This is a genomic window from Niallia oryzisoli, assembly GCF_043641075.1.
GTDB classification, from domain to species: domain Bacteria; phylum Bacillota; class Bacilli; order Bacillales; family Cytobacillaceae; genus Bacillus_BD; species Bacillus_BD oryzisoli_A.
In genome coordinates, this window is the sequence record NZ_JBHZRC010000002.1 from 348,469 (window position 1) to 463,811 (window position 115,343).

Consider the following 115,343-nt stretch of genomic DNA (forward strand, 5'->3'; position numbering starts at 1 on the left):
GTTATTTCGTGAAACGGAAAAGCAACTCTTTCAATTGATTTATAGTCAAAAAAAGTACAGTAAATAAAAAAAATTACTGTTATTTTAATCAGTGAAAAAACGCCCCCAAATAGAAAACCGTTGTGAAAGCTCTTCTGATCTTTTAAAACTGGATAAGCAATGGTAAGAATAAAAAGGTCCCAGAAAATAGCACCTTTTTTGGCTCCTTCCATCAGCAATACTTTCAATCCCGGACCGAATATAGGAAAAATTCTTTGCCAAACAACTTCTTGTAAACATATGAGTCCGAAAGATAAGAGAGAAGCTTCAATATAAGGTAAAACCGACCATGAAACACTTCCTATCGTTTCGAAACCTTTTTTGGCTCCGAAAGCACAAATAATCATAAAAACGAAGTACAAAGATAGTAGAGGAGATTCCTCATAATACATCGTATTTAAAGTCTCAACATAATTTCGACTGTCTATCGATAAAGCGGAAAACGTAATGAAGAAAAATACAAAAGCGAAAAGACTCCCCACTTTATTTCCAATAATATGTCTTACCAACTCAATTAAATTTTTATTTTGATGCTTATTTAATAAAAATAAAAGAACTAAAGCAGAAGGACAGATAACCAGAAAAGAAATAATCGGCATGATCCAAAAAGCATTTTTTCCTGTTTGAGCATAAATGACTGGATTTGTATCGGATAACTTTATCCCAATACAGAAAAGAACGATGGCTGAAAATTCACGTGCTCTTAAAGTTCCCTTTGCTTTCATACATAAATTCCCTTTCCGTTATTCCTTTTTGATATCTTTTGGCCTGATGTTTCCTGGTCTCCAGATTTCTTTAAAAACGGCCTTTCGAAATAAAAAATCTCCTCCTGATTTATAATGTGGAGTCATCGGAGATAAGTATGGAACTCCGAAAGACTTGACCGAGGTCATGTACATCACCCATAACAAAAAGGCACCGATTAAACTAAAAATCCCAAAAAGCATTGATGAAAAGATAAAAAGAAACCGTGTAATTCGAACCGTATAGTTAAAACTAACATCCCCAACTGCAAAGGATGAAAGTCCAGATAAAGCAGCCACAATAACGATAATGGGGCTAATAATATTGGCTTCGACCGCTGCTTGGCCTAAAATCAAAGCTCCAACAATCCCTATTGTGGGTCCTAGGGGGCTGGGAATACGAAGTCCCGCTTCTCTGATTAATTCAAAAGCAAACTCCATTATGAGAACCTCTATTGGAACCGGGAAAGGAACTCTTTCTCGAGCACTGGAGATTGCCAGCAACAAATCTTGAGGTATCATTTCAAAATGAAAGTTCGTTAGAGCCACATAAATGGATGATATAAATAGAGTGATAAATACAGCAAAAAATCGAACTAATCTCGAAAAGTTTCCAAATACAAGACGTAAATAACGATCTTCTGGTGAATGAAAATAAGACCAGAAGGTTACTGGTAATATTAAAGAAGCTGAAGAGTTTTCCATTAATAAAGCTACATAACCGTCTTCAATATATGAGGCAACACGATCTGGTCTTTCGGTATACAGTATGGTAGGCAGTATCGAATAAGGCCTATCCTCTATATATTGTTCAAGCAGTTCTATATTTCGTACGTTATCCGTATCAATCCGTTCAATTCTCTTTTTTAAGCTCTCCAGCACTTGATCGCTAGCAACGTCTTTTATGTACAAAAGGGTTACGTATAATTTAGAGCGTGAACCAACAGCCACTTTCTCAGCAATTAAGTCTTTGTCATGAATTTTCTTTCTTATCAATGACAGATTGGTCAATAATGATTCTGTAAAAGCCTCTTTTGGTCCCTTTACGACATTCTCGTTTTGTGGTTTTTCTATGACACGATGCTTAAAATCGGATACATTAATAGCGTATGCCTTGCCTTCCTTTTCAAACAAGATGACATTTCCTTCATTTAATTTATTTTCAATTTCCGAAAAACAACTAAGGACCTCCACACTTAGGGATGTGATAGTAGAGGGAAGCTCTCCTTTTCTATTAGACATGATTAGTGGTTTAATAATACTATTTTCTATCTTCATGGAGTCCACTATTGACAAAAAAAAGAACAAAACATAATTAGTATCTGCTACAATCTCTCGCATTATTAAGTCTGAATTTAGACCGTAAGAAAATAACTCTTTTACTTTTTTTACATCGGTATCTAGATTACCGCTTATTTCCTCTTTTCTTTCATTCTTTGGTCTCCGCTTATGAAGAAAGTACATTTCCTACCTTCACCTTCATCCTGAAATTAACATTATACTTAGGAGTTAGTCTCTGTAGTTCATATGTTTTCTTATTCATGAAAAAAATGGAAAGGAAAAAGGTATCTTCCAACAAAGAGAGCTTGGTAATACAACCCAAACTCTCTTCTTGAAGAATTGCTATTATTATTCGAAATAATCACCAGTATCCCACTTAAGTCCACATTTAGGACAATTTCTCGAACAACTCAAACCACCACCATACATTGAGGGGTGCAAATGACCATCTTTCTTAAGAGTCATATACCGTTAAATGGCCCGTTTGCGGAAGACAAATCTAATTGAAAATCAATCAGATTTGTATAACAACTAAAACTTATTTTATCCAAAAGCTTTGCTGTTATATTTTGTCTATCCAGGGGATTGAGTAGTAAACTGCCTGTCATTCATGGTACATTTTTGACATTCCGTGGTAAAAACTATGTAAAGGATGGTACATTTCATAGCAGCAATCAATTAAAGTGCCGATTTGCTGAAGATGGAATATAAAACCCTGTACCAAAATGGTCTAGTCATTTATTTATAATACGGTTCACCGCATCTATTTAGGTCGTGATCTTTAACACAATCAGTCTTTAGTTTTACACTTCTGCTTAAATCGTCGATGCTGTGGAAGCAGCTGCTTGATCAGCCTTCACACAATCAATGGCAACCACGAGTGCAATAATAATGGTTTCCATCTCTTCATCTATTATTTGAACCTTGTAGCTATCACCCCAAGTGAACCACTCCTTGCCCACCTTACCCACGATTTTGCCATGCTGTAAAACTTCAAAATTCATATCCCACCAATTACCATGTACTTCAATGCCTGCCGCATCTATTGTATATCGTGCTTTTAAGAAGGAAAATTCCTTCTTAATTGTTAATACCTTCCGACCATTCACCTCAACCAAAAATTTCGGTAAAAAGCTGAACACCTTTTTCGTAATGAGTGCTACTTCTTCTCTTTTTGTATTCATAATGGAGAAAGTCTTTGGAACTTGCATAAAACTTCCCTCCACGTAATAGATATCTTTCTCCTGCTGATCCTTTACTGTAAATTTCCCTCTGAGACTGAATACCTTCTGCTTTATATAAAGCTCCCTCATATCTATGCCTCCCACCGTTAAGTCTTTTATATTACTTACGTTTGAAATGGGTATTGGTTCCAAGCCTTATGCATTAAAAATAAGATGATCGAGGGGGCAGGTACATCGACCCAACTTCCCATTCATACAAATTAAGATATAACATATTCCTGAAAAAAATCTGCTCCACGTATGTAGGGATTCCCAAGCACAAATGACTAATCAGAATGGAATTACTTTGGCTAAAAAGAGAAAACTTAGAATCACTACATGGACTTCTTGTTTCAGAAGTGGTTTCGTTCTTTACCCACTTTCATCATTGATTAAATAAGCTGTAAAATCGCAATATAAAAGGAAGCAGAGGGCTTCTCTTGCTTCCTTTCTTATTTATTAGCGAACTTCATAAATGTACTAGTAAAATTACGAATAGAAATCCCCGAAATACTATTTTCCGCTTAATAATCTGGCGGTCACTGTGACAAATCATTAGAAGTATTTCGGTAATTAATCGATAGTACCTTTGACCTTCCACGAAAGTTAATCCCGTGTCCTGAACATAGGAGCGCTTTCGCTTATAAATGGTTTGGGCTCGTTCTTCAACCAACAACAAAGATTGTGTTTCTTCATTGATGGGATATTGTAACAAAGATTCACTCTTCATCAGGCCAATTGGTCTAAGATTTGTGAACTGTCAGCGATACGTTCGACTACAGCATTTCCAATTTGAATAGATGCTGTTGCAGCAGGGGAGGGAGCATTACAAATATGAAGTGAGTTATTTCCTTTAAAGATTGCAAAATCATCTACCATACTTCCGTCTTGCATTAAAGCCTGCGCCCGAACCCCAGCATGTGTAGGAATGATATCTTTCTCTGTCAATTCCGGAATTAGACGTTGAAGGCTGTTCAAAAAGGCCTGCTTGCTGAAGGAACGAACATATTCCTTCATGCCTTCTTTCATGTTCGGCATAGCCATCTTCCAGAAACCCCGATAGGTCAGGACCTCTATCAAATCCTTGACATTAATGTCTGTCTTTTTATATCCCTCACGTTTAAAAGCCAATACTGCATTTGGCCCGGCATGAACCTCGCCGTTTATCATACGGGTAAAGTGGACCCCAAGAAACGGAAAATCTGGATTTGGGACTGGATAGATCAAGTGCTTTACAAGGTGCCTTTTTTCCGGAGTCAACTCATAATACTCACCCCGAAAGGGAACGATTTTCATACCTGTTTTCAATCCAGCCAACTTTGCCACTCTATCACTTTGCAAACCTGCACAATTGATGAGAAAACGAGATTTTATTGTACCCTTATTCGTTTCAATCGTAACCCCATCCGCTTTTTCAATCAAATTTTCCACTTTCGTATCGAGGTAGATATCACCTCCGCCTTCCTGGATTATTTGCGCAAATTTCAAGGATACTCCCTTGTAATCGGCAATACCGCAACTCGGAACCCGAATAGCGCCAACTCCCGCTACATGGGGTTCTATCTCTTTCAGTTCCTCTGGCCCAATCTTTTTAACGTCCAGCCCATTCTGAATACCTCGTTTGAAAAGGTTATCCATGAATGGAATCTCTTTCTGTTCAGTTGCGACAATCACTTTACCACATACATCATAATCAATCCCATTTTCTTGGCAAAATCTGACCATTGCTGCGTTACCTGCATGAGCAAATTTCGCTTTAAAACTGCCCGGCTTATAATAGATTCCAGAATGAATAACACCGCTGTTATGGCCTGTTTGATGATTGGCTAATTGTTTTTCCTTCTCAATCAAGACGATCTTTGCATTTGGATATCTTTTCGTCAGTGTCATACCTGTTGATAAACCAATGATTCCTCCACCTACAATACAAAAATCATACATACTATCCCTCTTTTTATAAAATTTTTATAATATCCATGATGTTTCCCCTAATAAAGCCTTTAGTGATGTCTTTCACCTTAGCTATGGATAATGGTATAGAGCAAAGACCTGCGTCCTTACTCTATACGTTTTTTTTATTTAGCTTCAATCCCCATCGAAATGTATTTCTCTTCTAGATATTCACTAATTCCCTGATGACCGCCTTCTTTGCCCATTCCGCTCTCCTTAAAGCCTCCAAATGGAGCTTGGGCAACAGTCGGAACTGCATCATTCATACCGATAATACCAAATTGTAATGCTTCCGAAACCCTTACAGATCTACTAATGTTTTGCGTATAAAAATAGGCGGCTAACCCATATTCTGTCTTATTGGCCAATTCTATTACTTCTTCTTCCGTATCAAATGCAATGATAGGAGCAACTGGACCAAACGTTTCGTCAGTTGTAATCAACATGTCCGAATTGACTTCCCCTAGAATCGTAGGCTCGTAAAATAATCCATCGGATAGGTCCCCTTCTAATCGTTTTCCACCACATAAAATGCGGGCTCCTTTCGATACGGCATCATTTACATGCTCTTCCACTTTCGCTAACCCGTCGTAACTAACCAGCGGGCCGACTTGGACACTAGGGTCAATGCTATTGCCAACTTTAAGTGCCTTCGCTTTTTCCACAAAAAGCGCTGAAAACTTTTCAATGATGGAACGTTGCACGTAAATTCTGTTTGCACAAACACATGTTTGTCCAGTGTTTCTAAATTTACTCGCCAGTGCGCCTGAAGCAGCAGCCTCTATATCTGCATCCTCAAAAACGATGAAAGGTGCATGACCTCCTAATTCCAATGATAAACGCTTTAATTGGGCTGCTGATTTTTTCACTAGCATTTTTCCAACTTCAGTTGATCCAGTAAAAGATATTTTCTTAACAGTAGGATTTGCAAAGATTTCATCCGAGATTGGTCCAGAGGAGCCTGTAATAATATTAACCACTCCATTAGGAACACCAGCCATTTCCAGCAGCTTTCCAAATGCTAAGGCACTAATAGGTGATTGACCAGCAGGTTTTACTATGGAGGTACATCCCGACGCCATCGCTGGTGCTACCTTTCTTGTCATCATCGCCAATGGAAAATTCCATGGTGTGATAGCGGCTACCACGCCAATTGGCTGCTTAATAACCATCAATCTTTTGTTTGCAGCAGACGGCGGAATGGTTTCTCCGTAAACTCGGCGACCTTCTTCAGCGAACCACTGTAAGTAACTGGCAGCAAATCCTACCTCACCCTGTGCCTCAGTGAATGGTTTCCCCATTTCCAAACTCATGATTTCAGCTAATTGGTCTTTGTATTCATACATGAGATCATGGACTTTGAGCAAATAGCTCGCACGTTCGTTGGCTGTTAATTTTGACCATGTTTTAAACGCTTGTTCAGCGGATTCGATGGCATGCTTCGTCTCAATTTGCCCGCCCCTTGGAATATTCGCTACAACCTCTCCCGTAGAAGGATTGATAACAGAAAATATCTCTCCATTTTGTGCACCTTGCCATTTTCCATTTATATACATTTTTATTTCTGATAAATCTATTAAATCTATTACACTATTATTTGTTTTCACGATTTTATCCCCTTTTATATCATTTTTCCAATATATCATTCATCTTATTTTGAAAAGCAATGGAAAACGATTATAGTCCTGCAGCTGTCGTTCCTTTTTCGAGGTCTGGATTAATGGAAATCCTCTCATTTTTAAGGAAAAAGGTATACCCAACTGCTGCAAGTAGACAAATACCCACTGGGATGAGCAGCGCTATTGTGAAACTATTAAATGTAGCTACTAAAACCCCAGTAGCGACCGGAGCAATCCATCCGGACAAGTTCCCTACAAAATTTTGCAGTCCAGCAAGTTTTCCTTCCGCACCCTTTGGTGCCACTTCTGCAACAGTCGCCCATAAAATGCCGGCAGCCAATCCTTCGCCTCCGATTGCAATGGATATATATATAAGGGCCATCATCGCGGTATCTGTATAGATAGTAGGAATAATAGCCAATGGGAATAGCATTCCAATAGCTAAGATAGTTTTTCTGGATTTTATCGGATTCCAACCCTTTTTAATTAACTTATCTGATAAGAAACCTCCCGCAATATTCCCGATAAAAGACATGATCCAAGGAAGCATTGTGAAAAAACCAGCTTTTAATAATGTCATTTCCCTTTCAACTACTAGATAAGTAGGGAGCCAAGTCATCATCAGGTAAGTGAGATAGTTATGGGCAAACAACCCATATAACAATGGATAAACACTTCTGAATTTTAAAAATTTAAATGGCGAGATGTTTATTGGTGTAGCCTTTTCTACCTTTTCGTGATGTTCTCCTTTGATATAGTCCAGCTCAGCTTTATTCACAATGGTGCTATTCTTTGGATTGTTCTTGAAATAAAACAACCAAAATACAAGCCATACAAAACCTAAAGAGCCAATCCCCACGAATGCCATTTGCCAACCCCAATTTTGAATAATCCAAGCTATGATTGGTGTGGTCATACCAATCCCAATCGCGGTTCCGGAATTAAAAATACCATTTGCTTTTCCTCGTTCGTGGGATGGCAACCAATCTGAGATAACACGTGTATTAGTCGGAAACGCCGGTGCCTCTCCTATTCCCATTAGTACTCGAATACCAATTAATGGTCCAATTGAGCGACCAAAACCAGTTGCTATTGTACAAATAGACCACCAAATGACAGCAATCGCATAGGTTACACGGGCTCCTAATTTATCAACGATGACACCAACAGGTATTTGCATCAATGCATAAGACCAAAAGAACGCTGAACCAAGTATCCCGAATTCAACCGCCGATATAGAAAGATCCTCCATCATCGAGGGACCAGCGATACCAAGAATGGCTCTATCCATATAATTAATTGTCGTAGCAACAAACAGGAGGAAAACCACTAACCATCTTCCATTCGTTTTTTTCATATTTGCACCTCGAATATATAATTTTATTAGGCAGAGGAAATGAATTCGCTTCCATATTTACTATTACTGTCTACTATTAAATAGTATCGTTAACTTGATAGATCTCCTGCATAGGCTTTCTCGATGATTGTCTGAATATCAGAGGCCATTGTCAATCTTGGGTTTACGAATACATTTCCACTCCTCATAGAGTCTTCAACCAGTTTTGGTAAAGCGTCTAATGAAACTCCCAATTCTTTTATATTCAGAGGGATATTCATTGCACAATTCATCTCTACAACACTATCAATCGCTTTGTTGGCAGCCTGCATGGTAGATAATCCACTTACATCATTTCCTAAAGCGATTGCTATTTCCCTGTATTGTTCTGTGCAGGCCGGTAGATTAAATTTCATTACAAAAGGCAAAAGCGCTGCATTGGCAATTCCGTGCGGAATGTTAAATACTCCACCAAATGTATGGGAAATAGCATGGACATTTCCCAAACGAGATTGTGAAAATGCTACCCCCGCTAACAAAGAAGCTACAAGCATGTTTTCTCTACTTTCTACATCTGTTCCCACAAAATATGACCTTGTCAAATTCTTTCCAATCATTTTAATTGCCTGCATCGCGAATCCTTGGCTAATAGGGCTAGCTGCCTTTGATGTATAGGATTCTATTGCATGGGTTAAAGCATCCATACCTGTTGCTGCGGTAATCCCTTGAGGCAAGTGTAGAGTAAGACTCGAATCCAGTATAGCAAGGTTTGGAAATAAAAGCGGGCTTAGAACACCTAATTTAAAGGATGTTTCCTTATTAGTTACAACAGTCGAATTAGTCGCCTCGCTCCCCGTTCCGGCTGTAGTCGGGATTGCTATGATTGGAAGCGGAGAGTTTTTAAGCTTACCAACACCTTCATATTCAAGAATATGACCGGGATTGGTTGACATCGCAGCAATAGCCTTGGCTGTATCAATGCTGCTTCCTCCACCTATGCCCATTACTGACTCAAAATTATGTTGCTTTAGGTATTCTATCCCCTGCTGAATCGTTTCAACTGAAGGGTTAGGCTCTACTTCATCGTAAATCTCATATTTTAGGTCAGCCGCATTAATCGATGCTACGATTCCTTCTAGAATGCCAGCTCCTCTTACTCCCTTATCTGTTACAATCAGTACACTTGATACTCCTAAATCTTTAACAAGTTCCCCTGTTTTAGTAGATATTCCATTACCGCATTCCACTCGTGTCGGCATAAAATAAGTAAAAGGCAATATAGACATTTAAAAAAACTTCCTTTCATTTAATTATTTGGGCTGTGTTTTACCAGATTTAGACCTCGTCAGGCCATTCCATCACTAACCACCTTTAACACAGCAATACTATTAAAACCACTTTCTAGTATATCCACGTCAAAATTTACGAAAATAGTAACTCATTATTTTCACAGCGCTTCAGTAAGCAATTCCTCCAAACTACTTTGGATTGTCACTCTTGGGTTATTCCAAATTAAGCGGTCAATCTGATTTGTCTTGTCAACAATTTCTGAAATATCCTTTTCTTTATGGTAACTCCCTTCTTTATTTTACAGTTAGAGACCTATTTTTTCTCTAACATTCCCAATTTTCGATATTTTCTAATTATTTTTCGTGAATCTTTACTTAATAAGGAAACCCTTTTAGAAGAAGCGTAATCTTTACGTGAATAAGGCTGTCTCATTTTCATACATAACTTGATGCAATTATTCAAAATAATATATTATTTCTTTCCAAGAATATAACATATCATATATTATTTTGTAAATATTTTTTATTTATAATATTCTGTTACTTTGTATAAACGTTGATAATAAAAGGTTTTTAATGAAGATTTAAATAAATAATAGAGAATTATATATATTAAACAAGGAATTATTATATATTATTTTTAATCAATTATTTAACTTAATATACAATTATTGATAATGATGGTATATTTAAAGTGTTAGAATATTGGATTTTATTAAATTTCCACCTAATTTTCTTTAACGTCCAACTATACAGAAAATCATTGCAAGATGGTATCGTTTTGGTTTATATGTATCGCAGAGTTTCAAATGTCAATTTGGTTTAACTTCAACACCATTACACACAGGATTTAAAAAAATTGGGGGAATTTTGATGATAAAGGAAAAGGAAAGAGGAGAGACAACAGAGCTTCTCTATAATTTATTAAAAGAAAAGATTTTCGATAGGAGTTTATCTCCTGGACAAAAAATCAATATAAGTAATTTAACGAAGGAATTTAAAGTAAGTGCTATTCCACTAAGGGAAGCATTGTCACGACTCAGTTCTGAAAAATTAGTAATTTTGGAACCAAATAAAGGGTATCGCGTCAGTGATACTTTAGATACAAATAGTATGACAAAAATGCTAGAAGCACGTACTTTACTGGAGATCCATTCCATTCGGGATATTATTCGAAACAATCATTTGAGTGTGACGGAAGAGCTATCTCGGCTTACACAGCAAATGTATTCCATCGACCCAGGACCGATAAATAAACAAATACTGGATTTCACATATTTGGATGAGCAATTTCACCTTTCTATTATGAGAGCTGGAGGGAACCCCTTTCTAATTGAAGCTTATGAAGGCATGCATATTCACCTACATATAGGCCGTTTTTATCATGTTAGAGGTCAGTTGGATAAAACATTAGCACCATCGGAACATCTAGAAATTATTGAAGCAATTAAAACAAGAGATGTATACAGAGCCGAACAAGCAATCACCAATCATATCCAAGATTCCATTAATCGTTTGTTGGAAAGGAAAGACAACCTCCTCACTGGAAAATAGAAATGCAAGTAGTGCCGAGAAAAATTTACAATAATAGTGATGGATAGAAGCAGGAAAAAAGGATTCATTATAAGCCGGAAAAATTATTCACTTTTTTTCTTACAGCAGATAATATATATTTCTATTATTAGTTGGCCTAAATAGAAAAAGTAGCAAAATGGTATCAGAGTCAATAAAATAATTTAGTGCGATGCGATAAACCACTCTATAGAAACAATGGTATACCTTTTGCAACACAAATAAAGGGAATGAATAAGCTCACTCCCCAAATGTTCAGCTTCTTATATAAAACGCCTTGGTTCATCAACAACCAATGCGTTTTATTTTTAATTCCTTGTATCTGTCCAATCTTCTCTTAATAATATTTTTGATAACTTAATAGCTTCTTTATCATCATAGCTTTCACAAAAGCCTACAAAATCTTCATCCTTGTCCGTGCATAATGGGAAATGCTTGAAAAAAACCACTCTCGTGCTTGAATACATCTGTTTTAATATATAATCTGCTTATTTATGATTGATGCATTTTGCACTATAACCTGATAGTTTCTGTAGTGCTTACCAAAGTAAAATTGCTTAAGTACATTTCTTCACTATCTTTTTTTCATTTGAAAAAAATTGAATTACCTTCTTACAAATTTATTTCCTTAATTTAGTTCTATTACCTAAGATGCTGCGTCCGGATGAAATTGATGTGCCAGCGGAGAAACACCATGCCGATTGACTTTGGCTGGATGCAAACTTTGTGACTAAAATACATAAAAACCAATAAAAAATAGAAGCCTAACATTTAAAGTACATTTCTGTAAAACTGCGTTGGTTATTTGCATGAATTAGATTTAAAAAATTGTGGAGGATTGCAATGGAGAAAAAAATAGTTGCACTCGATGTATCGAATTTATGGACTCCCTATATGAATAACACGATGGCTCTATGCGTAAACAAATATGCATTGCAAACTATTCAAGATCCAGAAATTAACGCTGCTTTTTGCAATGCTTTGAATATAGCAGAGAACATTGTTCAAAAAATCACCGCCATTTTCAATCAGGAACATTTTCCGATTCCCAAAGGATTTACAGAGGAAGATGTCCATTTAAACGCACCACGATTGTTTTCAGATGAACTCTGGCTGTTCTATCTGCACCAAATGTCGATACACGGATTGACCGCTTATTCACTTGGAATCACCGCTTCCCGCAGGCGGGACGTTCGTCAATTCTATTTCGAAACATACAAGGAATCTAATGAATTGTACGAAACTACGTTGGAATTGCTGCAATCGAAAGGTTTCATGGAACGTTCCCCCACTATAGCGCTTCCGGAAAAAATCGAATTTGCGGAAAAACAAAACTTTTTAGCCGGCTGGTTTGGGCACCAACGACCATTGAATACAATAGAAATCTCCAGTCTTTATTTTAACTTGCAGAAAACCATCTTGACTAAAGGCTTGGCTCTCGGTTTCAGCCAAACCGCCAAATTAAAAGAGATTCGCCGATTCATGGAGGAAGTGGTACAAGTGGCAGCTGAACATATTGAAATTTTTACTACCATCCTTCATGAAGACTTCATCAGTTCTGCCATCACATGGGACACCCATGTTACAGATTCTCAGATTGCGCCATTTTCGGATAAATTGATAATGTTCCATTGTGCATTTTTAATTCAAGCTGCCATGGCTTATTATGGAACCGCCTTATCCGGCTCCATGAGGCGCGACCTCGGGCTCAAATATTCGTCTGCCATCGCAAGGGATGTCAAGCTTGCGGAAGACTGCGCAAATATCCTGATTGCAAATGGATGGTTTGAGGAACCTCCAAGTTCCGTTGATCGACGAGAATTATCTTAGTGAAACTTCACCATAACTGCGATTTTAAGAAGTACACAAAACCCCTTGAGACTCAAGGGGTTTTAACTCGTGTTCTTATCAATTATCCAAGCAAGTACATATTGCTGAAATAGTGTTTTTGTGCTGAATGAATTTCCTCCACCTCACAAATATTTCAAACATTCAAAATACATTACCTATCCTTTAAAAAAATTTTTGAATGTTTCCTCCTATACTTGGAACAATACCATTGTAGTAAAAAGGAGGGTAATTAGAAATGGATATTCAAAAATTAGCCGATCATGAGTCATTGGATCTACATGAAGTTATTAATTTTAAAACCCTTTGCTTAGCGAAATCAAAACTAATGCAAGGACTGGTATTTGATCATGATTTAAGAGCATTAATGCAAAAAGATGTTGAACAATCCATGCAAGCGCTTGGAGAATTACAGGCAATTTATCAACGCGCACCTTTTGAAGCTCCAGTTCCTCAAAACCGGCCAACACCAATAATAAATTGAAAGGAAGGCAAATTCATTGAACAATGACTATTTAGACCCTATAAACTCGCTACACGTACCAGAGTTAGCAGATACCACATTTGCGATGGATTTACTTCTTCGTGCCAAAGAAGGTGTACGCAATATTGCGGTTGCATTAACGGAGTCCGCATCACCTGATGTTAGAACCCTCTTACGAAACCAGTTAATGCAAGGGATTGCCATGCACCAAGAAATTACAGAATTAATGATTAGTAAAAAATGGTTCCATCCATACGAATTAAGTGAACAATATCAATTAGATCAACTCTCTGCCAACAATACTATGATGATTGGCAAAATGAATCTATTCCCTGTTGAGACCAATAGAAAAGGTATGTTTGACCGGACACCGGATGAACACTAACACTGGAGGCTGTAACCCATGAAGGCGGTAACGTATCAAGGTATTAAAAATGTTGTAGTCAAAGAAGTTCCAGATCCAAAGATTGAAAAACCAGATGACATGATTATTAAAGTAACAAGTACAGCTATATGTGGGTCTGATTTACATTTAATTCATGGCATGATTCCTAACCTGCAAGAAAACTATGTTATTGGCCATGAACCAATGGGAATCGTCGAAGAAGTTGGTCCAGGTGTGACTAAGCTAAAAAAGGGAGATCGAGTCATTATTCCCTTTAATATAGCATGCGGTGAATGCTCTTATTGTAAAAACCATTTGGAAAGCCAATGTGATAATTCTAATGATAATGGTGATATGGGTGCCTATTTCGGATATTCTGGTACGACGGGTGGCTATCCAGGTGGGCAAGCTGAATATTTAAGAGTGCCATTTGCCAACTTTACTCATTTCAAAATTCCAGAGACTTGTGAAGAACCAGATGAAAAGTTAGCAGTTATAGCCGATGCGATGACTACTGGTTTTTGGAGTGTTGACAATGCAGGCGTAAAGGATGGAGATACCGTTATTGTTCTTGGCTGTGGTCCGGTTGGCCTTTTTGCCCAAAAATTCTGTTGGCTAAAAGGGGCAAAGCGAGTCATTGCTGTTGATTATGTTAATTATCGCCTGCAGCACGCCAAGCGCACCAACAAAGTAGAAATTGTTAACTTTGAGGACCATGAGAATGTAGGAAATTACCTGAAGGAACTCACCAAAGGCGGCGCTGATGTTGTCATTGATGCAGTTGGTATGGACGGTAAAATGACTGATATGGAGTTCCTTGCGAGCGGAATGAAGCTTCAAGGCGGAGCATTAAGTGCGTTTATCATGGCTTCACAAGCAGTGCGTAAAGGCGGGACAATTCAAGTTACTGGCGTTTACGGCGGCAGATATAATGGTTTCCCTCTTGGAGATATTATGCAGCGAAATATCAATATCCGCTCTGGGCAAGCACCTGTGATTCACTATATGCCATATATGTTTGAGTTAGTTTCGACAGGAAAAATTGATCCAGGAGATGTCGTGAGTCATGTACTTCCACTTAGTGAAGCAAAGCGTGGCTATGAGATTTTTGACACAAAAATGGATGAATGTATAAAAGTCGTGTTGAAACCTTAAGGAAGGAGGTATAAAAAATGAACTACGCCTTACATGAAGTTCTTGAGGTCCATGAGATGGCTGCATTTAAGACTACTTGTTTAACTAAATCCAAAACGATGAAAGCGTTAGTTACAGATCAGCTATTAAAAGATATTATGCAGCAGGACATTGATGTATCTACGAGACAATTACAAGAATATGCTACTATCCTTTCCAACGCAAAGCAGTAAATTAGGAGATGAATGAACATGAATCCAATCATTGAAACTTTAACTGGCATGGATGGACTATCAGATCAAGTTGTTGCAATGGACCTACTCATTTCAGCTAAAAGTGGAGTTAGAAATTATGCCATGGCAGCTACGGAGGCAGGAACACCGGAAATTAAAGAAATGCTCACTCGCCATTTAGTGGAAGCTCTTGATATGCATGAACAAATATCCGCATATATGGTAGAAAAAGGATGGTACCATGCTTGGGATACAAACGAACAGATCAGTTTGGATTTAAATAATATCAATACAGCATTGAACTTACCAACATTATAAAAAAATTTCCAGGAACAGTTTAACACTCACCAAATAAACTGTTCCCATTAAACCATTTTGAGTTTATTTGGCAGAAGTAAATAAAGTTAATACTTCTTGCTTACTCGAGTTTGTTTTACACTATATAATTGAAAACAATTAATTGACTATTTTTATTATGAAAAGGTCGGGGCAGGAAATTCATCAATTTTGATACGAAGTAAACTATAAGGTCTCTGTCGCAAGTCTTTTCCATAATGAAATCTGGGCTGTCGATGTAATTGGTTCACAATGACATACAAATATTGATCCGGACCAATTGAAAAAGTATCCGGCCACAAAATTCTCGGATCATGTGCGATAGTTTCCATTATGCCATTTGGCAATATCTTACGGATACTGTTGTTTTCATAATCTCCAGCATAAACAGTTCCTTTTGCATCGGTGATCATTCCATCAGACGCACCTTTTTCTCCCCAATACTTCACATGATAAGGTAAATCCATGTCCCGTATCGTTCTGTCTCTCAGGGCTTCTGTTGAGATCGAGAACAAATGACGACAGGTTAGTGGAGCAAAAAATAATATCTTTCCATCGGGAGAAATCGCAAGACTATCAGACGCCAATCTAAATGGAGAAGTTGAACCGTCTTTGTTTCGATTCATTAAAATTTGACCTTCTACTTTCGGTAAAAAATAGGGATCGGGTGAAGTTGAATTTTCCCCATTTAACCGTCTAAACGCGTTTCCATTTGATAAATCTACGACGATAATAGCTCCTGGTCCTCTTGAAGAAGAATCCGTTATATAGGCATAACCTGCTTTTCCAACACGAAAATCAAAACGGACATCATTCAGATAAGTTGTAGGCAGGACAACATCTTCTGTAAAGGTATATACTTTTCTTATTGTATTGGTTTCTAAATCAACAGCGACTAATTTTGCCCCCCCTTTAATAGGTTCAGAAAAATTGGGTGCCGCTGTATCTAATATCCAAAGCGTTCCCCTTCCATCAGCAACTACACTTTGGACACTGATGAAAGTCATTGTGATATTCTCGGGATTAACCAAATTGGTTTGTAAATTAGGATAAGGCTGCAATTTACCCTCAATAATTTCCCCCACCGTAAATGTAACATCGTCTCCCCATTTCGGAAAGCAAATGAAAATACGACCGGTTTCTGAAACAGTAACACCTGTAGGCATAGCCCCATAAAATGCATAAACTAGTTCAAAATTGCCGAAATATTTTTCACTAGGTAACATATGTTTCATAATATCCTCCTCAAGCATTCAAACGGGATATCACCTATATATGATTTATATTTTTTCTAGTGCATGTTTCTTAATAAGTTTTTCTATATGAAAAAATGATTGAATGGATTGTTTTCGAAATTAATAAGTCTGTCAGAAAAAACCAAATATTATACCAGATATCATTCCCAAGAAAATGCTGTTCAGCGATAATAAATATCCTTTCTCTAACTAACTCATTAATTGATATGATTCTTTTAAAAGAACTAAAAACTCTTGATTTAGTTCTTCTTCACTATGAAATCTAAAGTTATTGTGAAATCTGTTTTTTGAAACTTGTTCAATTTTAGTAATCTTCTCGTGTTCAATTTGATGGTTTGTTACTAAATTAAAATCTAACCATTTCTTTTTTGGATGAACTCCTCCGAAGGCAGATTTATTCAAAAGATGTATAGAAGTCTTTTTAAACTCAATTTCAAAAGGTCCAATTTCCTTCAATAAATCGAGTATTTTTGAATATATTTCATAAACATTAACTGCCTTATTTGAGAATAATTCATCTTCTAACATATCACCATCTCCTACTTTCACTTTAACATATCATACTTTATTACCTTTACTTTGCCTCTTTTTACATCCTTTTACCATTTCTTTTATAGCTAAGGGGCTATCCAGAAAGTCAGATTGAGTAATCTTCTGGACAGGCCCTTTTTCTTTGCCCCCCCTCCTTTGCTTACCTTGGTTTATACCAAAAGTCCACGGATTGTGCACAGTATTATTTTTTCTCAATAACAAGACAATATTATAAGCCAAGGCTAAATTTAGATTGTTTAATAATTGGATTAGTTCAGAATAATTTATTGGATGGGTACAAAAGCATTTTTTAAAATTATCATAATAAAAGTATAAATTGGTTCTATCGATATGTGGAAGTGCAATAATTGGTTCTTTAAGTACGATAGTAGTATGTTTTCTATTCTAAATCCTCATAAAAATAGATAGATATATTTATAAATGTCTCGTTCCTTGTTGAAAAGGACCATTTTACATCGAGATCAAAGGTGGAAAAAGCGAAGGACTCAAAAGAAGAAACTGCTTGAAATGGTCTAACTAGTAGATCAATCTCTTAAAGATTTTTTATATTCTGATTATGCATGCGGACAATATCAACATGTTTCTGACTTCCTTCCGTGAAATAAAAAGCCTTTTTTAGAAGGAAGGACTCAAGCTAGAGAATCCATATTATAGAAGATTAATATATATTCTCCTTGATCTTTTATTCAATAAAACCATCCATTACATTAAACCTTGTATTTTACTATGGATAACAAAGAGAGGTAGCATTATGAATTCATTAAACCAATTGGATAAAAAACAGGAAATAGAATCCAATTCAAAGATTCACAAGCAATCAGCTTCTTGGATAATTACTCTAGGCATTATTTTTATTGCCGTTAATTTACGTGCTCCTTTAATCTCTGTAGGACCTCTAGTAGATCTCATTCGGGATAATTTGCAGATATCGAATACATTAGCTGGTATGATCACTACACTACCCTTACTCGCTTTTGCATTTTTTTCTCCTTTTGCTCCTAAATTAGGACGAAAGTTTGGAGTTGAATTCATACTTCTGATTGCTATCATCTTTCTAACCATTGGAATTATTATACGCTCCCTGTCAGGAATTGCCAATTTATATATTGGTACGGCTGTCCTTGGATTGGCCATTGCTGTTTGTAATGTATTGTTGCCAAGCCTTATTAAACGAGAATTTCCCGAACGAATTGGCATGATGACAGGTGTTTATGCCATTTCTATGAACCTTTTTGGTGCAATAGCTGCTGGTATCAGTGTTCCCATTGCCATTGGATTAGATTATGGATGGCAGGGTGCATTAGGAATTTGGGGGATTCTGAGTTTCGTATCCATTTTATTCTGGTTACCTAAAGTGAAACGTCGTGATATGAAAACATCTACCGCTAATCTTCAAACAGCTTACAATAATGTGAATTTATGGCGTTCAAAACTTGCTTGGCAAGTAACTTTGTTTATGGGGCTGCAATCTACAGTGTTTTATGTGCTTGTCGCATGGCTACCTGAAATCTTAAAGCAACAAGGAGTAAGTTCGGATCAATCAGGCTGGTTACTCTCTATTATGCAGATAGTCGTACTTCCATTTACTTTTATCGTTCCGATCATCGCGGGACGCATGTCCAATCAACGTCTATTAGTGGCCATTACATCTATTTCTCTTTTAATTGGAAACGTTGGGTTAATTTATGGAAGTTTGAATTTTATTGTTTTATGGATCGTTATGCTAGGAATAGGGGGAGGATTTTCCTTTGGTCTAGCGATGATGTTTTTCAGCTTACGCACAAAGAATGCCGGGCAAGCAGCAGAATTGTCCGGCATGGCTCAATCAGTCGGATATTTACTTGCTGCTATTGGTCCAATGTTCTTCGGCTATCTACATGATATAACCAATAGCTGGACGATTCCACTTTTGATATTGGTTGGTGCATCGGTTCTGCTCTTTATAGTTGGTCTCGGTGCAGCTAAAAATCAATATGTAGGTTCTCGAAACTAGGTAAAAAGACAACCCTGTAAAATAGGCAGCCTTAATAGACTATGCAGCCATCACGACTTGGTATTCTACCAGGGTATGATGGTCCAGTTGTTACTAGTGTTTAAACAAAAATAAGCAATGCAGTCTCCCTCTAAAACAAGGCTGTTCTATATGTCTAACAATTCCTATATAATAAAAAGGGCTTCTCGAATTGAGAAGCTTTTTCAATGAAGATTATTATTTATTGGCTAAATAAAAATTTTGCTGAATTTCTTTAATTTCATTTTTTTACCTCAAAATTCTAGGGGCTTACTCACCTACCAGTCCATCATTATCTCGATCATCCATATATGGATATAGCCAATGATCACTTGTTATTGGCATGCTATAACCAGCTGCTTTTGCCTCTTTGATCGTTACTTGACCATTTCCATCTGTATCAACACTAGAAATATCTTCAGTTCTATTCGTATCGTTGGACTTATTAGAGCTGGTTGTCTGATTTACGTTAGTTGAATTGCTTTCAGTTAAGCCTAGAGATTTATTTATTTCATCAGGGTTGCCGTTATCAAACTCATCTACAATCATATTTCCTTTTAACGTGTACGTGTACTTATAATGCGAAGGAATCTGCGTTTCCGTATTAGGATAGGTAATAATTGCTTCGAAATTAGTAGCTCCACCTGCTTTACGAATGGCATCTTCCATATAAGCTTGATCACCATGACGGTTTAGCGTACTATCTTGTGGAGTAATATTATACGCATTCGATACCCCTCCGAGAGAATCAGCAATGATATGTCCTTGATCTAAATCTGTTCTTTCGACACCAGGAACTTTTGCTTCATCAGAGTAGTATCTACCAGACGATGTTACAGGTTCGGTACGGTCATCTTGTAGAACGATTTCGGCAGCAATAACACGAACTAGTTGCCCATATTCATTCGTAAAGGCCCAATACTCTCGGTCCCCATAACCAATGTCAACAACGACGTTCCGTTCACGATAGCCAGACATATCACCACCATCAACTTCAATACGTTTGTATCCCGAGAACAGGTCATTACTTTGTTCGGTTGGCGTTTCTTCCACTACTGGTTCATTTACCACCGTAGTGGTCGTCTCTTCTTTTTCGTTATTATTTATATTTGTTTCAACTGTGGCTACATCTTGTGAACCAGTTTCTTGATCTGTAACGGATGCAGCATCTTCTACGTTATTACAACCAACTACAAAGATGGCAGTTAAAAGGAAGATTAAATAGTTTATTCTCTTTTTCATTACAAGACTCCTTATAGTACTTTTTTACTGATCATTCTAGAGATCTTTGAATAAAACATAAATTAATATTGTTAATCTATTAATAATAGTATATAACAATATTAACTTTAATACAGTAGAAAAACGTGGGGACGGTTCCTGATGTTTCATAGAAGTCATTTGTGAATTCCTCTCCATAGAGCCTTTCATGTTAATAAAGCGTGGGAATGAAGTGAACCCATGGTTCGGAAAACACCTGAAACTCAACTAGCTGACGATAAAAGAAAAATGCGAAGATGGATATGAAAGATTTAATAGGTTATAAACATAATAAACAGCTCAAGGGACAATAGACAAATCCCCCATCAAAACGAAAAGAAGATGAATCTCTACAAAATGTAGTGTTCATCTTCTTTTTTTATTTTCTATATTGTTCCCAATGTTCCAAAGCTTGCTCCAGTAAATCGCTTAGTAAATCTGTTACAGGGAACATAAACAAGGCCACTCCCACATGGGTCAGGTGCCTTGTTTTATAATAATACTTGCGACCGCTTCTACGTGAGCCGAGTGTATGTGGCAGCACATGGGGTGCAGGTGAAGGATACCCTTGCAAACTCAGTTAATAATTTCACCCTTGTTTTTAGCTACATTTTCGCGCCATTCTCGTCGCTCCATATTTGTCAGTTTCGCCCATTCTGTTACTTCACCAATAATTTTTAAAGGATCTTTTGAACGATATGAGCGTGTTAAGTTACCAGGAAATTTTTTGTCAGTAACATTTGGGTCGTTTTCAAATTCACCTGTTGGTTCTATTATATACACTCGATCTCTTCCTTCTCCTTTTGCTAAAGCTGCGGCAAGACCTGCTCCATTGACATTAGCAGTGAAATAAATGTGGTTCATTGTAAGCCCAGGCTGGTAATTTGAATTTCCACCTGCTGTTAGTAAATCACCCACCTTCAAATCTGCCTTTGTCCCATGGTAAAATGGTCCAACATCAGAAGGTGCACCCTTAGATGAATTTGACAAATCATAATTTCTTTTGGCATTCTCAGGGTCACCCAACTCCTCATAACAGTTGGCAATGTTTACATATAACGTGGAATATGCACTCTTCACATTATCATCATTTATATTTCGTGCACACTGTAGAGAGGTTTCCATCCATTTTAATTTGTCTTGAATACTCTTTTGTTGACGAGCTAAATGATAAGCTGCAATAAATCTTTCATAGTCGTCTGTTGCTTCATGCCATGCTTTTTGAAACTCCTTGACTGCCTCTTCAATATTTCCACTATCCTCTAATCCCATCCCACTCATACAAAGTTTAATAACGGCGTTATTTGGATCAAATTTACTATTCATCTAATTACCTCCAAATGAATTGATTGTTATTATTGTACACATGGAAATTCAACTTCTCAAAATTTACTCCATATTGCCTTTAATGGATATGGTAATGTTATTGACAGAGATGGTAAACTGATGTCGTCCAAGCCTTATTTAGTAGGTATTTTGCCTTTGGAGTGGCGGTAGAGGGATTTCCTTCTGTTTTACCGCATAATTTTCAGAGGAAAAGGGAGTAATTAACCTATTCTAAGGTAGCTACTCCCTTTTTTGTTTACATTTAAACCATCTCCTTACTAAACCCTTTTGCTTCATAGTCATGTGTATCAAAATCCTTCACGAATGGGGAGATTACCTCCTCAGGCGTTTCAGAAGCAGCATAGTAGAGGAACACGGCATGTTTGGCTCTTGTGAGGGATACGTAGAGAATACGTTTTTCTTTTTCCTCAATTTCCTTTTTATCATCTTCAAAGTCCTTTGACGTAGCCAGCTTCTTCTTCTTTAGGTTCTCAATCTCATCTTTATGAGGATAATAGAACCTGCTGAAATCGATGATGAATACATAATCAAACTCAAGGCCCTTCGTCGATTTGGCTTCTAGAAAATATATTTCAGGGCCATTTTTTCTTTCTTCCTCAGTACCTTCCGCCTTTTTTATGTATGTATTGAAGGAAAAAAAACGTCCAAGAAAGTTTTTCAAATCTCTTTCTTTTACTGGTTCATTTTGACGATGGATAACTGCAAATGTGGCTTCAGGATTTTCTTCATAGATTGTCGAAATCTGGTTTCCAATCGCCGTTAACATTTTTTGATGTCCACTAAAGGCTTGAATGATTGGTTTATCCCCTTGACGAGGAAAATATTTCTCATCATCATACCGTGAATCCTCTTGTGACTTAGAGAATTGAAGTGAATTTGCAAGCTTCATGATTTGATAAGTTGATCTCCAGTTCCGCTTTAGCACCACGATATTCCCGCTATGAAGATTGATTCCCAATGCACGATAGGAGAACGGACTGCTTTTGTATATACGCTGCCGTTCATCACCGCTTAACGTCAAGGTTTCTTTATTAATATTAACAAGTACGCGAAGCTGCATAGGCTGTAAATCCTGCACTTCATCAATAAAGATATGATCATATTTACTCTTATTTAGGATGAGATGCAGATGCTCCATCACAAGCAATGCGTAGTCTTCACGATCCATACGATAAAAAAAACTTTTCCTTTGATCCTCCTGGTAATATTCAAATAGCCTGAAAATCGTCCTTCTCTGCTTCACTGAAATACTTGGCAGATTTCCTCTTCCTACCCGCTCACAATTCAAATAGTCTTCTAATGTAATAAAGCCATTTCCCTTCATCCACGAAAATTCTTCATATAGGAAAGTAGTATTTCGTCTCTTTTTAATTGTGTGAATAGAAGGCAGTTCTTTAAATTCCTCTGTTTCAAGTAAATCAAATAACCGCATCAATGTCGCTTTAATGTTATCTTCATCTCGATTTAAGTTAAAGTGACTAGTCTGGAAAAATCTAACCTTGATTCCAATTTCTTTTAGTAGATGATACGCTAACTCATGGAATGTATAAAAATGAACCGTGTGCTTTTGCTCCTGCAGTTGTTCATAGTAGTCCGATTTCTTAAAACGATTTTCAGCATCCTTTACCAGCTCCTGATTAAAGGAAACATATAAGAAGCGCTTCCCAAAATCCTCTGACATCTTTTGCATCATCCTGATTAACAGCGTAATACTTTTGCCGGTTCCCGCAATCCCTTTCACCAGCAAATGTGTTGAGTTCATTTTCGCAACCTTTTCCTGCTCATCACTCAATTCAATATTGTTCAGAAACTGTGCCGTCTTATTCGAAATGTCATCTTCGACACTTGGAGGATGCGAAAGGGCATCTGAAAGGACAGAAAAAGTATGGTCAAACTTATTACCTTGTTCATTATGGGTCAGAGTCATTATCATCAAATCCTTTTTAGAGATATCAACAGCATAAAAAACATGGGGAGGGTTCTAGCGTTTCACACAAAAATCAAAGATTCTTACTTGACCTAGTACGCTGTCACCTATCCAAGATCTCTAGTCTTCCCAAGGATGGCTTTCGTTATGGCAGAGGTGGCTCTTAAATCTGTCCGAAATGGCTCTAATTGATGGCAGAGACGGCACTGTTGCATGGCTATAGGCACTTATTAAAATTCTGCCGATTTTGACAATGTTCGGGTGGTCAGTGTGGAGATTTGAAAATAAAAAATGAAACGCAACATCTGTCCCCGCGTTTTCCAACTCATCCTTCTTGGGAAAAATAGAGTAAAAAACTTTTTCCTATTGTTCTTTATCTTGCAACACATATTCTTTTTCTACACCGAAAAATTCAAATAATAATTTATAATCAAGCATTCTACTGACCAGTAAATGTAAAAAGGACTGTACTGTTTCAGAACATTCAATTGTTACCTGTTTGGTAATATGTTCGCTAGGATAACTTAGAAAGCATGACCCATCTTGAACCACTTGATACACAAATTATCACCTCAACCGTAAAAAAAGGAATGCCGTTGACTTTACATGTGAAATAGAAATGGCATGAAATCTTTTTTTCCCTTTTAGATTACTGCCACTGAATTGTATTAGTTAATGAAATATTATTTACCAATAAAACAAATGGGAATACCCATTTTACTACAACTAACAAGTTTTTCTTTACTATTTTACTATCCATGGAAATATAGTTTATGCATACTTAAGGTGTTATAATGTAATTATTAACTACTCATGGAAGAGGTGAATCACACATGAATACATCCAAAGAGCGATTACTTAAAATTATTGATGAAATACCTCAACAAGAAGTAGATAAAATTTTGGACTTTGCAGAGTATTTAAAAGCTAAAAGAGAAAAAAACTTATCTGAAGATTTAATAAAGGCTAGTGAAAGCAGTCTAGATTTTTGGGATAATGATATTGATGATGAGGTTTGGAACGATGTATAAACAAGGAGAAATTGTATTAATTCCAGTTCCATTTAGTAATCTAACCAATAATAAGCAACGTCCTGTTCTTATTATCTCAAATGATTATTACAACAACATGACTGAAGATATCGTTGTTGTTGCCATAACTTCACAATTAAAAGACCTTGACTATTCAGTAGTGATTGAGCCAAAAGACTTAGACGAGGGTAAACTTAAAGTTACTTCAGCAATTAGAGCTGATAAAATATATACACTTTCAAAAGATATTGTCAGAAAAAGGTTTGGACAAGTGAACATAAGGATTTTGGATGATGTTCAGACGAAGGTAAAAAGTTTAATAAATAACGTTAATAACATGGGATAACTGGACAGTAATCAGTAGTCCCTTTTTTATAATAAAAAGTCGCTAAATCTATACCGTATTATAAAGAGTCCATTATATTTTTGTTGTAAATTCGGATACCTGGGGCGGTTCTACGGTTACATATAATGTTTATTTAGATTAATTTTACGATAAATTGTAAAAATCATATAAGTAACCTCAACATTTTCTCTTAAAATATATAATTTACAAAGCTATCTAATAAGGTGAACAGTAACAGCAACTGTTCACCATTGAATCCTTTTTGGCGACATACTGGAAGTCGTCTATTTGTTTATTGTATATCATCAAAGAATAGCAAAAGAAGATTTAGGAACTTAAAGAACGATTCAACCACTAAGAAGACGCTGCACAGAAATGAAGTCACATATCATCCTCCCAAATACAATATCTATATTTTGGATGAGGGTCTTTCTTTCACCACAGATGTTGTTAATACACACGCTTCCCAGGAATAACCCCTCTAACACCGCCACGAGGATCTTCCATATCTCCTTTAAACCTAGGAATCAAATGAACATGCACATGAAAAATTGTCTGCCCTGCAGCTTCACCACAGTTAATCCCGATATTATAGCCATTCGGCTCAAATTGTTCATCTAGCATTTTTTTGCCTTCAAATAATAATTGATCAATAGCATTTCTCTCATCAGCCATTAGGCAAGTTAATATTTTATGTTGTTGATCAACTCCTTAAATAGTTAGGCTTGAATTCGTAGGTAGAAAGAATAGGTGACCTGACGAAAACAATCTTATGAGAAATGAAGTATCCGTTGGATCACCTTTGGTTCATCAATCTCCTATATTTTTTAATCTAGTAAATGTTTTTTCTATTTCCTGGAACAGTTCAGAAGGATTCATTTTGAAAGCAAATGCCATATTGATAAATGTATCAAGGGTTGGTACTTTTTCATCCTTTCTATGTGTTTTTTGCAATACCCAAACCCATTAATCTTTCTGGCATTAATTGAGTGATTACTACAACAAAACACAATTAATGTTATTATTTTATTCAACTTTTAAATTATTACTTATATCAGAATAACCTTCCACGAAACCATTCGGATTAAATTGAACAGACGAAAAGTCATATGACCATCTTTCATAACTAATCCCATCGGGGGTTCCCATGGCATTTAATACATCCTGTTTACTTGAACCAATTGTAAAAAAAGAATTTGGTTCAGGATCTGACATAAAAACTCGTAAATTATCGCTAATATCTGACCATCCTACTATTTTATCTCCTTTGAATGTAACACTTGAAAAATCATAATTCCAACGATCAAAGCTTATTCCTGTTGGAGTTCCCATGGCTTTTATCAGATCATCTTTAGAAGAACCTAATGTAAAAGTTGAACTTTCTATTCTTTCACCTACCATTACCTTCAGGTTATTACTTATATCCGACCAGCCAACTACAATGTTATTTTCAAATTGAACGCTGGAAAAGTCATAACCCCAGCGATTTTCATTTGCTGATGTTGGGGCGCCCATTACTTCTTTCACTTCATCTTTCGTTGAGCCTAGAGTAAAATAGCCGGTATAAGAAATGGGATTAACATTATTGTTAGAATCTGCTTCAGAAGTGTATTTGATAGTTTGATCGTCTGTTTGGTTTTGGTTATCATCTGAAGGGATATCGCTCTGATCAGCAATTGGATTTTCCTCCATTATTTCTTGTGTATTAGTATCTTTGTATTCAGTCTGCTGTGTTTTTGATTCAACTTCTGCCGTTTGCTCGGTAGATTCTTTGTCAGTATCCAATTTGCTCGTTGTCTGTTTATTGTAAATCTGGCCATAAATAAAGAGTATAATTAAAATGATTCCTGCCACTCTATATATTGGCCTCCATATTTGATTTTTTCTATTTGCACTTTTTTGGTGATCCGTTTTCGTACTTGAAAACTCTTTTTCATGTACATCTTCACGATATAAAGGACTTTCATGTTGCTTTTCATTTGAGAATATCTGCATGAAATGAACACGATATAGGTTGTTATAGTTTTTCCTTAATGAATCATTAATCAAAATATCATAAGCTTCTCTAATTTGCATAAAATCCTTTTCGTTTCCGCCCACATCAGGGTGTCGTACTTTTGCCAATTGCCGATAAGCCTTTTTGATTTGGTCATGATTTGCATTATAGGGAACGCCTAAAATCATGTAGTAATCGATAAAAATCTTCTCATTAGACATATGAGCACCACCTACAATAATGATTGTAATTAAATTATATATGATAATCCAAGAACTATATCTAAGTAATTTTTGTTAGGGGCTATGAATGTGAAAAGGAAAATATGGCTTGTTATCGATATGACTATCCTTGTGGTTCTTATTCTAACAGGTGTGAGACTTTTCCATGATGCAAAAGAACATGCACTAAATAAGATAGATACACCGATTAACCTAGAAATCACTCTAAAGGATGTTTCACTTCTTTCTAATCAATCAGTTGGAGATTCTTGGGAGACTGGATTAAAAGTTAATGAGCATAAACTTCAAGTTGGTAATACGCTGGTTCTTGAATCCTTCATCGATGAGGAGATTACATTCAATGCAGGTGCAGTTGAACATGATAATATTCCTGATGTAGGAACATCGAATTATTTACTAAAAGTAAGTGATTTAAACCTTGCAGAAGAAAACTTGTTAGAAATGGACGTTTCCGTAAAAGAAAATAGAGGGCGTTATTCAGGCAACTATGCACGATTTGAATTCCTAATCAGCATTAAAAGGAAGGTGGATTTTTATTCTATTATTCAAGAATTAATTTAACTGATATTTAATTTATGCCTTTCCCACAACAAGGGGATGGAATCCTCCCTGCACCTCTAACCTAAAACTCCATTGTTTTCAATTAGTCTATAATCTGATATAATACTCATATCATTTTTAATCGGGACGCTTCCCGTATATCTGTTGGTGCAGATATACAAATTGGGAGGCGTCTTTTCCTTTCCTCTAGAATAATAAATACCCAAAAATCCCCAATCTTACATGGACATTATACTCGTCAATTTTGAACAGACAATACCGTCAACTTTCGGTTATTTTTGATTAGCAATAACAATCCCCCAGTAATTTTTGTGAGGAATTAGGCTCGTAATCTTCCACTAAAGCTACCCGTTACTTTAAGTGTAATACTTCACAACCCCATAGAGGAGATGCCTTATTAAAGGATCGTATCTGTTAACTTAAAAATACTTATCAATGTTTCTATAATTACGCCATCATTAAAAATAATGAAACAAGTGTAGCAATAAATGGAATGAATTTTATTTTTCAGTTTCCTTTTTTTCACCAAGAACCGCTTCTCTAGATTTTTCTACTCTTATAGTTGATTCTTGATTGGACTTTTCATAAACAATATCTTTGACATATTTTTTTAACTCTGGTTTATCGAATAATGTTTCTTTAAGAGAATCATTTGTTAAATTATAACCTTCAAGAACTTTACTCTTATCATCAAGGATAGCTTGGATGCCTTGATTTATTGTATCTTCATAAATCAACTTTCGGTAATTCTCAGTGTATTCCTTTCTAAATAATCCTACAAAACTATCAAAATAACTCTTGTCAAACATAGGAATATAAGCTAATTCTAATTCTGGTGCTTTAATATGTAAAATCTTGGATTTTTTATCAAAATAAAAATCTTCTTTTTTGATATTTTTTAAATCATAACCAAGCATAAAGTAACCATACAAATGAATGTTGTATTCTTTTCCGAAAAGATACTTTCCAAATTTTTTACCTGTTGTTTCAAGCCATATATCATCATCTTGATTTTTTAAAAATTCATAAGTGTCATCTTCAGTGTAATCGAAGTCTTGGACATCCTCATATCCGAAGTGTTTGCTGATTTCACGCACCTTATCGTATGCGATATTTTCTATGATAACCTCACCTTCTATTGCTGTTTTTGCTGTTGCTACTTTTTCTTCTCCACCTTTCAAAAGCATATATGTTCCTGCTGATCCAACAGAGGCACAAAGTAAGGCAAAAACAATGGTAATAACAATTCTTTTCTTCGATGATTGCTTCTTATTAACTCTAAATTCTGGCATAATTTACCCTCCCCATTATTTTTATTTACTTTTATAACAGATTTAAATTTTATAATCCTTTTTAATTAATTTAGTATTTTCCTTACCCAACCGCCATATTATAATAAAATTATTATTTGGAAAAATTTTAAAAACTGTCGCCCTTTTAATTTTACACTTCTACTTTAAATTGAATATGCTCTGCAGCTGCTTGATTAGACTTCACACAATCAATGGCAACCACGAGTGCCATAATAATGATTTCTATCTTCATCTATGATTTGAACCTTGTAGCTACAGCCCCAAGTGAACCACTCCTTTCTCACTTTCCCTACAATTTCACCATGCTGTAATACCTGAGAATACATATTCCACCAGTCACCATGTACTTAGATACCTGCCGCATCAATCGTGCACCTTGCTCTAAAGAAGGAAAACTCCGTTGAACTATTTGGCATTTCCTTTAAAGTATACATATTGCAACTTTAGCAAGTTCAAGTTGGTCTGCTAAATAATGATAATTATTTGCCCTATGATATTTTTCTTAATGAAAGTGTATGTCAATCCAATTAGAATATTTTTCTATCATATCTTTATAATTTTTGGTTTCTAAATCCTTTGCCAAGTAATCATTATGTAAGCAGTCCACAATTCCATTAAAGTCATAATTAATTTTCGTAAGGCTGTTAGCAATTGCCAACTCAACTGCCCTTTTAACCGTTAGTCATTCCATACCAACACTTGAAAGCACCTGAGTTGTCTAATGTACACCGAATGAAATCCCGGATTAATATCGTGTTGTTTTTCACAAAGACAATTCCTCCGCGACCTATTTTTCATTGAGCATCAAAGCTTCCATCTACATAGATATGAATGAATTCTTCACTGATTTCTTTAATAAGCGGCGTCTGGAGGAAACTATTAATCTGAAGATAGACCTTGCTTTCCTTTTCCATACTTATTGGAGAAACATTAGCTTTTACAAACTCCCTCCTTTTTAATGATTCCCCTTTTTGTATCTCTTGTTTGGAGTCTTCAGCATACTCGTTATTTATTATAAGATTCAGAAGTAACTTTGCCTCGCGAAGATTTGGAAATGCCCGATATTCGATCGCAAATCCACATTCTTTCTATTTGATTCTAGTAATAAAAGGCTTTATATCCTTAAATGAATGATAAAGTTTACTTGTAATCATTGTTTTTTTTCGGTCATACCCCTTTATTAAGATATAGAAGTTTTTTGCAATCTCTTTTTTTCCTCTATTCAATTGAATTATAAATAGCAAACCCATTTGTCTTCAGAGGCGACTGAATATGCTTACTGTAACTATTTAATTCATCTAAGTTAGGTATCATTTTTAAATGCTGAATTACCTTGTTAAATCACTCACCCAATTGATATACTTCTGTTTATTCCTCTCATACCAATCGTTACATATTAAATAGCTTTCATTATGTATTGAAATAGGATCCTTCCAGTATCTAGGATATCCATTAATGTCTCTTTGGTTGATTAGTGGCGAATTCCAAACAACTTTTTTCAAGAATGGATAGTTAATATCAAAAGTGTACTTACAATATTTTTCATCCTGTAATAATTTAATTTTCTCGGAAGAAAGCATGCCAGCGCTAATAATTTCCTTTAAAGACGTCCTGACAAGAATACCAACTTTCTTAGAGATATCCGTATTGATAGTCTTTACCGGATTATAGGACTGATTTACTTTTGATTGTTTTTGTTCATATTCTTTTATCCACTTTTTCATATATTTGATCTTCTTATCTGATGATAAATTTGCGACCTCTTCCTCTAGGAATCTGAAAAAACTTGATTTGAATGTTATCTTATCCATTTGCTGCAACTCCAATATAATGGCTTTCTTGACTAAAAGGATTAATAAAAAGTACAAATTATTATCTTATTCCTCAATCTCCATCAAAAAAACTCTTTCTTTAAAACCGCCTCTAATTTCATATTTCCGTTTTCGGACTTGTTCAACTGCACCTATTGTTAATCCGTGGTAATCAGCCAGCGCATGTATGACTTCAAGAATGTCAGCCAATTCTTCAGCCGCTTCATCGTTACTGCTGGTAGTCATATACTCCTGCAGCTCCTCAAATGCTTTTTTTCTTAATTCAGTGATGAATTCCTCATCATCTAAAACTCTACTACGATACATTTTTCCGCTTTTTTCTATTATTTCTGGAATTCGATCTCTAACAAGCTTGTTATGTATCTGAATGCTTTTTTGATCTTTCCCTTCTGTACAGGCGTTTTTCCCATTAACCCATTTAACAAAGAAATCCCAATCCCTTATTGTCCCATCATCATTTAATATTCCTAGGTAAACACCATCACCTTTCCCAACCTGCCAAATTGCTTGAGCAGAATTTTCCTTTTCGGTTATACCGTTTTTAAGGACATACTCAATAAAGGACTGCTTGCCAGGTTCCGATTGCTCTGCAACGAAGGCAACCAAATACATATCAATACAGCCTGCTCCCATGTCATTCGGATCTTCATTTAAAATGTGATCTTTTATAGCTTTAACTCTGCTTTCTTTTGATGCATTCAAAACTAAAGCTTTAATTTTATCTATTCTATAAGCCTGATAACTTCTCTTTTCCCATTGTTTGAGTTGGGAAGCATCCCCTTGGACGAAATCTAATTTATCGAGCATATTTTTTAGATTGCAAACCGTTGGAATGACATTTTGATGTAAGCTTCTCCCTCTAAGATTTCTAGGCAATGAAATGGAACCATTGGCTGATGTCACAGTAATTCTCCTCCTATGTAAGGATCTTCCAGTTAAATTGTTATAATATTTACATTAACAGAAATAGAAACATAATGGGGATTTACAATAATTTAGGATAAAAGTAGTTTTTATGATTTATTTGGTCAATATTTTTTGATTGTAGTAAATATTTCTACACTACATTGGTAAGAAAGAAATTGTAACGATAAAACTACCTACTGTAAACAGTTTATAATGCTAAGGATATCCTCACCATATTTTTCAATTTTTTTATTACCAAGCCCTTTTATTTTAAGTAGCTCATCCCTAGATTTTGGTCTATTTTCTATCAATGCATCCAACATCTCATTAGTAAATACCATATAGGCTTTAATATCTTCTTCTCTAGATTTTTGTAATCTATAATTCTTTAAATCATTATATAAATTCAAATCAGTTTGTACCTGTTTGGGCATAGTATGTTTACTATGAAGATCTTCATCTGATAAGGAATACTTTGCACTGTAGTCAAATGTAATTGGCCTATGATTATTGACAAGGAAATCAGCTATCTGGTACATATATTTTTCAAACATATCTTTTTCATTATTAGGATCACTTAACTCTTTCTTTAATAAGTTGGTTATTTGATCATATTTATAAATATTGTTTTGAATGTCTCTAGGGGCATTTTGTTTCATTACAATTGTTTTAGGATTAGCTATAATAACAGCTGATTTAATTGGCAGTGTTTTTATTACTCCCTCATTTATCAGAATTTCTTTTAAAATATTAACATGTCGTTCATTTTGCGATACAGGGCTGTACATTCCTTCTTTTTTAATTACTTTCCCATAACTATTCTTCAGAATTCTAATAAAATCTCCATCTGCATTAATCTTAATATCCCCGCTGAGCTTTTTTGTTTCCAACACATAAATAAACTTATTGGTAATCAAGATAAAATCATATTGTGCCACGTGATCTCTATATTCAAGTCTTATGTCATGCAGACAGAGCATGGGGATAAATGAGTTCTTTAGCTCATAATAAAGATTTTGTTCTCCCTCAAGACCATATTTTAAAAATGCAATGTCTCTTTCAATTAATTTTCTTTTATTCGATTCCACTGTATGTAAAAGTTCTTTTAAATCATGTAACTGCTTATTTTCCTTTTCAAATTCTTTCATAAATATTGGGCTTGTAATTGTTCTTTTGCCATTAAACACATGATAAAAAGCTTTATCAATTATGCTCACTAAATCTACTCCTCTTTTTAATATTCATTTATAATGACTATTTTTCTGCGATAGCATTCTATTAAATTATACCAATATCTACACAATGAATGGTAAAAAATACCCATAACAATAATTACTTATAACTATTCTCTTGTTAAAAGAGTGATAATAATGTTATTTTCAGAACAATATTCATATTTAGGGTGTCAACAAGATTTAAGTTCAAAAATAAAAATAGGAATTGGCTTATTCCTGTTTTTACATAATATTTTATGTACTTAATTACCCAGCAGCTGCATTAATAACTTAAACACCTTAGATGGTTGTTTCTCTAATGTCTCTACAGTTACTGTCTTCACCCATTCACCTTTTTTAAACATGATTTCCTGTCGTTCCGTATCTAATTCAATATTAATGTTTTTACAGAATAAGTATTTATTTTAGTCGCTTCATCCAGATTATTCCGATCTAACCTAACTTTTGGGAACAGTGCCTGGCCATTATATCCAATGAGATACCTCCAATTTCCTGATCGTTCACTATAACCTATTCTCCATATCTTCTAAAAAGATATCAACTTTGTTTGATTATAATGCTATAACACTTTCTGATAAGCCTATGTATATAGAAATATGGAGTACATTGTGGGAGGTGAAACATGGGATTAAGTACGAAAGTGGAAATAGCAACACAGCAAGAAAAAGCAGACAAAGTAAGAGAAGAAATAATCATGGAACTGCAAGAAGAGGGCAAGAAAGACAAAGAAATTCAAACCATACTTAGTATTTTTTGAATTTAGTAAAAATTAATGCAAAAAAGGAGTAAGGGAAAATGAAGAAGGAAATTCAGGGATATTGGGACTTTTTTGAATTCACTTTTAAAGTAGGCGATACATTTAAGCATACGCTAAAAAGTGTTGAGAAATTATAAACCAAGATTAAAATTGACTTGGGAACCCAAAGTAATCATTCAAATTATTAAAGGTAACCGTACAGTACGGCTTGAAGAAAATTTTAATGATTTTAATAGATATCAAGGTACAGAATTACTTTTAATCCAATTATACCATGGTGCTACTCTATTAAAGGTTATTGGTCTCTATATAGATTATTTATGGGATGAACAACATTGGATTGTAAGATCTATGAGTAACGATCCTTTGGCTGCATGGAGAAGGTATTCATAATTTAATTGTTATAGTATAGAAGGAGAAACAGTTTAAGAAGAGTATTAGTCGACAGAAACACCCAATCATGGATGTTTCTGTCGACTTTCCATATTATTGTAACAATATCGTTAAAGAAGTTGAACAGATTCTCATGACGATTCTTTGAACTTCAAATAAGTGGCTAATTCGCTCCCACAAGTTAAATCTTTATGCATCTCATGAACAAGGCTCTGGGCAGTAGAGATGTTGTTTTTTCCGATTCTGATTTTCTGTTTCACCATTCACTACGCCTTCTTTTTTGCAACTTCTCCGAAAGTCGATACTGCTATTCTATCCAGTTGTGCGGAGATGTGATTGAAAGTAAGGTTCAAATCAAGTGTTTTTACACTTATTTTATTACCACTCATCATGAAATCGCAGTCTGGCGTAATGGTTTCTTCTGTTTTGGCATAGAGCAACATCCCTGCCACATTGCCGGTATGATTTACATCTTGATTTTTAACGTATGTAAAAATTTGATACAGATTATTGGAATGAAGTGTACGGCTATCATACCTGCCGTGAACCTGCATGGTCTTTGCATAATACTTGGTATCAATGATTAGGATTTTATCTCCATAGCGGAGTGTGATGTCTGTCTGCATAATCGGTAGAAAATCAATGACGCCATCATCAAGGTTCCAGGCCACCTGTGAAGCTGCTGCTCGCATGTTGGGATGATGATAACGATAATACTCCAATACAAACTTCTCATATAGACGGGACATCTGCTGTTCATCCAAGAAGTTGGCCATCTTATACTCACCTTTCTTTGTAGAGAGTAAAAGACCATCAAGGATAAAATAACAGATATTGAGCAACATTTTATAATTTTGGTTGTTTCGCTGATACCGAAGCATATTCCATTTGATGTAGGCTGGTTCGATCATGTCCACACCATCAAAGAATAGCATCACTTTTTTCAGGGCTGTCCTCCGTTCGATGCTCACGGTAGATTGCCGTAAAAGGATGATGGCAGTCGTCTTCAGAATTTGATTGAACAAATTGTTTTCTGACAGCTCATCATATTCACAGGAGAGCTTTTGTTTTCGCTGCAGCTTATTATGGATGGTTCCGTGAATATCCAGCTTTCCTCGCATCACTGAAAGGTTTTCGTATGTAGAAATATATTCCTGGTAAAGGCCACGCTTTAGCTGCAGGGCGATTCCTTTGGCGAGGATGGCTGCAAACAGGTCTTGTATATTCTCAAATTCTTCTGAAGCTACTTCTTCATAGTTTGATTGTTTCAACACCTGAAAAGCATATGTCAGCATATAATAAATGTTCTTGATGAGGATTCCCTTTTGGTTAGTCATTGAAAACACCATGCAGAATATTTTCCCAGCGTTGCAGCTTGGTTGGCTCATCAAACCAATATTCACTAAGCATTGGAAGAATATCATACTCAACAACTTCCATCATCCATTCATCGGTGCATTCTTTTTGGCCACCAAAATAGCTATGACCAATGCAGAAGCCTTTTCCAAGCGCATTGTCTGAAGCAATTTCTTTATTCAGATCTTTGATACGCTCTATTAGAGTATTGAACGTATCATTGTCAAATGCTGCTTGATAGGCTTTGAAGACGTCAGAATTAAATCCCGGTTCCATTTCGAAGAAACTGAAACGACGACGTAAGGCATAATCAATCATAGCAAGGCTGCGGTCAGCGGTGTTCATCATGCCAATTATGTATACGTTTTTTGGAACCGAAAATGGCATCCCGTTATAAGCAAGCGTTGCCTTTGTCCCACGGTAGTCTTTTTCAATCAGCATGAGCAGCTCACCAAAAATCTTACTCATGTTTCCGCGATTGATTTCATCTATAATAAAGAAAAATGGTTTGTTCGGCAGATTCGCTGCCTTCTGACAAAAGCGATAGAAAATTCCATTTTGCAATACAAACCCTTCGCCTCGCGGCTTATAGCCCATAATGAAGTCCTCATAGGAATAGTTCTGGTGAAACTGAATAAATTCGATGCGACTATCGTCTTTCTCCTTCATCACTGCGTATGCCAGGCGCCTTGCCGCAAAGGTCTTACCAACACCAGGAGCGCCCTGCAAAATCAGGTTCTGCTTATTCTTCAATAAAGAGACAAGCGAATCAAAGCGTTCGCCGGTCATATAGACTTCATCCAAGAATTTTTCTTTGGAGTAGGCTACGACATTGTCTGTCTGTACTACCGGATTCTCCTCGCGAATTAAGTCCATGATAAAATCATATTCACCCTTGGTCAGTTTAAAAAGACTACCTTGCGGATTGGTGAAGTATTCCATGCGCTCGAGCTCAGGGCAACTCTTTAATGTTGCATAATCAATAGGAGTAGCAAGGCTCTCCACTTTTTCAAAATAGAGGTTCTCACCATCATTTTCCTTCGTTACTTTCGCAATCGCCACAACCTGTTTTACCGGGTTAGTTTCATACCCTATAATAGAATCACCAGTTTTTGCATCCAAGAAGTTTTGAAAAATGCGGCGTTTGTTACCATTTTCGTTATACATAGTATAACTTTGTGTTTCACCAATACCAATATCTGAAAAACTCCAAATTTTCGGATTGGCATTTAGCCACCAATAACGATGTATATCGGGACCATCAGTTGTTTCATCGGCATAAAGTGGAATTTCTGATAAGTCAAATTGCTCAAGTGCTTGACTCAATTCATCGCGCAATTTCCAAATATAGCTACCTTCTGTGCTATGATCAGCATACCTGCCAACATACAGAATAGGCCACCACTTTGAATTATCATTATTATTTGTCAAAACTGGGCATCCCGTCTTATCGGCAATTCGTTTTGCAAGGGACGAAGAACCGCTATTATAAAAGTTCTTAGTCTCACCATATTTGATAGAAAGCTGCGTACAGGTAGCCATTCCACCATAGTCTTTCATACGCTTCATGATTTTAAGACTGTTTGACGTGAACACTGATTCATCTGCAAGTAGGGAGAACCAAGTTTCTGTCGAGATATTCGGGCTATAATCCGTCGGGAACCACTCGGTGGTGTCATCTACAGGCTTTTTAGAGTACATCCGGCTGATATAGAAACACACATCAATTGTTAATGTTTTCAACTTTTCATCGGGATAACAGCTATCTGTCAGCATAGAATTGAGCAACTGAACCAGCTCTTCATCCGCAGCTAGCTGTTTGCATATATCATTATATAGATTAAACCCACCTATCAGATTAGCAGAAGATGCGCCTTTCTTCGGTACAAACTCACTATTTAGTTCTTTTGCTACGGCACGACAAACCGAGTATTTGTAAATATAATATTTATCCGGATAGCGAAGCCATAGATAGGTGCTAATCGAATTTGGATTTTGATAGTGCTGCTTCCAAGTGCCATCACCATATTTAACCCGCAACTCTTCAGCATTAGACTGAAATCTTTCAACACGTTCTCCCAAATCCTTCGTTTCATCATAAAGATTGATAAACATTGCTCTGGTTGCTTCAGGGTCTACCGACGCAAAGTCCCGAATCATACCTCTTGGGAAGTTATTCATGGAAGCAAGTAGGTTATTGGTTTTATCAGTTGCTTTAGTGAACATTTCTGCAAAGTCAGGAGCATTGATGTCCCAATGATCTTGGAAGTGCTTTACTGCTTCCCATTTATAACGCTCGTTATCCCATTGCTGGAATACGAAATCTCTTTTGTAATCAACGAGGACAGCATCCAACTTTTCCAAATCAATCATGCTATTATACCTCCTCAATCCTCATATTAGTTCAATCTTTAACTCAAGCAGCCAGTGGAACAGTAGTGCCAGGCACTGATCGCTTTGGTTGATGATCTTAGTATGTCTACTATGTCTCAAATTAAAAATCACTTGACCCCAAATAGACCAAGTGATTACTTTACTTTCGATACATTTTCTTTATGTAATCGCCTTTGTTCCAAAATCCCATCCAAATACTTTGAAAACCTAGATTCATCAGAATAAGATAAACATAAGTATTCCTTTGCTCTAGTCATTCCAATATAAAGAAGGGAAACTTCCCTTTCCTCGTCATCCTCCAATGGGAATGGCATAGAATCAACATTTACTATGAAGACAGCTTGATAGTCTAATCCCTTACTGCTATCAATGGTACTAATTTTTACTTTCCCATCTTCTTTTTCATAGGACCGTTTGGCTTGTTCATTCTCTGTTATCCAATAGTAATCGATGCTAGCATCCTTTAATGACCTTTTAATAATATCAATAATTGGATACTTCAATGTCCGCTTCACTCGGTAGAGGATTAACATTTCTTGAAAGGGTATCTTTTTTTCGTCATGTAATCTCTGAATCTGTTTGGCAACTATTTTCATCTCATCAAAAAAGGATTTAGATCGAACAATGCCGGGTTCCGGACCCTTTCTTTTTGTACTCTGGGGAGCAATGATTTCCCCTTCTACTTCCCGATTCACTACTTTATCTTTGAACATGGAATGCTTTCGATAAAAATCCCAGGCAAATTTAACGATTTGGGCGGTATTTCGATAATTGATCGATAAAACCTTCGATCTGCCTCTGAAATTCAACCCTGTATCCTGTACATATGAACGCTTTCTTTTATAGATGGTTTGTGCTCGATCTTCCACTAATAATAATGATTGGGTTTCTTCATTCATTAACAAACTAACCAGCCTTAGCCAATCAGGTTCGAAATCTTGTCCCTCATCAATTAGAATGGCATCATATTTTGGAAGAATGGCCTCATTATTTTCTAGCTTTACAATCATATCAGATATCTGCTGTTCTCTAATTTTCAAATCGTTTTTTAACCACGCATGAAAGTTTCGAACGATCACGTTTTTATGATCTCTTGGTACTTCAACCGATTCGCTTGTAAAATCAAAATCGAATAAATCTTCTGGTTCATTTAGCATATGTGTAACCATTTGCTGAATTCCACTTGCCAACGAAATGTTATAACAAAGAATTAATATCTTCCAATCGGGATGTTCTTTCGACAACAGTTTTGCACGACTGGCTAGAATTAACGTTTTCCCGCTTCCAGCTACTCCACGTATCAATCTATTTTTATCACCAATTTGTTTCGCAAGATTTTCCTGATGTAAATCCATTGTTTTAATATCATGAAGCGACAATAATAGCTGGTCTTGATATGGTACTGGTGGTTTGAACTCTGCACTAATCCGAACTTCAGGAAATAAGTGATAACGAATCGAATTGATATCTTCATAGGATAACTGCTCCCGTAGACGAAACGGAACAACAAACATATTTAAGATTTTTTCCATTAAGATTTCCTCAGAAAATTCTTCTTTGTCCGGATCGATTTCATCCCGTGTCAGACATAAACTAGGTTCGATCACCGAGTAGAGTCCTTCTCTTACAAGGTCCTTGGAATATAATCTTGTAAAGACAACCCCATGTCCAAACGGAAACTTCAATTGAAATTTATACTTCCCATCAAGCTGGACAAGATTTTTATCTTTCTTAAGCTTGTCCACTACATGAAACATATTATCCCTAGCCTGCTTCATTGGACTTTTTACTATTGCCTGCTCCCCTGAGGAAGCAACAATATGCCATTCCTCATGATTCACTTGAAGTAGGGTGCTTTTGGTATAATCTTTTACCTCTAGTACCAGTAGACCAAGGTCAGGACCAATAATAACAAAATCAGGCCTTCTCCCCTGTATTTCAGCCTCATAGTAGACAATATAGTCATCAGGCAAATATGTTTTTAATGTTCGAAAAAGCAATCTTTCGCCAGTGGTTGCCGATGAGCGAATGCTTTCCGGGATTGTAATGGCCATATGACTCTCTCCAAATTGATCTATTTTTCTCTATTATACAACATTTTTTACCAATCATGAGAGAATATAGGTATTTTATCATAGTTATAATGATTCTAGGATTCTATTCAGTGTGACTTTTACAAAATAGACTCCTTGAATTTAGAAGCTTAATGACCTTATTGTTGAATAATGTTATTCTATAACTATATATACATTTTATGGGAGCAAATTATATGAGAATCCTCTCCATCGAACTTGAAAAATTTAAAAACCATGATTATGCCCACTTTCAATTTGGCAGCTATAATCACTTTTTCGGGGACAATTATACCGGTAAGTCTTCTATTGGGGATGCAATTGCTTTTGCTTTATTTGGGATTAATAAGTATCTTCAAAAAATATACAATCATGACTTTGTGAAAATTGGTCAAAATAAAATGTCTGTTACTTTAGTTCTTGAAATAAATAACAAGACATGGGTAATAAAACGAAGTATTGTGCATACTCGAACTAAATTGGAAATAAACGGCATACAATCAAAACAATCTAATTTATCTGAGATAATAGGCAGCGAGCATACTTTTATGTATTGTTTCTTTCCAGATCTTTTTCCAGAGGAAGAAAAGAAAAAAGCTAGATCTTTCTTAATGGAACACATCTTAAAAAATACTGAGGTCTTTACAGAGCTGGAATCATCTATCCTAGGCTTAAATCAGCAGGTTAAATCTCTGCATCAGAAAACGATTTATTTTCAAGGTCAGGAAAAATTATTGCAACGTCAAATGGAACATTTCATTAGTACAACACCAGTAAAGAATCCTGTCCACACGGAAAAAATGGAAAAATTAAAAGTGGAACAGGGTATTTTGAAGTCTGAAAAGGCAAATATCTTGCAGCAAATACACGAAATCAATCAGCAGAAACCGTTACAATTTGGTGAAAAATGTCCTACGTGTCAGCAACGTATTTTTTCAAATCAAATAGAACTGATAAATGATAATTCAAAAAAGACATTAATTCAGCTTGAAGAAAGGCTAAAGGAAATCGAAATCGAGATTCAAGAAAACGAAACTAAGAAAAAATCACTGCAAGATCAAACTGAGATATTTAATTCAACCCAAAGTAATATAGAGAACCATAATCAAGTGACCAATCCATTGTATGCTCAGTTTGAAGAGGAACGTAGTATTGTTAATAACAAGCTTCATTCATTGGAAGAAGAAATCCAACTCTTGAAATTGCAAATAAAGGAACAGAGAAGTAAGCTGGGTCAAACAGCAACTCGCTACCAAAGCGACATCAATGCTCCCTTACTACATACTGAAATTATCTTATTTAAACAGTTAAAAGACGGAGAATTACGGCCTGATTTTCAAATACGCTATAAATACCGTCCATTCCGGATGCTGTCAACAAGCGAGAAATTGAGATGTATGCTAGAAATCATTCATATGTTTCAAGAACTTCTTCAGACAAAGTATCCACTTTTTCTAGATAACTTAGAAAGTATGACCCATCTTGAACCACTAGACACACAAATCATCACATCTACCGTAAAAAAAGGAATGGCTTTAACTCTACATGTAAAATAAACATGGGGCAAAATCTAATTTTCCGCATTGGCTAAGAACACTAAAAGCAGAGATTAACTCCTTGCTTTTAGTGTTCTTACTAATATTTCTTTAATGGTCTTTTAATCTTTCATTAGGTCTAGCAGTAACTTAAAAACCTTAGATGGTTGTTTCTCTAAAGTATCTACAGTTAACGTGCTCTCCCATTCTCCTTTCTTAAACATAATTTCTTGTCGTTCCTTTTCTAATTCTATGTTAATGTCTTTTATAGAATAAGTATTTATTTTATTCGCCTCATCCAGATTATTCTGATCTAACATAACCTTAATCTGATCTGAAACTCTTCTTAACATCCTCCACAGAACTAATTCATTTTTCGATTTTAGGAAAAGCTCCGGCATCTCTTTTGCTTCTTTTAATAAATTCAAAGAAGTCATAACATAGTTCGCAATTCCATAATGTACCGGCCGAATAACCTGCTTTAGTTGCTGCCAATAATCTACATGAAAGCTTACTTTTTCTACATCATCCGCTTTAATGAAAGAGATATTACTTATCTCCCCATACTCACTCACACCATGTACATTAGCTACACCATTTTTCGCATATAATGCTACGTACTTTGCCTCCTGCCATCCTTTCTTCAATAAATGAACAGGAATTTGATAATAACCCTTTTTAATGAACGAATAATAGTCTTCCTTTGTTGACACCAATCCAACAAGCACTTTTTCATCCAAATCGGAGAACCACTGCTCCTTTGATCCTCTTGGGAGAATACCCTCTTCTTGCAATTCCTCTGGACTACTATTAATTAACCGTTCAACAAACCGCTCAACTAACGTTGTAGCATTTGGTAAAAATGGCAAGGCACCAATATTTACTTTATCAATACTGTTGTAAAAACGATGCTCCTGATAGATATCCTCATTACCGAATGGGAATAACACGTATGCTCCAAAAGCCGTCCGTTCATAGGGTCCATTATTAGCCATAACTATTGAATCACGATATCGGTGCATGGTATTAATATCCTCTTCCATTGGACCTGTAATATAAGAATCAGATCCTTCAGCTGCATACCAACCACGGGCATAATCAATTCGATATTTAGCATCAAAAATATAATGATAGGAATAATCCTTTCCCTTTTTCTTTACGCTCAGCATCATATCCGGCTGCTGCGGCAAAGTCGGCAACTTCCCTTCATATTTTTGATAGGTCAGGATAATTTTTTCTTTCGTAATCGGATGCTGAAAAACTCTTTCTGCTTTTCGGTTCGAATCTAAATTCACAAATAATCCATCTCGATTTACCTTCACGATATCCTGGCTAAGCAGTGTATATTTCCGGCTTAGAATTTGACCCATTTTAAGGAATGTCCAATATTCATATAGTGTGGCTACATCTTTCACAGACATATGATAATACTTTCCATGAAGTGTCAATCCCTTAGAAATCGTTAAATAAATCTGATATGCCTCCCGATAGCCCGGTGCCATTTGCAATACTAAGCTATAAACTGATCGGTCAAGCCGGCCTACCTGTCTCCAAAAGACACTTTTCTGTTTCCTATCCAGCTGTTTTATCATTTTTTGTATTTTATTGGTTAAATCAGAGTCAGGTTCTTCGTTCATCCCTTTTCTTTGGTTGAAGATTCGATCACATAAATCATTTAACTTATCAATGAGACGGACAATGATGAATTTGATAAATCGATTTTCCAATGTGTCATGTGTTATTTCTTTTTTGACACGCAGCCCTTCCGTCGGCATCAGGCTTCGGTTGTTTACAGCAATACCGTTTTCCACTTTAACAAACAAGGTTGGTCTTTTTCTCAAATAGGATCTGCTCCTGGAATCTAACTTCCGAATCTGGTCTCCTCTTGCCCGAACATATTCAGTATGTAAAAGATGGTGCGGCTGCTTTTCAATTCTGTCAACAGCTACTAAGAATTGATGAAAGTGCCTGCTGATAAGACGATAAAATTCTGCCATAGACGGTGCTCCATCCAGCTTTATAGAAGCACCTAAGTATGTTTTTCGAATAAAATGATACGCTAAGTTATAAATTTCATCATTCACTTCATCGAGAAGTTTTCGATAATCCTCTTTATAGTCCAGCTTTGTTGGGAAAATTTCAATGGTCACCGATAATAGGATTTCTTGTCCTGATCGTATTTCGAATGTCGTAAACCCGACTTCATTTTGAAACTGAAGATTACCCATTAATATAGTTTGGGTTGGATCCCCTATGTCAGAGATTGCTTTTCTTAAAAGAGGATGTTCATGATAAAAGCTTATTTCCTTCTCTCCTTTTGATTTGACCATCAGCTGATACACGCCATTTTCGAAAAAGATAGGACGCAGCTCTTCAAAATTAGTCACAAGATGCTGTTTGTTAATATCGTATACTTGAAACATATGAACATCTTTACTATTAACAAGGATTTTCATCGTATCGTGAAAGTCCATGGAACGATATTGAGTTAACCCTTCGTACCGCTCATGAAATGGTTTACCTTTTATGAAAAGAAAAATTTCCTCGGTTTCAATCTTTACCAGCTCAACATCTTCACGAAATCCAGAAGGAAGTGAAGCCATCGTCACTTAACCTCCTTAGCATTTCTATTACCTTTCGAGCACTATTTGGATATTTCGCTGTTTCTAATTCAGCCTCATAGCTGCTCTCTTCCATATACTCCTTATTCGTAAATAGCAGATATAACTCCTTTAACATTCTTTCAACGCGAGAATCACTGCCTGTAATTCGCGGTAATATCTTCTGGAGTATGCAATGGTCGAGTGCCTTTTCATATGTCATTAGCTGATCTGCTTCGTTATAGGCTAGGTAAAAACATATTTCATCCCTAACTCGGTAACCTACATGAGCATTCATGATTTCAAGAGACTTATTTATTTTTTCAAGTTCTTCTGTTGTCTTTATTACTAGTTCCGGGTATTTTAAGTAAACATCCTTAAGATGTAGATAGTTTGATTCTAACTTTTCGTTAAAAACAGGGAATGGAGCAACCTCTTCAATTTCATTAAGAAAGCTTATATTACTTAGTTCAACCCGATTAAACTCAATCGTATTTGCACGATCCAATACTTTTTTGCTAAATGGATGTGTCGTTTCATCCATGTTGACAGTTCCAATTATGTATAGATTAGGAGGGATCTTTAGGTTATGTTCAAGTCCTGTGATATCCTTTGATAAGATAGTAGAAGTTATGATTTCACCTTCAACCCACTTTTTACTTTCCATCACACTTAAAATATCGCTAAAGTAATATTCTACTCGTGCTAAATTCATTTCATCAAGTAGTACAAAAAACGGGAGATCTAATGACTGATTTGCCTGTTTGATAATACGAGTTAAAGGACCTTCTACAAAATCACCCTTAATATCCTTGTATCCTAATAAATCAGATCCATCATTCCAATCAGGACGTATCGGAATTAAATTGAATTGTCCATTCTCTTCAGTTGCTCCTATGCCCTCGGCAAACCACTGTACCATTTTAGTTTTACCAGTTCCGGAAATTCCGGAGAGAATAGCAAAGGGTTTTGTTTTTATAGACAGAAATAGATTAATGACTTCTTCTTTTTGGTAGTAGAAACCTTTTGATTTTATGTATTTATCTATGTGGTCAATGAGTTCTGTTACTGTAATGTCTTTAAAATTATTCATACTGTCCACGCTTCCGCCATTTGTAGCTAGATTCAACCTATATACAAAAGGCTGATCCGTTTCATAGAACTCAATATACTCTGCTCTTTCATCTGGTACAACAATCGTTTTGTTGGGGTTTTCTTTTCGCTGTTCTCTTATGTATTCATAGCTTATATGAAACACTGATTTTAATAATTCTGTTACATCCTTACCATATATCAATTGTAATGTATCGGACTTTGCATTTGTTCTATCAACATTCACAAGAGTACCATCATAAGTTATGTCATCAATTAAAAGGGTTAATTGATGTTTTTCACCTCTTTCAAGGTGCTTATTATTAGCACTTTCGAAATCATTATGAAACTCTATGGGAATGGTCGAACCATCTTGGAATATTGACCAATCTACTTTTTTACGGGCAATCATATTCTCTTTATCTAATTTGGACCAACTATATGCTTCTTTAATAACCATATAGTCATTTGTTATTTTATATTCTATCTCCTTGTTGTTTTCCTTTAGTTCAACCTCTTCAATTGATTCTATTTCGATTGTTGGAAAACTATATGGTTCAATAATAAAAACACCATCATTTCTTTCGGAAACAATCATACCTAGCCCTAGGATTCTATTTTGTCCCTTTTTAACCTTATGCAGTATTCCAATTGGTATTTTATTTTGAAGATTATATCGAGCTGCTTCAATATCACTCTTTTTCCTACTATCTTTTTCACTGCTTGGCGGATGCATTTCTATCCTCTTAAAGTTAAAACCTTGTTTTTCCCAAATTATTTGTTTTCCATAATTTTTTTCAGCCTCAGTAGCTTGATAAGATAAAATATACGGTTTAACTGCTGGTTTATAAAATCCTCTTATTAAATCATGTAAAATGTGCGGTTCCGGAACAAACTTGTCGGGTTGCAATCTGTTCTGTGAATCATGTCCTTTTATTCCTTCTTTTCCAACAATTAATTTTCCCTTAAGAGATTGAAACTTCATTAGGATTCCTTTATGTACTTCATCTAAATAAAAACTCATTAAAAATTACCTCTTTTAAAATAAGAATTTATATATTATGCAGATACCAAGAAAAATTAATAAATCAATAATATTTTATAATTAAAAAAATCTTACCTCTTGGAGTTATCAGAAGTGATAACTGACCCTTTCAGGTTTACTATATATACGAACTAATTAATCTCCATTTAATATTAATCAATTATAACAAATCAAACCGTTAATTATTACATTTAACAACGAGGAAGTGAGTCCTTCAAATTGATATTATTAAAAATAAAAAGGCAATCTATAATAAATTGCCTTTTTAGATGAACATATTCTAATCTAGGAACATTTTAAGAATTCCTTTTTATACGACTCATACAATGAGAGAGGAAGTCGATACTCCACATGATGTATCTCTTTCGGACCATTTAATTTAGGAAATGCACCTATCGTTCCATACCAAATTTCTTCTACAAGAGACCAAGTATTCAAACTTCTAATTCCATTAGGAGGATATCCAGAACTAGCTAACCCTTCTTCTAATTTTTCAATTAAACAAGGATCATATTGTATTTGCCTCGAAATTTCCTGCACTAGATCATTAACTGTCATTCCACCATTATTGTCATCTCTCACTTTAATTACATGCAAGTAAAGTTCTTTATTTTCATGAACCTCTAACTGTAATAATCCGTGTACTGTGATATCACCTCTAGCAGAATCAATACACTTGGTTTCTATTTCCCAATCTTTATGAATAAAATCATGATTCTTTCTTTGATACCCTCTCCATAATTCCAATACATCAACAGGATTCATCCGTTTCATGAGCGTTATTATTGTGAAGAGTTCTCCCCAAAGCCCCTTTTCCTGCTCCTTTGAGAATGAACGTTCTCCAGATTTCTGAAAAAACTTCTTCCAACAGTGCAGACGAGACAAGAGAGCATTCAACCTCTCCCTCTCATCCTCTATCATCTCAATCCTCTGGGACAGGTCCTCTCCCATTGAAAAGAAAAAATCATTTGTTATATTAAATGTTGACCATAGGGTTAAACTAGAGAAGGGTTTATCTAACACATCATGATAAATCCAATTTGAATTAAACCCATTGCATTGTGGGAGCCTTTTAGGGGCCGTTACCCCATCTGAGAAACGAAAAGAAATACCAATTTTGTTCTCAAATGGCTCCCAAAGCAAGAAAATTGGCTGACTAGGGTGTGGAAATTTCCATTGTAATAAGCCCTTCTCATCCGGAATCTCACTACTTAGTTTTTGAAACTCTTCTTTCACTCTTGTACATCCCCTTCTAGTGTTGATTTCAAAGCCTTCAAGACGCCGATTTGATACCAGAACTTATTATTTGGGCGAACCTCATTTCCAGAAGGAAGTGCAATATGCAATCCTATAGGGATAATCTCCTCATTAAATCCTTCAAATCCTTCCTTTCCCTCAAGAGCATCATTAATAGTTTCTGGATTAAAAGCATATATAAATAGACGCCCACAGCCCCTTCTATGCTTTAGAAACAATTCTTCTTTTGGAACCTTTGGAGAACCTTTAGCAATTCCACTCTCTTCCTTAATTCGATCAATTTCCTCATCTGTTAAACCCAACCATTGATGTTGATTCGAAATAGCACGACCAAGGGAGACCTTAACAGTATTTTTAGCAGGAACCCATTGGTTTTCTGATCGCTCTGCAAGGCCCACTTCAAAATCAAGACCATTAATATTATTAAGACTCAGGGTTCTTTTTGCACCACGTTGAATATTAACAAAAATAACGTCAAAACCCAGTAATTCGCCCTTCTCACCTTTATTTTCAATATGCTGAGTAAGAAAATACTTATCTATCTCTTTAATCCTAGAGCCTTCAAACACATAATAATCATTTAAGAACTCAACAATATGTTTATAAGAAACATTACGAAAACTAATTTCTTTTAAATTGTGAATGGAAGTGATAGTCTGAAAATCGTCACAATCTGAAATAATGTTTCTTAATAAACGTTCTGTGGCAAAATGATTGCTCTTAAGTATTTCATCATTCGGAGCAAAGGCTGCTATATCACTACTGTATCCATTGAACGTTTCATTACTTTCCAGAGCATATCGCATTCGTTGCGGTGAAGTTAAGCGATGTTTTTTTACCTTTTGAACTCGGAAGAAAAATTGACTTGGTGTTCTTTTAAATTTAGCCATTTTTTCAAACTGTTTCTCTAACTCATATAAAGTTTCAGTTGCTGCATGAAATAATTCTATTGCATCTTCAATTAGGTATACCTTGATTAAATCTTTATGTTGATCATGGTATCCGAACCATCTCCCTGCTTGTAAGTTAGTGTCATATTGAAAAGAAGGACGGGTGTAGTACGAACAACATAGCCCCTCGACTGTGAACCCTCTACTCAGGATATTTCCTCCCACAACAATAGCTTTTAAACCGACTCCCTTGTATAGTTCATAATTTAGGCGATCAGGACTTTGGGCATTAATTTCCAAAACCTCTGGTAAATTTTCAAGTTCCAGGTCATTAAGTCCGAACTGCCTTTTCATGTAATTAGCAAATCGCTCTCTCTCAGGACTATTTACCGGTAGGTTTCTCAATGGATTGCGCATATCCTCAATGAAATTAATGACTGCTTCCTGAACATCTTTCCATGAAAAGTCAATGCAGAACTTTTCTTTCAGGTGAGCAGAGGCGCGACCACTAGACCAACCTTCTTCCATAAGTCGTTTTTTCTCAAGTTCATAAACTTTAGAAGAATTGACTTTGATGTCTTTTGCCCAAAGTTGATATAATTGCTCCCAAAAGAGATGATTAAAATCTTCAGTTTTAATAATTGTCTTAATTTCATCCAAATATTCCTGTACCCTTAGTTTGATTTTTTCCTGTGGATCAACCTTTGAAGAAACATGGATCAACATGGTATGATGTTTGTTAATCAAACCTCGAAGTCTACAAATCCCCCCTGTTAAGAGGTAATAGCGAATTCCTTCTTTCATTGAGGGTGGGATACCTTCTTCATAATCCCATTTCTCATCCTCATCCAGCAAACCGTCACCACGTTCATCAATTTTCTCAACAAAAGGATAACAAGAATCTCTTCTAAGGAATTGATAAGGTCCCAAGTAATTTCCAGGAGGATGGATGTATATTATGAAGTCTCTCGGAAAAAGGTCAGTTTCATCTTCCGGTGGTATTCCATAGATGATAGAATATGCCGTTGCAGTAAAACCAACGTATGCATGACGATTAAACATGCTTAGCACGGTCCGAATCTCATAATTCACAGCGCTTGGTGTCTTACCAATCTCCTTGTTATTAACACTAAATGTGTCAATTTCATCATCAATTACAAGAACAGGAACTTCACAATTACCCTCTTTCCAAAATGATTGCTTTTGAAGCCAACGCCGAAGCTTTCTTAAAACACTTGCATTTTTCTTAATAATTATTACATTTGCTTTCTTGGTTGGATCATAGGCTTTGTGCAAGGAGTCCCCTTGAGCCTTCTCCTGATCCGTAAAAGTTATAAACTCAATATCATCTCGAAACTTACCGGCATATGCACCTATTCCAATGAGCTCATTATTCTCTGAACTACGCCCATGAACATCCTGCTCAAATCGAATCTGAGTTTGGTTCCGAAGACTACTATTGGTTCCACCAAGAACTATCACTAACTTATAGCCTGTTTCAATTGCCGCTTGAACAAGAGCAGCCATTTGAGTAGTTTTTCCAGACTGTACCGGACTTACAACCATTCCCTTAACAGAGAATGACGGCGTTTCGGGTGGGTAAAGCTGTTCAAGAATTCTAAATGTGTTATCTTTTAATTGAGATGTCACGGTCTTTGGAAAACTCTTAGTATCCTCAAGAAAAGCAAGATACTCCATTACTATCTCGAATGGTTTCTTCCCCTGCTTTAACTGTTGTTGAATAAATCTTCTCACCCATTTTTTTGGTCTGTTTTCGTTACTAGATAACAAAACACTATTAGGAACAAATACCTTTGTTCGTTCCATTGTAAGATCAAGGAGATATAATTCAGCTTCACTAAACTGTTCTTCTTTTAACCCTAACCGTTTCAACAACGGACGCTGTTCTGATACAACTTCTTTCGCCAGTCCTTCCAGTTCTTCTATAGTTTTGTAATTCTTTTCACCTGATAAGTATAAATTTAAAATCCTGCTCATATGGTCTTGAACCATTTCAGGAATTCCCATAAAATCCACCTCTTTTTTTATTATGTGGGTAAATAAGACGGTCACTGGTCATCTAAAGAATAAAAATTAATCAATTCCTTTTGAAAACGTGCAACTGTTTGGGGTCCAAATTTTTGTTATCAGATAAAACGGTCATTACTTCGGGACCTGCAGTGAATATTACTTCGACAGAGATGACAATAATCCCCTCACCTCTTTTCATTTTATTTTAAACTTTTCGAGGTCTAATTAGGCCTCAATAATATGATAGACATTTCGAGGCCTAGATATACCTACAGAGAAAAAATCCACGGTTTTTAATTTATATCCATACCATCTTACTAAAATGTAGAGTAGAGAATTGATACTTGCCATCACAGTTTAAAAGCTGGTTATTATAAGTTCAATAGGTGTAATGATTTTATTATGAAGAGAGAAGGAGAACTATTTGTACAGGAGTATATTTTATCTAGCTACTAAACTCACCAAGATTTTGGGTAACTCAGTATAACCACTGTATTAACAAAGCGAGGATACTGTTAGTTATAAAGAAATGGCTTAATATTACATACACGAATATATTATCTATATGGATGATAGTAGGATTCAATATGAGAGTTTAGAGGAAACATTTCATTATATAATAAACGTGTGGAATCCTATTTTATAATTTGATAATCGATTATTTTAAGGATGACCATCAAAAAGGAATACCACTTGAAGCTCTCCAACATACCCTCTTTGGTTACATTATTGTCTAAACCACAGCCAATTAGTCTATTAACATCATCCCTTCCTGACTTCATTAAGAGTTCTTTGTCTCCCATCATCCAGTTGTATCCTTTATAATGGTGTGTGAATATTCTTTTAATTAAACCTTTACTCTTTTAACTTTTTGCATATAAGTCCTAAATTTACATTTTTCTGTTGATTAACAAGTATTCTCATGATTTTAAATAAATTAATATTCTGAATGCATGTGATGTATTACTCTGACAAAATATACTTAAACACTCAATATCTTGGAGGTAGATAAGAATGAAAATAACGACTTACTCAATTTATAAAAATGCAATATTTCATTATACGGACATACAGCAAGATATACAAAACCTACATAACAACGAATTAATTGATGATCCTGCACGCACTAATTTATATATTAAGTAATTTCAATTGTCCAAACAGCTAAAAGCTACTTATAACCTTTTCATTGGGGACTATTAAAATGACAAGGAACATGGCGTTCTTATACTTAATAAGCTCAAATTAGTCAATGATAGAATAGTTACAGATAAATTACGTTTAGTTTTTCTGAGTATCCCTTATTCTAGTTTATTAACCTAATATACAGAGTTAGACTATTTTTATTCAATGTACATAGCTTAATTCTATCTATTCACTTATACATACCGTTAAGCGTTCTTTTCCTTCAGAAACTTCAAGCCACGACCTAGCTGCTGTAGAATGACAGTTAAGCTTTCGGTTGACTGTATAAAAAGAATCTTGTTAATTTTAGGGATATTAATTCCTTCATTAAAAGTCAACGAAACGAAAAAGATAAAGGTAAGTTCTCCCCTAACGAGCTGATCTTGTGCTTCACATCTAACCTTTGCATTCCAATTACCAAATAAAGCAACGGTGGGAATACCGGCATCACTGAAAAAGTCAGCCATGTATTTTACATGTTCAATAGATACCCAAAAGCCCAAGCCTTTCACATTTCTATATCCGTTTCATGCTTATATAGGCTTTTAATTATTTGATTCGACCGGATTGAGTCTTAGGCATATACATTTTCATTCTCTCTTACTTCATAGCCATTTCTGCGGGAAATTTTTTTATCAAGATATGATAAGATATTTTCTCCACCCTTCTGGTATTGCCGTTAACTCAAGGAGTAAGAATAGCAAATAGGGAATTTACATCTTTCAGTGAAAATCGATGTAAAGTTAACACAATAACTTTCATTAGAAATGATCTGATATAATAGATTTTATCAAAAAATTTGGAGATAATATGAAAAAACTAGTCAAAGTCGTAGCGGTCATTATTGAAAATGTCGAAATAAGATTTTATGTGCCCCTTAGATCACCTGAGCTGTCTATTCTTAAGGAATTCCCAGGTGGCAAAATAGAAAAAAATGAAAATATTCAGCACTTGATAGAGAATTTTTTGAAGATTTAGGATGTAAAATCGAAACAGATAATCAAGTGTTTAATGTTTATACTCATAAATAGGCTACCTTCAAACTAAAATCTATTAAATAAAACATTGTAGAAGGTTCTCCTAGAGCCAACGAACATGTAAAATTGATATGGCTAAAAAAGAAAAACTTAAATTCTTTGAAATGCGCTCTTATTCCCGCAGTTACGCATGTCATAATCGACAATAGTCTTCTCATATGAGATGACAATAGTCTTCTCATATGAGATGACTATATTTCTTCTGTGACTTTAGGATAATGACTTGCTGGTACCTCTTGTACCAATTCCACACTTACCGTTATTAACTTATTTCCTTGGATTTCAACTACATTTCCATTTCCTATATAAATATATTATTTCGTTTTCCCATCTATTTCTTCGTGAGAAAGATAAACTGGCACCCTGATGATGTAAAACCTCCCCATGGGAGTCATGAAAAGAGTCTGCTGAAAATTCCTCTTAAAAAACAGCCAAAATAATCCTCAAGGACAAGCGTAGTTTGCTATCTCTATATGTAGGCTGATCTTAATTAACTACATCAGCTTGCAAATATTCAGAAGCAGCATTAATCATTTTGCTATCAGCTAAGTCCAGGTATTAAGCAAGTTATCGTGTTCTAATGATAGTGTTCATACTAATCACTATAACTTCTTATTGTTTCATAAATTAATTGCAATGTTTGTTCATTATAAACACACCTTCTAATCCCATATACAAACCTTGATATCTGCTGCCTGCTCTGCTGCACTCTTTTTTGCATCATTAATGACCTCTATTCCATATTCCATTGCAAAAGAAGCTGAAATATAAATTCTTTTACTTCAAATACTAGTTGATCAATTAATCTTCTGTAATTATCCGAAAGTTATTCATCTTGAATCTAAAATAAATAAAGCTAATTTGAAAAGCCTATGTCTTTTTTGGGCTTTATCAAAACGAGTTTGCATTCATCTTCAATTAAAGAATCAAGTACCTTTTAAATTGCATGTAGGTTTCGAAAAGATCAGCTAACTCTTTAATTCTTTTAGATATTATGATTAGATTTATACCATCTGTTGTATTATTTTGGGGGTATTTTAACTCGAATAAATATATGTTGTATAGTCATTCATTACCGAAGTATTTCTAAAATATAATAATTAACCCCTTATAAATGATTACTTTTATTTTTAATATTTTTTCTCAGATTATCTCTGTTGTAAAATTTTGTGCGAATATTTGGTGAACCTTGATACGCCAGGATAAGATTAGCATTAGCAATAATTTCTTTATTGTATAAGGAAAGCCCTTTTTAAGGAATTACTATTTCAATTGGTACTCAGAAGTCAATTTAACAGAAGACCATCCATGACTCTGTCCCTTACTAAATTTAACTCGCAGACTTATCATGTCTAAATCGTTGTTCCATTTTAGAGTATTTTGAATAGTTGAAGGATTTTTTACAAGTACTTTAATACTACTCTTTATTTTAGAATGTTCCTTACAATAGTTTAAACCCTCTTCATAAAATGTAACTGCCATCATCGCCTTACCAAGAAGGTTTTCAATACCTTGTTTTAATTGCTTTTGATTAGCCTCTATTAAACGTGATCCTAATTCTTCTGCAAGGGTTTCTAAACTTTCTCTTCTATTTATTTCACCTATTTCAAATCTAGTTTTAACTTCACTAACGACCTCATCAATATTACCTATATCAAAATATGTCGGACCAAGTATTGTTCCAATCCCTGGATTCTTCGTTGTTATCTTACTGCTCTTTCTGGCTAGGGCTTTAAGTGAAATATTTTCAACTACATAGTCCCCATTTACCTTTATTATTAACTGGAGATCACCCGTATCAAGCCTATCGCTAATATAGCTATCGGGGACTAACTCAATGCTTTCTAATTTATAGTTACCATACTTGTCATTTAATTTCTTCCTAATAACAGGAATCAGTTTAGAAGTGGATGTATATAGTTTTTCCAAAACATCTTTTTTCACAAATGAATAATATTTATTCAATAACTCAACACACTCATTAGGCTCCACCTGTAAAATATTGGGATATACCTTTAGAAAATAATAGTATGTAATGGCCTCATGACATTTCCCTATTGCATTACTGCTGTTTGATGTATGAATATATTCATGATCAGATAGGAAACCGAGCATTCTTTGTGCTGTATTACTATTTATTTGTTCATTTTCCAATTCATTCTTAAAATCATCATAACTTGTTGCAAGTTTAATTGATGAAATCGGACTACTCTCAAACTTAAACCGTAATGTTAATGCCACTTCGCCGTATTTAATTCCAACTGTATTCTTTCCAACTTTATAAATTTGAATATCAGCAAAACTTGGGACGCCTGGGTTAAATTGATCAACGCTAACATCCCTTAATGACTTCCCATAATTTGTAACTACAGTTATATCTTTTGTCATAAATAAGACATTATATGCATGGAAGAAACCTTCACTTTTTTTATTATAAAAATCCTTTAGTAATGAAAAGCATCCTTCACGCAATGAATATAAAAAATTATCTCTAAATAAGTTAATTTCCTTGGTGAATTTCGGGAAATAAAAAGAAATTTGTTTTTTTAATTCTTTTTTATCTGATATATAATGGATACCTACTTTATATTCTAATAGTTTTTGTAGGAATAATAGATATTCCCTTTCAAAAATCTGATTAAAAGTCTCCTGTAACTGGTTTGAAAGAAAATACTTTGAAAAGAAACTTTTTGCGCCTGGATTCTTGGGTTGAATTCTACGTCCCTTTTTTATAAGAAAAAGATTTATATTAACCCTATCATTATTAAAGTACAATGTAAGATCAGTTTCCATGTCGGGTACATCCGAATCAAATTTCGAAGTAATTGATTTGATATTTGGATATAATTTTAGAATGTAAAACGCAGTTTGTTTTGCAGTCTCTGGAAAAGTATCAATTGATTTTTTATTTATTAAATGGAGTAATGCTCGGAATACGTCTCTTACATGTTCGTCACCAATAATTCTTGGATTTTTCCTCATACCTAACTTCACCTCTATGTATTTACGCCAAAGTAAATTGTTTTCACTAAAATATGGAAGTTCCGAAATATAACTGGCCTTTTGCTACAAGAAATGCTATTATATTAATTATAAAACCTATGGAAATGTGATACTGGACAGTGGTCTTTAACCATGTTATTATAAATATTTTGTGCTTTATTATAAATATATTTATAATTAGTTGGCTTTAACATTTAGACTAAACCAGAATAAAATGATATATTATATAGGACTGTATGTTCGTAATACTAGATATAAAAAGGTTTTTCTTATAATCTTTTTAACAATAACCTTAAAATCCATTGACTCATTCTTTAAAAATAAAATTCAATACTAATTATATTTTATCAGTACCGAAGAATCTTTATAACAAAAGTTTTGTAAAAGGAAGAAGATTCCTTTTAAGGATCGGAGGTTTTAAATTAATGAAGTTACAAGAACGGGGTAGAGGAAAGTATAGACCTGCTCCTAATCCAGAAATAAGTGAGATTAGAAGCTTACTTTTAGAAAAAATCCATGAAGAAAAAAAACAATATTTTATTAATGGATCACAAGACGATTTAAAATTAGAAAATCTCACTTATGAAGAAAAGAAATGTAATGTATTAAGTCTCTTTTCGGGAGCAGGTGGTCTTGATTTAGGATTAGAATTAGCAGGATTGGATGTAATCTTTGGACAGAACAAAGTTAATGAGTTATTTCAAGATAAAGAAACCTTTAATTCTTTTCGAGATGAAGGCATTTTTCATCATGTATATGCCAATGATATTTTTAATGAAGCATTGGAGACTTACAAAAAAAATTTTCCAGAAACTGTTTTTACCCATAATTGTGATATCAGAAAAGTTTATAATTTCCCCTCAGAAGATAAAATTGACATTTTAGTTGGAGGTCCCCCTTGTCCAGGATACTCAGCTGCAGGTCCGAGATTAATTGATGATCCACGTAATTTCCTTTATCTACATTACATTCGTGCATTAATGCAAGTACAGCCAAAATTTTTTATCATGGAAAATGTAAAAGGAATGTTAACACTTGGTAAGGGTGAAGTCTTCAAACAAATTAAGCAGGATTTTGAAGCAACAGGGTATCGTATTTATCCACACCTGGTAAACGCAAGGGATTATGGTGCTCCACAAATTCGAGAGAGAATTTTTTTAATCGGTGTTCGTGACGATATTGAAGACTTTGGATATGATGATCCTCCTATTCCAACACATGGCACTGGACCAAATTTAATGCCTTTTGTTACGCTTAGAGATGCAATTGGAGACTTAGAGAAAAATCCGGGTGATGTTTTTGAAGGGTCTTATTCTTCCATTTTCATGAGTCGTAATCGAAAAAAAAGTTGGGATGAACAGAGTTTTACTATTCAAGCTTCCGGAAGACAAGCTCCAATACACCCAGGTGGTCTTCCAATGAAAAAGATAGGAAAGGATCAATGGATTTTTCCAGATGGAGAGGAAAATAATAGAAGGCTTTCTGTAAAAGAAATCGCACGTATTCAAACTTTTCCTGATTGGTACGAGTTTAGCGATGGGAAAAATTCACTAATTTCTAAAAATGGTCGCTTAGATAAAGTTTACAAACAAATTGGAAATGCTGTACCTGTTCAGCTTGCAAGGGCAATAGCAAAACCAATTGCGGAGTATCTTCATATGGAAGTGCAAAAAAAAGAGGAAGTGCTTGTAGCACAAGAAAAAACAAGTTAAGACTATCGGTCTTAACTTGTTTTTATTTTAAGGCAGGGAATATAAGAAAAAGGGAGATTCCTCTATCTAATTGTTTTATTTTATTTGCCCTTTATATTTTAAATACCCTATCTTTTCATCAATAAGTAGGCTTCTATCTAAATATAAATTCCAAAATTCACAAGACGTTTCTGGAATATGCGAACAGTTATAACAAGCTGCACCGTTTAAATTATTTATACCTTGTCCTTGTGTTTTTCCAAGCTCTGTACAGACTGGGTCAGAACTGCACCATTCTGTATTATTTTTAGCTTTGTCTAATATATGGAAAAATTTCTCTTGTAATCCCAATCGTACAAGCCCGCCTAGGGTACCCTCTGAATCACCCGCAGAAATATAAATTAAAACACCTGTCTGTCCCTCATCTAAGTAAAGCCTTTCCCTAATCGCTGCACGATTATAACCACAGACATTTGCAAGTTCATCAATTAAAAAGTGGGATAGAGTGTGCAACATAATATTCCTTGGTCTAAGGATCGTATCATCTCGATGTTCTATATGACCTACTCGTCGAAGATAGTGTTCAAAATAATTACTTACTTCCTGAGATGATTCCCATTCTTCAACTTTTTTCGAATTCAATTGTAAAAAGATACCCTCACCATATACTTCATTTACAGGAAGCCACTTTTCATTAGTACTATTATAATCCTTATAAAGAGAAGGGTAGTAACTACTATAATCATTAGTGTTTTTGTAATCTTTTCGATCGAAGCCATATAAAGCAGTTGTTTCTTTTAATTTTAGCACTCTAGATATACGTTCTAAATATGGTTTGTAATAATTCTTATCGATTTCTGCACTGTCTTCATTAATCCATTCAGGTTCAACTTTTAGTTCTTTTGAATTTACTGAAGACGTAAGTTTTTCAAATTCTTTTTGTTTAATTATCAGACCCGGTTTTTCTAACTCCTCATCGGTGTATTCAAATTCTTCCCCAGCTTCTATATACATCAAAGCTTCTTGAATATCCTCGTCAGTTATCCCTTCCTTCAACTCAAACCTAAGATTTGTTCTTATAAACTGAGTTTTTTTCTCTATATCTTCTAAAAGAGCCAGATTTGTTCGCAATAAATACTTAGCTGGAGATTGAATTTTTGATACAATCAGATCGACGTTCTCGCTATAATCTCCTGGTATAGCTAGAGCGCTAATTTTTTTTGCCATATATACACTAATAGAGTTTCTTAAAATCGCTACTGGAGCTGCGGAACATTCTTCTTTTTCTTCTCCACACCATGGCCGCTCGCCTTCACAGGTGTATTTTTGGGATCCTATTTTATTTAAGGTATCACCTAAAACGCTTGTTTTCTTTTCACCATCATTTGAAGATGTAACCCCTTGTAACCCACGGCTGTTATTGCATCCCTCACATTCAATTCTCCAGGAATCAAGCGTTGTACCCCCACTCATACGAATTCTTAAATTGCCTTCACAAGTAGTATTTTCATCACCATGAACCCACTTATGCCAAGGGAAATCAGACAAATGACCATGCTCACAAACTACTACAAAAGGAACCTGTTTATAGTATCTCTTTGTTTTACATTTTGGACAATCTAAGTATACTGAGGTTTGATCAAGCTCTAATTCTCTTAATGACTTACATGAACTACAATAATGCCATCTAGGAAACCTCATTAATGGCGTGACTAGCCCGCTGTTTGGAATAACTTCCATAGCATTTCTTGAATTCTTCCTAAATTCAGGCGGGGTGTAAAATTTATCTACTTTTAAGATTGATTTTAAACGCGGCTCATTTACTGCAAACTCTTCAATATTTTTTGCTTTATTTCCTTTAGAATCTCTAAACCAGAGATCTAGAGCGCCTACAACAGCTGTTTCACCTTCAGGGCTAATTACTAATGATCCTGGTCCTTCTGTTCCGACCAGTTTAGAGCGTCTCATTGGTAAATATCGCATTTAATCATCGTCCTCCCACACAAATTCGTCTTCCTCTTTATCTATTAAAACAATAGAGCCTCTACTTTCCACATCTACACTTCTCAAAGTATTCATAACAGGAATACTGCCAGTATATTTTTCGCCGTCACTTAAATTTCCAGCTTGATACATCAAACCACGTTCAGTATCAGAAACCCGCCACGTTTCATAGCGTCCTTGTAATATTCCATCCATAAAGGCTTTAAAGATATCTTTCCATATCTCCAATTGATCAGGATCGATTAATTCTACCCGTTCTTTAAATCGATCGCGGAAAGCTTTGAAACGTTTGTCTTTTATAACCCTTTTTAATTCTTTACTCGTAGGGTAGTTTGCTATTTGAATATCCATCCGTTGGCGCAAGAATCCAATTAGAACGCTTGTTAACCCGCGTTCCAAGGAGGCTGTAGAGAAAGGAGTTAAACTTGTTGTTTCTACCTGTGCATATAGTCTTTGATGATATTCATTAAAGTGCTCAAAATGTGATTTATCACGCGAATTTTGATTAGAATATACTGTTACAATTAAACCTGGTCTCTCGTTAGGTCTTCGCCCTACCCGACCGCTAACTTGAATATATTGGGCTGTCATTTTAGGCTGGCTGACAATGCCCATTATTGATAAACGGTCAATATCGACGCCTACCTCAATAATATTTGATGCTAAACATGACGTAAGAGCCTTTGTTCGCCCTTTACTATCTTTCGTAGTATAAGGAACATTCAGGTCATCTATAGTTTTAGAGATTTCATTACTTTGTTTACGGGACGTTAATTCTAATGCTGCTCCTAAAAATCTCCTATTACTGAATCCTTCTCTCTTAACTAATGCATCAATATACGTTGGAATATCGCTATTAAATAAATTTAATCCTGCCCCTAAATCTCTTAAGCTATTATAGAATGAAAGCAATGTCCAAAATGGGTCCCGTCCATCTTCAGGCAAGCTCTCTACTTTCTGTAAAATAGCTGAATACGTCATTACTTGTGCCATCAATATACGTACTCTTGATGTAAAAACACCTATATACTTTCTACCTGGCATTGGTTTCCCACTATTATCAATAGCCACTTTGGAGAAGAAGGAATCATCAATGTCGATACCTGGGCTCGGGAATAACCTTGCACTTGTTCGTCCAAATAGGCATTTAGCTTGTTCCTCAAATTCTTTAATAGTTGCTGTTGCTGAAATAATTTTTGGCTTAATTGGTACCTCCCCACGATCGTCAATGCATAATTCCTCGATTAATACTTCATATAAACCAGCAAGTGTTCCCAACGGTCCTGAAATTAAATGTAATTCGTCCTGAACAATAATTTGTGGTGGCGATACAATCCGCTCCCCCATTTCATTTATGCCAAATAACTTTCTAGCTGTAGGTTGCCATGTTAATTGAACAAACTTATCTATAGTACCAATTAAAAAAGTAGGTTGTTTTTCATAAATTGTTTCATCTACGAAATAGACGGGAATTTCATCATGGAAACTACATTGTTCATCTGGGCATGCCACTATTAAGCAGTTATTTTTATTTTTAAAACCAATTACCTTGCTCTCGTTGCGTTTAGCGTCTTTTCCCTTCACTGCAACCTTTCCAATTTGACATCCACACCAAGGGCATCTTGTTACTACGAGATTCTCCGGACCTTTTGACTTACTCATTGCATTTACTTGCCTTAACCCTTCCTTATTGGTATTAGGTGAAGTTTTTGACCCTACCCAAATTCCAATCGAATAAGGTACGCGACCGAGATCCTTTTCATTTTCTCGACGCACATATTCCATTGCGCAAATTAGTCTTGAAGCACGTTGGAACTGGTCAGCTGTTAACAAACGTAAAGTATAGCGCATTATAATATCTACACCGGCATCAGTAGGATCTAACAAGCGTCTGTAAAACATTTGAAATGCTGCAACACCTAAATAAGCCTCGGTTTTTCCGCCGCCAGTAGGGAACCAGATCAAATCAACTTTTTCCCGGTCTAAGGAATCCTTTTCTACTAAAGATTGGATTGATAATAAAAAGAATGCAATCTGGAAAGCACGCCAGCTGTTATCACATGTAGCTAAATCGCTCATTCTTTTTGTTGATTCAACAAATGTTTTTTCAAATACTAGCTCTAACCCCGTATCTAGTTTTTCAAAGTAAGCTTTACGCGGTGTTTTACCATTAATTTGTTGCAATAAAATCGCTTGGTTAGCCATTTTGAAAGCTTGGAGTACTTTAGGCTTTTTCAATAATTCTAATCCCTTTTTTATCCTGGTTAAGCTTTCCTTACAAAATTTCAAATTTGTTTCAGCAGCTTTTTTTAGTTCTTTCTGTAAGCTTTGGGCTTCCACCTCGCGCTTAGTAATCCAATCTTTATAGCCTGTCACTAAAGGCTGTAAAATTTGAAATAACTCATTATAGCTACTCACATTCATTAAGGCTTGCATTTCGATTCTCAAATTTACTTCTTCGCCCTCAATTTTCAACTTGACATCTGGAGTCATACTCTCCGTTTCATACCTTGGGATAAAAGTAGAATTAATCTCTGATATATTTTTAGTATATTGATACCAAGTAGTTGAACATCCGTGACCAATAGCGTAATTAGATTTGTTTCTAAATAATAGTTCGTTATTCCACTCATCTTCAGTTAAATCTAAATTGCGCTGAAAAACTTTTGGGTAATTCAAAAAGCTTCCTGTAGGAGCCGAAATATTTAAAGAGGATTGAAACACTGTAAACTCGTTTATGTTATGTCTCGCGGGAGGCTCTGTTACATTTAATACAGTAACTGTTAATAACGTATATTCGTTTTTTGCTCGATATTGAATGTGTAATTTCAAGCTTATTATCTTAATTCTATTTTTTTGGTTGTCATAAATATCGAATGGAAATTGCTTCACACTTATACCTTTTCCAAGCTCAAATTCCGATAGTTTAATCTCCTTTTCGGCGAAAACAGATGTACGTAACCACCAGTATTCATCAAATTTGTAATGTTTTTGTTTGCCATTGTCTTCATCTTTGTGAATTATGTCTGCATAGATTTTATGCTTTTCATATATTCCACCTTTAAACTTAACTGTAAATGCATTTGTACTTCTAGATAAACAAAATGTCATTCCCATACTTGAAGGCATTGAATCCTTTTGTTGAATTTTGGGAACAGCATCGTCTAACCCAGATTCCTCGTCTATTTCTTTTGCATTTAAGTTATCTAATTGATCATAAAACTCTGCTTGTTGCTCATCGTTAATCACATCAATTACTAGCTCGTCTGACTCAATCTCGTTGTTTTCAATTCGAATAGGATAAAGCATACCTGCAGCATACCTTCGAGAAGGGGTATCTCTTTGGATGACTTCCTCCTTTAAAGTTGCCTTATTCCAATAATAATTAGTATTTAATTGATCAAAATTATTAAATGTCGTATTGCCAATAACATTTAAAGGTTTTGTAGCATTTTGAATGTCATTAGGACCTACAATTTCTTGTTCAATTGCATCAATAATCTTTTCTCGATTATATAAAGAACTTTGTAACTTTTTATCCACGGTCTACACCTCACCTTTAATAATCTTCAATGTTTCATTTTCTGGAATAAAATATGTTTCATTCGTAATCCTTTTTATTTCTACAATATTAAAATACGCTCCTTTAAACTTTTTCGATTCAAATTTATAAAATCCATTCTCATTAATCACATTTTCCAGATCCTTATCCAACTCATCCATTAGGGAGTGGGAGATATGATGACCGGCTGAAATATGTGCACTAAGAATTTCAGTAGCTGCATTTATTATTTCTGTTATCTCCTCCCTATCAAACTTAAAAGCCATTAATAGCTGATTTAAACAAGAAGGCTTAATAGAGTGATTACCCATCCAATTTTTAATATTATTTTCTTTAGCAACTGAAATTCCATAACGTTGCATTAAAATTTTAGCAACCTTCTCAATCCCTTTTCTTTCCACATTGATGCGTAACCTTGTCTTCCATTTTTCTAGGCTCTCTCGATATTTATCTGAGTTAATACCCATTATATTGTCTGCTTCTTCACGAACTAAATTTGACGCATTTTGCTCTCGGAATATTAATAAGTCCCCTATTCTTAAATCTTTTACTTTCTCTTGGGTAACCTTTAGAGAATCTCTATCAATAACATTTACTTTTTGTCTAAGAGGCAAGAAAATGAAATTATTGTGAGAAATAGTTGCTAATTTCACCTCTACCTTTTCTTCTAGAGAGACATTTTGATTGTTTTCAAACTGGCTAATTAAATCTTTTTCTGATTTTTTAATTATTCCTTTCGAAAAGGTTTCTTTAAAATCTAATCCCGAAAACCCTTTATCATAGTTAACATTTTTATAGATCGAATTTATAAGATAATCATGATTAATTACGTCCAAAAAATGTCTCTTTTTTACTAGACGATTTTCGAAACAGGAATATCCTAAAAATATAGTTTGATTGGCATAAAATATTGTAGAAAATTTGCTGTCAAAATAACTGGGAGTACCTATAAATATAACTACGTCTGAAAAAATTCCTAAATCAACAAATTCTTTATCTTTCATTGCTTTATACATAGTGCCATTAAATTCAATATATTCACTTGACAATTTATACTTAGTTAAAATATAGGTGTTTTTCGCAGAAAGATGCTTCTCTTTAATTAACTTCAATAATGTTTCAATATAGGCATTATTTGGCTGTTTCCGTAATACCATTATCAAATCAATAATAGGTTGTATATTTTTTTTAAATAAGTCGTTATAAATTCGTTTCTTTGTTAAAGTAAAGTACTTCACGATTAAATCATTATTCTCTTTAAAATAAGTGCTATAGCTACATAAAGTACCAACTACTTTGCGACATACTTTGATGAATACCTCGGTTTCATCTAACAAAAGTTGATCATGTTCATAATAAGCCTTAACTTCATCCTTCAATTCTTTCAATGCGTACATTAGTTGCTCTATACGATCCTCTTTAATCTTTACAAATTCTACCTTTACTTGAGAGGAATAAAATTTATTTGCTAGATCCAAATTTGCTCTTCGATAACCATGCAAAGATCTCGACTCCTTTTGGGATCATAATTTGATTGTTATCCATGAACTCCAGAATATCTTTATTCAAAGATTGACCTTTCTCCATTAAAAACTCTTGTTCAATTTTCATTTGAAGCTCTTCAATTTTTTCATTTGACTCATGTTGATCAATAATAAAAATACACTTTTGTTGCTTAAATTGATCCATCTTCCTTAGTGACCTGCTACTTCCTACAAATATTATCGTTGATTCATTAGGAAGAAGTGGAAAGTTATTTTGTTGTATAAATGAAAAATTTTTAAAGCTACCCTCCGTGCCATCAAACAAGAGTTCGTCTAATTGTACTGGTGTCTCATTTATTTTTAGTTCAATGATAGATATATTATCTGTCCATTCTTTTTTATTAGTGTATAAATATGTTCTTGGAATATTTTGCATCATTAACAAATTAAGATTATAATCAGAATATAAACTTTTAAATTTGATATTATCAGATATATTTTCTACATTACTTACTCTTCTGATGTTTCTAACTTCGGTTACTTCATTGTCATGGATTCTTACATAATTAAACCATCTTGTTTGTGGTATATAGGTAATACCGTTTAATCGATCTTTTACCACTATGGCTTTCATTTCAGCATTGGGAATTTTGCTTACTTCTATAACTGAATGGGCCACCCATTGATTTCCACTTTTGTAAAGAATCCTTTGACCTTTTTTTAAACTAAGATACTTCCCTAATAATGCTTCTTTAGATACATTCCTGAAATCATAATCAATAGCTCCAAATACAAAAAAATAGGAGAACAGAAGATTAGATGGTACGGATATATATAATTTTATAGGTAGGTTTACTTGTTTTACATAGTTTGCTAATCCTATTGAAAACTGCATCCAATTTTCCAAGTATTCAAAATGATTTTTTGGGTTTTTATATTTCCATTTATTTAAAGACATAAATATTTCATCCCCATATATAATATCCTTCTTCTTTCCTCTCAACCGCCATTATTATAAGGACCTTTATAGTTTATATATATATGTATTATATCATTTATCCATCCTATTATTGGGATTGTTAAAACTTAATAAAAAAGTATTGTAAACTCTAAGAAATTTGTTGGAAAATTTAAAAAAGGTAGATATCTTAAGAGTGGAAATGCTGCAAAAAATATAAAATAGGGTCTAAGTATAATTTTCTCGAGAGGATAGAATATTAAAAATTAAATAGTTGCACACGGAGATATGGTAAGAGCTCTAGGAATTTGCTAAAAAAAATAACCCTCAAAATTGTATCGAAGGTTACATTGAATATCATAATTTAGGTAGTAATTTTATCCTCTCTGAAAGTTTAACACTCTCTAAATTAGCATATTTCAACCCATACATAACATATAAAGCTTGTTGTATTTTATTAGTTAATTCATCAATGAAATCTATTATTTCACGTTCACTATGTTTACTAGTAAATTGGTATTTTAAATATATTTTCCCATCCTCAACACGAAATATATTTTTTTGATTTACGCTTGAATATAGTTCTGGTTTGTCCTTTAAGAATTTAAAATAAAACCGAAGTTCAACATTTTTAACATAACTTTTATTAAAGAGATTTTGTCCCCCATAATATTGTATAGAACCAAATGCACTTGAAGTATCGCAAGGTACATAGATTGTTACTGCATTGTCATGGGCTTTGTTCTTACCTAATTCTGTTTCAGAAACATATAATTTAATTTCATTTAGCATGCTACTAATTTTCCAAAATAATTCTTTTGCTTCCTGTAATTTTATATTTGTTCTCAATTTTTTCAACTCACTTTCATTTTTGCTCTTGACAGTTGAAGAACCTAATATTTTACTCCATTTATATTCAGTTAAAGCAATAAATATATCCAATTTTATGGTTAATTTAATTTACAGTTTAATATTCTTGGAACTTAAGATCCTCGCAAAAATTTTTTCACTGTCAAATGACCATACTCCCATAACAACTTAAATGTTCTAATCGTGGTCTAGGTGCCTTTTTAATATATTATCATTATGAAGATATTTCAGTAATAACCAATATTTCCATTTTTCCTAAACTTGTACAGCCACTAATATTTTTTAGTTCATCCATATACTTCTCTTTCCACTTGTAACTTCTCTAGTATTTCTTTTTGATAAAAATAGAGTTGAATATCAAATATAAAATGACACTCCTGATCATTTTTCGATAAAGCGAGCTTTAAGGTGAGTGAATCCGAATTCCTCTTCGTCTAGCTTTTGGCTCAGCTACAAAATAATTTGATTACAGGTCTTGACCTACGTTTGAAGGGCTTTCTTGTAGTAGATACCTTGCTGAGCCATTTGAATTCCTCTATTCGTGGTACAAATTCGTGTATGTTTGTTATGTTAATCTGAAATAGTTAAATCATATCATTTTTTACAATTTCATCGGACTTCTTTATGGATTGGTGGAAAAAAGATAACAAATATCATAAATGTTAAAGGAGTTTATATTCTAACCCTCTAATTAATAGTGTAGGAAACCGATTCTCCTTCTTTGTAATCGAATCTTTACATATTATTCGTATCGAGCCTTTTACTGTTCTAACCTTTCTCTACCCCTCGTTACCTCATCCATCGATATACCTGAGTATTTTTCCACTTCCTCATCAGAAAAAAACACATGAACCTTAACTCATGTGTTTTTTACTTTTCTATCTCGATTTAATGGTTAGTTTACATAAGATGTTTTATTTTCAGTATTCTCGCATTTTTCATATTAATTTAGCTGCTGGCTTCTCTCCCTTAGATATTTCTCCAACTCTTTATCATGACAATAAACGTAGCAGCCTTTCATTCCTCTAGTCATTAACGTTTTATATGTATTTCGAACAAGTTCTTCAAGCGGATCTTTTTGGCCTTTTTTTGGCTTAGCAGGTCTAGCTCCTTTGTCTTTAAACTCTTCTCTTCGAACAATTAGTGATTTGGTCTTTTCATTATATCCCAGGTCTTTCCCGATAATGACCCCAACATATTCCATCTCTAATCCCTGTACTGTATGAATACAACCTATTTGATTTGCACACTCCGGGTGAATGGCCCAATCAATTCGATTAGGATCATTCCATGGTAAGGCAAATTGATGCTCCTCTATGACAACATCATCTGCTAATTTTCCGTCTTTAGCATCCTTTGTCCAATCCCATGCATAGCCAGCTAATAATCTACCATCGAGGCGATCAACGATTTCCTCTTTTAACTCATGCGGACTTGAAAATACCTTAAAATCGAAATCTCCTTCAAGTAATAGATTGTTTTTATTTTCGTTAAAAATACTCTCCAACCATTCAATATAGTTACCAGAACCGGAACACCGGAATTGTGAGTCTAATTCTAATTCATGAATCTCTGCTCCTTGTTTACTAGCTTCTTCTTTTAATAGATCAACGCTTCCAATGTCCTTTTTAGAAATTTTTTGAAAATCATCTACAAAAAACACACTTATTCGTGATGACCTGATAATTTGAGTAGCCTGATTTTCCCCAGGTATTTTCTTTTTCATATGTCCTTGCTCTTTTAATCGATGGGCTTCATCACAAATCAAAACATCAAAATAACCTTCAGGTGTGTCAACATATGAAGCTGAACCCTTAAATAAATTTCTAACTTCAACATGTCCAGAAGACCCAATTAATTTCTTCCGTAATACCTCTCGAAAAGCCTGATTTGGCGTAATATATTCAACATAGGCCTTGCTCTTTAGCATGTAGCTCATAAGATTTAATCCTATAACTGATTTTCCTGTACCAGGACCGCCTTTTATCAGAACTACATGCTTTTGATTTGTTTGGGCTTTGTATTTATTAAATATACTAACTACTTTTTCGTAAGCTACCTTTTGTTCATCTAGTAGAACAAATTCCTCGTTTCCTTCAATAAGAGAACTTACCGTTTCTACCAATTTTTTTGATGGTCGAATTTTCCCATTTTCAATTGTCTCAGCGATATCTTTCCCATTTCCATTGGCAACCATTTTTTTAATGCTTTTAGCTAATTCTCTATCGTCAAATTGGAAAAACAGTGGTGACTCTTTTAGATAATCACTATAACTTTCATGTAATAATGGTTCTTCATTTTTAGCTTTTATGTAGTTATGAAGATACGCGCAAGAATGAAGCTGTATAGTTGAATCATTGTATAAAGATTCATTAAAATTAAGTAAGTATCGTTTATAAGACGTGGCTTGGTACGCTGGATGTACTGTTTCCCGTTCGCGGCCTCCTAAAAAGGTTCTAACGATGCCATCTCCTTCTGAAGTTTTGGCCTTTTGCCATTGCTTCAATTCAATAATGACGGCATTATTTTTCCCATCCTCATCTTGACCCGTTACAATAAAATCGATTCTTTTTTCAGTAGAAGGCAGCTTATACTCAAGTAAAACGTGTGGATCATTCTTTATATCAGCGTCACGTAAAATCTTCGCCATCTGAGGGAGAGAATTTTCCCAAGAGCGTAATTCACTTGCTGAAATTGTTTTATTCATTTTCTGATATACTTTCTCTTTTAACACATACGCAATATTACTTTCATAAACATGATTTAAAAAGTTAGATGAAGTCTCATTATAAATAATCATTGTTGTTCCCCAACTTTCACTGGGTATTTTTTTGCATTTTTCTCAAGTTTACTATAGACCTCCTCTTCAAGGTCTACATCCATTTTATCAGCCATTTGAACCAGATATATTAAAATATCAGCCATCTCTTCCTTTATATTCTGTTTTGAATCAGCAACTGCATCCTCACTACTTCTCCATTGAAAGTTTTCAAGTAACTCATTCGCTTCCAACGAGATAGAAATAGCTAAATCTTTTTCATGGTGGTACTTTTTCCAGTCTCTTTGATCCCGGAATTCTAATATTTTTTGGCGTATTTTTTCCATAGATACATCTCCTGCTAAATGATTAACAATAGTTATTATAATCTCTTCCCTTATTTTAACACTGATTTGGTTAATAATTACTTTTTTCGTGAAGGGTATGGTTTTTGAGCCCAATAGCTTTCCAAAAAAACAACCATACTTGTTTCAGCAGAAGAAATTGTAATGAAGGGTTTGGTGAAGTAGTGTGTGAAGTGAAGAAAGTGAGGGCATCTATCTGTTGAAAATATAGATTTGTTAGAGATAGTGCCTGGCACGACCCGAGTTTATGAAATTCATCCACAATGATAAAATCATAGAAATCCTCTGAAGTGTGTTCATATAGCTTCTTGCTGTTAAAGCTTTGAATGCTAATAAATAAATTCCTCTCTGTGGGCGACAAACAAAAGCCTGGCTGAATTTTTGCTATGGAGACGATACCGTTTATAATCAAAGGCCGAAATTACCGTTTTCCCTACTCCTGTGGCGGTCACTAATAGGTTTTTCGTTCGTCCGTATACTTCTCTTTCTACCTGCAGCTTTTCTAGTATTTCTTTTTGATAGAAATAGGGCTGAATATCAAATATAAAATGATAGTCTTGATCACTTTTCGATTCTTTTTTCGATAAGGCGAGCTTTAGACGACGTTGGTCCTCCTCCTTCTCACCCTCATACTGCATGAATTCTCGATCATTCCAATAGCTATCAAAGGTTGCTTCGCATTTCCTCATCACATCAAATGAATCCTTTTCCGTAACTTTTATGTTCCATTCTAAGCCAGATGTAAGCGCTGGATCCTATGTATGCCGTACTAAAGCCCGTATCTCTTTTGAAAATATACGCCTTTGCATGCAGACGAGTTCTTTCAACGTCATAGGAAATCTTGATGCTAGTATTTGATAGCTTACTTAATTCATGAATGGCCTTGTAATCAGTTGCTTCCATATAAGAGGTGGTGATCTCGTAATTGTCCGCCTCTATTTGTGAAGGCTTCAAGCTCCTCGATAATACAGCGCAGTCCGCTCCATTTAATGAAGGACACCAGTATGTCGATAGAATCTGAGGAGAGGATCTCCTTTTTCAGTTCTCCCATCATATTGGGCTCGTAATGTGAACCTGTAAAAAGTGAGCTTTCGGACATGGGTGTTACGGGTCGAATCACTTCTGCTTTTGCAATGCTCTTAACCGAGTTGATTTTGGAATAAAGATGCGTTAATAGTTCACCTTCTTCCGCAATAGTGAGTGTATTAAATTCCTCTTCGTCTAACTCTTCACTTAACATTGATATGATTTGATTACAGGTTTTGATTTGCTTTTGAAGGGCTTCTTTGTCATCGTTCTGATTTTCTCGGACAAACTTTAATGCTTTTCGTGTAATCAATGATATATAGGAAGATAGTAATTTCCGGGCTTCTTCTACGTCGATTGGTTCGATCCCAATATCAAAGCTAGGGTCTAACGCAGCCAGTTCAGTTTTTAATTTTTGATTGATGATTTGCTCGTAGATACCTTGCTGAACCATTTGGATTCCTCTTTTCGTTTTCTGTGGTTTTTCAGATATAAAGTTATTTAATATGTTGGTCTGTTATGGTTTTATCATACCATTTTTAGGAAAATTCCAGGTCTTCTTTGTTAATTGACGAAAAAAAACAGTAAAAAACCTCCAAATCCATTTAAGGAGGTTTAATAAAGGTGATTTGAAAAGTATGTAAGATGAGGTAAATGAATTGGCTAAAGAGGCTTTGGATGTTAGTTATTTAGGAACATATGGTCATATTCAAAGAAATTTTATTTTCAAGAACATCCCAAATAATAGATAATTAACAAAAAATCACAAAGTAATCTTCTAAAAGGACCATAGGCTCCCTCCACCTATTTTGCACTGAGTTTTTACTACTATCTTACTATCATCAATCTCTTACCTTACTTTATTTATGTTTTTTTTGTCCGCACGAATCGGTAACCAAATTACTATGTCTGTTCGACCTAAAACGATGGTGACTGATACCCTTATGCTAATTTGATCAATGCTAATATAATAGGTTATTTTGGTTTTTATTTAAAATAAGGGAATTTTATCTTGTCTAATTTAGTATTATCGATAAATCATATAGATGTAAAAGGATAAATCATTTTTGATGCCAATTTAGGGCGGGACGGCTTAATGGAGATTCATATACAATCCAAATCCGAAGAATATTGAATTAGAGGAGACAATCCATACATATGACATGAATGGACTCATTACTAAGTAAAGCGGTCTATGACAAGTTTGTATTGAGCATTTTGACAATTGGATAGAGGATTAACATTAACCAGGCACCATCTAGAAAATGGATGGTGCCTGTCGACTTTATTGAAAGAGCATTTCAGCACGGTCTGTAGCCGGTGCAGGAGCAATTGAGAGGGAGGAAATTTCATTGCGCCATTCTGGTGTCATCTTCACATCAACGGCAGCAAGTGAATATTCAAGCTGCTCTACATTTCTTGCCCCGATAATCGGTGCTGTTATTGCTGGATTTGACATGACCCATGAAACGGCAAGTGTTGCTGGATGAATGCCCTGTTCGGAAGCATATGCAGTAAATCGGTCGGCCACAACATAATGCATTTCATCTGCATAACGATCTGTATATCTTTTTTCTTCAACAATTCTACCTTGCTCAGGTCGTTTATTCACCCCGTATTTTCCGGTAAGAAGCCCAGCGCCTAAAGGACTATACGGAATGACTCCCATTTGTTCGGATACAGCAAGAGGTAATATCTCGACTTCAGCTTGTCGTTTAACCAGGTTATACATTGGCTGGATTAATTCAAAACGAGCAAGCTGCTCTTTTGCAGAAATCCCTAATGCTTTGGCTATTTGCCAGGCTGCCCAGTTGCTAACGGCAGGATATAGAATTTTCCCTTGAGCCTGAAGATGGTCAAGGGCACGCAAAGTTTCTTCTATTGGTGTATTCTCATCAAACATATGTACAAAGTAAAAATCAATACGATCTGTTTTTAAGCGCCGTAAGCTGTTTTCAACTTCACGAATGATATGACGGCGAGACAGACCTCTCGCATTTATATCTCTTCCCCTCGGGAAATAGACTTTAGAAGTGAGTATGATTTCATCCCTGCAGTCAGCAATACATTCTCCTAAAATTTCTTCGGCCAGTCCATCACTATACACATTAGCCGTATCGAAGAAGTTAATGCCTGCTTCACGACAGCGCTTAAACATAGCTTTTGATGTTTCTTCATCAGCGTTTCCACCAAATGACATCGTTCCGAAGCATAAATTTGAAACTTGAACCCCTGTCTTACCTACTGTACGATAGTTCATAATCGTCCTCCTCGTCTATAAATGAAAACTATGGAATTCTAATATTGTACGAAAATTCAATGTCTTACAAATTTAAACATAAAATATGTTTTCCATCAATTATTTAGCTTGAAATAGTGCCTGGCACGACCCGAGTTTTCTAATCGACAAGTGCCTGGCACCTGTCGAGTTAGATTTTTTAACGTCTTTTTTGAATAACCGGCTCGTTAATTTTTATATCATGGTTTAATAATGACAGTCCTTGATTAAATTGCTATATAACCTTACCAAACCAAAAAAAACCTTATTAAATAAAGAAATATTCGCAAGGAGGAATTCCCCAAAAAACATGAAACTTATCTAAAAAACTGTATCCAAAATAAAAGGGCATAAAGGAAAAAATCCTTTATGCCCTATGTATTTAATCTAGAAATTAAACTAGAATTTCTGATTTCGTCTCTATTATTGTCCAACTGGTTTGTAATTTTTCACGTACTTTTTCAGTCCAATCGTCAATATGCATCGTAAAAATAAATAAATGAGTAACCCTGCTCATAGCTACATATAATAAGTTATGATTGGTGTATAAATAGTTATCATTATCACTAACCCCATATATATGTAATAAAATATCGGTTAATGGTTTGTCATTAAAATCCACTACTAGTACTGACCTCAAAGTTTCACCTTTTACCGAGTGAATAGTGAAAATATCATCTGAATTCTCCTCGATTATATCTGAGTCTTGTGGATTTAACATAATCGCCTCAAGTTGGTTAAATATCTTATTTCTTATATTAATACTTGCAACACCTTTTTCTTCCAGTAGCTCATTAATGAATCCTTTTAATTCGTTTTTTATAGGATCAATCAATCCATTCTTTATTATTTTAATTAATATGGCGTTAAGTTGTACAAGTTTGCGATGATTAGTAATCCACAACTTAGCTTCAGAGAGATTTTCTCTGTCAGCCACTATTTTTATAACAATAAAGTCTATAATTAAAGATTTTAAAATCTCATTTACTGATTTTAATTTTTTTTGTTTCTTTTCCTTATATGGTACTCCTTTTTTTACTATAGAGGACCAATTTCTAGCCCAAACAAGAACCTTGTCTTCTCTTGCACTTTCCTTAAAAGATTGATCCTTATCTTCATACTTTCTGATGATTTTTTGATATTCAAGATAGATTTCTTCTTCATTCTTATATAATAAAATTACAGGTGAAAATGACCTTTTTTCTGGGTATGTTTGGATATTTGCATTTGGCCTCAGTATATTTAGATGTTCCGCAATTTCGTTTCCAAAACGATTAGTTATATTCAACCTGAAAACCTGTTGTTCATCAATTTCTGGCATTGGTTGATTATATGTAATAGTTTGATATGGGTCTCCGATTTTCTGAAATATATTACTATCTGACCCAAAAAGGTCTTCTAGTAATAAAGCGCCGGCTGGTGTTGTATCTTGAAATTCATCTAGAAAAACATACTTAAAACGTTTCCTCAAAATTCCTTTAAATCTGCTTTCAAGTAAAAAAATACTCGAAAATAAAAAAGTATCTTCATGAGTTAGAAATCCTTGTTTCTTTCTTGATAATTTGACTTCTAACATTTGTGCTTTATACCTCTCGAATTTGTCCCAATTGGTAGAGTTATATAGATCTAAAGTACCTTCTTTTCTATTTAAAAATAATGCACTTTTGTGAATTCTTTCTGAGATAGCATCTTTTACTCCATTATATTGCGGCTTATTCATCCAGGCATTTTTACGTGCAAGAAAGGCTCTATAATATTCTAAGTCACTATAATGTTCATTATCGAATATTAATCCGTTATGTTTATATTTATATTTGAAGAAGGGAATAACACAATAACGATTAAAAAATTCATGGATTGTTCCAATAAAATGAGGATGATCAATAGTACCTATTCCAGCTTTGATTAGAACATTATTAATTTCATTAACAGCAACATTAGTATGTGTAATAATACATACGCCATCCTTGCTATTTATTGTTTTAAGGTTTTTAAGTAACAATACTATCTTAGCAGCTAAGGCAGTAGTCTTTCCTGCTCCTGGTCCTGCAACAATTGTTTTAGACTCATTTAATTCAATAAATTCTCTTTGTTTACTATTAAAATGGCCGTCCCCAAGTAAGATTTTCTCTACTAATTCATAGTCTCTTTCTTTAATTTGCACCGCCATCTCCTCCAGTTACATGATAAATAGCGTTAATAAGATGTTTTAATGATGGATCTGTAAGCAATACTTCTTTTAATCTAGCTTTATTATCTAACAAATATTTAGCAAATTGTTGTGCTACAACTGCCTTTGAAACCTCTTTTTCTAATAAGAATCTATAGACATCTGTAGCCCTTGAATTTTGTTCTAGTTCATTCCATTCATCCTTTTGATTAAATCTATTATTTTCTTGATTATAATGACATTCCAATAGAATATTTTCAAAGTCGTCACTTAAGCTACTCAAAGCAATAGAATGTTCTAACGTCCAAGGTTTTGAAATAAAAACTCTTGTTTTCTCAACATTATTAAAATATCTTTCTTTTACCTCTACTTCAGTTTTTTCTCTATACTCATCAAAATGTGGCTCTAAGTTCTTCAAAAGCTCAGAAATCTGAGTCCCTATCTCTTTTAACTTATTTTTAAGTTCCTCACCCGATAATTCTTTTTTGATTTTGTCAGAATATAATGTTTTTGATTTACTTATTAAATCTTTACCTCTAACATATATTTTTTCTAATTCATTATTTATTTCATTATATTCGTACAATCCAGCAATCTTCCTATTCAAATCCCCATTTATCTTGAAATAACAAGGCTCATCAAAGTATTCAATAGGCTTTAAATCTAGGTCCGTAATAATTGATACTGGAAAATTCAATAGTTTGTTTTCATCAGATCTTAGAAAAATAGATGTATATCTCTTAAAAGCGAGATTACCAACATTAATAATTGAAACACCATATCTATGCAAAGGTCTTCCAATTACTTCCGAGATTGCTGGCAGTAGTAAATTCTCAGCATCTCCTTCAACGAAAATAACCCCTTGAGCAAAAAACATGTTAGCCTTCGTAGCATCCAAGAAACGTTCTAAAAATTCATAATCTGCTTTATCTAATTTTGTATATCCCTTTTTCATTGGATAAGCTTGTTTATTGTAAACAAAGATTATGCTTTCAAGTGAAATTGAAGAAGCTAGGACGGGACTATGTGATGTAAATATGTATTGCATTCCTGTATCTTTGGTATGCTTCTCAAAATGCTTAATAACACGCAACTGAGCCTGTGGATGTATATGTGCCTCCACTTCTTCAATAAGTGCTACTTTGGGTCCAACTTCTGCTTCGCTCAGTAATAACAGCTCTACTGCCATAAACAATAAATTCGAGCTTCCTAAACCTGTCCCAACTTCCCCTAAATTCAATTCGAGCTTTCTGAGAATTTCAACAAAACTCATTTCTTTACTTCTTATTTCAGGTTCTTTTTTATTATTATCCTCAAAAAAATGCTCGACAGTTGAACCAATCTTGCTTAATACAGGCTCATTGAGTACTGTCTTTAATTCATCAAAAGCATTTGCAAAACTATCAATGATTTTCTTTTGGTCAGGACTATCTTCAGCAAAATCACTTAAGTTTTTTACAACTTGGGCTATTCTTGAACGCTTTCCTGGACTTAATTCTGCTGCTGCATCTCTTAAAGGTTTTAAATATGTGACAGATAATAATTGTCTAACAATATCTTCCATCCCACTTTCCAGATTTTCTGCACCAGCTTTTACAGTCTTTTTGATTTTCTTCTGTTTATTTATATCTTCATAAATTTCAGCTTCCATAGTTACTCTAAGCTCAGTTTTTTCTGAGGCTATTGTTAACCATTCATAAAAGAAGGCTTCTTCCCTCTGACTTAAGCATCGAAAAATACACTCTATCTTCATATTGGTACTACCTTCGTAAAAATCTTGTTCCGTTACCCAGTTCACATCCTGATTGTTTGTAGAAAGTACAGTCTTAATTGCATCAATTATTGCAGTTTTCCCAGAATCATTTTCACCAACTATTACATTTAACCCATTGTTAAATTCTATTTCAATTCCACACTCTCCATTTTGATCTTCAGCAAATTTCCTCCAGTTCCACAACTTCATACTATGTAAATACATTCTCAAATCCTCCTCTACCTAAAAAGAAATCGATACTACATTCCAGAACCATTTGTGTACTCTTATGAAACCGAAAATATATATGTATATTCTGGATTTGTCATATTTTGCATTTCTCTATTTATGTTACTATAAATTTCTCTATAAAAATAAAAAACCTTATTTAAATAAGGCTTAAAATAATTAATTATGCACATTTTATTTTTGCACTATTGGTTGTAGATAATATCTTATCTTTCCATCGTTTCTTTAACCTTATTAACCTCTTCTACTGATAATTCAGTATCCTCTGCTACTTCTTCAACTGTAAAACCTTTTTTAAGCAGCTTTACCGCGATAGCGGTGGCCTTTTGTTTTTCGCCTTTTTCAATACCCTCCTCCATTGCTTCTTTACGAATGAATTTTGCAAACGATGTATCCTCAAATGAAAGTCCCATTCCAAAGTCCTCCCTTTCAACCAATGACTTTATTTCTGGATTTAATTTATCGTCTGATTTCTCCGGTAAACGCAATAGATGATCAATAAATATGAACAATTTTTGAATGTATTCCCGCTTTACTTCTTTTTCCTTCATTTTATCCTGTAAAAGCAATCTCATCAATTGCCGTTTGAATTTATATTTCAAATGAGGATTTTTCTTGCTTTTAATAGCATAGAGTCCTGCTAACACAGCTAATGCAAAGGGATTGTTTGACTTTAGTAGCTCAGTTTCAGATTGTATGGCAATTCTGTAGGTATTATAGAAATAATCGATAGTTGTGCCGAAGAAATTGTAATGAAAGGCATTCATTTTTGGTGAAGTATTGTGTGAAGTGAAGATAACGAGGGCATATATATATTGATCATATAGATCCATCACCCGGTAAAAATATTGAAACATACGTTTTGGAAAATCTTTTTTATAGTCTCCTTGTACTTCGACATGTACCAATACCCATTGTTCTTCACCATTTTTCAATTTTAGTTTTACAAGCTTATCAGAATATCGCTTAGTACTTTGGGATTCTGGAATAATTGAATGGAGTTCTTGTTCGAGGAATTCAGGTGGAACGGTAAAATCTACATGTTCATATAATTCAGGGAAAAAAAAGAGAAGAAATTCTTCAAATAAATCTGTTATGACATCCTTCCACAAATGATCATAATCTGGACGAGTATCAGAGATAGTGCCTGGCACGACCCAAGTTAAGATACGCGCAAGAATGAAGCTGTATCGTTGAATCATTGTATAAAGATTCATTAAAATTAAGTAAGTATCGTTTATAAGATGTGGCTTGGTACGCTGGATGTACTGTTTCCCGTTCGCGGCCTCCTAAAAAGGTTCTAACAATCCCATCTCCTTCTGAAATTTTGGCCTTTTGCCATTTTTTTGCTCAGCATATCTGTTACTTAATCTAGACCTATGGAGAATCCTAAAAACCAATCTAATCTCCTTAAAATACAAACGAATAACTAATAGTATTAAATAGAAAAAACTAGGGAGTCCTAGTTTTTATTTGGCTTATTAACCAATCTTTTCATCAATTTCAGATGTATCAACATTATCTCCGAACCAGTCTTTTAATTTCTCTTTTGCCTTATGCTTAACATCCTCATCTATATACATCGCCACTTGAAATAAAGCCACTCCTAAAGCACCCAAATCATCCGTATATCCTACACCTACCATAACGTCCGGAATCAAATCTACTGGTAAAATAAAATACCCTAAAGCGCCAATAATAGTTGCTTTAACTTTTACAGGTACATCAGGCTTTTGAAGAGTAAAGTATAATAGTAATACTGCATATACAACAGAAGAACCCGCTTTTTTTGCGAACCTCTTCAATTTCCCCCAAAACTTTTCATCAGAAAAATGTTTTCCAGAGTCCTCAAATTCTTGTTTCTTATTCATAATATTCCCCTTTTTTAGATATATTTCACTAATACTATAATACCTCATTACATTATTATATTTTAAAAACTATAAATGTTTTCTATTCCAAAAGAAGCCTTACAGTAAGAAAAGAAACCCATTCCAGTAACAACAAAAATAACTCAGATCATAATCCGGACGAGTATCATTCAAGCAAACCATCACCTTTCTATATTTTGTTAGATTCCTTTATTCGACAGATATTTATGATTACCTGTTTACAAAATGGTGAACAATTTAAATATTTCTATAGGACAGCAAATAAAAGCTTAGCACCAAAAGCCATCCAAAAAACGGATGGCTCCTAACATTTGATCTCACATCACAAATCTACCATAATCGACAAGTGCCTGGCACCTGTCGATATTGGATTGTAAATAGGTGTTATTATTGATAGCACCTTTTAGTCATAATAAAATTATTTCTCTAAAGCATTTACATGAAAATACTCATTATTTTTCATTTCTAGCTTGTAACATTTGGTTTGCTCTGGAACTATTTCTTTTATTTTTGCCATATTGTCTTCAGAACAATTTAGACCAAAATAGATTGCTTTAGGTACTATTGGAGACTTTTCCTTATCACTATTTTGTGAGCGATTAAAAAATAAAATCCTCCATTCCCTTTCATAAGCCCAACTACTATGTTTCATAAGCATAATAAAGAGTATAAGATGTACTCTAGAATCTACTCCACCTTCAGTAAGAGTCCTTTTTAATAGATTAGTAATATCATATCGATTTTTTTCATAACCAACTGGATATAAATGCTTTGAAAAGTCGTTTTCTATAGGTAGTTCACAAAAATCATATTCAACGCAGAATCCCTGATGATTCTCTCCATAATGTGACCACATTGGCATATTCGAAAATGACTCTGAAAAACAAGTGAACCTAACCGAAGATCTTAACCGTGTGATTAGATCATTAACTATATTTTCTATGGACCCAAAATGTTTAATTATTTCTGAAGGTATTTTATCTTTAAGGTAGTCCGACAATACGTTGATATCATAATATGTAGAATTACAATCAAATGGGTTATTTAAAGTATCAGCTTTTGCAAACCACCATTCATTTTTAGCTAAGCTATCTAAACTATGGTCCGTTATTCTTTGATATTTATATAGCCGTTTTGGAAAGTTCCGGTGCTTAAGACTAAATGCTTCATTTTGTTGATTACCGAAATAAAGCTCAGTGAATTCCTTCATCCATTTATCCCTATCCATATTCTCATACATAATCATTTCCCCTTTTGAATCAAGCTATCTGTCACTCTTTCATACTAACATAATTATTTCTAAATATTATTTTATTTTATAATATTTTGTAAATTTTCTATACTCATCCAAGTCTCCTCCTGTACAACATCAGGTGACTGTTATTATTTCTCCGCTACGGGCGAGACAACTTTGTTCATTACGTCATTGGATGTCCAGAATATGATAAGGGGTTCGATGTGTAATGAGTGAACAAATTCATTCGAAAAGGCAAGCTTTAGGTTACATTGCAAATGCATTAATTAAGGGCGTATTCAGCACCGAGATCTAAAGGAAATCATGGCTTGTTTTATTCTTAGGTAATAATAGTCTCCTAAACGGAAGCTAAAAAAAGTAAGGCCACATCAATCACGGTGTGGTCCAATTTCTTTTTAGCTTTCATTCAGATAAGATATGTTTATTTTTATTTGAAGCTGTTGAGTGAAAAAAATGGATGGTACCTGGCACCCTGATCTATTAACGCCACACACTTTTAGAGATAAGGTGATTGCTTTATACCTTAGTTTACGGAGACTTATTAATAGCTATGTTGGTCTGTTATAGTTTTACCATACCACTTTTTACTAAAAATTCAGGACTTCCTTGTTGATCGGCAGAAAAAGGATAATAAAAAACCTCCAAATCATATTATGGAGGTTGAAAATATATTTTTTATACAATCATTTATATCAAGCATGCGAAACCTTACCATTTAGCTAGGGTTGAAGTCATTCTGTTGTCTCACTGTTCAATACCTTTTTGAATCTTACATACATCTTCTTTTTCTAGACCGGTATATTTCACCACTTCCTCAACAGAAAATCCATTTTGAAGCAGTCTTGTTGCAATTTCTATAGCTTTTTGCTTTTGTAAAAACTTTGCAAAAGGTGTATTTTCCAGTGAAAGTCCCATTCCCGTCTCCTCCTTTTCAACCAATGGTATAATCTCTTGATATAATTTATCTTCTGCTTTCTTAGGTAGCCGTAATATATAGTCAATGAATATGAACAGCTTCTGAATGTATTCTCGATTTACTTCTTTTTTCTTCATTGTATCCTGTAAAAGCAATCTCATCAATTTTCGTTTATATTTATATTTTAAGTGATTATTTTTCTTGCTTTTACTCACATATAGTCCTGCAAGTACGGCAATAGCAAAGGGATTATTTGATTGGAGAAGATCAAATTCAGATTGTGAGGCATTTCGGTACGTATGGTAGTGGTAATCGATAATTGTACCAAAGAAATCGTAATGGTAGGAATTCATTTTAAGTGAAGATATTTCCGAGGTAAAAATGGCAAGAGCATAGATTTGTTTATCATATAAATCGAAGATCCGATAAAAATATTGAAACATACGCTTTGAAAAAGCTAGTAAAGGTCAAGTAGTAGATTGATATCTTCCCGTTGAATTTTTATTCAGTCAGGTGTATGGGGCTATTGTGTAAAATCAAGGAAAAACCCAACCTTTTAAAGGCTAATGAAAACCTATTGACTCTCTAACCCTTGATTATGTTAACTAACTATGTATATAATATAAGAGAGGCAGACAAATATGGTCTGCGAAGGATTATATATTTTTTCTTTTTCACAAAATAAAATTTGCTCAAAACTACACATTCTACTGTTCCCAAACAAGCATTCAATCTTGAACGGGTGTAGATTGAATGTGAAAATGAACACAGGAAGGGGGCAGGATGTGAGGAGCACATGAAAGGATGATTACATGAATGTAGATCAAACTAAAGGTCTCCAAGAAGAAGAAGACGATTATTCATTTGATAGGGTTCCTGTAGAAAAACGGAACATGGGATGGTTTAGTGTAACCAACATCACGTTTGGTATTGCCACGGCGATTTTTTATTTTCAAACAGGCAGTGTAATGGCCCTTCAGTATGGCGCTATGAACGCGATTATTTCAGCGATTTATGCCATCATTATTGCTGGAGTCTTAGGTACAGTGATTGCCTATTTATCCGCGAAGTCAGGAATGAACGTAAACCTCATGTCTAGACAGGGGTTTGGGTATATTGGTGCTTCGTTAACTTCATTAATATACGCATCGAATTTCATCATGTATTGCGCCTTTGAAGGCATGATTCTCGTTTCCGCAGTACATGCATTCTTCCCCTCAATTCCACTATGGCTTTTAATTATCGTATTCGGATCTATCGTCATCCCGCTAAATTGGTTTGGGATTAAACAACTCGATAAATTACAAAAATGGTCATTACCCATCTTCTTTATCTTTTTAATTGCCATCATAATGGTCGCAGCCAATATGCCGTCTCAATTTGATGGACACTTTTGGAGCTATATGCCAGAAGGTGTACAAATAGGTGGAACAGCTTTACTCTTATGTATCGGAATGCAGCACGGGATTATGGGATTAACCGCTTTAATTGCGTCAGATTATGCGCGTTTCCTTAAACCCAAAGATATTAAAATCGGATCCATTATGATCGGATTTATTCCGCAAATTTTCTGTTTTGGTGTCATGGGCTTACTTGGAATATGGTTTGGTGTCCGGTTTGCTGAATCGAATCCGGGGGTATATATTGTCACAATTCTTGGACTAGGCGGAGTTTTATTTACGATGTTAACACAATTACGTATTAACGTTACAAATATTTATAGTGCTTCCCTATCATTGTCCAACTTTTTTGAGAATGTATTTCATTTCAAACCCGATCGTCGCTTCTGGGTGGTTGTCTCAGGCGTCGTATCAATCGTACTAATGCTTGGCGGTATTTTAGATTATTTAGGTAGTGCGATGACATTCCAAGGGGTTCTCTTAATGGCATGGGCTGCTATTTTAGTGACAGATGCTTTAGTCGTGAAGAAGTTGTTGAAAATTGTACCGATGGAATATGAAGCAAGACAAGAAAAATTGTATAAATGGAATCCCGCTGGGGTTGCACCATTACTTATCTCAAGTGTCCTTGGAACAATTGCTGGATTAGGATACATGGGGACGTTCCTACAAAATACAGCCACTTTCTTTGCGGCCATATTAGCTTCAATCCTGACCATTGTAGTAGCTATCTATACGAAGGGGAGATACTACAGTAAAGAAGTTAAGGAATTAAATGTAAAACAAAAAAAAGAAAAAGAAAGAAAAATATCAGCATACACAAAAGAAATACCCGTTGAATAATGCAAGTAATAGCAATTTATACCGGTTTGTTCAAAGGTCCTGCATTGATAAGCAGGATCTTTTTTTATTCAGCAATGGGGCATTTCCCTTAACTTCCAAGAAAATGATAATTTTCCAATTCATCCAAATATAGATCGATATTCCTTCTTTTGTTGTGTTCTCGAAACGCTAAAACCTAGCCCAAAAAGCTAGGTTTTTTATGCTTAACTAATTGAACTAAACTACCGTTAGCACTAGAAGAACGGAAGGTGCCTAGCACCTTATTTTGCACGAATCGGCAAGCAAATTTCTACCTCTGTTCCCTCACCTAACTGACTAGAATAGCGAATTGTTGCGTGGTGTTCCGCTAAAATTTTATTACTGACCGTTAAGCCCAGTCCTGTTCCTTTTTCTTTCATCGAATAAAAAGGTTCTCCCAGATGTTTGAGTCTTTCTTCATCGATGCCACATCCGTCATCTTTTATGATGACTTTAACGAAATCATCTTCTGTTTTACTTAGGATCATTTCGATCGTTTTCGCTTCAGCTTCAATTGAATTTTTTATCAAATTGATGAATACCTGTTTTAAACTGTTAGGGTCACAATCTATTTCTGGAATAGGGTCCAACGTTTTGATGATCATATCTATCCCATCCATGTTCGATTGAGGTGTTAATAAAGTCGTAACAGACTGCATGACTTCTTCCAAATTCCCTTTGACCATTCGTACATTTTGCGGTTTGGCTAGTACAAGAAGTTCGCCGACAATTTGATTGATTCGATCGATTTCCTCTAACATCACTTGATAATAGAAGGAATCGGTTTTATCGTCGGATTGTAATAATTGGATAAATCCTCGGATAGACGTTAATGGATTTCGAATTTCATGTGCCACACTGGCTGCCAACTGGCCGATAACCGATAATTTTTCTGCATTGTGCAACATCTTTTCCGTTTCTTTTATTTTGGTAACATCCCTGCCATATATAAATGTACCCATCACCTTTCCGTTGATGATCATAGGAAATAAGGTTGCGTGAATATCGAGGATGGTTCCATCCTTCGTTTTTATTTGAATCTCTTTCCTGGTCGTTAAACCTTTACGAGTTTGTTCAATTCCGTCTTCTATTATGCTGCAGCTTTCCTCAAGTAAAAGAGTAGAAGGTTCTACATCAATAAAATCAGACTGACTATAACCAGTGATGGTCTCAAATTGGGAATTCGATTCCATATAATGGCCTTTCTTATCTAAAATATAGATATAGTCAGGAGTGTTATCAGCTAGAGATTTATATTTCTGTTGGCTTTCCACATATTCTTTCTCAATTACTTTTTGCAAAATGATGTAAGCAATGATGGAAGAAAGTAAAATAATCAGGAAACCCACCAATATGATCACCTGTTTTACTTTTAAGAGAATATGTTCTACATATTCTAAGGAAAAATCAACCCCTATAAATCCATAGACTTTACCTGTTTCGTTGTCTTTTATCGGAGAAAAACCAGAAATGATAGGACCCCATTTTTTATCTTCGATGACTTTTTTTGTGTAAACAGGCACTTCATTATTGTATGTTTTTATTTTTAGATTGGACATTCCTTCTTTTACACCTAATACGATCCCATCTGCGTCAATGATGTAAACAATTTCATCATCAGAAACTCGCTTTTCTGTATAGATATACCTTGCTCCTGTTTGCTTTTTTACCCTTTCAAACAGATTTTGCATTTTATTATAGTAATCCTTATCATAGGATCCTTCTTTGTATTCCTTTGCCTCATACAATTCTTTATATGCATCCAGATCCTGCTCAATAAATTCTGCAATGGTCATCGAAGTATTCGCTGCATTTTTTCCAATTTCATTAGTAACTACATCTTTTATGTGGCGATAAAGTGAAAGAGCAGGGATGGTTACAGCAATGGTAATGACTATCACTAAAAGGATTAACATATACCCTTTTTTCCTTACATGTGTGTTCAATATATCCACATTCCTTTTTGTTGACTTATCTCTTTTTAGGGGAAGGGTTTTTATTCTTCAAAATCATAATTATACGACAATATATTATACTATAATAGTACAATGTACTTTTATATAAAAAGAAACTTCGTAAATCTAAAACAGAAAAAGATACTACTAGTGAAACAGCGGACCTTTCAGCAGTGTTATTTTCCATACAATGTATCCAATTATCACAAATGGTCATCTCATCATTAGCGATGGAAAAAAGATTACAAAGTAGTCCCCACTTTTCGATACTTTATTGAATCTTATCTATATTTGGTTATTGATGACTTGATATATTCTGCAACTTCCTCAACAGAGAATCCTTTTGAAGCAAGCTTATCGCAATTTAAATCGCAACTAAGCAGCCTAACTATCTACTATAATGACCTTATGTAATACAAAAAAACCCATGAGCCCTCACTCATGTGTTTCCTACTTTTAAATCTCGGCTTTCACCTTTTCCTGTCAGCAATATCTGGTGCGGATCCATGAATGGGTTCAAACATGGACGGGTACTGCTTCTCTGGGTTACTATTTGCTCACGCGGAAACCAATCCCGCCTGCTATCGCTGCCCCTAGATCGGTTAATATATCACCAAATAAGTTAGACTATACAACAATTTCAAATCTTTTTGGATCTTTTATCATCAACATCGCAGCGGCATCGACCAAATAGGAAGCCGTCTTCACATCTGGATACTCCCTGCTCATCATTAAAATGCTTTTCATAGTATCGTTGCATATGAATCCATCTTTTACTTTCTGTGGTTTTCTTGCTGAGTTGGTTTATCATTCAGTTAGTGAAAGCCGCCAAAATTATACCGTTATCCAGGATGAATGCCTAAGGATTTCTAAAATTAATCTAATCCCCCTACCCTACAATTTCCTCTATCCCAATTGCCACATCAGATATCATATTTTTAGCCTCATCAAGCTGACCATTGTAGAGACAAATAAGAGGTTTGATGATGTATTGGTCTACCTTTTCCTGATTGTTTAAGATGTCAATTGGCAGGAAGTAGGTGGTTGTAGTGACTCCTGTGTCTTTAAAGTTTGTTTTACAAAGCTTACCATCTATAGTTTTCTCATCTGCCTCTTCCTCTGTCCATCCGGCATTAAATAAATCATTACTTTTACCCAATTTATTATTTGGGGATTCTAAAAATCCACATGTTATAAAAGGAATGGTGTTCTCAAACCCGTACATGCTGCTATCAAACATGATGTTAATCCCTACTCCCTTAGACAGGTTTTCACTTTTAACAAACACCCGTTGAAGGAAGTATGGGAGCCAAAATTCCGGAGAGCGAAAATGTGTAGACCGATCCCACATCACACTTCCACCACTTACTGCTTTAAATCCTTCATTCTCCATCATGTCATTCATCACAATGATTAATTTACTGGTTTCTTCGCAGACTGTTTTCATCATGTCGTAAATTTCTTTTATATCTTTACCTTTTGCCATCCTTTAATCCCCCATCCAAAAATAGTTTTCACTTTTCACTAGTTTACTAGCTTTAATTCCTAAAAAAAGCGGCTGTTCCTGCTGCTCTTCCGTTTCTTGCCAGAAATAAGAGCCTGTTACAGGTATTTTTTTGCGCGGATTAGAAAATCCATTATATGGAATCATGCTTTTCCTATATAGCAACGCTTGCAAATCTAATAACAAATAACGCATGGTAGGAGCATTTTGCCAGGCTTCCCTTGAGTTCACCTCATCAATGACTCCCATGATGCTTATCCAGTTCACCCAAAAGAAATGATGAGCATTTTGCTTAGCGTACTGATATTTCTGTAAAACTTTAAAGGTTTCTTCGATATCGTGCCTTGGTGGAGCATAATGGGCTGTTACGAAAAAGAGATATCTGTTACCTGCCGATCGAATGTATTTTTCCCTAATGGAGGGATCACCGATATAAATACTTCCGTCCTGAAGTTCCTTAAATAATTCAGCAAGTTGGTCTCCGTCTAAATGCTCCAATGGATGTTTTTCTTTATCCGTGGCATCTTCTTCTCGATGGGTATTGCTTTTTCCAGAATGATATTTTGCCTCTATTAAAATAGCTATTGTGGATTGATTTTTTTTCGTTATGATGAGGAGGACATCAGGTTCTCTGTTTAGATAGGTTGTCCTTGGCCAAAATACATAATCAGCCTCAACAATGCCCTCGAGAAAATCAGGTGGTGTTTGGTCAATAAAGCTTGTTGCCTTTTTCAAGAATGGAACGAGACCATTGTTGACATCAAGATACTTAAAGGTTGAAAATACATCAGAGGTTAGTAAGTCTTCCATGTGTTCATATGAAGAAAGCTTTCCATGAATTTCAGCAATTGTCATAATTTAACCACCCATACGATTTTATCTAAACATTAATCTTGTTTAGGAGAAACCAAAAGACTAAGTCCTTTCTCCTCACCATAGTCCCACATTTTTACCCAAGGGTACGTTCCTTCTGGCAATACAAAAATACGTTCTTCCAATGGTTTAATGGCTGTCATATCACATTTCGTTCCATGTTCGGCTGTTGCTTGGTGGATACCGACTTTCCTTCCCGTATCATTAAAAAAGACAAATTTCACTTCCGTGCATGGCTTTTTCTCAGGAGACTCTAAGCACCTAATTCTTGATTCTAATTCGTGTAGCTTCATTTGCTGCAATTCAATTATGCTTTTTAATTCTACATAGTCTTTTCCACCAGAAGAATCATCTTGGGAAGACTGTCGTTTAAAGTCAGGTTTTTCGTCTGTACTATAGATTCTGATATCCATCGTCCGACCCGTGATTTCTTTGACAGTTTCAGCAATAAGCACTGAATATCGCTCCTCTATCCACATGGCCTGAAATTCATTATGTGCTTTTACCGTAATAACGTCGTCACGAATGTCTGCAGTAGTGTTTTTAAGCCATGTTGCAAAGCTAGGTTTAGATAATTTTGTACTTATTTTATGTAAAACATTTGTCCATAAATCCATGTATGATGGATCCCCCTTTTAAACGCTCTTCCATTATTTTAACATTTATATGGCGTATAATTGAGGGTTTATCCTAACGTTTTGATGTTAAGGGATAATCATTATTTTCAAATGGTTTTAACAAAAAAGATTGAAAGTGTTTTAACTAATTCATTCTTAGTCAAAATCCTAACTCCTATAAGATTCAACCATTTCAAATTTCAAACTAATTTACTTAGAGCCTTCTGTTCACTTTAAATTTATGCTGTAGTAACCTAAATGATATATGCATTATTTTTATATTAAAAAACTTACACTCGAGGTGAACGAATGTGGAAATAAGAGACCTATTTGACCTAGAAAACGATACAATCTTCCAGCAGCTTAACCAACAAGTGAATTCCTTTAATACATTAAAAATACTTAAATTAGAAAATCATGAGATCCGTCATTCCAATGTTTTGGCTTGGTTATTAAGTCCGAAGGAAAACCATGGTTTGCGAGATTATTTTTTGCGTAAAATGGTTGAGCATCTTATCTTAATCGAGGAAAACACTCCTAACTCGAAATATGAAGTTGTGGGAGAAATTCTAAACCACTCACTAATGGATTCTCATGTCTATAGGGAAGTAAAAACAAATAATAATCGGTATATTGATTTGCTTATTTTAAACCAACCGTTGAAAACAGTCTTTCTGATTGAGAATAAATTTTATACTACTGAATCAACGAATCAACTGGATGACTACTTGGATTTTATTAAGCAGAACTTTAAGGACTTCATGGTTATTCCCATTTATTTAACACTTAATGGAGAAAAGCCTTCGAATCATCAGTATTTTATTCTTACATATGAGCGGATTGAATCAATCTTGAACACAGTTCTTATGCTGTATAAGGACCAGCTAAGTGATGATGTGTACAAATTTATCGAACACTATGATCGGTTACTTGAGGAACGGTTCTATCCAAATCAGGAACAAATTCTGCAGGCAATTGATATTTACCGCAATCATAAACAGACAATTGAGGAGCTGTTTACAGAAGCAGAATCGCTTTATAAGCCGTTATATTTTGAATCGGGATATCGCTTTGAATTCATGATGAAATATAAAAATACCATTCAGTATATTTACAAGCATGGTCAAAATATACTGTCGTATAGCTTTGAGCAATTCATCAAACAGCAGTTTGACGAAGAAGTCCTTTTTAAAGCACATCCGACACTTCCCTATCTATTGCCTCCTGAATGGAATGGGATTAGTCGAGTTCATGTAAAAGATCCATATTATTGGTTAGGCAAAGGGTTAGTCGTTTGGTTTGAACAAACAAAAGATAGTCGATTACGTATGATTGCTGAAATAGGACCGATTGAATATAAGGAAAGACTTGCACTAATTGAGCAATTAGAAAAGGTTGGCTTGTCGTTTAAAGAGGGTTCGAAGTTAGAAAAAGCACGTTATACACGATTTTTCTCGCAAAAAATAGATGTAAATAAATGGGATGATATGTCGGAGATTAGTCAGGCGATGCTTGAGTTATACAATAATCCAGAATTCACTTTATTACGGAAACAGTTGGCAGAGATATTAGAGAGTGAAAGCCCGAGAATGGAAGAACCCCCTGCGATTATAGAAAGTTTAAATGAATCGAGAATTCAAGTTCAGCGTGCCTTCAGATGCTGGTTGGAAACTAGGAATATCCCTGAAGGCAATTATCGTGTGTCATCACGACATCTTTCCTTTAAAATACCACTTTTTGATGCCTATAAAGAAAAATTGGGTGAGACGAGAGAAAAATGGTGGTGGGACAATGGTCCGTTTCTGTTCTGGATGGATATAAGATCTGATTCAATTTATTTTACGTTAGAGGTTGGTCCAATTGAAGCTGATAAGCGTGTCATGCTGATGGAACACATGAAAGCAAAAGGAATTCGAATCACAAAAAAAGGTCTTTCACCAGAAGCCAAATTTAACCGTATTCACTCTGAGACCCTATCGATTCAATGTTTAGATGAAAGGGGAATGATTCAGACCTTTAATACTTTTTATGAAAATAAAGAGCTGCAAGAGATTTTACAAAAGCTTGAAAAACTTTATGATGAGGTTGTTATTAATATGGATTAAGTTACATTTGATGAAGTGAAAACAAAGAGAGTTGAGCATATTAATGTAGCTATCTAAATAGTTTATCCAATTTTAACTTTTGCATTGGAGTTTAAGCGTCACATTAATTTTATCCTGAAAAAAGAGCGGAGGATATAAACCCTTTCATCCGCTCTTAAATTCTTCAAATTCGGCAATTTGAAGAGTATGTATGAAATTGATTTTTTGTTTTAGACATTTCGTAAAAATGTGATTTTATTAATATAGATTATGATTTCCCCCCATTGATTACTCTTAATTTAGGTGGACTCGGTGAAGCATTTTTCGTTAAGTTTTCAAAAATTGCATCCGCTAATTGTAAATCATATTTATCCGCATACTGTGTAATCATAACTTAGTTCTTCCCCCATTCTCCCCCCCTCCAACATCCCCTCAGCCCTTTCCCCACCTACATTCAAACCCTCTTCCACTCCTTTTATCAGAAATTGAAATGCTAACATAGTACGCCCGTCAAACCCCGCTTTTTCCCCCGCTTTTTCCCCCGCTTTTTCCCCCTCTTTTTCTCCTGCTTTCTTCCAACCTTTAAAAATCGCAAACAACTAAGTTCTTCCCTATTTTTTCATAAAAAAAATGCCAATCCCTTGTGTGATAGGAATCTGACACTTTTCTCAAATGGTTATTCGATTGTTTTTTCAGCCTTTTTTAGCTCCAACGGAGCTACTTAGTTGTTCGGCGGATGGACTTAGTTGTGTGTGAACGAACTAAGATGGGGGGACACATAGTAGGCATAAGGTTTAAGGAAAATCAATCTTATTTGCTCATGCCTTTGTATTTGAAACGAACAAAACTTACGATGGATTGCATTTGTCAAGGCTCAATGTGTAGCCATTGAACTAACAAGGTATTGAATAAATTATTTTAGTTCTTTGGAAACTAAAACGAGGTGATATTTATGAAAAAAATTGTAGTAATGCTTGTGATTGTTTTAGTAATATCTAATACAAATGTGAATGCAAATACAATTAATGAAGCCGAGACAGAATTATGTGAAACACTAAAACTGGCACTTATGAACAGCCTAAGAGATCCAGTAGATAAAGCAATTGTAAAAATCTATAAGGATGATGTAAATGCACCAAAAGGTCTTAGATGGGATACGACTGGGGCAGAAATCCTAAAAATAAAGCAAGTGTATGGTATCGGTGGATTATATGAGATAACGTTACAAATAGAGCCTTTTTACAATGCTCATATAGGCTATGGAATTGATGAAGTTGTGGTTACTTCAAATGGCGAACTATTAAGGTATAAGCATTTGAAAACATATCCTTAATCTCTCAATAAACCAGTTGCGGATACCATAAGTGTGTGTCCCGACATTTATTTAACCTAAAATATAACACAGCCTTATTTAATAAAAAGGCTATGTTAAACTATAATGTTGATTAACACACGTAAAAAATAGGTTCGGTTCTTTTGGAAAAGAACTGAGCCTATTTATCAACTTGCTTTACCTGAAAAAGTATTTTTACTTCCCATCTTGATTCAAAGATAATTTGCCATTCTTTTTAAAAACCTTTAAGCAAGCCCTTATAATCAATTGCCCTATACAAGTTATCCCTGCAATCCAGACTACTGCTACATCTCGTCCAAATGGTTTAAACCAAGCACCATCATCTGCTATCCATAATTTTGCTAATATAACAGAAATTACACAAGAAATAATTTGGAATAATAGCATATAACGCTTTTTGATAAACACAGACAACAAACCTGTAATTAGGATATAAATGAGCCAAGTTGGAAATAAATATCTCGCCTCTTCCCTTTTTAGATGTTGCCCATATTCATAGAAATGAAATAAAAACGCTACTGGAATTAGTGATAACACATAGTAAATGTATTTCAATTTAACACCTCTTTTCTTAATTGCCCCATTTAGTAAAAGTTCGACCAATAAAATTGTATATTTAAATTTAATATCATAAATTCTCCCCAAAATTCTGAAATACCTTTTGATTATACAATTTCATTTATGCAACAAATTTCTTTTTGCGGAGTGTTCTATTCGTTTCTGTCATTGGATGAACACAACTTTCCACAAGAAACTGTTTGATAAACACATCATCTGTTTTAAAATGTACGCTATCGAGAAATGCAAACCACACAAGGTAATTTTGGAGATATTTTGTTGCTACGCCATTAAATCGTTGCATCCATCTTTTTAATCGACTGTGATAGTTATTGACATTTTGGATATGATACAGTCCTTTTACTCGTTCTGTCCCATCTGACTTAAAACGGTAATGTTCTAATCCCTTGCTTTTGGCATAAGTGGAAAAAGCCCTCCAAGCATCTGTGCAAAGTGTGTTATCCGATGATAATTTAGAGCCAATAACCTTGTCTAATTGAGTTTTCATAATTCGACCTTTACCAAGAACACCTGAATAGGTAAATTTTTGGCGGTCTCTTGCAATTAAAACACAAACTTGTTCGTGACTGATACCACGAAACTTTGAAGAACCTCCACGTTTGCGAGGTTTTCTTCCTTCGATATTTCTTTTTCCTTTTTCGGAGTACAGAAAATACGTTTCGTCCATTTCTACTATTCCTGAAAATTTCTCGAAATCCATTTGTTTAAGGGATGATAATACTTTGTGTCTCCAGTAAAATAGGGTAACGAAATGAACATTACCAATAAGGTCTGCTGATTTACGAAGGGAATATCCTTCCAACATACATTTAATAAAGTCTAACCATTTTTCAGGTTTATGAGTGTGGTGAAGGGGAGTAGAGGTAACATTAGTAAAAGTTTTATGACAATTCTTACAACGGTATCTTTGACGTTCAATTTCTTTAAGTCCGAGTTTCACACTATACTTACCAAAACGTACAAATTTGCTTAGAACCACAATGTACGCAAGTGTATCCATCTTTATTTTTACGTTCTGTTACTTCCTGAAATACTGGTTCACTAAATGAAAATGACGCAATTGAATTAATAAGGAATTCTTTTAAACGATATTGTTCTGCTGAATTTAATTTTTTTATCTCCGCTATCAATTCTCTTAACGTCATTTCAAGACATCCAAACAGATGTTCTTTTATTCGTTATAGAATATTCGTTTGTTTTTATCAAATATCAACAAAATTATTTAACAAAGCCAATAAAAAAAGAAGCCTGTTCTTTTTCTTGTTGTGGAATAAATACCTCTTTGAGCTGACGTATTTTCCAATGTATTTTGTTCTTCTATTATTATAATCGTTGTAATGTCTGTTTCATCTAAAGCAAATTAAATAGAACCAGGATTTGGCTCAATTTTCACTTCTTATTTGTGGAAACTTATTAATATAGGTTTCTCCACCAGCAATTAGTTGTTTTGTTTCAACATCATATACCGCACATCTTCCTCTAAATTCTCTATCTGTATCTTTAAAAGAGTAGAAAAAATATACTTGTCTATCTGGACTAATTGCCTGATTATACTTCACTTTTATATTTGGGTGGGTATTAGGAATTCCGTTTCCATCCCAAGTTATATAATTAAATTTTTCTACCTCATGAAAAAGTATCTTTTTTCTAAAATTTACTGATGCATCGGGCATGTCTTTAAAAAGAGCGGTATCCATGTTTCCAAGTTTATTCTTATGTTTTTTATAAAACTCATAATGTTTTCTATAAAACTCCTGATGAACAGGATAACTCCTTTTCCTTAATGCCTCATAAAATTGATCTACCGTTTCAGTAAATACCTTTTCTTTATTATCAGGGAATAAGTAGTCCATTTCTTCTTTTATAGAATCCTTAGCTGACGTGAGATTACTTTCTGCTTGTGCTTGCTGTCCTGCTATCATTAAAACAGATAATACAAAAATGATGGATAAAACTTTTGGTGTCATATAATAAGCTCCTCTATGTTTAGCAATTTAATGATATTGAAACCAAACAAACCATCCTTTTTCCTTACTTTTTGCTAAAAATATTTGACCTTGGGCTAAGTTAGCTCCAGGTGCTTTTGGGAAATCTAAACGTACAAGCCATGACTTCTCAGCAATTTCTTTACCACAGAAGTTCTTTGCCATTCCAAAATAGTCTTCCTCTTCTTTATTACCAACCGTTTTAGGAAAAGGTTTGGCAGTTACGACATTCCATTCAGTATATATGTCAGAAAAGTCATCTATTCCAGTTCCATAAGTTTTTGGTATTAAAGTATTTAATGCATCAATAACCTCTTGTTTATCTTCGATGGAAGTTTGCTCTAATTCACTTAACACAGGACATTCTTTTGGTTGTGCGTATCCCTGAATGGAACCAAAAGACAACATTATAATGGTAATAATCGCTATATATACCATCTTCATATTAAAAGCTCACCTCAAAAGCTATTTTTCCTAATTTCAAGAAGAATAATCCATTTATTGAGGTGTCAGAGTTAAATTGTTATTTAAATAAATTCTCCTTTGAACAATAATAAAATGACGTACCGCATCTATTCCCATAGCTTTAATGTTTGCTTCCGAATGTTCAGTAAACTCCTTACTGTTGTAAATTGATCAAGAATTACATAATTAATTCTAAATTAAGCACAATATAGGTAATTCAAATAAGGAGTAAACGAACAATGAAAAAATTATCTTTATTTTGTCTACTTTCTCTTTTATGTATGTCATTAACAACTTTAGAAGCCACTGCTTTAACCTTCGACAAATTACCAATCAAGCAAACATCAAAACAATGGTCAGTTCAAGTTGGTGAAGCCGAACAAGGTGAGGATTTGGGGAAACCTGTAAAAGGGGAATTTCATACTTACTCTATAAAAATTGATAAAATTGGTACTGATGTTTTAACAACGGAGGTTTATATGTATAGAAATGAACCTGGTTCTAAAACAAAATATGCCCTTTTTGGCTGTCCGAATGAAAAGGATTGTAATCAGGATCGTTATGCACACTCAATTTCTTTTGCAGAACAGTTAAATGGTGGAGGGTTTTATAAACATGCCAATCTCCCTTTAGCTGAAAAAGCGACTGAATTAGAGATAGAAGTTATTTGGACACAAAAAGGAAGTGAAGGTAGACCATTAAAAGAAACATTTGTCTTTACTGACAAACAGTGAATAAGAGAATTTCAAGACTGAATTCATATCAGTCTTTTTTTCGTTTTATATAAATTTAAGAAAGGTTTTGATTATTTCAGAAAAGCATCCGTTTAAGAACTATTATGCTTTCTCTTTCTTCTCCACCAACTCGCAAGAAAAGATGCTATTAGCAAAGAAAGGGAAAAAGCAATGAATATCTTAAAAAATGATATTTCTAAAGCCAGGCCACTGGGGTTTTCCATATTAAGGATTAAAAAAGACCACCACTGACCTTCTGTGCTTTTAAAGAGTGACCATATGAACCATAAATCAAACAAGAAAAAAGCCCATAAAAAAGCGATTATAAAGTCAGCAATTCTTTCGTTCAAACTCCCCCCCTTCCTCCATATTGTGTAAATAACTTTAATGGCTTATATTAACGTTGTAGCTGGGCTTCAATTATTCTGGTTGTTGCCAGAAAACAATTTAAAGAGAAATAAGACAACAACTGCTAATCGGTAGCGTTTTTCAAATGTTAATGAATCGCAGTCTCTCAGAAATTCATCTACATCGGTTTCCTCTATTGTTGCATATATAGCCAGTGTCTTGGCTGAAATTTGATAGTTTTCATTCAATATTTCAATGATTGCTTTGACCCTTTCGTCCGCTGACACATGTGTCATTCCATCTGATAATAAGGCAATTATTGAGTAAATATGCCCTTCCTTTCGTGAGATAAATGATTTAAATTGGATTTACGATTTGAAAAATTCAAAACTGTTTTTTCATCAAGACCGCTTATTAAACCAAAAGTGTAAGGAGTTATTTTATAATCATTAAGAAGCGTTTTTAAAATATCTCTTGGATCTCCATATTCTATCCCCATTATTAAATACCCCCAGCTATATGTTCATATGACCAATAGTTCAATAACAATTAATAAAATTCCTTCTTAAATTTATCCGCTTCGTTTATAAGCAAGTTTTCACGAATCATTAAATCCATTTAAATAGATTAAACTATTTTATATTTTTTTAGTAATTCAAAGAACACTTGGATTATCAGGCGTGCCAAAGGTACAGTTATCGGAAGCAAAATAAAAGCATAAATGGTTCCCCAAACTAATACACCTTCAACATTAACACCTGTATATCCCCCTTCAGTGTAAGTTCTCAGACTTCCTCCCCTTACGACAAACTCTCCAAATAAAGCACCTATGGTTCCACTATATAACGTAATAAATAATGCAGACATTAGACTTAGTAACCATAATTTTTTATTCGATACGTTCTTTCGTTTTGTGAAGTAAAAACCTAATACAGAGAAGGTTAATGCAAAAGGGACAATGGTCGCAAAATACAACCAACCTTCGCCATATAAAAACTTAACACCACTTGTCAGCCCTTGTTCAACCAGTATAAGGATTATAGCAATACAAAATAATGATGCAGAAAGTTTGCTTAACAGACCAAATATTTCGTGTTTTCTATTTGTAGTGTTTTCCTGTTTTGTAAAATAGAATCCTAACAGTGTGGAAGTTAATATAAAAAAAATAATCGTTGTAGAATATAACACGTTACCTCTAAATAAAAAAGTGATGCCTCCTTCTGCAAATCCCAGTGCAAACATCATGATGATAATGGAAGTAAAAATTGATAAACCTAAACCGAAAATGAGGCCTATTATGATCCCCTTTTTAATTTTCATACAACTCTTCTCCACTTTAAATTTTGCTTATGGTAAAGCCCACCCTGCTTATTCAAGGATGGCCCCGTTAGTGTAAGTAATTGAACCATAACCGCTAATTCTATTCAATTATCTCACCTGAATATACCTTCAGTTTCTCCTTAGCAAGTGCCATCGCACTGTTTAAGTCGTCAGTAAGTGAAAAACCAGACGACTTTTGTAGCCAAGTTTCCCATTCACTATCCCAAAAATAAACGTCAATTTCCAATAGCCCGTCTCTCAAACGTTTATTTATTTCAGCCTTATTTACCTTATTTGGTGAGTACATTTCTTTAACAAGTTCAAGCAAAATTCTACACTACCCTATGAATGTATTAATGCAACTGATTGTTTTACTCTTGCACTTTTTAGATAAAAATAATCGTGAATTACGTTGTTCTTTTGTTATACCTTTTTATTACAGTCGCTAAAATGGCAATTAAAAAAACGATAACACTATTTATTAGTAAATAGTATCCTACTTGCAAACCGTAAAATATTGCAAAAGGATCACTAATAATAAATACTGCTAATGCACCACCGAGTGAACCAAACAAAACTGCTAATAGAAATATTGTAAAAGCAACAAAAAATAGATTCTTCTTTTTTTTGTAGGCTATGTTAATTAACTCTGTTGATATTTGATAAAAACAAACGAATGTTCTACAATATAGAAAAAGAATGTTCGTTTGGAGGGTTTGGAATGACGTTAAGAGAGCTAATAGCAGAAATTAAAAAATTGAATTCCGCAGAACAGCATCGTTTAAAAGAATTCTTTATCAATTCTATTGCGTCATTTTCAGCCAGTGAACCAGTATTTCAAGAAGTGACTGAACGTAAAAATAAAGATGGATATATTTGCGTACATTGCAGTTCTAAACAAGTGGTTCGTTTCGGTAAATATAAAGTGAAAATTGGTCTTAAAGAGGTTGAACGCCAACGATACCGTTGTAAAGATTGCAGAAAAACATTTACAGATGTAACCGCAACGCCTCTGTACCGAACTCATAAGCCTGATAAATGGTTAGATTTCATTAAATGTATGTTGGAAGGCTATTCTCTTCGCAAATCGGCAGACCTTATTGGTGATGTTCATTTCGTTACACTTTTTTATTGGAGACATAAGGTATTGTCTGCATTAAAGCAAATGGACTTTAATGAATTTTCAGGGATTGTAGCGATGGATGAAACCTATTTTTTGTATTCTGAAAAAGGTAAAAGAAACATTGAAGGGCGTAAGTCTCGCAAGCGTGGTGGCTCCTCAAGATTTCGTGGGATTAGTCACGAACAGGTTTGTGTCCTAATCGCAAGAGACCGACAAAAAGCAACTTTTTCAGGGGTTCTTGGTAATGGTCGTATTATCAAAACTCAATTGGATAAAGCAATCGGCTCAAAATTGTCTTCGGACAATACACTTTGTACCGATGCTTGGAGAGCATTTTCTACCTATGCAAAAAGCAAAGGGTTGGAACATTATCGCTTTAAATCAGATGGTACAGAGCGTGTTAAAGGTCTTTATCATATACAAAATGTCAATAACTATCACAGCCGATTAAAAGGTTGGATACAAAGATTTAATGGCGTGGCTACAAAATACCTCGATAATTATTTGAGCTGGTTTCACTTCTTAGATGTAGTTAAACATCGTAGCGATAACGAAACAGTGAGTAAAATGATTGTAGAAAGCTCATTATTTTCAACCATTGAAACGTATAAAAGTCTAAGAATGATGAAATTTAAACAAACTGCTTAGTTTTACAATAGTCTGGGGGAGTTGTTTTTTATGAAGAGAGGAATTAGCTTTGAAATTCCAAATGAATATGGAACCTTTCTTGGAGAAGTGCTAAAGCCAATTGACACAACTGTTTTCAGTTGGCGAATTGGTAACGGTGAATCATATATAGTAGGCGATGATGAATTAGATGAAGAGCTTTTCTCAGAAGATAAAAAAGCAATTGAAGGTGCAGAACTCAAAAAACTATTAGAAAACAATAAGTATTATATTATTTTCGCTGACTTACAAGCATATCCAAAAGATGAATTTTCTGATATTGAGACCTATGAAGATTTTATTAAGAGCCAATGTGAGCTTGTTTTATTAGTGGTCGATAGCTGTTATGTCACCATCTATTGCAAAAATAAGGAAACAATCGAATTACTATACAAGAATGCAACAGAAAGTGGATTTGAAGATGTTGAATATATTACTGATGAAAACGATACAAGAACAAGGCTATCTGCGTGGTAATGACAAAAAAGACCTTTACGCATAAAGGTCTTAAAAATCAACATTATTGATTAACATAGCCTTTTTGTAAAATATAAACCCAATAATATTTGCACTAACGATAAAAAAGCCCATAAGTATTAAGAAAAAACTATTCATTTCACTTCCCCCTTTCATAATCAGTTGTTAGTTCGATTTAAAGGTTTCAATCCCGATTATTCAACAAACCTTCCATTTAATGTAGGTAGAGGTGCTTATTCCTTATTCAAGAAAATCACCCCGTTTTGTTTAGAATGATTTATTGATTGTTTTTTCTTTCTTTGACAAAAACACCAGCAAGAATAAAACAACCCACCCCTATAATTTTCATAATAATATGACCTGTAGTTCCCATTTGGTCAATGGTTAATGACCATAAAATAGCTCCAAGCAAAATAAACGAAATAGAGAAAAACCATCTCAAACGATTCGAACCTCCCCTTGCTCCATAGTCGCTTCCATTATTTGAATAAATTACGGGGCAAAGTTTTGAACAGTATCCCTGACAAACAATATTCCACCGCTAAGAAGCAAAATCAGTATAGCTGATAATATTAAGACTGTCTTTTTGTTCTGTCTGTTTTTGACTATCAAAATGATTATCGCAATGAGAACTACAAAAAGTAGAATTGAAAACATATAACTATCCCACCTTAAACAAACGGCTCTATTAAATGTTAATGTTAAAAATTGAGGGAAACCCCCATCTATTAAGGTTTCCCTCACTCTTGTTAAACTAATTTCTTCTGAGCCTAAAGTATAAATAAAGAAACAAAACCAAAAATGAGTCCAATTGCCAAAGAAGAACATAACATCCACCACAGGATTAGATTGATAGGATTTTTTAAATTCATCGCTTCCTGCCAAGATACTTTATAAGATCGTTCGTTCAATTTGTATCTTTTGATTTGAATGTATTGAAACATATTCAGAAGTACAGAAAATACAAGTAAAATAATTACAAACTTCAATACTTCCTCATTCAAATTTATCTCCACCTAATATAAGGGTATTATTCTTCAATAATACATACGTTTCACAAAGCTGAAAGTTTCTCCCTTAGCCGAAAAGGAAACACATTTATTTCCTTTCCATCAATATTGCTATGGAAGCTCTATGTCCTCTTGATCCAATATCATCACATGCTCTAATTCCACCTTACCATTTGAATACCCACTTCCATTGACAGAACGTTCTGGAAAGGTTTCTTTATTCGCCTGATGATAAGGAATCCAACCAAAAGACATGTATTGTTCAGGGAAAAAACCATTAAAAAAAGAATCAGGCTGTTTGGCTGTTTCTACTTTCATGTATGCATCTATAAATGCTATCCAATCATTAGGGAGCCGTAGCACTCCATAACTTTTTTCTTGAACTGAGACATTCGTATCCACTTGTACTTTTGGATAGTAATTCTCTATTCCTTCTGTGATTTGATACCCTCTGTCTCGAATTAGATAAAATTGAATCGAACTTAACTGGTCTTCGGGGTGAATATTCCAAACAGAATAAAATGATGAAGGATCATTTCTATCAATCTTCCATAACATCGGACTTCCTTTCGTATCAATAGATACAATCCTCCATTTATGTCTTTGCCATATCCAATAGCTTAGGCTGTAATCGCCTTTATCGGAAATAAAGGGTACTAATACATGGTGTTCGTCAACCGAAATTGTGTCTTGAATGACACTGGCGGCCGCTTCAGGAAAGATGCTATTCATCTCTTCAACTAATTGTTCATTTGTTGGAATAGAAACAGGTTTTGAAAAATAAACCAGTATATAATTGCTGATGAAAATAAAACAGCTATCCCTAACCCTATTAAATTCCACAATTTTTTCTTCGGCACGTTTATTCCACCCCCTCTACAAACGACTCTTCGGAGCGAAAATAAAGTTGCTTTTGCGGTGTTGATAATAAGATCCCTTTACCATCGTCTTCAATATAAATAATTGTATCAAGACCACTTCCCCATTTAGACGAAGTTCCAATAAGTTGATATGGAAACCGTTCATTTCTTTTATTCGATTCAGTCATATTCATATCTTCGTACCACTGATCACTATAAATTTCTTCTTGTCTCAATGTATCAAGTTGCTTTTGAAGGCTTTCCTTATTTATTGAACGACTTTTTGCTGATGGATGAATAGTTAGAATAGAAGCATTGTCAACATTTGAAATATAGGTCAATGGTTCATTTTTGGGGTATATCACATGATGAACTGGTATGGCAATTAAAGTAGATGCTAAGAAAATAAAATTCACCCAAAATCCTAACCAGGCAAAGGCTCGATAAGTCTGCCACCGTTCATCCTTTCCTTGAAGAACAAAATACAAAATCCATACACCCAGAGGTAATATTGGAAACTTTAACATCGTATCGAACAAATTCCAATTAATAGAAAAGGAGAAAAGCCCAACAAATATGACAATCAGAGTCTTCCATACTTTCGGCCTTACTGTTTGCTTTTTATAGATAAGATAAGCTAAATAAATAATGGAACTCCATGCTAATAATCCAGTTATTATAGCAACTGCATTAAATGGAAAATCAAAATTTATTACCATTAAAACACCAACTCTTTAATTTGTAGTCAGCTTGTTTTTTCCTATCACTAAATAAAAAGAGCAATACCACCCATTATGCTCTTCATTGGCTGTCCTTTTGCGTTTCCAATATTTTTTTAGTTTATTATATTTAAAATGACTGATAGAAGAATGGCTACCACAAAGAAACCAATTACAAAGTATCCAAAGTATTTGAATGGTTTAGGTAATTTTCCTAAATCTGCATTTGAAGGTTTTCCAGCATTTCCTTCTATCTTGTTAAAATGGTCTATTACATCATTGAATGGGTCATCAATTGGTTCATTATTCTGATCATCAATCGATTCATAAAATGGATTATTTTTCTTTTTCATGCAACCATCACCCCTTTACTAAATTTTAACATGCAAGATTCTTTCAATTTCGTTTCTTCTGTGAACTATAAATGAACGAACAATTTGCGATAGTTGGAGGATTAAAAAATGCGTTCTTCCAATCCTGGAACAACGCACCTTCAACAGAAATCGAAATCGTCTTATCTGAGTAGAAAAAGGTTTTTCATACTTTATTTTAACTTTGATTTAAAAAATGTTTTTATTTCCTCAATGTCATCTAACTCTCTTTTCGGAAGTATGTAAGCACTTACTGAGCTGTTATAAAGATAGATGTTATGTTTATCCTCACTTAAAGTTTGAATACCAGACCATACTACTTTCGTTTCACCATTAGAAGTCGAATCGATTATCCCTTCTTCTGACAAAATCATATGATGTTTACCTAATAAGCCATCGTTCTTACCCTCTTTTATCATTTTCTTAGTATTTCGAATAACGTATGAATAAAAATATCTTGGATAGAAAATAATCCATAGGATACTTACTATTAAAAAAGCAATAAATAACCCAAAGAAAGACATGTTCCCAACTTTTGAAAGTACAAAGGATAAAACAATAAAGATTATAGGCGTTAAAAATCTTTGCATATTCAATGCTCTTTTGGCAGTTTTTGAATTTTTTACGTGAAATATATTAAAGTTTAAATAATCTTCTTCTTTTAAGTTGTATCTTATCTCCATTGAAATGCTCCTTTTGTATTCTTTACAAGGAAAATTGCTTGTTTGTAAAAATTCCTTTAACACTTACCTTAATAAATAAATGGCAACTGATATTAAAACAAGAATAAACACACTTTTAATTTTGCTTTTCTTCCACGTATCAAATGCCGAAAAGATTCCGCCCAAAGCAAAGAAAACGAGTCCAATAATCTCAATTATACTTACTGAGAATAAAAAACCTAAATGTGCCAGAAAAGCTCCTATTACGGTTAAACCGATTGTAAAAATAAAACGAGCTGACTTAAAATCATTGATTGCCGATTTTTTATCACCCGTATTCATCTTTAAATAAGCCCTAACAACCATAAAAGTTGGTATTCCCCACATAATGATAAAAGGTACAAGTGAATCGCTATTTACGCTCAATACTTACGTCTCCCATCCACTATCAGCTTAACATTCAACTAACATTTATCTTAGAAAAATCGTTCCTGTTCCTTACAGAAACGCTCCTGTAATTTCTATCCAAAACTTCTATCTAAAAAAAGCAGTAGATAACTACTTGCACAAAGAAATAGTGCAATTCGAGTGATAATATAAATTGACAGCTCAAATGCAGTTAGTTTTCTTTCTCTCTTAATTTTTTTAAAGTGTCTATAATAGTAGAATGAGCATAGGAGTAGGATTATCGCTGATATTTGGAAAATATTTTCCAAAAGATTAACCAAAACATCATCTCCTTACATGAATAAAATATTTGTTCTTTCTAATTCCTCAGTTAGAAATATTGACCTATAAAGTACGTGTATTCACCCCATCAATTAACTTAAAATGAATACCATTCGATGTTCCTCCATCAATATGTTTAGGAACATCTGATAAATCAAGTAATTCCTTCAAATGGATAGACTTTTTACGATTTGCCTCTATCGTAATATTGTATGGGCCAGCTAAATTCATTAACGACTCCATTCGTACCCCATCTTCCATTAAAAAGGAATCCAGAAATTCCAATTCAAATGAAACGTCTTTACCGCTTCGATTTTGTAACACAAAATTACATTCCCCATTCAATAAGGTTTCACTTACATTCTCAAAATTGCATTTACCACTACCATCGTATGAAATAGCTTTAATGCCACTCGCCAACGTTTCTTGGTACATTGTGATTAAAAGATTGGGTAAGGTTGCATATACGATTACAGCTATTACAATTGTCCGAAAGCGATATTTCTTTATACTATTGAAAAGTAAAATCATGGAGATAATAAACAAAATAGACCCAACAATACCAATGGGAATAAATCCATCTTGATTGCGGATTGGAAACGACATGAATGTAGAACGTGCTTCTAACATTATGTTATTAGGAAACGGAAAATATAAATACATACATATACCTAAAATAACAACTGAACTAATGAGTGCCACTTTACTTCTTATCATCATATTCCTCCTCCCTTTACTGCCTTTTTATCTGTTCTTCCTGTTATTGCAACTGTACTTTTCACTGCAATCATTCCCGCTAATTTAACTTTGTCCCATCCCCTGAAAAACAAGTCCATTCTTCAAGGTCGAGATAACTCCTATCAACATTCCTATTTAATGGATCATATTTTGTTATTCTCCAAAAATACAAACTCAACGCTCCTTCTGAACCAATCAAACTACAAATCATCTAATGCAATAACATCACCGCTTGATGCATTCACCCCATAATCACAATCTAATTTTCCGCATAGAACATATTGTTTTTGTTCAAAGTCATATACATAATAAGGTTTCAGTTCAAACAATTCTTTCATTTTTTCAAACGCTTCTTCTTTATTAACTGTTACTTTTTCAGGTGCTTGAAATTGGTCAAAAACCTCTAACATTGGTTTGTTATCCATATAATTAACAACTTGAAGACTCTTCGCATCAATCATGATCATCAGTTTTCTTTGAAATACACGATTGTCTTGTTTGTTTCCTCTTAAAACGGCATGTATATACCCTTTATCACGATGAATGGTTTTTAAAATCCAATTTCCATTATCTTTTAGATATTCCTGACGTAAAAAGTCACTGACTGCTATCACACATTTCTCTTGCTCCATCTTAGAGATTGGAAATGAATCGGGAGATGTCTCACACGAAAATGCTTGTTCTGCGGATACATCTTCAATCCAATTAAGTTCTTTTCGATCAAACAATCCATTAATAGGTTTATCCCAATAAATCGCTTTGTCTATTTGCAAATACGACCTTACATCTACAAAGATTTCAAATGTCTTCGTCATTTGGTCATTTGTTACATAAACCTCTTCCACCGCATAAACAGGAAATAACTTTTTCTGTTCAAATGAAGGGTATTCAAGCAACTTCAATTGCTCCTTTGTCAAATGCTCTAACTTTTCGAAGGAAAGTAAATATGTCTCTTCCTTCACTATTTCTTTAGAAGGAAATTGACCATGTACAGCAAAAAAGGTTAGTTTCCCTTCTTGATCAAAGTTAACTTCAATAGATCCAGAAGGTGAAACGGCAACACCATTGATGCATTCCTTAAAATGAACTTCCCCTTCCTCTTCTTTATGTATCTGAAATTGCTCCCCATACTTTAATCCTGTTTCATCTTCAACCCATTTTATAATGTCTTCCGTATTACGATTGGCGAACATAATCCCCTCCTCTGCATATGTCTTACCCATGACAAAAATAGCACTTTCAAATTTTCGACTTTGTACGTTTATCTCAATGCTTGCTGTTCCTTCTGGATTTGAGTCATCAGCCTCTTGTTCTGTGACTTGATTAGGAAACCACTCCATCCCAAATCTATAGACCGTTTCATTGAAAAAATTAACGTCTCGTCTAAAACTATGTCTTTGCAAATAGTAATTGTGCAACCCAAATTTAATTCTTGTCATATCAATTAATTCTTGTATTCTTGAATCCATTTGTTTCTCACCTCGATTTATTTACGGTTACTTTTTTCCATGCTCATTTAAAGACAACATTTCTAAAAATTCCTCAATCCTATTACTCTCATTCCTACTACGATTACAATAAATTAAGTTCATGAAATAATATAAATGATGGCGATTATAAACACCACTAAAGCAAACAAGATTCCGATAGCACCGCCAATAAGATTTGATTCCTTTGTATAACCTTTCAAATCTAATTCAGAGGCAGAACGATCAATCCTTCTAAAGCGCATAATCATACTAACATTAACGAATACCAAAAGAAAAAAGACCATGATGAATAGAAATATAAGATCTATTTCAAATATTTGTTCGGTTAAATTACGATACATGTATGACTGAAAGAACATAAAGCCACTTAATATCAGCCTCCAAACGTTTCCTCCCTTTCGTTCCTTATACCATTCATTTTTCATTTTTTGTTTTTCATAGATTGTCACCTTTTCAAAAATCGGAATAAATGATTTCGTGGAGTCGCCCTTTATAAAGCCAAAAATACTTTGAAATAAAATTAAAAACCCAAGAACAAAGAAAAAATGTGCAAATTTAACAGTAAAAACATTGATAGCAGTGAAAAGAATGATGATAAGTGCTAAAATAAGTCCGTTTGTAACAGCTACTTGCTTTAATCTCATATTGCTTAACTCTTTTGATTCCATAAATATCCCCTCTATAACTGACATTGCACCTTTTTTCCTTTCCATGCCTTCCAAAATTCATAATAGGATTCAGTATGCTAATAACTGTGATAGCCAAAAATAGATAAGTAGAAACCGCATCTACTCCTAAATTAATCTCGTCAACGATGATTCCATTGTAAAAAAGGATTTGGGCCGAGATCAGTATGGATAGAATTGATATACTAACTACAGTAAAACCGTTGAGTATTTTACTTTTATTTTTTGGCAGGATTACGATAAAGAATAAAATCACTGAACTGATACGATTAAAAACGTAACCAAAATGCTTAATAAAGTAAATGATCCTAATGTTTCAAACGATTCATAACTGTACAAAGACTCCCCCCAGAAATAGCTAAAACAATAATAAAGAAAGGCATTATCCCTTGATAACGCCTTCGTTTTTAGAGTAACTACAAACTCAATCCCAAATAAATAACAACTGATGCAACTATAAAACTCGAAAAGAATAGTACCTTTTTAAATTTAGACCAGTTCTTCATCCATCCCCATCTATTTTTATTAACATCAAATAAAAGGTAATCCATAATAACAGCCAGAACAATAATTAGTAACACAATGATAGGACTCATTATGATAAAGCCTCCATTCATTTTTAGTCACATCTTCATTATTTCTTTAAAAACCTGTTGAGTAAGCATCGTTGTACCTTTATTACGTGTTCATTCATTTAAAGTTTCAACTTATATACATTCTTTAAAGTAAGGCTTCGGAGTTTCAATAATGATAAATAAAAGGAGGATTTTAGGATTAGAATACAAAGAAAGGAGGTAGCAATGTATAAAAGAATTTTTCAGGTTATGTCAATAATGTTCATGCTAACTATTGCGAATACCAATACGACCTATTCTTCATCGAAACTTGAACTGGATGAATGTTGGAATAGCTTAAACCAAAGAATATTGCACGATATAAAAGCAAGTTTTCCAGAGCTAAGTATCTTAGATCGAGATAAAGGTCGTGTTACTCATTATACGTACGATGATTTATATAAAGTAATCATCATTGAAGGTAGAGAAACCTCACATCTAAAATCGTTATTACCTTTATTTAATGGATATAATCAAGGGGAAAGAAGATTATTTATTGTCAGCGGTGAGAAAGCTATCCCTCCAAAATATGATAATTCCTATGTTGGCTACTTATTATATAAGGAATTAGACGGAACAAACGTCATGATTAAGTTAAGAAGAAGTGATACTTCTTGGGACGTGGTAAATATAGCCAAGGTTAGAGGAGACAGAATATTTCCATCTAAAGGATGTCATTAAAACAAGGGCCTTTTATCATATTATTGGTAAAAAGCCCATTACTCCTTAATTATCTAAATCTCACGCTGTAAGATCTCATGTCTTTCGGAATTCCCCTTATTTCAAACACTCTGTTATATACCAATTCCCTGATTCTATACTCTAAAAACGCATCGAAAACACTACCTTCCAATAGGTCAAGAACTTCACCAACAATTTTGGCGGCCAAGATAAAGTCATTATGACCTTGTTCCGCATGTAGTTTTTGAATTGTAGAAATAATCAATGAATCAAAATAATCTTCATTAACAAATGTAATTTCTCTGTTTTGCCAAATCCGTAAAACCTCTTTTGATTCTGACAGTGCCATCCACTCTTTTTGAAAGTAACTTCTTTCCTCTGCAGATAAGAGTTTGGCTATATTTTTCTCGTACATCTCTTTTAGTTTTTCAGGATAGATTGTACCTGTATGATGAAAATATTGATCATCATTTACTGTAAATAATTCCTGATAAACAAGCGATGTATTTATTAGGAAAACATCATTTGGTTTTTCCTTTAACAAATACATAAAATATCGCATTCCCGTTTGTTCTTCCACATTTTCAGCAGTCCATATTACAAATGGAACATTCCCTGGAATTGCATCAATCTCTTCAAGCGTTTTCGTAATCCTTTTATCATACTCTTCTTCCATATAATCCATTTCCATGTTGATATGATCCTTTAACCATTCATAGCGGTGTTTGCGACCAACATCGTCATGTAGTTTCCAGATCGGCCCTATAGAAAAGAAATCAGGGAAGCCAATCACCTTATTTCCACGCCCTAAACCGTAACGTAAACCACCCGCAGTATGCTCTCCACATGCAATATGTACTGTATTAAATTCTCTTTCCATTTTGTTTTGTGAGACTCCAAGAGCTTCATCATATAAAGAATATAATTCTCCCAGCATTTCCTCTTGTAAATCCTTTGATTCCTGCATATTTTTTATTTTTATCATCATATTTAATAATAGGTTCCTAACCTCACTGCCAGATAGTTTTTCAATCGATTGATACAATTTTTCAACCATTTGTGAATCACCCCATCTTTTTTCGTCTCTTAAATATGAAAATAAAAACGATACCAATGACTATAACCACCGCACCCCACATATAAAATTGATTTCCTACATGCTTACCCGTTAAATCAACTTCTTCAATCGGTGTCTGTCCCTCACCAAGTATTTTAATATCCTCTCGTAAAACACTCAATTCGTTGGTTCGATCACAAATAGTGGATACAAGTGACTTTACTCCGTACATCGTTGATTCGTTAGCATAAACTAAATATTCTTGTCCCTCTTTAAAATCGATCCCACAGTCTCCATCGCCTTGACCAGTGGAAATGATCATTTGTGATTGTTTCACACCTCTCCATGTGTTCGTTACTTCAAAAAGGACTGATTTAGTTATATACCCTTTTATGCTTCGCTTTTCTCTTACATTTACAACCTGCCCACTAAATACTGCTTGCGAACGTTCAAGTTCTTCCTCAACACTTGGTAATTCTGCACATGAACAGGCACTTGTGATAGTAGGGAAAGAGCCTATTAGTAAAATACTCATGAAAATAAAAGTAAGGATTGGCAATACCTTTTCATATAATCGCCTCATTCTCCTCGAAAATCATACGTATCATTCGGAACATCAGTTCAACATTATTAATGATTGTCGTATCAGAATCCAACCTCAACCTCCTATGAATCTACTTATTGACTTAAAGATTTTATATAATAGAATAAACAGTTATTATCTAATTTTCACTTTTTAAGGAGGTTAAATTTATGGTGTCTATATCCCGAAAAAATCTCTATGAAAAACTTTGGTCTATTGGTACTTCAAAAACAGCCAAGGAATTAAATGTTCCATATAATAAACTTAAAAGTGCTTGTAATTCTAATGATATTCCTTTGCCTACAGCATCATATTGGAGCAGTTTATATATGGGTAAGAAAAAACCTACTCAACCTTTACTCCCTAATTCGACTAACAACCCAGAAATATTCATCGAAGAAGTTAAAGTAAAAAGTATAGATCCGCCCCCAAAAATAACGCCAAGAAATGAAAAGAAAATTGAAACAACAACTAATAATGAGATTAGTTCTTCGAAAAATGAAGCACCAGGACAACATGCATATTTCTCATATTTCGATAAAAGTGAACAATCGCTACTCACTCAAATTTATAATTCTTTAAAAGTCAATAAAATCCTTTCTTCAAAGCCTCACAAAGAGATAGTTAAATACCGTCAAAAGAAGAAAGACAATATTCCGTATTATGAAAGAGAAGCAAAACTGCATATAAATTCATCATCTGGGGTAATTACTCCTGATACCCTTCCGTTTATTGACAGCTTATTCAAGGCTCTTGAAAAGGTAGATGCAAAAATAAAGATTACACATGACGAAACTCAGATATTATACAAAAACCATGTTTTCATACTAAACTTTAGACTTCCATCAAACAAAGTGATGTTATCTACTGCTGATAAAGAATATTCAACATATAACACTTTTAAATATGTCTCCACTGGGAAAATGAATGTTGAAATAGGGTATCGTCTTGAATGGTATCGTTGGTCTAAAAATGAAAAACTTATTAAACAAACCAAAAAGGACACATATGACGACCTATTAAAAAAAGTATTTCTCTATATATTTTCACTCCCTCAAAAAATTGATGAGGAAATTAAATCTCATAAATTGAGCAGTGCCTGGCACGACCCGAGTTTTCTTGTTTCACGAATTTGTTTCATGGATATTATTGTTTTTAATGTCGAAACTGACTTAGATTAACTTATGCAAAGTGTTCCATCTATTAGAAACACAAGCATCATCTACACCATTTTATAATTGAAAAAGGCAATGAAGTCACATTGCCTATTTGTTGGATATTCTAATCATTTGATTCCTTACGAGCAGTGACTGGCACGACCCGAGTTTTCTTGTTTCACGAGTTTGTTGCAAGCGGAATTTCACAGCAAAAAACCTCCTTTTATGGAGATTTTTAGTCAATATTCATACAATTTTAGAAAATAAAACAAACAACTGTCTTATCTGTTTAAAATGTTCCTCACTGTTCTATCGTTTCTCTAACCTTTATTACCTCATTTATCGATAATCCTGTATATTTTGCAACTATCTCATCAGAAAAACCATCATTTAAAAGTCTTGTTGCTATTTCAATGGAATTTTCTTTCTTTGCTTCTTTTCGTAAAAATTTTGCAAAAGGTGTATTTTCCAACGAAAGCCCCATACCCGTTTCCTCCTTCTCAACTAATGGTTTTAACTCTTTATATAATTTGTCCTCTGCACTCTTAGGCAACCTCAATATATTGTCAATGAATATGAACAACTTCTGAATATATTCTCGATTTGCCCCTTGTTCTTTCATTTTATCCTGTAAAAGCAATCTCATCAATTTTCGTTTAAATTTAATTTTTAAGTGATTATTTTTCTTACTTTTGCTCACATATAGTCCTGCTAATACGGCAATAGCAAAAGGATTATTTGATTTGAGAAGATCTAATTCAGATTGTGAGGCGATTCGATACGTATGATAGTGATAGTCGATAATTGTACCGAAGAAATCATAATGAAAGGAAGTCATCTTACTTGAAGATCTGTTTGATGTGAATATGGCGAGGGCAAAAATTTGTTGATCATAATGATCCATAACTCTATAAAAATATTGAAACATACGTTTTGGAAAATCTTTTTTATAGTCTCCTTGTACTTCGACATGTACCAATACCCATTGTTCTTCACTATTTTTCATTTTTAGTTTTACAAGCTTATCAGAATATCGCTTATTAGCTTGGGATTCTGGAATAATTGTATGGAGTTCTTGTTCGAGGAATTCAGGAGGAACGGTAAAATCTACATGTTCGTATAATTCAGGTGAAAAGAACAGAAGAAATTCTTCAAATAAATCTGTTATGACATCCTTCCACAAATGATCATAATCTGGACGAGTATCATTCAAGAGAACCATCACCTTTCTATATTTTGTTAAATTCTTTTATTCGACAGATATTTATGATTACCTTTTTACAAAATGGTGAATAATTTTTTCCTCTATAGCACAGACAAATAAAGGCTTAACGCCAAAAGCCATCCAAAAAACGGATGGCTCCTAACACCTAGCTCTCACATCACAAATCCACCATCGACATACAAGGTCTGTCCTGTCATAAATTGACTCCAATCAGAGGCTAAAAACAGCACAGGGCCTGCTATGTCCTCTGGAGTAGCAATTCTTCTTAATGGTGTTTGGGCAATGATCATTTCCTTCAGCTCTTCCTTTGTCGTTCTGCTGGCATCGGTTGGATAGACAAGGCCGGGTGCCACGCAATTCACCCTGATTCCAAAGGAGCCGAGTTCTGCCGCTAAATTTCGGCTGTAGCCCATTAATGCCGTTTTGGCCGTATTATATTCATGATACGGAACGATGGGTCTTTCTACTAAGTTACTAATCACATTGACAATGCTTCCCTGGGATTGTTTCTTCATAATGGGAAGAACCGCCTGACACATATAATGGGTCGAGCGAACAGCCCCATCAATTTGTGCTTGATAATCCTCCCACTTTAGCTCCCATGCCAATTTTCTCTGCTCTGGATCAAATTTGAACGGTTTAAATGCATTGTTGACGACCACGTCTATTCTTCCGGTTTCCAATGATACCTGCTCGATTAGTTGATTGACAGCCGATTCGGAGGTGACATCTCCCTGGACGGCCCAGCCATCGCCGCCAAGCTCGATACACTCTGATGCCACTTGCTCTGCCATCGCTTTATTCTGGAGATAATTAATGATGACAAAAGCCCCTTCCTTGGCAAAAGCACGGGAGATGGCGGCTCCAATTCCGCGGCTGGCACCCGTGACGATGACTACTTTTCCTTGAAATTTCGTCATGGCTTTCCGACCTCCACGAATTCCTCCGTAACAGCCTTTTCCAAATCAAGCTTGTTCTTTACTAATCCTAATTGTTGATACGTGTCTGCCCCCTCCTGTAAAATGGCGGGATTCAGCGCTCCTAGGTTCTCCTCATTTGTATCCTCCGAAACGCTTGAAGCATTTCGCAATTTGATGATTTCTTCGTTTACTTTTTCATCTTTGCCATCAATCGCAACTTCCTTCGCAAGAACTGCCGCTTCCTCAGGATTTTCCAGCATCCACTTGGCACTATTTCGGTAAGCCTCTATAAATTTTTGAAGCTCATCCTTTTTTTCTTGATAGGTTTTCTCTGTGACAACGAAGACATCACTTGGGATGTTCAAATAATCCTGTACATCCATTACGTTCACGTCGCCCAACCCTTTTTGTTTAGCCATAAATAACCCTGTATCGGTGGCCGCCGTTGCATCAACCTGTCCCTGCATTAACGGGGCAAAATTCGAGATGCCTACTTCAACAATGTTGACATCCTTCTCAGTGAGGCCTGCCTTGTGCAAAAGGACCAATAAATTTTGACGTGTTCCACTAGTCAAGCTATAGACGCCAATCGTTTTCCCTTTTAAATCCTCCGGCTTCGTCATGTTGCTTTCTTTTAGCGACACCACATTAAATACATTCTGAGGGTATATAGTATAGATCACCTTTAGCTTTTCACCCTGGTCTAACGCAAAATATAGCGAGCCTGGATCCGTAAAGGCAATGTCGGCTTGTCCGGAAAGAATATTTTTAATCGCATCTCCGCCGCCAGCGCCGGGAACCACCTTCACATCAAGTCCTTTCTCTTGAAAAAATCCTTTTTGTTCATCGACTAACAAATTCGTTTGTTCGGTAATCAGCTGACTCCAGTTTGCCACTGTCATCGGCTGCGTTTCTTCTTTTTTCTGTGCCGTGTTTTCCTCTTCTTTTGCCCCGCAAGCAGTGACAAATAAGAGAAGCACTGCAAACCATAAAGCTTTCCATTTCATTTTTTATTTCTCCTTTTTATATGGCCTTGACCACTTTTTCTCAAATAAAGCAACCATCTGATAGAGAATCATTCCCATCAGCGTTAACAAAATTAATGTTGCAAACATGAGCGGTGTATCCATCATTCCTTGGGAAGCAATAATGAGCGCTCCTAATCCTTCGCTGCCCCCAATAAACTCCCCGACAACGGCTCCCACAACTGCTAATACAACGGAAACACGCAATCCGGCTAAGATTCCAGCCATGCCTGCAGGGATTTTTAAATGGACCAATGTTTGCAGCCGTGACGCATTAAGCATTCGGAACAATTCTAGTTTTTGTTTATCGCTTGATTGAACAGCAGTAACGGTGCTCTCCAGCAACGGAAAAAAACAAACTAATGCGGTGATGACCACCTTTGACGTCATGCCAAACCCAAACCATAGAATAAAAAGAGGAGCTAAGGCGAGCTTCGGAACAGCTTGACTAGCAATAATATAAGGAAAGAGAAGCTTTCGTAAAAAAGTAATCTCACCCATGAGAATACCAACGATAAACCCTGAGAGGCCGCCAAAAAGCAACCCAAGCAAAACCTCTGATAAGGTTCGAATGATATGCTCGGTGAAATATCCGCTCTTGATTCCATCTAAAAGGGTGAACCCTATCACAGATGGTGCCGGCAGCACAAGCTCTGACATCGTCCCAGCTGCCATTTCCCATATGACGAGCAAAAGAACGAACAATAATAATGAATACAAGGGCATTTTTTTCATACTCGTTCCCCGCCCATCACTTGACGTAATGTGAAACATAGTTCATTAAAATAGGGATCATATCTCATTTTCATCGTTCTTAGCCTTTCAAGCTCTACTTTTGATTGATAGACAATTTCTCCTTTTTCCATGACAGCTACTACATCCGCTAAATACACAGCCTCAGAAAGATCATGGGTAATAAAAAGAACGGTTGTATTTTGGATACGGCACATTCGTAACAGGTCATCTTGAAGCTCTTCTCTTGTTATGGCATCTAGCGCCGCAAAGGGTTCATCTAAAAACAACAGCGACGGTTTTTGAACAAGTGCCCTTGCGATCGCGACGCGGCTTTGCTGTCCACCTGATAATTCTGATGGATATCGGTCATGATAAGCCGACAATCCAACAAGCTCCAATAGCTCCATCGCCTGGTTCCAATCTTCTTTTGTTCTTTTTCGTTTAAGCGTAACAGGAAGCAGCACATTATCGATGACACTTTTCCACTCTAAAAGGGTCGGAGATTGAAACACAAATCCGCATTCTGGAGAAGGTTTTACCACTTCACTTCCCTGCAAAATAATCCTTCCTT

Annotated in this window: 98 protein-coding genes and 3 pseudogenes (2 of these 101 only partly in view); 24 read left to right on the forward strand and 77 right to left on the reverse strand. The window is 34.7% G+C overall.

Annotation, left to right across the window (positions count from 1 at the left end; genetic code table 11):
• On the reverse strand, positions 1-764 hold the 5' portion of the coding sequence (locus ACHUFV_RS11225; protein WP_394234082.1) for a GerAB/ArcD/ProY family transporter. The gene continues 337 nt to the left of window position 1, outside the view; 764 of the gene's 1,101 nt are visible here — the first part of the coding sequence; it begins with the start codon at positions 762-764; its stop codon lies off the left edge, out of view.
• A gap of 18 nt (positions 765-782) precedes the next feature.
• Complete coding sequence (locus ACHUFV_RS11230) at positions 783-2,246, reverse strand: spore germination protein (protein WP_394234084.1); 1,464 nt, start codon at positions 2,244-2,246, stop codon at positions 783-785.
• A gap of 402 nt (positions 2,247-2,648) precedes the next feature.
• On the opposite strand from ACHUFV_RS11230, the gene ACHUFV_RS11235 reads away from it, so the two are divergent.
• Positions 2,649-2,774, forward strand: coding sequence for a hypothetical protein (locus ACHUFV_RS11235; RefSeq protein ID WP_394234086.1), 126 nt, complete (start codon positions 2,649-2,651; stop codon positions 2,772-2,774).
• Between the two features lie 104 nt (positions 2,775-2,878).
• Here ACHUFV_RS11235 and ACHUFV_RS11240 read toward each other — a convergent pair whose 3' ends face one another.
• The 5 genes from ACHUFV_RS11240 to ACHUFV_RS11260 form a co-directional block, all read right to left on the reverse strand.
• The gene (locus tag ACHUFV_RS11240) at positions 2,879-3,376 is read right to left on the reverse strand and encodes an LURP-one-related/scramblase family protein (RefSeq protein ID WP_394234088.1); all 498 of its coding nucleotides are present in this window, start codon (positions 3,374-3,376) and stop codon (positions 2,879-2,881) included.
• 639 nt (positions 3,377-4,015) lie between these two features.
• On the reverse strand, positions 4,016-5,227 hold the full coding sequence (gene lhgO, locus ACHUFV_RS11245; protein WP_394234090.1) for an L-2-hydroxyglutarate oxidase: 1,212 nt from the start codon (positions 5,225-5,227) through the stop codon (positions 4,016-4,018).
• Positions 5,228-5,361: 134 nt separating this feature from the next.
• Positions 5,362-6,843: an NAD-dependent succinate-semialdehyde dehydrogenase gene (locus ACHUFV_RS11250; RefSeq protein WP_394234092.1), complete on the reverse strand. Its 1,482-nt coding sequence runs from the start codon at positions 6,841-6,843 to the stop codon at positions 5,362-5,364.
• Positions 6,844-6,913: 70 nt separating this feature from the next.
• Positions 6,914-8,212 carry an MFS transporter gene (locus ACHUFV_RS11255; RefSeq protein WP_394234093.1) on the reverse strand — a complete coding sequence of 433 codons (1,299 nt, stop codon included), beginning with the start codon at positions 8,210-8,212 and terminating at the stop codon, positions 6,914-6,916.
• An 89-nt stretch (positions 8,213-8,301) separates the two neighbouring features.
• Positions 8,302-9,477: an iron-containing alcohol dehydrogenase gene (locus tag ACHUFV_RS11260; RefSeq protein ID WP_394234095.1), complete on the reverse strand. Its 1,176-nt coding sequence runs from the start codon at positions 9,475-9,477 to the stop codon at positions 8,302-8,304.
• Between the two features lie 876 nt (positions 9,478-10,353).
• Between ACHUFV_RS11260 and ACHUFV_RS11265 the strand changes: the two genes are divergently transcribed.
• The 7 genes from ACHUFV_RS11265 (at position 10,354) to ACHUFV_RS11295 (ending at position 15,454) form a co-directional block, all read left to right on the forward strand.
• On the forward strand, positions 10,354-11,034 hold the full coding sequence (locus ACHUFV_RS11265) for a GntR family transcriptional regulator (protein WP_394234097.1): 681 nt from the start codon (positions 10,354-10,356) through the stop codon (positions 11,032-11,034).
• Positions 11,035-11,895: 861 nt separating this feature from the next.
• On the forward strand, positions 11,896-12,882 hold the full coding sequence (locus tag ACHUFV_RS11270) for a DUF3231 family protein (protein ID WP_394234099.1): 987 nt from the start codon (positions 11,896-11,898) through the stop codon (positions 12,880-12,882).
• 256 nt (positions 12,883-13,138) lie between these two features.
• Positions 13,139-13,384, forward strand: a complete 246-nt coding sequence (locus ACHUFV_RS11275) for a hypothetical protein (RefSeq protein ID WP_024030851.1) — start codon at positions 13,139-13,141, stop codon at positions 13,382-13,384.
• 16 nt (positions 13,385-13,400) lie between these two features.
• On the forward strand, positions 13,401-13,769 hold the full coding sequence (locus ACHUFV_RS11280) for a spore coat protein (RefSeq protein WP_394234101.1): 369 nt from the start codon (positions 13,401-13,403) through the stop codon (positions 13,767-13,769).
• An 18-nt stretch (positions 13,770-13,787) separates the two neighbouring features.
• Positions 13,788-14,924, forward strand: a complete 1,137-nt coding sequence (locus ACHUFV_RS11285; RefSeq protein WP_394234103.1) for a zinc-dependent alcohol dehydrogenase — start codon at positions 13,788-13,790, stop codon at positions 14,922-14,924.
• 17 nt (positions 14,925-14,941) lie between these two features.
• Entirely contained in the window at positions 14,942-15,136 is a 195-nt protein-coding gene (locus tag ACHUFV_RS11290) for a hypothetical protein (protein ID WP_342047772.1), read from the forward strand.
• A gap of 18 nt (positions 15,137-15,154) precedes the next feature.
• Positions 15,155-15,454, forward strand: coding sequence for a spore coat protein (locus tag ACHUFV_RS11295; protein ID WP_338450917.1), 300 nt, complete (start codon positions 15,155-15,157; stop codon positions 15,452-15,454).
• 155 nt (positions 15,455-15,609) lie between these two features.
• Here ACHUFV_RS11295 and ACHUFV_RS11300 read toward each other — a convergent pair whose 3' ends face one another.
• On the reverse strand, positions 15,610-16,707 hold the full coding sequence (locus tag ACHUFV_RS11300; RefSeq protein WP_394234105.1) for an L-dopachrome tautomerase-related protein: 1,098 nt from the start codon (positions 16,705-16,707) through the stop codon (positions 15,610-15,612).
• 210 nt (positions 16,708-16,917) lie between these two features.
• A complete protein-coding gene (locus ACHUFV_RS11305; RefSeq protein WP_394234107.1) occupies positions 16,918-17,256 on the reverse strand; it encodes a DUF5655 domain-containing protein in 339 nt (112 codons plus the stop codon).
• A 775-nt stretch (positions 17,257-18,031) separates the two neighbouring features.
• Between ACHUFV_RS11305 and ACHUFV_RS11310 the strand changes: the two genes are divergently transcribed.
• Positions 18,032-19,273, forward strand: coding sequence for a CynX/NimT family MFS transporter (locus ACHUFV_RS11310; RefSeq protein ID WP_394234109.1), 1,242 nt, complete (start codon positions 18,032-18,034; stop codon positions 19,271-19,273).
• 288 nt (positions 19,274-19,561) lie between these two features.
• Here ACHUFV_RS11310 and ACHUFV_RS11315 read toward each other — a convergent pair whose 3' ends face one another.
• The 4 genes from ACHUFV_RS11315 to ACHUFV_RS11330 all read right to left on the reverse strand — a co-directional run bounded on the left by ACHUFV_RS11315 (position 19,562) and on the right by ACHUFV_RS11330 (position 24,377).
• Entirely contained in the window at positions 19,562-20,533 is a 972-nt protein-coding gene (locus ACHUFV_RS11315; protein WP_394234111.1) for a DNA/RNA non-specific endonuclease, read from the reverse strand.
• Between the two features lie 594 nt (positions 20,534-21,127).
• A complete protein-coding gene (gene arr / locus ACHUFV_RS11320; RefSeq protein ID WP_394234113.1) occupies positions 21,128-21,877 on the reverse strand; it encodes an NAD(+)--rifampin ADP-ribosyltransferase in 750 nt (249 codons plus the stop codon).
• Between the two features lie 262 nt (positions 21,878-22,139).
• Positions 22,140-23,825 (reverse strand): UvrD-helicase domain-containing protein, encoded by a 1,686-nt coding sequence (locus ACHUFV_RS11325; RefSeq protein WP_394234115.1) that lies wholly within the window; start codon positions 23,823-23,825, stop codon positions 22,140-22,142.
• Positions 23,826-24,188: 363 nt separating this feature from the next.
• Positions 24,189-24,377 (reverse strand): hypothetical protein, encoded by a 189-nt coding sequence (locus ACHUFV_RS11330; protein WP_394234117.1) that lies wholly within the window; start codon positions 24,375-24,377, stop codon positions 24,189-24,191.
• Between the two features lie 281 nt (positions 24,378-24,658).
• On the opposite strand from ACHUFV_RS11330, the gene ACHUFV_RS11335 reads away from it, so the two are divergent.
• Both ACHUFV_RS11335 and ACHUFV_RS11340 read left to right on the forward strand, forming a co-directional pair.
• On the forward strand, positions 24,659-24,856 hold the full coding sequence (locus tag ACHUFV_RS11335) for a DUF2281 domain-containing protein (protein ID WP_394234119.1): 198 nt from the start codon (positions 24,659-24,661) through the stop codon (positions 24,854-24,856).
• Complete coding sequence (locus ACHUFV_RS11340) at positions 24,849-25,202, forward strand: type II toxin-antitoxin system PemK/MazF family toxin (RefSeq protein ID WP_394234121.1); 354 nt, start codon at positions 24,849-24,851, stop codon at positions 25,200-25,202. The genes ACHUFV_RS11335 and ACHUFV_RS11340 overlap by 8 nt, the downstream gene beginning before the upstream one ends.
• A gap of 450 nt (positions 25,203-25,652) precedes the next feature.
• Here the strand turns inward: ACHUFV_RS11340 and ACHUFV_RS11345 are convergent, their stop codons facing one another.
• Both ACHUFV_RS11345 and ACHUFV_RS11350 read right to left on the reverse strand, forming a co-directional pair.
• Positions 25,653-25,877 carry an HIT family protein gene (locus tag ACHUFV_RS11345; RefSeq protein WP_394234123.1) on the reverse strand — a complete coding sequence of 75 codons (225 nt, stop codon included), beginning with the start codon at positions 25,875-25,877 and terminating at the stop codon, positions 25,653-25,655.
• 351 nt (positions 25,878-26,228) lie between these two features.
• The gene (locus ACHUFV_RS11350) at positions 26,229-27,419 is read right to left on the reverse strand and encodes a J domain-containing protein (protein ID WP_394234124.1); all 1,191 of its coding nucleotides are present in this window, start codon (positions 27,417-27,419) and stop codon (positions 26,229-26,231) included.
• A 90-nt stretch (positions 27,420-27,509) separates the two neighbouring features.
• On the opposite strand from ACHUFV_RS11350, the gene ACHUFV_RS11355 reads away from it, so the two are divergent.
• Positions 27,510-28,001, forward strand: coding sequence for a hypothetical protein (locus ACHUFV_RS11355; protein ID WP_394234126.1), 492 nt, complete (start codon positions 27,510-27,512; stop codon positions 27,999-28,001).
• 500 nt (positions 28,002-28,501) lie between these two features.
• Here ACHUFV_RS11355 and ACHUFV_RS11360 read toward each other — a convergent pair whose 3' ends face one another.
• From ACHUFV_RS11360 to ACHUFV_RS11375, 4 genes are all read right to left on the reverse strand, one after another.
• Positions 28,502-29,293 carry a flagellar basal body-associated FliL family protein gene (locus ACHUFV_RS11360; RefSeq protein ID WP_394234128.1) on the reverse strand — a complete coding sequence of 264 codons (792 nt, stop codon included), beginning with the start codon at positions 29,291-29,293 and terminating at the stop codon, positions 28,502-28,504.
• 1,349 nt (positions 29,294-30,642) lie between these two features.
• Positions 30,643-31,125: a hypothetical protein gene (locus tag ACHUFV_RS11365; RefSeq protein WP_394234130.1), complete on the reverse strand. Its 483-nt coding sequence runs from the start codon at positions 31,123-31,125 to the stop codon at positions 30,643-30,645.
• A 66-nt stretch (positions 31,126-31,191) separates the two neighbouring features.
• Positions 31,192-31,515 carry a phosphoribosyl-ATP pyrophosphohydrolase gene (locus tag ACHUFV_RS11370; RefSeq protein WP_394234463.1) on the reverse strand — a complete coding sequence of 108 codons (324 nt, stop codon included), beginning with the start codon at positions 31,513-31,515 and terminating at the stop codon, positions 31,192-31,194.
• A gap of 731 nt (positions 31,516-32,246) precedes the next feature.
• Positions 32,247-33,269, reverse strand: a complete 1,023-nt coding sequence (locus ACHUFV_RS11375) for an HRDC domain-containing protein (RefSeq protein WP_394234132.1) — start codon at positions 33,267-33,269, stop codon at positions 32,247-32,249.
• A gap of 640 nt (positions 33,270-33,909) precedes the next feature.
• On the opposite strand from ACHUFV_RS11375, the gene ACHUFV_RS11380 reads away from it, so the two are divergent.
• Both ACHUFV_RS11380 and ACHUFV_RS11385 read left to right on the forward strand, forming a co-directional pair.
• Positions 33,910-34,044 (forward strand): hypothetical protein, encoded by a 135-nt coding sequence (locus ACHUFV_RS11380; RefSeq protein WP_394234134.1) that lies wholly within the window; start codon positions 33,910-33,912, stop codon positions 34,042-34,044.
• Between the two features lie 150 nt (positions 34,045-34,194).
• Positions 34,195-34,437: a hypothetical protein gene (locus tag ACHUFV_RS11385; protein WP_394234136.1), complete on the forward strand. Its 243-nt coding sequence runs from the start codon at positions 34,195-34,197 to the stop codon at positions 34,435-34,437.
• A 266-nt stretch (positions 34,438-34,703) separates the two neighbouring features.
• Here the strand turns inward: ACHUFV_RS11385 and mcrC are convergent, their stop codons facing one another.
• From mcrC to ACHUFV_RS11400, 3 genes are all read right to left on the reverse strand, one after another.
• Complete coding sequence (gene mcrC, locus ACHUFV_RS11390) at positions 34,704-35,774, reverse strand: 5-methylcytosine-specific restriction endonuclease system specificity protein McrC (protein WP_394234137.1); 1,071 nt, start codon at positions 35,772-35,774, stop codon at positions 34,704-34,706.
• Positions 35,767-38,166 carry an AAA family ATPase gene (locus ACHUFV_RS11395; RefSeq protein WP_394234139.1) on the reverse strand — a complete coding sequence of 800 codons (2,400 nt, stop codon included), beginning with the start codon at positions 38,164-38,166 and terminating at the stop codon, positions 35,767-35,769. Before ACHUFV_RS11395 ends, mcrC begins: the two co-directional genes overlap by 8 nt.
• A 155-nt stretch (positions 38,167-38,321) precedes the next feature.
• Positions 38,322-40,241 carry a 3'-5' exonuclease gene (locus tag ACHUFV_RS11400; protein ID WP_394234141.1) on the reverse strand — a complete coding sequence of 640 codons (1,920 nt, stop codon included), beginning with the start codon at positions 40,239-40,241 and terminating at the stop codon, positions 38,322-38,324.
• A gap of 200 nt (positions 40,242-40,441) precedes the next feature.
• Between ACHUFV_RS11400 and ACHUFV_RS11405 the strand changes: the two genes are divergently transcribed.
• A complete protein-coding gene (locus tag ACHUFV_RS11405) occupies positions 40,442-41,815 on the forward strand; it encodes an AAA family ATPase (protein WP_394234143.1) in 1,374 nt (457 codons plus the stop codon).
• Positions 41,816-41,916: 101 nt separating this feature from the next.
• Here ACHUFV_RS11405 and ACHUFV_RS11410 read toward each other — a convergent pair whose 3' ends face one another.
• The 6 genes from ACHUFV_RS11410 to ACHUFV_RS11435 form a co-directional block, all read right to left on the reverse strand.
• Positions 41,917-44,397 carry a DUF2357 domain-containing protein gene (locus tag ACHUFV_RS11410; protein WP_394234145.1) on the reverse strand — a complete coding sequence of 827 codons (2,481 nt, stop codon included), beginning with the start codon at positions 44,395-44,397 and terminating at the stop codon, positions 41,917-41,919.
• Entirely contained in the window at positions 44,369-46,510 is a 2,142-nt protein-coding gene (locus ACHUFV_RS11415) for an McrB family protein (RefSeq protein ID WP_394234147.1), read from the reverse strand. Before ACHUFV_RS11415 ends, ACHUFV_RS11410 begins: the two co-directional genes overlap by 29 nt.
• Before the next feature lie 306 nt (positions 46,511-46,816).
• Complete coding sequence (locus tag ACHUFV_RS11420; RefSeq protein ID WP_394234149.1) at positions 46,817-47,767, reverse strand: PD-(D/E)XK motif protein; 951 nt, start codon at positions 47,765-47,767, stop codon at positions 46,817-46,819.
• Positions 47,764-50,751 carry a Z1 domain-containing protein gene (locus ACHUFV_RS11425; protein ID WP_394234151.1) on the reverse strand — a complete coding sequence of 996 codons (2,988 nt, stop codon included), beginning with the start codon at positions 50,749-50,751 and terminating at the stop codon, positions 47,764-47,766. Before ACHUFV_RS11425 ends, ACHUFV_RS11420 begins: the two co-directional genes overlap by 4 nt.
• 1,349 nt (positions 50,752-52,100) lie before the next feature.
• Complete coding sequence (locus ACHUFV_RS11430) at positions 52,101-52,361, reverse strand: helicase-related protein (protein ID WP_394234153.1); 261 nt, start codon at positions 52,359-52,361, stop codon at positions 52,101-52,103.
• Between the two features lie 1,833 nt (positions 52,362-54,194).
• Entirely contained in the window at positions 54,195-55,913 is a 1,719-nt protein-coding gene (locus ACHUFV_RS11435; RefSeq protein WP_394234154.1) for a hypothetical protein, read from the reverse strand.
• Between the two features lie 446 nt (positions 55,914-56,359).
• On the opposite strand from ACHUFV_RS11435, the gene ACHUFV_RS11440 reads away from it, so the two are divergent.
• On the forward strand, positions 56,360-57,646 hold the full coding sequence (locus ACHUFV_RS11440) for a DNA cytosine methyltransferase (RefSeq protein WP_394234156.1): 1,287 nt from the start codon (positions 56,360-56,362) through the stop codon (positions 57,644-57,646).
• Between the two features lie 75 nt (positions 57,647-57,721).
• On the opposite strand, the gene drmB is transcribed toward ACHUFV_RS11440, so the two are convergent.
• From drmB to ACHUFV_RS11515, 15 genes and pseudogenes are all read right to left on the reverse strand, one after another.
• A complete protein-coding gene (gene drmB, locus ACHUFV_RS11445; RefSeq protein ID WP_394234158.1) occupies positions 57,722-59,608 on the reverse strand; it encodes a DrmB family protein in 1,887 nt (628 codons plus the stop codon).
• Positions 59,609-63,172, reverse strand: coding sequence for a helicase-related protein (locus ACHUFV_RS11450; protein WP_394234160.1), 3,564 nt, complete (start codon positions 63,170-63,172; stop codon positions 59,609-59,611).
• A 3-nt stretch (positions 63,173-63,175) separates the two neighbouring features.
• On the reverse strand, positions 63,176-64,693 hold the full coding sequence (locus ACHUFV_RS11455; RefSeq protein WP_394234162.1) for a DISARM anti-phage system protein DrmE domain-containing protein: 1,518 nt from the start codon (positions 64,691-64,693) through the stop codon (positions 63,176-63,178).
• Complete coding sequence (locus tag ACHUFV_RS11460; protein ID WP_394234164.1) at positions 64,653-65,633, reverse strand: hypothetical protein; 981 nt, start codon at positions 65,631-65,633, stop codon at positions 64,653-64,655. The genes ACHUFV_RS11455 and ACHUFV_RS11460 overlap by 41 nt, the downstream gene beginning before the upstream one ends.
• A gap of 357 nt (positions 65,634-65,990) precedes the next feature.
• Positions 65,991-66,575, reverse strand: coding sequence for a hypothetical protein (locus ACHUFV_RS11465; protein ID WP_394234166.1), 585 nt, complete (start codon positions 66,573-66,575; stop codon positions 65,991-65,993).
• Between the two features lie 871 nt (positions 66,576-67,446).
• Positions 67,447-69,303: a DNA/RNA helicase domain-containing protein gene (locus ACHUFV_RS11470; RefSeq protein ID WP_394234167.1), complete on the reverse strand. Its 1,857-nt coding sequence runs from the start codon at positions 69,301-69,303 to the stop codon at positions 67,447-67,449.
• Positions 69,300-69,608 carry a nucleotide pyrophosphohydrolase gene (locus ACHUFV_RS11475; protein WP_394234169.1) on the reverse strand — a complete coding sequence of 103 codons (309 nt, stop codon included), beginning with the start codon at positions 69,606-69,608 and terminating at the stop codon, positions 69,300-69,302. Before ACHUFV_RS11475 ends, ACHUFV_RS11470 begins: the two co-directional genes overlap by 4 nt.
• A gap of 211 nt (positions 69,609-69,819) precedes the next feature.
• Positions 69,820-71,106: pseudogene (locus ACHUFV_RS11480) on the reverse strand (DEAD/DEAH box helicase family protein); the annotation flags it as partial.
• A gap of 831 nt (positions 71,107-71,937) precedes the next feature.
• Positions 71,938-72,912, reverse strand: a complete 975-nt coding sequence (locus ACHUFV_RS11485) for an aldo/keto reductase (RefSeq protein ID WP_394234171.1) — start codon at positions 72,910-72,912, stop codon at positions 71,938-71,940.
• A gap of 412 nt (positions 72,913-73,324) precedes the next feature.
• Positions 73,325-75,094 (reverse strand): UvrD-helicase domain-containing protein, encoded by a 1,770-nt coding sequence (locus ACHUFV_RS11490; RefSeq protein ID WP_394234173.1) that lies wholly within the window; start codon positions 75,092-75,094, stop codon positions 73,325-73,327.
• Entirely contained in the window at positions 75,084-77,078 is a 1,995-nt protein-coding gene (locus ACHUFV_RS11495; protein ID WP_394234174.1) for an ATP-dependent nuclease, read from the reverse strand. The genes ACHUFV_RS11490 and ACHUFV_RS11495 overlap by 11 nt, the downstream gene beginning before the upstream one ends.
• A gap of 230 nt (positions 77,079-77,308) precedes the next feature.
• A complete protein-coding gene (locus ACHUFV_RS11500) occupies positions 77,309-78,319 on the reverse strand; it encodes an Rpn family recombination-promoting nuclease/putative transposase (RefSeq protein ID WP_394234176.1) in 1,011 nt (336 codons plus the stop codon).
• Between the two features lie 264 nt (positions 78,320-78,583).
• Complete coding sequence (locus tag ACHUFV_RS11505) at positions 78,584-78,973, reverse strand: YkvA family protein (RefSeq protein ID WP_394234177.1); 390 nt, start codon at positions 78,971-78,973, stop codon at positions 78,584-78,586.
• A 439-nt stretch (positions 78,974-79,412) separates the two neighbouring features.
• The gene (locus tag ACHUFV_RS11510) at positions 79,413-80,234 is read right to left on the reverse strand and encodes a DUF2971 domain-containing protein (RefSeq protein ID WP_394234179.1); all 822 of its coding nucleotides are present in this window, start codon (positions 80,232-80,234) and stop codon (positions 79,413-79,415) included.
• A gap of 759 nt (positions 80,235-80,993) precedes the next feature.
• The gene (locus ACHUFV_RS11515) at positions 80,994-81,608 is read right to left on the reverse strand and encodes an RpnC/YadD family protein (protein ID WP_394234181.1); all 615 of its coding nucleotides are present in this window, start codon (positions 81,606-81,608) and stop codon (positions 80,994-80,996) included.
• 369 nt (positions 81,609-81,977) lie between these two features.
• Between ACHUFV_RS11515 and ACHUFV_RS11520 the strand changes: the two genes are divergently transcribed.
• Positions 81,978-83,408 (forward strand): purine-cytosine permease family protein, encoded by a 1,431-nt coding sequence (locus ACHUFV_RS11520; protein ID WP_394234182.1) that lies wholly within the window; start codon positions 81,978-81,980, stop codon positions 83,406-83,408.
• 260 nt (positions 83,409-83,668) lie between these two features.
• Here the strand turns inward: ACHUFV_RS11520 and ACHUFV_RS11525 are convergent, their stop codons facing one another.
• The 5 genes and pseudogenes from ACHUFV_RS11525 to ACHUFV_RS11545 all read right to left on the reverse strand — a co-directional run bounded on the left by ACHUFV_RS11525 (position 83,669) and on the right by ACHUFV_RS11545 (position 88,375).
• Positions 83,669-85,372, reverse strand: coding sequence for an ATP-binding protein (locus tag ACHUFV_RS11525; protein WP_394234184.1), 1,704 nt, complete (start codon positions 85,370-85,372; stop codon positions 83,669-83,671).
• Between the two features lie 488 nt (positions 85,373-85,860).
• Positions 85,861-86,110: pseudogene (locus ACHUFV_RS11530) on the reverse strand (isocitrate/isopropylmalate family dehydrogenase); the annotation flags it as partial.
• A gap of 160 nt (positions 86,111-86,270) precedes the next feature.
• Entirely contained in the window at positions 86,271-86,867 is a 597-nt protein-coding gene (locus ACHUFV_RS11535) for a hypothetical protein (protein ID WP_394234186.1), read from the reverse strand.
• 3 nt (positions 86,868-86,870) lie between these two features.
• Positions 86,871-87,740 (reverse strand): hypothetical protein, encoded by an 870-nt coding sequence (locus ACHUFV_RS11540; RefSeq protein WP_394234187.1) that lies wholly within the window; start codon positions 87,738-87,740, stop codon positions 86,871-86,873.
• Positions 87,741-87,772: 32 nt separating this feature from the next.
• The gene (locus ACHUFV_RS11545; RefSeq protein WP_394234189.1) at positions 87,773-88,375 is read right to left on the reverse strand and encodes a DnaA N-terminal domain-containing protein; all 603 of its coding nucleotides are present in this window, start codon (positions 88,373-88,375) and stop codon (positions 87,773-87,775) included.
• A 311-nt stretch (positions 88,376-88,686) separates the two neighbouring features.
• On the opposite strand from ACHUFV_RS11545, the gene ACHUFV_RS11550 reads away from it, so the two are divergent.
• Positions 88,687-90,480 (forward strand): PDDEXK-like family protein, encoded by a 1,794-nt coding sequence (locus ACHUFV_RS11550; RefSeq protein WP_394234191.1) that lies wholly within the window; start codon positions 88,687-88,689, stop codon positions 90,478-90,480.
• A gap of 247 nt (positions 90,481-90,727) precedes the next feature.
• On the opposite strand, the gene ACHUFV_RS11555 is transcribed toward ACHUFV_RS11550, so the two are convergent.
• Together ACHUFV_RS11555 and ACHUFV_RS11560 are read right to left on the reverse strand one after the other, a co-directional pair.
• On the reverse strand, positions 90,728-90,850 hold the full coding sequence (locus ACHUFV_RS11555; RefSeq protein ID WP_394234193.1) for a hypothetical protein: 123 nt from the start codon (positions 90,848-90,850) through the stop codon (positions 90,728-90,730).
• On the reverse strand, positions 90,828-91,058 hold the full coding sequence (locus tag ACHUFV_RS11560) for a hypothetical protein (protein WP_394234195.1): 231 nt from the start codon (positions 91,056-91,058) through the stop codon (positions 90,828-90,830). Before ACHUFV_RS11560 ends, ACHUFV_RS11555 begins: the two co-directional genes overlap by 23 nt.
• A 353-nt stretch (positions 91,059-91,411) precedes the next feature.
• Between ACHUFV_RS11560 and ACHUFV_RS11565 the strand changes: the two genes are divergently transcribed.
• A complete protein-coding gene (locus tag ACHUFV_RS11565; RefSeq protein ID WP_394234197.1) occupies positions 91,412-91,792 on the forward strand; it encodes a DUF3888 domain-containing protein in 381 nt (126 codons plus the stop codon).
• Between the two features lie 195 nt (positions 91,793-91,987).
• Here ACHUFV_RS11565 and ACHUFV_RS11570 read toward each other — a convergent pair whose 3' ends face one another.
• From ACHUFV_RS11570 to ACHUFV_RS11585, 4 genes and pseudogenes are all read right to left on the reverse strand, one after another.
• Positions 91,988-92,350: a hypothetical protein gene (locus ACHUFV_RS11570; RefSeq protein WP_394234199.1), complete on the reverse strand. Its 363-nt coding sequence runs from the start codon at positions 92,348-92,350 to the stop codon at positions 91,988-91,990.
• Between the two features lie 142 nt (positions 92,351-92,492).
• Positions 92,493-93,537, reverse strand: a pseudogene (locus ACHUFV_RS11575) (IS1595 family transposase).
• 237 nt (positions 93,538-93,774) lie between these two features.
• A complete protein-coding gene (locus ACHUFV_RS11580) occupies positions 93,775-94,359 on the reverse strand; it encodes a hypothetical protein (protein WP_394234201.1) in 585 nt (194 codons plus the stop codon).
• A gap of 27 nt (positions 94,360-94,386) precedes the next feature.
• Entirely contained in the window at positions 94,387-94,821 is a 435-nt protein-coding gene (locus tag ACHUFV_RS11585; RefSeq protein WP_394234203.1) for a hypothetical protein, read from the reverse strand.
• A gap of 260 nt (positions 94,822-95,081) precedes the next feature.
• On the opposite strand from ACHUFV_RS11585, the gene ACHUFV_RS11590 reads away from it, so the two are divergent.
• Positions 95,082-95,576 (forward strand): hypothetical protein, encoded by a 495-nt coding sequence (locus ACHUFV_RS11590; protein WP_394234205.1) that lies wholly within the window; start codon positions 95,082-95,084, stop codon positions 95,574-95,576.
• 92 nt (positions 95,577-95,668) lie between these two features.
• On the opposite strand, the gene ACHUFV_RS11595 is transcribed toward ACHUFV_RS11590, so the two are convergent.
• From ACHUFV_RS11595 to ACHUFV_RS11615, 5 genes are all read right to left on the reverse strand, one after another.
• Positions 95,669-95,926, reverse strand: coding sequence for a hypothetical protein (locus ACHUFV_RS11595; RefSeq protein ID WP_394234206.1), 258 nt, complete (start codon positions 95,924-95,926; stop codon positions 95,669-95,671).
• Between the two features lie 66 nt (positions 95,927-95,992).
• A complete protein-coding gene (locus ACHUFV_RS11600; RefSeq protein WP_394234465.1) occupies positions 95,993-96,292 on the reverse strand; it encodes an HTH domain-containing protein in 300 nt (99 codons plus the stop codon).
• Positions 96,241-96,423, reverse strand: coding sequence for a hypothetical protein (locus ACHUFV_RS11605; protein WP_394234207.1), 183 nt, complete (start codon positions 96,421-96,423; stop codon positions 96,241-96,243). The genes ACHUFV_RS11600 and ACHUFV_RS11605 overlap by 52 nt, the downstream gene beginning before the upstream one ends.
• Before the next feature lie 128 nt (positions 96,424-96,551).
• The gene (locus tag ACHUFV_RS11610) at positions 96,552-97,244 is read right to left on the reverse strand and encodes a hypothetical protein (RefSeq protein ID WP_394234209.1); all 693 of its coding nucleotides are present in this window, start codon (positions 97,242-97,244) and stop codon (positions 96,552-96,554) included.
• A 100-nt stretch (positions 97,245-97,344) separates the two neighbouring features.
• Positions 97,345-97,551 (reverse strand): hypothetical protein, encoded by a 207-nt coding sequence (locus ACHUFV_RS11615; protein WP_394234211.1) that lies wholly within the window; start codon positions 97,549-97,551, stop codon positions 97,345-97,347.
• A gap of 414 nt (positions 97,552-97,965) precedes the next feature.
• On the opposite strand from ACHUFV_RS11615, the gene ACHUFV_RS11620 reads away from it, so the two are divergent.
• Positions 97,966-99,015, forward strand: a complete 1,050-nt coding sequence (locus ACHUFV_RS11620) for an IS1595 family transposase (protein WP_394234213.1) — start codon at positions 97,966-97,968, stop codon at positions 99,013-99,015.
• Between the two features lie 30 nt (positions 99,016-99,045).
• A complete protein-coding gene (locus ACHUFV_RS11625) occupies positions 99,046-99,510 on the forward strand; it encodes a DUF2691 family protein (RefSeq protein WP_394234215.1) in 465 nt (154 codons plus the stop codon).
• A 277-nt stretch (positions 99,511-99,787) separates the two neighbouring features.
• On the opposite strand, the gene ACHUFV_RS11630 is transcribed toward ACHUFV_RS11625, so the two are convergent.
• The 11 genes from ACHUFV_RS11630 to ACHUFV_RS11675 form a co-directional block, all read right to left on the reverse strand.
• Positions 99,788-99,952 (reverse strand): hypothetical protein, encoded by a 165-nt coding sequence (locus ACHUFV_RS11630; protein WP_394234216.1) that lies wholly within the window; start codon positions 99,950-99,952, stop codon positions 99,788-99,790.
• 50 nt (positions 99,953-100,002) lie between these two features.
• On the reverse strand, positions 100,003-100,395 hold the full coding sequence (locus tag ACHUFV_RS11635) for a hypothetical protein (protein ID WP_394234217.1): 393 nt from the start codon (positions 100,393-100,395) through the stop codon (positions 100,003-100,005).
• 236 nt (positions 100,396-100,631) lie between these two features.
• Complete coding sequence (locus ACHUFV_RS11640) at positions 100,632-101,363, reverse strand: hypothetical protein (protein ID WP_394234219.1); 732 nt, start codon at positions 101,361-101,363, stop codon at positions 100,632-100,634.
• 19 nt (positions 101,364-101,382) lie between these two features.
• Positions 101,383-102,099: a hypothetical protein gene (locus ACHUFV_RS11645; protein ID WP_394234221.1), complete on the reverse strand. Its 717-nt coding sequence runs from the start codon at positions 102,097-102,099 to the stop codon at positions 101,383-101,385.
• A gap of 116 nt (positions 102,100-102,215) precedes the next feature.
• A complete protein-coding gene (locus ACHUFV_RS11650; RefSeq protein ID WP_394234223.1) occupies positions 102,216-102,452 on the reverse strand; it encodes a hypothetical protein in 237 nt (78 codons plus the stop codon).
• 191 nt (positions 102,453-102,643) lie between these two features.
• Entirely contained in the window at positions 102,644-103,153 is a 510-nt protein-coding gene (locus ACHUFV_RS11655) for a YcxB family protein (protein WP_394234225.1), read from the reverse strand.
• A gap of 63 nt (positions 103,154-103,216) precedes the next feature.
• On the reverse strand, positions 103,217-103,558 hold the full coding sequence (locus tag ACHUFV_RS11660) for a hypothetical protein (protein ID WP_394234227.1): 342 nt from the start codon (positions 103,556-103,558) through the stop codon (positions 103,217-103,219).
• Between the two features lie 95 nt (positions 103,559-103,653).
• A complete protein-coding gene (locus ACHUFV_RS27430) occupies positions 103,654-103,860 on the reverse strand; it encodes a hypothetical protein (protein ID WP_463515873.1) in 207 nt (68 codons plus the stop codon).
• A gap of 64 nt (positions 103,861-103,924) precedes the next feature.
• Positions 103,925-104,578 carry a hypothetical protein gene (locus ACHUFV_RS11665; protein WP_394234228.1) on the reverse strand — a complete coding sequence of 218 codons (654 nt, stop codon included), beginning with the start codon at positions 104,576-104,578 and terminating at the stop codon, positions 103,925-103,927.
• A gap of 221 nt (positions 104,579-104,799) precedes the next feature.
• Entirely contained in the window at positions 104,800-106,068 is a 1,269-nt protein-coding gene (locus ACHUFV_RS11670; protein ID WP_394234230.1) for a hypothetical protein, read from the reverse strand.
• A gap of 119 nt (positions 106,069-106,187) precedes the next feature.
• The gene (locus ACHUFV_RS11675) at positions 106,188-106,757 is read right to left on the reverse strand and encodes a hypothetical protein (RefSeq protein WP_394234231.1); all 570 of its coding nucleotides are present in this window, start codon (positions 106,755-106,757) and stop codon (positions 106,188-106,190) included.
• 818 nt (positions 106,758-107,575) lie between these two features.
• On the opposite strand from ACHUFV_RS11675, the gene ACHUFV_RS11680 reads away from it, so the two are divergent.
• Positions 107,576-108,070, forward strand: a complete 495-nt coding sequence (locus tag ACHUFV_RS11680; RefSeq protein ID WP_394234233.1) for a hypothetical protein — start codon at positions 107,576-107,578, stop codon at positions 108,068-108,070.
• 49 nt (positions 108,071-108,119) lie between these two features.
• Here the strand turns inward: ACHUFV_RS11680 and ACHUFV_RS11685 are convergent, their stop codons facing one another.
• Together ACHUFV_RS11685 and ACHUFV_RS11690 are read right to left on the reverse strand one after the other, a co-directional pair.
• Entirely contained in the window at positions 108,120-109,127 is a 1,008-nt protein-coding gene (locus ACHUFV_RS11685; protein WP_394234235.1) for a DUF1835 domain-containing protein, read from the reverse strand.
• A 7-nt stretch (positions 109,128-109,134) separates the two neighbouring features.
• Positions 109,135-109,662, reverse strand: a complete 528-nt coding sequence (locus tag ACHUFV_RS11690; RefSeq protein ID WP_394234237.1) for a hypothetical protein — start codon at positions 109,660-109,662, stop codon at positions 109,135-109,137.
• 218 nt (positions 109,663-109,880) lie between these two features.
• Here ACHUFV_RS11690 and ACHUFV_RS11695 point away from each other — a divergent pair, with 218 nt between their 5' ends.
• Positions 109,881-110,891, forward strand: coding sequence for a hypothetical protein (locus ACHUFV_RS11695; protein WP_394234239.1), 1,011 nt, complete (start codon positions 109,881-109,883; stop codon positions 110,889-110,891).
• A 277-nt stretch (positions 110,892-111,168) separates the two neighbouring features.
• Here the strand turns inward: ACHUFV_RS11695 and ACHUFV_RS11700 are convergent, their stop codons facing one another.
• The 5 genes from ACHUFV_RS11700 to ACHUFV_RS11720 form a co-directional block, all read right to left on the reverse strand.
• Entirely contained in the window at positions 111,169-112,080 is a 912-nt protein-coding gene (locus tag ACHUFV_RS11700) for an Rpn family recombination-promoting nuclease/putative transposase (RefSeq protein WP_394234241.1), read from the reverse strand.
• Positions 112,081-112,244: 164 nt separating this feature from the next.
• Positions 112,245-113,012 carry an SDR family oxidoreductase gene (locus ACHUFV_RS11705; protein WP_394234243.1) on the reverse strand — a complete coding sequence of 256 codons (768 nt, stop codon included), beginning with the start codon at positions 113,010-113,012 and terminating at the stop codon, positions 112,245-112,247.
• Entirely contained in the window at positions 113,009-114,019 is a 1,011-nt protein-coding gene (locus tag ACHUFV_RS11710; RefSeq protein ID WP_394234245.1) for an ABC transporter substrate-binding protein, read from the reverse strand. The genes ACHUFV_RS11705 and ACHUFV_RS11710 overlap by 4 nt, the downstream gene beginning before the upstream one ends.
• Positions 114,020-114,022: 3 nt before the next feature.
• Positions 114,023-114,772: an ABC transporter permease gene (locus ACHUFV_RS11715; RefSeq protein ID WP_394234247.1), complete on the reverse strand. Its 750-nt coding sequence runs from the start codon at positions 114,770-114,772 to the stop codon at positions 114,023-114,025.
• Positions 114,769-115,343, reverse strand: the 3' portion of a protein-coding gene (locus ACHUFV_RS11720; protein ID WP_394234249.1) for an ABC transporter ATP-binding protein. 172 nt of this gene lie beyond the right edge of the window; 575 of the gene's 747 nt are visible here — the last part of the coding sequence; its start codon lies beyond the right edge, outside the window; its stop codon occupies positions 114,769-114,771. The genes ACHUFV_RS11715 and ACHUFV_RS11720 overlap by 4 nt, the downstream gene beginning before the upstream one ends.

Excerpts from the sequence above, each read along its gene's own strand:
- ACHUFV_RS11230 (WP_394234084.1), bottom strand. The coding sequence starts at position 2,246 with ATGTACTTTCTTCATAAGCGGAGACCAAAGAATGAAAGAAAAGAGGAA.
- ACHUFV_RS11240 (WP_394234088.1), bottom strand. The coding sequence starts at position 3,376 with ATGAGGGAGCTTTATATAAAGCAGAAGGTATTCAGTCTCAGAGGGAAA.
- lhgO (WP_394234090.1), bottom strand. The coding sequence starts at position 5,227 with ATGTATGATTTTTGTATTGTAGGTGGAGGAATCATTGGTTTATCAACA.
- ACHUFV_RS11255 (WP_394234093.1), bottom strand. The coding sequence starts at position 8,212 with ATGAAAAAAACGAATGGAAGATGGTTAGTGGTTTTCCTCCTGTTTGTT.
- ACHUFV_RS11260 (WP_394234095.1), bottom strand. The coding sequence starts at position 9,477 with ATGTCTATATTGCCTTTTACTTATTTTATGCCGACACGAGTGGAATGC.
- ACHUFV_RS11265 (WP_394234097.1), top strand. The coding sequence starts at position 10,354 with ATGATAAAGGAAAAGGAAAGAGGAGAGACAACAGAGCTTCTCTATAAT.
- ACHUFV_RS11270 (WP_394234099.1), top strand. The coding sequence starts at position 11,896 with ATGGAGAAAAAAATAGTTGCACTCGATGTATCGAATTTATGGACTCCC.
- ACHUFV_RS11275 (WP_024030851.1), top strand. The coding sequence starts at position 13,139 with ATGGATATTCAAAAATTAGCCGATCATGAGTCATTGGATCTACATGAA.
- ACHUFV_RS11285 (WP_394234103.1), top strand. The coding sequence starts at position 13,788 with ATGAAGGCGGTAACGTATCAAGGTATTAAAAATGTTGTAGTCAAAGAA.
- ACHUFV_RS11290 (WP_342047772.1), top strand. The coding sequence starts at position 14,942 with ATGAACTACGCCTTACATGAAGTTCTTGAGGTCCATGAGATGGCTGCA.
- ACHUFV_RS11295 (WP_338450917.1), top strand. The coding sequence starts at position 15,155 with ATGAATCCAATCATTGAAACTTTAACTGGCATGGATGGACTATCAGAT.
- ACHUFV_RS11300 (WP_394234105.1), bottom strand. The coding sequence starts at position 16,707 with ATGAAACATATGTTACCTAGTGAAAAATATTTCGGCAATTTTGAACTA.
- ACHUFV_RS11305 (WP_394234107.1), bottom strand. The coding sequence starts at position 17,256 with ATGTTAGAAGATGAATTATTCTCAAATAAGGCAGTTAATGTTTATGAA.
- ACHUFV_RS11310 (WP_394234109.1), top strand. The coding sequence starts at position 18,032 with ATGAATTCATTAAACCAATTGGATAAAAAACAGGAAATAGAATCCAAT.
- ACHUFV_RS11315 (WP_394234111.1), bottom strand. The coding sequence starts at position 20,533 with ATGAAAAAGAGAATAAACTATTTAATCTTCCTTTTAACTGCCATCTTT.
- arr (WP_394234113.1), bottom strand. The coding sequence starts at position 21,877 with ATGAATAGTAAATTTGATCCAAATAACGCCGTTATTAAACTTTGTATG.
- ACHUFV_RS11325 (WP_394234115.1), bottom strand. The coding sequence starts at position 23,825 with ATGACTCTGACCCATAATGAACAAGGTAATAAGTTTGACCATACTTTT.
- ACHUFV_RS11335 (WP_394234119.1), top strand. The coding sequence starts at position 24,659 with ATGAATACATCCAAAGAGCGATTACTTAAAATTATTGATGAAATACCT.
- ACHUFV_RS11340 (WP_394234121.1), top strand. The coding sequence starts at position 24,849 with ATGTATAAACAAGGAGAAATTGTATTAATTCCAGTTCCATTTAGTAAT.
- ACHUFV_RS11345 (WP_394234123.1), bottom strand. The coding sequence starts at position 25,877 with ATGGCTGATGAGAGAAATGCTATTGATCAATTATTATTTGAAGGCAAA.
- ACHUFV_RS11350 (WP_394234124.1), bottom strand. The coding sequence starts at position 27,419 with ATGTCTAATGAGAAGATTTTTATCGATTACTACATGATTTTAGGCGTT.
- ACHUFV_RS11360 (WP_394234128.1), bottom strand. The coding sequence starts at position 29,293 with ATGCCAGAATTTAGAGTTAATAAGAAGCAATCATCGAAGAAAAGAATT.
- ACHUFV_RS11365 (WP_394234130.1), bottom strand. The coding sequence starts at position 31,125 with ATGGATAAGATAACATTCAAATCAAGTTTTTTCAGATTCCTAGAGGAA.
- ACHUFV_RS11380 (WP_394234134.1), top strand. The coding sequence starts at position 33,910 with ATGGGATTAAGTACGAAAGTGGAAATAGCAACACAGCAAGAAAAAGCA.
- mcrC (WP_394234137.1), bottom strand. The coding sequence starts at position 35,774 with ATGACTAACCAAAAGGGAATCCTCATCAAGAACATTTATTATATGCTG.
- ACHUFV_RS11395 (WP_394234139.1), bottom strand. The coding sequence starts at position 38,166 with ATGATTGATTTGGAAAAGTTGGATGCTGTCCTCGTTGATTACAAAAGA.
- ACHUFV_RS11400 (WP_394234141.1), bottom strand. The coding sequence starts at position 40,241 with ATGGCCATTACAATCCCGGAAAGCATTCGCTCATCGGCAACCACTGGC.
- ACHUFV_RS11405 (WP_394234143.1), top strand. The coding sequence starts at position 40,442 with ATGGGAGCAAATTATATGAGAATCCTCTCCATCGAACTTGAAAAATTT.
- ACHUFV_RS11410 (WP_394234145.1), bottom strand. The coding sequence starts at position 44,397 with ATGGCTTCACTTCCTTCTGGATTTCGTGAAGATGTTGAGCTGGTAAAG.
- ACHUFV_RS11415 (WP_394234147.1), bottom strand. The coding sequence starts at position 46,510 with ATGAGTTTTTATTTAGATGAAGTACATAAAGGAATCCTAATGAAGTTT.
- ACHUFV_RS11430 (WP_394234153.1), bottom strand. The coding sequence starts at position 52,361 with ATGGCTGACTTTTTCAGTGATGCCGGTATTCCCACCGTTGCTTTATTT.
- ACHUFV_RS11435 (WP_394234154.1), bottom strand. The coding sequence starts at position 55,913 with ATGAGGAAAAATCCAAGAATTATTGGTGACGAACATGTAAGAGACGTA.
- ACHUFV_RS11440 (WP_394234156.1), top strand. The coding sequence starts at position 56,360 with ATGAAGTTACAAGAACGGGGTAGAGGAAAGTATAGACCTGCTCCTAAT.
- drmB (WP_394234158.1), bottom strand. The coding sequence starts at position 59,608 with ATGCGATATTTACCAATGAGACGCTCTAAACTGGTCGGAACAGAAGGA.
- ACHUFV_RS11460 (WP_394234164.1), bottom strand. The coding sequence starts at position 65,633 with ATGTCTTTAAATAAATGGAAATATAAAAACCCAAAAAATCATTTTGAA.
- ACHUFV_RS11470 (WP_394234167.1), bottom strand. The coding sequence starts at position 69,303 with ATGATTATTTATAATGAGACTTCATCTAACTTTTTAAATCATGTTTAT.
- ACHUFV_RS11475 (WP_394234169.1), bottom strand. The coding sequence starts at position 69,608 with ATGGAAAAAATACGCCAAAAAATATTAGAATTCCGGGATCAAAGAGAC.
- ACHUFV_RS11485 (WP_394234171.1), bottom strand. The coding sequence starts at position 72,912 with ATGAACTATCGTACAGTAGGTAAGACAGGGGTTCAAGTTTCAAATTTA.
- ACHUFV_RS11495 (WP_394234174.1), bottom strand. The coding sequence starts at position 77,078 with ATGTATTTACATAGTATGAAGTTGTGGAACTGGAGGAAATTTGCTGAA.
- ACHUFV_RS11500 (WP_394234176.1), bottom strand. The coding sequence starts at position 78,319 with ATGAATCTTTATACAATGATTCAACGATACAGCTTCATTCTTGCGCGT.
- ACHUFV_RS11505 (WP_394234177.1), bottom strand. The coding sequence starts at position 78,973 with ATGAATAAGAAACAAGAATTTGAGGACTCTGGAAAACATTTTTCTGAT.
- ACHUFV_RS11510 (WP_394234179.1), bottom strand. The coding sequence starts at position 80,234 with ATGTATGAGAATATGGATAGGGATAAATGGATGAAGGAATTCACTGAG.
- ACHUFV_RS11515 (WP_394234181.1), bottom strand. The coding sequence starts at position 81,608 with ATGTTTCAATATTTTTATCGGATCTTCGATTTATATGATAAACAAATC.
- ACHUFV_RS11520 (WP_394234182.1), top strand. The coding sequence starts at position 81,978 with ATGAATGTAGATCAAACTAAAGGTCTCCAAGAAGAAGAAGACGATTAT.
- ACHUFV_RS11535 (WP_394234186.1), bottom strand. The coding sequence starts at position 86,867 with ATGGCAAAAGGTAAAGATATAAAAGAAATTTACGACATGATGAAAACA.
- ACHUFV_RS11540 (WP_394234187.1), bottom strand. The coding sequence starts at position 87,740 with ATGACAATTGCTGAAATTCATGGAAAGCTTTCTTCATATGAACACATG.
- ACHUFV_RS11545 (WP_394234189.1), bottom strand. The coding sequence starts at position 88,375 with ATGGATTTATGGACAAATGTTTTACATAAAATAAGTACAAAATTATCT.
- ACHUFV_RS11555 (WP_394234193.1), bottom strand. The coding sequence starts at position 90,850 with ATGATTACACAGTATGCGGATAAATATGATTTACAATTAGCGGATGCA.
- ACHUFV_RS11565 (WP_394234197.1), top strand. The coding sequence starts at position 91,412 with ATGAAAAAAATTGTAGTAATGCTTGTGATTGTTTTAGTAATATCTAAT.
- ACHUFV_RS11580 (WP_394234201.1), bottom strand. The coding sequence starts at position 94,359 with ATGACACCAAAAGTTTTATCCATCATTTTTGTATTATCTGTTTTAATG.
- ACHUFV_RS11585 (WP_394234203.1), bottom strand. The coding sequence starts at position 94,821 with ATGAAGATGGTATATATAGCGATTATTACCATTATAATGTTGTCTTTT.
- ACHUFV_RS11590 (WP_394234205.1), top strand. The coding sequence starts at position 95,082 with ATGAAAAAATTATCTTTATTTTGTCTACTTTCTCTTTTATGTATGTCA.
- ACHUFV_RS11605 (WP_394234207.1), bottom strand. The coding sequence starts at position 96,423 with ATGGGGATAGAATATGGAGATCCAAGAGATATTTTAAAAACGCTTCTT.
- ACHUFV_RS11610 (WP_394234209.1), bottom strand. The coding sequence starts at position 97,244 with ATGAAAATTAAAAAGGGGATCATAATAGGCCTCATTTTCGGTTTAGGT.
- ACHUFV_RS11615 (WP_394234211.1), bottom strand. The coding sequence starts at position 97,551 with ATGTACTCACCAAATAAGGTAAATAAGGCTGAAATAAATAAACGTTTG.
- ACHUFV_RS11620 (WP_394234213.1), top strand. The coding sequence starts at position 97,966 with ATGACGTTAAGAGAGCTAATAGCAGAAATTAAAAAATTGAATTCCGCA.
- ACHUFV_RS11625 (WP_394234215.1), top strand. The coding sequence starts at position 99,046 with ATGAAGAGAGGAATTAGCTTTGAAATTCCAAATGAATATGGAACCTTT.
- ACHUFV_RS11645 (WP_394234221.1), bottom strand. The coding sequence starts at position 102,099 with ATGGTAATAAATTTTGATTTTCCATTTAATGCAGTTGCTATAATAACT.
- ACHUFV_RS11650 (WP_394234223.1), bottom strand. The coding sequence starts at position 102,452 with ATGAAAAAGAAAAATAATCCATTTTATGAATCGATTGATGATCAGAAT.
- ACHUFV_RS11655 (WP_394234225.1), bottom strand. The coding sequence starts at position 103,153 with ATGGAGATAAGATACAACTTAAAAGAAGAAGATTATTTAAACTTTAAT.
- ACHUFV_RS11665 (WP_394234228.1), bottom strand. The coding sequence starts at position 104,578 with ATGATAAGAAGTAAAGTGGCACTCATTAGTTCAGTTGTTATTTTAGGT.
- ACHUFV_RS11670 (WP_394234230.1), bottom strand. The coding sequence starts at position 106,068 with ATGGATTCAAGAATACAAGAATTAATTGATATGACAAGAATTAAATTT.
- ACHUFV_RS11675 (WP_394234231.1), bottom strand. The coding sequence starts at position 106,757 with ATGGAATCAAAAGAGTTAAGCAATATGAGATTAAAGCAAGTAGCTGTT.
- ACHUFV_RS11680 (WP_394234233.1), top strand. The coding sequence starts at position 107,576 with ATGTATAAAAGAATTTTTCAGGTTATGTCAATAATGTTCATGCTAACT.
- ACHUFV_RS11685 (WP_394234235.1), bottom strand. The coding sequence starts at position 109,127 with ATGGTTGAAAAATTGTATCAATCGATTGAAAAACTATCTGGCAGTGAG.
- ACHUFV_RS11690 (WP_394234237.1), bottom strand. The coding sequence starts at position 109,662 with ATGAGTATTTTACTAATAGGCTCTTTCCCTACTATCACAAGTGCCTGT.
- ACHUFV_RS11695 (WP_394234239.1), top strand. The coding sequence starts at position 109,881 with ATGGTGTCTATATCCCGAAAAAATCTCTATGAAAAACTTTGGTCTATT.
- ACHUFV_RS11705 (WP_394234243.1), bottom strand. The coding sequence starts at position 113,012 with ATGACGAAATTTCAAGGAAAAGTAGTCATCGTCACGGGTGCCAGCCGC.
- ACHUFV_RS11710 (WP_394234245.1), bottom strand. The coding sequence starts at position 114,019 with ATGAAATGGAAAGCTTTATGGTTTGCAGTGCTTCTCTTATTTGTCACT.
- ACHUFV_RS11715 (WP_394234247.1), bottom strand. The coding sequence starts at position 114,772 with ATGAAAAAAATGCCCTTGTATTCATTATTATTGTTCGTTCTTTTGCTC.